The organism is Geminicoccaceae bacterium (assembly GCA_020638465.1).
In the GTDB taxonomy this organism is placed as follows: Bacteria; Pseudomonadota; Alphaproteobacteria; order Geminicoccales; family Geminicoccaceae; genus JAGREO01.
This window is the reverse complement of the sequence record JACKIM010000002.1, coordinates 115,344-230,686: the sequence shown is the minus strand read 5'-3', so window position 1 is coordinate 230,686 and position 115,343 is coordinate 115,344. Positions and strand designations below refer to the sequence as shown.

Below are 115,343 nucleotides of genomic sequence, written 5' to 3'. Positions count from 1 at the left end.
CGGTTGGCCTGTTTGCCTGGCACATGGCGCAGATCACCGATGACGCGCGACGGCAGGAGAGTGCCTTTTCGGCGGTTCAGGCCGCACTGGCCCGCGAGCAGCAGCTCTCGGCCCTGGGCGGCCAGGCTGCGGCCGTGGCCCATGCCCTGGGAACGCCGCTGGCGACGATCAATGTCATCGCCAAGGAGCTTGTGCGTGAGCTGCCCGGCGATGACCCCCTGGCCGTCGATGCGAACGAACTGCTCGAACAGGCCCGGCGCTGCCGGCAGGTGCTTTCCACGCTCGGGCGCCCGCAGAGCGACCGTAGCCACCAATTGTTCACGGCATCGCCGCTTAGCGATCAGTTGCGCGAGATTTTCGAACAATGCGAACGTCCTCCCATCGAACTGCGCATGAACCTGGAGATCGGGGACGGGTTTGCGGATCCGATTATTTGTCTTGCCGCAGAAATTCGACACGCATTGACCAACCTGATCGAGAACGCGGTGAGCTTTGCCGAAACGGAAGTATTCCTGACGTTGAAAATCGCCAATGATGGTACATCCCTTGTCATTGAGGATGACGGTGCGGGATTTGATCCGGAGATTCTCGACAGGCTCGGCGAACCCTACAATACCGGCCGGCCGCTTTCCGGCGGTCTCGGTCTTGGTGTATTCATTGCCAACAGTCTGCTTGCGAGAACGGGTGCAAAGCTGCATTTTGAAAACAGCAAGAAGGGGGCGCGGGTGCGGATTCACTGGCCAATAAGCGCTAGCATAGGAGAGTTGGAGAACAGCGCATGACACAAGGTATCGGCCAGGAACGGAGTTTCCCAAGCATGAACGGCAGCCTGAACCCGAGTGGCGAGCGTCCGCTCCTGCTACTGGTGGATGACGATGCGCCGCTGCTGCGCAGCCTCGAACGGGCGATGGATCGCCGTGGTTTCGAGGTGCTCACGGCAACCGGGCTCAAGGAGGGCCTGAACCTCGCCCACAGCACCAAGCCCGATTTCGCGGTGATCGATCTTCGGCTGGAGGATGGTTCCGGCATCGAACTGGTCAAGCGTCTGCGTGAGCTCCATCCGCAGATCAAGGTGGTGATCCTGACCGGCTATGGGAATATCGCCACGGCGGTAGCGGCCATCAAGGCCGGAGCCATGGATTACCTGGCCAAGCCTGCCGATGCCGACGACGTCATCAACGCCCTGCTGGCCAATGGCAGCAGCCTGCCGCCACCGCCGCAGAATCCGATGTCCGCGGACCGGGTGCGCTGGGAGCACATCCAGCGGGTGTTCGAGCAATGCAATCGCAACGTCTCCGAAACCGCCCGGCGGCTCAACATGCATCGGAGGACTTTGCAAAGAATTCTCAACAAACGGGCACCACGCGAATAACATAGAAAAAAACATCAGGGAGTTGGTCGGTGATGTCGACATTCGAGGGACCGGCAAGACAGGCCCCCACCGTGGCCGAGGGCAAGCTGCTGCTGGTGGATGATGATCCTCCGCTACGCCGAACCATGGCGCGTCATCTCGAACGTGCCGGATTCGAGGTGCTTGCCGCCGAATCCCTCAAGGAAGCCTACGAGATCATTGCCGAGACCATCCCGGATTTCGCCGTCGTCGATTTGAACCTCGGCGACGGTCACGGGATGGAACTGATCAACGGACTGCTCGACGCCCGGCATGACGTGCGCATCGTGGTCCTGACGGGGTATGACAGCATCGCCTCGTCGATCATCGCGACCAAGGCGGGAGCCGTGGGCTATCTGGCCAAGCCGGTGCAGCCGGAGGAACTCGTGGCCACGTTGCTGAGCGGTCCGCCGGAGGCTGCCGATTCATCGGAGACGCCGATGTCGGCCGACCGCATACGCTGGGAGCACATCCAGCGGGTGTTCGAGCAATGCAACCGCAATGTCTCCGAAACCGCCCGACGGCTCAACATGCACCGGCGCACCCTGCAGCGCATCCTCAGCAAGCGCGCGCCACGCTGACCGATCCGCCAATACCGGCAAACTTCTGTAGCTGTCGATGATCATGGAATGGGGACGGACAATCGTGACCGAATGCCGTCATGGCGACATCAATCAGTCAGTGGCACTCTTGCAGAACATGTCATAGAGAAGCACGATCATGCGGTGAACATCGCCGTCAGCCAGCGAATAGTAGATGACCTTGCCTTCGCGGCGCGAATTGACGAAGCCGGCAAAGCGCAACCGCGCCAGTTGCTGCGATACCGCAGCCTGCCTGATCCGCAGCAGCTCCTCAAGTTCGCCTACCGACTTCTCGCCCGAAGCCAGATGGCAGAGGATCATCAACCGCCCTTCGTGAGCAAGCGCCTTGAGGAAGCCCGCCGCTGCCGCGGCACGGGCTTCCATATCGGCCATACCACCGGCATCACCAACCGATCCGATCCCGGTTTCGCTGCCCATCGCTGGCACCCTTGCTGTCAACTGTTCCACGGCCACAATAGCTATCCGGAGCTCGATACAAATACCCGATTCCAGTAAATACAACCGTTGGCAGTCAGTTTCAACAACACCCGTACTGGATTAGCCGGAGGAACGACATGAAGAAGGGGGGACTCCCCCTCTTCCCATGCAGACCGGTGGTACGGCGATCAGGCGACGACCGTGCGGCGACGGACCTGCCAATGATGGTATGCCACGAACCCGGTGAACATGGCACCGACAAACACCAGCACCCTGGGAAGGCCGAACAGCACACTCGCGACCGCCGTACCGGGGCACAGGCCGACGAGCCCCCAACCGGCACCGAAAACCACCGCACCGCCGATCAATCGCCGGTCGATGGTCAGCGATGGCCGTGCCGGCAGGTTCTCTCCCAGGACCGACCTCTCATGCCGCCGGACCCACCACCAGGACAGCATCATCGGAATGTTGGCGCCGACAATGACAAACACCAGTGTCGGGTCCCACGCACCGAAGATATCGAAAAAGCCCTGGACCCGTTGCGGATTCACCATGTCGGAAACGACCAGCCCGAGACCGAAGAGCCCACCGGAGATGAATGCTGCAAGATTTTTCATTTTCATCAACTCCAGCCGAGGAGGTGGCGGCTGAGGGCAACCACCAGGACTCCGGTCGAGATCGCCACCGACATGGCAATAAGCGACCGGGGCGACAACCGCGACATTCCGCAGACACCATGCCCGCTCGTGCAGCCGCTGGCCGCGCGCGCGCCGAAGCCGACAAGCAATCCCCCGGCGATGACCAGCGGAATGGCCGCCTTGACCTGCAGATCCGGCACGCCGACGACAAGAACGTAGAGAAAGGGAACGAGGAGAAGACCGACGACGAAACTCAGCCTCTCGCCATTGCGCGAATCGGTGGGATCATCGACCAGAGAGCCGAGTATCCCGCTGATGCCGGCGATCCGCCCGTTCATCACCAGCAGGACCGACGCCCCTGCCCCGATCAGCAGACCACCTGCCAATCCCAGCATCCAACTGTTCACTTCCATATTTCCACCCCCGCAGCAGCGCTGCCAGTGCCTGACGCCCTCTTCGGGCTTTTTCCTTCAGGCATCCGATATTCGCGGATCTAACATATACATTCCAACATTGCAATGTGTTTGAATGATTGTTCGCGATGTGGAAAGCCTGCCTTGCAGGAGTTGCCAAATGCGGGGCGGGCAGCGATGCTGGCGCCAGCAGGGTGGCCGGAGCCAGGCCGGTGCGCAAGTTCGGGCGGGAAGTGGATGGGTCAGCATCATGGGTGACGCGCACAGTATCGAATTGTCACCTGTCGTATCCGACGAGATTCGCAAGACCACCTGCTACATGTGCGCCTGCCGCTGCGGCATCAACGTGCATGTCCGCAAGGATGCCGACGGCAGGGATGCCATTCGCTACATCGAGGGCAATCGCGATCATCCGGTGAACAGGGGCGTCCTTTGCGCCAAGGGGTCCGCCGGCATCATGCAGCACTATTCGCCAGCCAGGCTGGATGCCCCGCTCAAGCGTACCGGGCCGCGCGGTTCGGGTCGGTTCGAGAAGATCGGCTGGGACGAAGCGCTCGAACTCGCCACCTCATGGCTGGCGCCGCTGCGACAGGACGATCCGAAGAAGCTTGCGTTCTTCACCGGCCGCGACCAGAGCCAGAGTTTCACGGGCTGGTGGGCGCAACAATACGGGACACCCAACTACGCCGCTCATGGCGGTTTCTGCTCGGTCAACATGGCGACGGCCGGAATTTACACGATGGGCGGCGCCTTCTGGGAATTCGGCCAACCGGACTGGGAGCGCACCGAGTATTTCATGATCTTCGGCGTTGCAGAGGATCATGACTCCAATCCGATCAAGATGGGACTGGGCCAGCTCAAGGAGCGCGGTGCCAAGGTCGTCGCCGTCAATCCGGTCCGCACGGGCTACAACGCCATTGCCGATGAGTGGGTCGGCATCACGCCCGGCACGGACGGTCTCTTCATCCTTGCCATGGTCCGCTGCCTGCTCGAAGCCGGCAGGATCGACCTCGATTACCTGATCCGCTACACCAATGCCCCGTGGCTGGTGATCGACGAACCCGGCAGGGAGGATCACGGTCTCTTCATCCGCGACGATGACGGCAAGACCCTGGTGGTCGAACGCACGGGCAGACGTCCTGTCCCCTTCGATCATGGCGGGCGCCGGCTTGCGCTCCGGGGGAGTTTCGAGGTGCAGGGCCGCACGTGCCGGCCGGCTTTCGAGCTCATGGCCGAGGCCTTTCTCGATGAACGCTACCGGCCGGAGAAGGTCGCCGCGGAATGCGGTATCGATGCGGGGACCATCCGCCGTCTCGCGGCCGAACTCGCCCATGCCGCGTTCGAAAAGGAGGTCGTGCTCGACCAGCCCTGGACCGACTGGAAGGGCGAGCGTCACGACAAGATGATCGGACGCCCTGTCAGCTTCCATGCCATGCGTGGGATTTCGGCCCATTCGAACGGTTTCCAGACCTGCCGTGCCCTGCACGTTCTGCAGATCCTGCTGGGATCGGTGGAGGTTCCGGGTGGCTTCCGCTTCAAGCCGCCCTACCCGAAACCTTCGACCGGACACCCCAGGCCACATGCGGGAGTAACGCCCGGACAGCCGCTCGACGGCCCGCATCTGGGCTATCCGCAGGGCCCGGCCGACCTGCTGCTGGATGACGACGGCAAGGCCAGGCGCATCGACAAGGCGTTCTCGTGGGATGCCCCCATGTCGGCCCATGGCCTGATGCACATGGTCATCGCGAATGCCGTGGCCGGCGATCCCTACGAGATCGATACGCTGTTCCTCTACATGGCGAACATGAGCTGGAACTCGTCGATGAACACTCGCGGCGTCATGGAGATGCTGGAAGCGAAGCGGCCAGATGGCGAATATCGCATTCCGCATATCATCTACAGCGACGCCTATTCCTCCGAAATGGTCGCCTATGCCGACCTGATCCTGCCGGACACGACCTATCTCGAACGCCATGACTGCATCAGCCTGCTCGACCGGCCGATCTGCGAAGCCGATGCCGCTGCCGATGCGATCCGATGGCCGGTTGTCCAGCCTGATCGCGACGTCCGCGGCTTCCAGAGCGTCCTGCTGGATCTTGGCGTACGCCTGAAGCTGCCGGGGATGGTCGATGGCGACGGCAAGGCCATCTACAGCGATTATGCCGACTACATCCAGAAGCACCAGCGGCGTCCGGGTGTCGGGCCGCTCGCCGGCTGGCGTGGCGAGGACGGCACCGGCGAGGGACGCGGCGAGCCCAACCCGGACCAGTTGCGCCACTATATCGACAATGGCGGTTTCTGGGTCAGCCACATTCCACCTGAAGCCGCATTCTTCAAACCGTGGAATGCCTCCTACCAGCAATGGGCCGTCGAGCGCAGCTTCTACGACAAGCCACAACCCTTCATCTTCCAGATTTATCTCGAACCGATGGCCCGCTTCCAGCGCGCCGCCGAAGGACATGGCTCGCGGCAACCGCCGGATCACCTGCGCCAGCGCATCGCCGACACCTTCAGCCCGCTGCCCTGCTGGTATCCGCCATTCGAGGGCGAATCCGTCGACAGCAACGACTATCCGGTTCATGCGCTCACCCAGCGTCCGGCAGCGATGTATCACTCCTGGGGTTCCCAGAACGCCTGGCTGCGCCAGATCCACGGCCAGAACCCGCTCTACGTTTCGGGCGATCTGTGCGACCGGCACAAGCTTTCCGACGGGGACTGGGTGACGCTGACCTCCCATCACGGCCGGATCAAGGTCCCCGTCCGAAGAATGGATGCACTCAACGCCAATACCGTATGGACATGGAATGCCATCGGCAAGCGACGCGGCGCGTGGGCACTTTCCGTCGACGCGCCGGAAGCGACTCGGGGCTTCCTGCTCAATCACCTCATCAGCGAATTGCTGCCCGACAGGGGGGACGGCCTGCGCTGGGGCAATTCCGATCCGATCACCGGACAGGCTGCATGGTTCGACCTGCGGGTGAAGCTCGAAAAGGCATCTCCCGCCGGGGAGAGCGAGCCCGTGGTCCTGGCGCAGGCGAGCCCGGTCCGGCCGGCTCCCGAAGAAGTCCGCTATGGTTCGGCCTGGGGTGGGGGCAGATCGTGACATCATTGCCCGAACGGACAGGAAAGAAGCTCGGCCTGGTCATCGATCTCGATACCTGCGTCGGTTGCCATGCCTGTGTCATCAATTGCAAGGAGTGGAACACCGGATCGCAAGGCGCACCGCTGTCGGATATCGACGCCTATGGCGATAATCCCTGTGGCACATTCCTCAACCGGGTCCATACCTTCGAGGCGAAGCCGGAAACCGGCCCGGCGCGGGTCGTCCATTTCCCCAAATCCTGCCTGCATTGCGAGGACGCACCCTGCGTCACGGTCTGCCCGACGGGAGCTTCCTACAAGCGCGCGGATGACGGCATCGTCCTCGTGCAGGAGGACTGGTGCATAGGCTGCGGCCTGTGCGCCTGGGCCTGCCCCTACGGCGCGCGCGAGATGGATCAGGCCGCCGGCGTCATGAAGAAATGCACCCTGTGCGTGGATCGCATCTACAATGACAACCTGCCCGAGGAGGACAGGGTGCCGGCCTGCGTGCGCACCTGCCCCGCCGGGGCGCGTCATTTCGGCGATCTCGGCGATCCAACCAGCGACATCTCGAAAAAGGTGCGCGAGCGCGGCGGTTTCGACCTGATGCCCGAACAGGCCACCCGCCCCGTCAACAAATACCTTCCGCCACGCACGCGCGATGCCGGCACCTTCCATATCGCCCAGCTCGCCGAGCCCGAGGCCACGGGCTTTCTCGGCTGGCTCGACCGCGCGCTGTCGGCGCTGGACTGAAACACATGCATCCGGCTTCCTCGATCATCCTGTTCACCTCGCTTTCCGGCCTCGGCTTCGGCCTCATGATGTGGCTGGGCATCGGCCTGGATACCTCGCAGAACCCGTTTCCGCTGTTCCACGCGGCACTGGCGATCATTCTCGCAGGAATCGGCCTGCTGGCGTCGATGTTCCATCTGGGCAATCCGCAGCGGGCGGCGCGTGCCCTGACGCAGTGGCGGTCGTCATGGCTCAGCCGTGAGGGAATAGCATCGATCGTCACCATGGGCTGTTTCGCGCTGTTCTCGTTCGGCAATGGAACACCCGTCTGGCTGGGGTGGCTGTCGGCGCTGTCGGCTCTCGCGACCGTTGTCTGCACAGCGATGATCTATGCCCAGTTGAGAAGTATCCCGCGGTGGAAACATCCGCTGACCATGCCCGCCTTCCTCCTCTATGCCCTGGCTGGCGGCGCCCTGCTGGCCGGACAGACCATGCCCGCCATTGTCCTGCTGGCCATCCTCTGGCTGGTACAGCTTGTCCTGTGGTTCGATGGCGACCGCCAGTTCGCGCGGGCCGGATCGACGCCCGAGACCGCCACGGGGTTGGGAGGATGGGGCCGCGTGCGACTGCTGGAGTCGCCACACAGTTCTGCCAATTATCTCCTGAAGGAGATGGTCTTCCGCATTGGCCGGAAACATGCGACCAAATTGCGGATCATGGCATTCCTCTGCGGGGGTGCGGTACCTTTTCTGCTCCTGCTGCTGGCATTGGATAACCCCGGCTGGGCATCGTTATTTGTGCCCCTGGCCATAGCGTTCCACATTGGCGGCCTGTTCCTGTCGCGATGGCTGTTCTTCGCGCAGGCCGAGCATGTCGTGGGGCTCTACTACGGGTACCGGGACTGACGGTCGCGGCAACGGGGCCTTTCCAGCCCGTCGGGCGAGGTCTAGACTGGTGTCATGCATGCTCTCGCCAATCCCCTGCGCTTCCAGCGCATCGCCGATGCGGTCCTTCCCTGGGTCGCATGGCCCACATTGTTGCTGACCCCCGTTGCCCTGTACTGGTCGCTGGTGATCGCTCCGGCCGACTACCAGCAGGGAGAGGCCTATCGCATCATCTATGTCCACGTGCCGGCCGCGTGGATGGCGACCTTCACCTATGCGGTGATTGCTGTGTCGAGTCTCGCGGCCCTCATCTGGCGGCATCCGCTGGCCGAGGTGATCGCCCGCGCCGCCGCCCCGGTGGGGGCGATGTTCACCGCCATTGCCCTTTTCACGGGCTCCATATGGGGAAAACCCATGTGGGGAACCTGGTGGGTGTGGGATGCGCGACTGACCTCGGTGCTGATCCTGTTCTTCCTCTACCTCGGCTACATGGCCCTGCATGACGCCTTCGAGGACCCCAATCGCGGTGCCCGCGCCGCCTCGATTCTTGCCCTCGTGGGTGCAGTGAACCTGCCGATCATCAAGTTCTCGGTAAACTGGTGGAACACGCTGCATCAGCCTGCATCGATCATGCGCCTCGATGGCCCGACCATCGACCCGTCGATGCTTTATCCCTTGCTTCTCATGATCCTGCTGTTCAATCTCTACCTGATAACGGTGATGATCCTGCGCATCCGCCTCCAACTCAACGAGCGCAAGATCATGAATTTGAGAACAAGTCATCGGGGAGAAAACTGACATGTTGAACAGGCTCGACCACGTCAATCTGCGAACAGCCCATCTGGCGGACATGATCCGCTGGTATGAGGACGTGCTGGGAATGACCAATGGCGATCGCCCGCCGTTCCCCTTCGGCGGAGCATGGCTCTATGCCGGTGAGCATGCCGTGGTCCATCTGGTCGAGCACAGGACGCAACCCGAGGCCAGGGAGCCCGCGATCGAGCATTTCGCCATCACCGCCAGCGGGTTGGACGAGTTCCTCAACCATATCGAACAACGTGGTGTGGAGTACCAATGTGCGGTCGTTCCCGGCTTCGAGATCATCCAGGTGAATATTCATGATCCGGATGGCAATCATATTCACATCGACTTCGACCCGTCGGAACACAAGGCGCTGGCCAATCGCGGCCTGGCCTGACAGGATGGTTCGTTACTCCCGAGGCTGACGATCGAGCCCTGACCTCGAACGGGCATGCCTGCGAAATCCCGCTGCCGGCTGCGCCATCATGGTGGCCGGAGGCGGTGGTGCGTGCATCTGTCGTGAGATGATAAGTGCCCGGACGAAACGACTGTATCATTTGGTCGGAGCGGCAGGATTTGAACCTGCGACCCCCAGTCCCCCAGACTGATGCGCTACCAGGCTGCGCTACGCTCCGAGCAGGCCGGGCGGACAACGGTCGCCTGACCGCGAACTCCTCGGCTTAAGTGGGCCGGACTATAGCGGCGCGATCCGGCTTCGGCAATCACGGATCTGCCATCCCGGCATCCTGATTTACCGCTTTTCCGATCCAGTCGCGCAGATCGCTGAGATCGTCGCGAATACGACGCAGGGCACGCTCACGTCCGGGGTCTGCAGCCTCATCGGCAGGCACCGGCGCATCGCCCGGGTCCGTCGCCGGACCCTCGGTTTCTCCGACAACAGCGGCCTGTACCCCCGCGTCCTGACGCTGCTGGGGCGGCGTTGCCACATTCGCCCTGCTTGCTGCCGCCTTGCTTCGACGCTGCCGCAGGAGCTTCTGCGCCCCCTTGATGGTGTATCCTTCCTGGTAGAGCAGGCTGCGGATGTCACGCAACAGGTCAATGTCCTCGGGACGGTAATAACGGCGCCCGCCGCCACGCTTGAGAGGACGCACCTGCGGGAACTTGCTTTCCCAGAACCGCAATACATGCTGGGCGACATCAAGCTCGTCGGCCACCTCGCTGATCGTGCGAAACGCCGATGACGACTTTCCGTTCCTTGCAGCCGACCCGGCCTCGCCCGACGTTACGTCGCTACCTGCTACGACCATCGCCTCGTCCTTTCACTGCAATCGGGCGGCGATCATCAGGCCGGTGCCGGCTCACCATTGATGCGGCTCTTGAGCACCTGAGAAGCCCTGAACACAAGAACCTTGCGGGGAAGTATCGGCACCTCCTCGCCAGTCTTGGGATTGCGCCCGATCCGCTCACCTTTCTGCCGAACAATAAAGGTGCCAAATGAAGAAATCTTTACCTCGCCTTCGTCAACCAGGGCATCGCCGATCTCTCCAAGGATGGAATCCACGAGCTCGGCCGACTCGCTGCGTGACAGGCCGACCTGCTGATACACGGCTTCGGCCAGTTGCGCCCTCGTCACAGTTCGTCCCGCCATGAACAGCAACCCCCTCGCCATGCATTCGTTCCGCACCCCGGCCGCGCGCTCTGACTGACGCGCTCGGCTAAAAAAAAAGCTAGATGACACAAAGGTTTCCGTCAACAGGTGCGTCAAGAGGAATAACAATTTGAGCGAGTTTTCCTTTCACTTACGAACAATTGCGGAACGCCCTCCCGCCGGAAGCGACCCCATGGACAATTCATCGCTTCAACAGACTTTCACCGAGATAGATAGCCAGCGCCGTCCAGATTCCGACAAAGGTCAGCAGTCTCACCATGCTGAGCGGTTCGTCGAAAAGCGTAATTCCCATGATGAACAGCAGTGATGGAACGAGATAAAGCGTCAATCCCACGACGGAATATGGCAAGTAGCGGGCAGCCATGTTGAAGGTCAGCAGCGGAATGGCGGTAATCACACCGCCGACGACCAGAATGGCAGCGGTTTTCGGACCGAACTCGAAAAAGCCGAGGCCCTGCGCATTGTCCTTCCAGATGAGAAAGGCCAGCGCCAGAGGAACCACCATCAGGGTCTCGACCAGCAATCCTGCCGCAGCAGGGATGGCCTGCGACTTGCGCAATATCCCGTAGACGCTGAAGGATGCGGCGAGCGAAAGGGATACGATCGGGACCATCCCCAACTGGTACACAAGATTGAGCGTAGACAGTGCGGCGATGGCGATGGCCACCATTTGCAGGGGCCGAACCGGTTCCCCGAGAACGAAGATGGCCAGCAATACGGACAGCAGCGGTGAGATGAAAAAACCGAGGCTGACGTCAAGGACACGCCCACTCTGCACGCCGACGACATAGGCCAGCCAGTTGCCGGCGATCAGCGCCCCCGTCACCGTCAGAACCAGCAATTGCCTGCGGCTTTGGAGGATCGAGAGAAAATCGCGACGAATACTGCCGATACTCAGCAATCCCAGCATGAAGACGGCCGACCAGACGACCCGGTGCGCCAGGACCTCATAGCTTCCGACCTGGTTTACGGCCTTGAACACAAAGGGAAAGGTGAGCCAGATGACAGCACTCACGGCCAATGCCACGAAGCCTTTTTGCTGGTCGCTCATGAGGGAAAATGCCCTGTTCCGGTAAGGTGAGGAGGGGCCGGACCGCGAACTCCTGACGCAGGACAGCCGGATACCACGCGCATCGAACGTGGAAACGACGAAGCGCCCGCTTACGCCCCATCATGCCTTCCGGCAACAGCGTCATCACGGTCCCGATGACGCACCGGCGGCAGAACTCATCTGCAAGGGCCGTCGATCAGGGCACCCCACAAGCTTTCTTGCGATAGGCTGCCGTCCGGTTGCCGGCACGGCCCGCTCAACTTCCTCTCACCAATTGGCGCAGGCCATGCCACCAGCGCTTCCAGGAAAAGAACTCGCGCTTGGCGTCGACAATCGTCAGGGAGCCGACCCCGGCAAATGTATGCACCCCATCAGGCCAGGCGCTGCCGGCATCGGGCTCGACGCGCGCGATCACTTCCTCGCGATAGTGCTCCCTCGTCATCGCGATGACCCGATTGAGCGTCACCGCACCTCCATAGGTATGGCTGCAATCCTGCGCCGGTCGGACAAGGTCATCCCCATCGAGAAAGAGCGGCCCCGCCGGCCGGGCGGAGCTCAAATCGGCCTTCACCGGATTTTCCGGGTGCGGATGCCACGGACCTTCCAGCCGATCGGCAAAATACAGGTGAAGAACCGTTTCGTCCTGGTTCATGTGGTCCGTGACGAACATCCACCATCCGGTATCGTCTCGATATAGTGTCGGATCGGCCCCGGCGAACCCGGGCAGGAGAACGGCCGCTGCGGTCCAGCAGTGGGGAAAGGGGTCGGCGCGATAGAGCCGGACCTCGCCACCGCCACAGGCTTCCGGCAACATCCACCACGCGCCCTCGTGCTCGAAGACCTGCGGCCATGACAGATGATGATCCTCGCGCAACACGGTCTCGCCGCGCCCGCCGCCGGCAAGATCCTCGGCGTCGCCGGTGACCAGATACCCCTTGCGTCCGCCCTCGAAGTCGTAGGCTTCGGCGAATACCCGCAGATGGCCGTCGATCTCGACGGCGAAAGGGTCGGCGAGGTAGCCACGATCGCGCGGCTCGAACCAGCGCACCCCCGCACCGAGACCGTCACGCATGACCTGTCCTGGCGTCGCCTGCACCACGCCTATCGTCCAGACCTCCTCGAACCGTTCCTGCATCGCCCGGTGGACGAGGTTTCTCGCCAACGCGAGAGGCTGCAAACGACGTTGCCATGACGAGATGGCCCTCGACTCGGGAATATCTCCTCCATAGCCGAAACTCGCCGTCGGGACACGGATGCCCGCCATGATGTGGCGGGCGGTGCGCGCAGGCATGAATGCGGCAGCCTCCCGAAGCCGGGCACCGGTCTTGTGCGGCAGATGCCCCACGACCTTGATACGGACGCGGTCGAGCAGCCGCCAGCCTCCTCCATCGGCGGAACGGGCGACGAGCATGCCGTCGGCATGGCGTTGTCCGCCATGGATCGCCATGGCTCCGGCATCCTCTGCCGATCCGCCATCGATCCGCAACTCCCAGCATTCATCGGCGGAAAGCGGAAGCTGGAAAATCAGATGATGCCCGTCGACACGGGCCTCGATACCGGCATGCTTGCTCAAAATCTTGGAAAGAACCCGGCACCACGCGGCGTTTCCGCGTGGTGCGAGAATCACGGTTGCCAAAATTCCACTACCCTTTACGTAATACATACTGTCATGCACTATCGCGACAGGTGATCAAGCACGAATTGAAAACTGCGGATAGTGTCCCCAGTCAGGAATCACCGCTACCCCGTGACACCATCTCGGGGATATCACATTATCGCTGGTGAGGTTTAACCCCAAGCGACCGGCAGATAGGGTGTCGTTCGCGTCCTTCGCAGCATTGTGGGACAATGTCGTTGAAAATCGTGATGATTGCGCAGCCACGTGATACCTATCGCGGTTCGGGCGCGGAATTTGGATCGGTGTCGATCGTTCTCCGGGCTCTCGCGGACCGGCTTGCCCGACATGCCGACGTCCATGTCGTGGCCCCGCTGTTCGCCGGGCAGACACGCGAAGAATATCTCGACAATGGCATCACCGTGCATCGGGTACCCGCGCCCGGACGGTTGAAATCGAAGGTATTCGACACCCTGCAAGGGTTGTCGGGCCGTGGCCTGCCGTCGTTTGCGAGGGACGGCTATTATCCGGAATATGCCCGGAATGTGGCAGCCGTCGTCGCACGGCTCGCCCCGGACGTCGTCCATCTGATGACCTACCCCCAATTCGGCGGTCCCATCCGGGAGAAGCTGCCCGATGTGCCGCTGGTCCTGCACCTCCACGACGAAACGCTGACACGGTTGCCGGTCGCTCTGGTCAGCAGCCGGCTGATGCCTTTCGCGGCAATCGTCACCTGCTCGGCGTGGCTTGCCCGCAAGCTGCACCACCGCCTTCCCAACCTGAGAATTCCGATCGAGGCCATCGGTAACGGCGTTGACGTCGCGACCTTTGGCGACGGCGGCCACGTCCCGGAAGTGCGGCACAAGCTTCTGTTCGTCGGGCGCATCTCACCCGAAAAGGGACCGCATGTGCTCATCGACGCCTTCAATCGGGTGGCCGGCGACTTCCCGGACCTTCAGCTTGTCCTGGCAGGACCGCCGGGGCTCATCCCCTTTTCCTTCATCCGTCTCGTCGCAGAGGATCCACCCATGCGGTCCGCTCTGCCCTTCTATGGCCGGGGTCCGCTGTCAGGCGCGGTCAAGCAGATCATCAAGGCCGGAACCGGCCTGCGCGAGGAACTCACAGCGCGGATCGACAAGCGCTACCGTTCGCGTGTGACGTGGTGCGGAACCGTCCCGCACGACCGGATACCGGGACTCATGGGAGAGCGGACGATTTTCGTTCAACCGTCGATCTGCGAGGAACCCTTCGGACTGCCGCTGGCCGAAGCCATGGCCTGCGGCGTTCCATGCATCGGCAGCCGACGCGGCGGGATCCCCGAAATCATAGAGGATGATCGGACGGGCCTTCTGGTCGAAGCCGGCGATGCCGATGGCCTTGCCTCGGCGATAAGACGGATGCTGAACGACTTCAATCGTGCCAGAGAGATCGGCAAGGCAGGTGCAGACAGCATTGCGGCAAAATTCTCTTGGACGCACGCTACGGAACGGCTCCGCAACATCCTGGACCAGATCGTCGACCACGACAGCGTACGGACATCCAGCCGCCCGGCCGGTGATCGATGTCCCGATCAGGGGTTGATCAATTCAGGTTGATCTTTGCCGTCGCGATAAACCTGCGGTCGATCTTCAATCCGGTCGTCGTACTGTCGGCACCAATGAGATTGAATCCCGAGAATGACAGTTCCATCCGGTCGCTCAGCTTGTAGCCGATACGGGCATCGGCATTGAAATCGCTGTTGAAATGAGCGATGTTGAACGCTGTGCCTCCCTTGTTGTTGATGCTCTTGTGCGACGACATCCAGCGCATGAACAGATCGGCCGTGAATGGCCCGTCATCGTAGCCGATCCATGCCTTGACGGTATGCTCGGGTGTCACGCCGGCAAACCGGATGGGCTGGCCAATGCCGTTCTTGTTCACGGTCAGGTCGTCGTTGATGTCGATATAGGCATAGGATGTGTTGTAGTTGAAATGATCGGCGTAGCGGCCCTCGAGCCCGATTTCCACGCCCCAGGCCTTCGAATTTCCGGCGTTGAAGGTCGTGATCACCGGTTGTCCGTTGACAATGGCGACATTGGTCGGGCCGATGCCCGGCACGGTCTTGAGATGCCTGTGCTCCTGACCGAACACCGCGAGCGACAGTTTGCCGCCGATGGCATCGAGATCGTGCTCATAGCCGATTTCGATCTCATTGACGACCGTCGGCTTCAGGCGAGGATCGGCCGTGACCGGGAGGTTGCCATTGATCGGTGCCCGCGGAAAGACGAATGCCAGCTCCAGCAGCGATGCCGTCTGTACGCCGCGCGCAGCCAGCAGGCTGACACGATCATCGGATGACAGGCTGTACAACGCACCGAAATTGTAGCTCGGTTCGTGATAGACGTTCTTGTAGTCATCGGAATTGAAGGGTTCGAGGGGAGGACCGTTGTCGAAGGTTTCAAGACGGTCGATACGGCCCGAGGCAATGAAGGACAGATCTTCGCTCGCCTGCCAATGCCATGTTCCGCTCAGCGCCATGACCTCGTATCCCACGGTCGAACTGCCGGAAAACACGGTCTCGAACTCATTGCGACGATATTCGGCCCCGATCCGCACCGCGTGATCGGCAAACGGGATGAACTGGTTTTCCGCGCCAATGACCGTGACATCGTTGCGCGCCTCGATGGATCGGCCGGTGACACCCAGTGTCGCGGCACTGTCGAGTTCGGCGGACAAGTGATTGCGATAGGCACTGAGCTTCCACAGGCCATAATCGCTGTCGTGGAACAGCCGGGCGCGCAGCGAGCCGATCGAGTAGCGTGTCCGGGAAACCAGATAAGTCGGATCGAGTTCGTTGATTTCCGCACTGACATGGGAGGCATCGAACTCGACCTGAGTATGCTCGGCAAGCTGGACGATGGAATCGAGCGCGACGTTCTTGCGCTCCGGATCCGCCCTGAACAGGCCATTGGGAGACTTGTCGCTATCGTCGTCGAAGCTCTTCTCGCCGCGAACTCCGGCCGACAGCATCACGCCATATTTTTGCGGCAGGCGTACGGACGCGGTTGCCGATGTGTCGATCCCGCTGGTCGTTCCGCTGACCCGGACCGAATTCACATCGTCATAGATGGGATTATAGGTGATGATGTTGACCACCCCACTGGCGGCATTGAAACCGAACAGCGCAGTGTTGGGCCCGCGGACCACCTCGATCTGGCGAATGTCGTCGATCTGGACCGGCAGCGCGGTCCAGGCCGTCATGCCATAGTGATCGAGATAGACCTGGCGGCCGTTGACAAGGACCAGCAGGCGCGGATTGTAAGGCTGGTTGTAGCCCCGGATGCCGACATCATAATGGGCATCCGTCCATTGATTGACATCAATTCCCGCATAGCGCTTGAGGACCAGCGGGATATCCAGCGCACCGGAGCGCCGGATCTGGTCGGCAGTGATGATCTCCATGCTCGCGGGAACTTCATCCTCGCGCATCGGCATGCCGGTGACGCTGGTCGTGATCGGCTGGCCGAACAACGTCTCGAGGCTGCCGAGATCGATGCTGTCGGCCCTGGCCTCGGCAATCAGCATGCAGGCGGCGGCAGACGAAAGCAGGATGGTGCGAACGCGCATCGTGACGACGGACATGGTCAGCGCTCCGTTATCAGCATGCGGAATGACGTCTGGAAACTGATGTTGGACGCTCTGGCGGCGGCCCGGTTGACGACGATACGTACGTTGGGCGCCCCCTTGACCCACATCACGCAATAGCCGGTATCCACACAGCGCTCGTCGGTGGAGACCGTCAGCAACCCGCGTTGCGAAGCCGCCGCGAAGATGCTCGCATGATGGCTGGCGAGACCTCCCGTGATCAGGAGCATGTCGATACCGTCGAGGTTCGACAGGTCATTGACCATCACGCTGATCGCCTCAAGGGAGAGCGACGGCCCCTTGATACCCTTGCTGATCAACGACTCGATGGTCTTCGATTCCTCGAGCGACTGCTGGACGTCGGGGTCGATGACCACGCCGACAGTGACATTGCCGCTGGGACGATCGGAGAGAAAACCCACCGATCGTGCAACGACTTCCAGATCCCGTCTTTCGGCTGCAGCCTCGGCGACACTGCCCAGTGCGACAACATAGGCAAGAACCGGCAGGCTGATGCGTCGGAACCAAATTCCCATATTTCTCGCTCATGAGTAGTGTTGTAAAATGAAATAATCAATTTATAGTAGAAAATCAACCATCTTCACGAGTTGGCAGAATCTTCAAGCTGGTGGGTCATCACGCAATTGCGGCCATTGAGCTTGGCACGATACATGGCGAGGTCCGCCTGCCGCAGGATCTCACTGGCGGTAGCGCCGGCCTGGGGTGCCCAGGCAATGCCGATGCTAGTGCCGATCTGCGCCGTACGGCCCGAAAGGTCGAAGGTCTGGCCGATCGTCTCGACGATCCGTTTGCCAGCCTCGCGGGCCATCTCGACGCTGCCCTCACCGTCCACGACGCAGACGAATTCGTCGCCACCAAGACGGGCAAGCATCGACCGGGGTGTCTCCCCGGCATGCCGGACCGTGGAGCCAACGTCATCGAGCACGTTTTCGAGCCGACGGGCCACGAGCGTCAGGAGAAGGTCTCCCGCCTCATGGCCGAGTGTATCATTCACCTGCTTGAACCTGTCGAGGTCAAGCAGCATGATGACCAGCGGCTGTTTCGAGGTGGCCAGCGGCACCCTGTCATACAGCACATCGTTCAGCCTTGCCCGGTTGGCGAGGCCCGTAAGCGCATCGGTATAGGCCATCGTATGGATGCGCTCGGTCTTCTCATGCAAGGCATCCAGCATGCGGTTGAACGAACTGGCCAGTTCGCCAAGCTCGCCCAGCCCGTCAATCGATACCTTGGTCGTCAGGTCGCCGGCCGCCACCGCCTTCGTGTGCTCGGTCAGCGTCAACAGCGGCCCCGTCATCTTGCGGATCAGCATGAGGCTCAGGGGCAAGCTCAGCAAAAGGACGAGGCCGGCAATCAGGATCGTGCTGCCGCGGGCTTCTCCGGCTTCGGCAACCGCTCCCGACATGCTGACGGCGAGACGCACCACACCCGTCTCGGTACTGCTCAACCGTACGGGAAATCCCACTTCAAGGAACTGATCGTCGATCCGGGAAACCGGCGCGTTGGTAGCAAGGACCTCGGCGACAATGTCATCATATGAAGTCGTAAGAATATTTTCTCCATCAAGCGAGCCATCGGCAAGGATGGTTCCTTCCGCATCGACGACGAATGCCCGTTCGGCCTCACCCGTCTTGCGCATGTTGTGCAACACGACATTGAGGTCATTGACGCGCAGATCCAGCAGATAGCTTGCCGAGAAATCCGCGACCGTCCCGGCCAGGTGCAGCGCGCGCTGCTCCGATCGCTCGAGAACCATCTCCTGATAGACGGTCAGGTGGACGACAACGACGAACATCGTCAAAAGTGTAATGATACCCGCGTTCATCACGGACAACCGCCGCGCGAGACTGCCTTTTTGTCCAAGCGCGTGGAGAAATTCCAGCATGGTCAGCTACCGTCCATGCGAACGATGCCGACCGACAGCCGGTTGAGTTTCGCCAGTTCGGCCGGCTTCAGTTCCAGCCATTCGCCAAAATCGCGCCCCGCCTCCGAGAGACCTGCCGAAAGCGCCTTCGCGAGCAGGCCCGTCGTGTCCGCATCCAGACCTGGCCGACAGATGACGAGTTGCTGCGGCACCGTTTCGGAGGCTGCGATGCGGCGGAAGCGGCCCGGCCTGTTCCACTCGAAATGGTCGAGCATGTTCTCGGGAACGGCGGCCGCATCGACCCGTCCCTTGTGCAGCCAGATGATCGGGCTCAACGAGCCCTGGGTGAAGACCATTGAAATCGCATCGGGGTGACTGCCGTCGGGCACTCCGGCATGGGTCTCGACGAGACCATAGCGGTCGAGACCCAGGGAGATGCGCGGCAGCATGTGGCCGAAGCTCGAGGCGGGACGCGAAAAGGCGAGCCTGCGCCCGACGAGATCCTTCAGCGTCCGGATGTCGCTGTCGGCCAGCACGACGATGATCGACCGCGTCAACGCACCGCCCGGCCGGGTCACGGCCCCGAGCGGCCGGCTTGACGTGTCGCGCATGATGTTGAGCGCCATCAGCGTCTGGTCGATGATGAGGTCGACCCCCTCATCCCACATTTGCCAGACAAGGCTGGTATATGTGCCGAAAACCCTCAGTTCCAGCCGGATATTGTCAGCTGCAAGAATCCTGTTGGCAGCAGCGAGGATCGGCTCCATCTGCGCTTCCACCGCACTGACCTCGGGCGAAACCGTGGCCAGGGTCAGTTCCCGCATGCCGTCGTCCGGCGGAAATTCTGCCGCCATAAGGCCGCGCGGGCACAACACCGCTGCCACGACAAGCAGAAGTGCCAGCCAGCAATTGCGGGCCATCGTATGACGCAACAACCGATCTCCATGCGAGTTCAGCATGCAGATTAGGCGAAATCCCCTTAATCTCCGGTTAAAGGTCGTTCCTCAATACGTGACGACTCGGCTCCGCCGATCACGATATCGAAATTGCAGTTGCCAGACGGACGCCCTAGTCTTCCCCGGTTGAAGACAATCGCTCCACATTCGCTCGGTCTGGCCATTGATGAACGACATGCTGTGTCTTCCAGGACGGCAGCCTTCTGGTATTTTTGCCGCAATCGCGACGAACCGATCATGAGCCATCTGGCATCATTCGCCGCCCTGCTCGTTTCGGCCGGCGTCCTGCTCGCCGGCAATGGCCTGTTCGGCACCCTGATCTCGGTTCGCGCCAACCTGGAGCACTTCTCTCCAACAACCATCGGCCTGATCGGTTCGGCCTTCTATGCCGGTTTCATTGCCGGTTCGATCTGGGCACCGCGGCTGATCATCCGTGCAGGCCATGTCCGCACCTTTGCCGCCATGGGCGCACTCTATGCCGCCTCGGCACTGATCCACGCGATGCTGGTGTCGCCGCTCGCCTGGAGCCTGCTCCGCATCGCCGGAGGAGTGTGCTTTGCCGGTCTCACGCTGGTTCTTGAAAGCTGGCTGAATGCGCGAAGCACCAACGAGAACCGGGGACGGGTGCTGAGCGTCTACCGTCTGGTCGATCTCGGCTGCGTCACCGCGGGACAGTTCATCCTCACACTCGCCGACCCGCGCTCCTACGAGATATTCAGCATCGTCGCACTGTTCTTCTGCTGTGCACTGGTGCCGCTATCCATGAGCCGGGCCATACCGCCATCGCCACCGCCACAACCGAAGATGCGCATCATGTGGCTGCTGCGCCTTTCGCCGCTGGGTGCGGCAGGCGTCTTCGGGGTCGGGCTGGTCAACGGCACCTTCCGCATGGTCGCCCCCACCGTGGCCTTCGACCTCGGCTTGAGCGTTGCCGAAATCGCCATGCTGATGAGCGCCTTCATCCTTGGCGGTGCGGTGCTGCAATTTCCGATGGGCGCGCTCTCCGACCGCATCGACCGCCGCGTCGTCCTGATGATCGCGACCGTGGGAGCCATGATTTCAAGCGGAATCATGGGCCATCTGGCCACACTCGGCGCCGCATGGTTCATCACCGCGGGGTTTCTCTTCGGAGGCTTTGCCGTCCCCATCTATTCGATCGCGATGACCCATGCCAACGACTTCGCCCACGATGACGAATATGTCGAGGTGTCGGCGGGCCTGTTTCTCATCTTCGGCATCGGAGCCACCGTGGGTCCGTTCGCGGGTTCGGCCGCCGTCACCCTGTTCGGCAACAGCGCGCTTTTCTACTACTGTTCCGCAATGCACGGACTGCTGCTGTTGTTCGCAATCTATCGCCGGACGTCACGCCCGAGTATTCCCGTCGGCCAGCGGGGCAATTTTGTCGGACTGATCCGGACCTCGCCCGCCCTGTTCCGACTGGCATTCCGGGTACGCACCGGCAGCACCGGGCGCAATGACGCCAAAGACCGGAATGACAGCAACACCCCGGACCCGAAAACATGAAGGGGCAGGCAAAAACCGCACCCGCCCCACCATCGATTACAACCAGTTGCCGGAATGCAACGGAACCCGTCAGCTGCTGACGGCAGCCACCTCCGCCTTGGCGGGTTGTTCGGCCTCACGACGCGCGACCATGATCAGCGCCTCGCCATCAAGCACCTTCTTGTCACCAACCATGCAGACCGTTTCCATCGTCACGCGGCGACGCTCATGGTTGATCTGCCTGATCGTCACGATCGCGCGCACGGTATCGCCCGCACGCACCGGCGCGAGGAATTTCAGGCTCTGGCTGACATAGATGCATCCCGGACCGGGCAGCTTGGTGCCGATGACCGTCGAGATCAGGCTGGCCGTGAGCATGCCGTGCGCGATGCGCCCCTTGAATGCCGTCCCGCCGGCAAACTCCTCGTTCAGATGGACCGGATTGGTATCGCCGGAGACACCGGCAAACATGAGAATATCGGCATCCGTGATGGTCTTGCCGAAGGCGGCGGTCATGCCCTCTTCGAGATCCTCGATGTACAACCCGTGATCAGACATTCTCAACTCCTTGATGCCGACCGGCAACCCCCGGCCCGACCATGCGATTCGCCACCATTCCGCCGTTCCACCGCGAGAAGCATGCAAGACCTTGCGGGGCCGGCCGGAACCTGCAACCTACTTTCGCAACGCAGCATGCCGATGCCGCATTGCGACATCAAGCCAGAAATAGGTAAATTCGGAGTTAAGCTCCGGCACATCACAGGGAATACGCCGACAGCCTTCTCCTGAAACGTTTTATTCCAATAACTTGAGGAAATGTCTTGATTGATGAAATTATCCAACGAACGACTGTCCCGCCGGTCAAGATGACGGGACCGGGTCCATCGCAGACCGATCTTCGGAGGATGCTGGCAGCAGCAGCAGCAGCACCGGACCATGGCAAACTGGTTCCGTGGCGCTACCTGATCATCTCCGGCGAGGGGCGATCTTCACTGGGAGATCTCTTCGCTCGCGGTGTCATCGATGCCCGTCCCGACGCCTCCCCCGCCGAGATCGAAAAGCAGCGCAGCACACCCACCCGCGCACCTCTGGTGCTGATCGCCATCGCCAGGGTGATCGAGAATCACCCCAAGATTCCGGCGATCGAACAGATCGCCGCCGCCTCGGCCTCGATCGAGAACCTGCTGCTCGCCGCCCACTCGCTCGGCTACGCCGCAAAATGGGCGACGGGCGCCAATGCCTACAGCCCGACCGTGAAGGCCGGTCTGGGCCTTGACGCCGACGAACATATACTGGGCATCCTGTATGTCGGGACCTTCGCCCATCCGCATCTTCCCCCGGAGCGACCCGACATTGCGAGTTTCACCCGCACATGGCCTGATACATGAACCTGAAATCGCTTCTGCTCCCCCTGACGGCCGGCATGCTGCTGGCATCCTGTGCCGGGGAAAACCCGGCCGCTCTCGCCGCCCAGGACCGCGCTGACTGCACGGCTCTCGGTTTCACGGGGGACAGCGACAGCTTCAAGCTCTGCCTGATGCTGCAGCAGCAGAACCGGCGGCTGACCTACATAGAGGGACGCCTCGGCTTCCTTGAAATGGATGTCAACCGGATCGACGATCTGGGCATCTACGACCATCGGCATCGCTGACCCCGTCCAAATGACGACGGACCGGGATCATCAGACGACCGGAAGGATGCGCCTGAGGATTGTTGCCGAACTGGCAGCGACCTCGTGGACGAAACTGGCGAAATCATGACGCGATTCCGCTCCGGCGAGATCGGACAAGGAGCGGATATCGAGGAAAGGTATGCCGAATGCCTCGCAGACCTGCCCGAGTGCACCGCCTTCCATCTCGATCGCCTTGCCACCGAGTTCGTTGAACAGGCGAACGCGCGTCCTTTCACAATTGAGGAACTGGTCGCCTGAAAGAATGGAACCATAGACGATGGAAGGTGCGGAGCCGTCACCGCCAGCCCCCTTCGACAAGGGTGGCAGCTCCAACCCGTCGAGCGATCCCCGGACCCGCTCGATCAGCGCCGCCGGAACCGCATAGCCCAACCGATCGGTAGGGTTGAAGAACGGCACATGTCCTGCCTGATAGGTGTGAATGCGCTCGTCGGCAATCCAGCCGGCATCATGCTGCATGGTCAGGTCGGCAATCACCACGTCACCGATACGCAGCGACGGATCGAGTCCGCCGGCGACACCGGAGAAAATGATCAACCGGGACGAGAAATGATGGACCAGCAATGTCGATGTCAACGCTGTGTTGACCTTGCCGATACCGGCACCGACCAGCACCACCTCGTGGCCATCGAGCCTGCCGCATACGAATGTCTTCCCGGCCAGCGCCACCGTTTCCCGCCCATCGAGAACCGATGACAGGTGCTCCAGCTCCTCGGGGATGGCACAAAGGATACCGATGGTCATGAACGCGCTCCCAATACGCGGCGGATCGATCACCGCGTTCTAGCAGCACGACGACGAAATGACGACAATCGTGCAGGCAGACAATGCCCGGGGGAACGAACATCGAACGTCGGCAACCACCACCCCTTTCGAAAGCATTGGCAGGTCGCGACAATCTCGAAAACGGGATGGTGCCCCTGGCCGGACTCGAACCAGCACGCCCTTGCGGGCAACAGATTTTGAGTCTGTCGTGTCTACCAATTCCACCACAGAGGCACGTCACGCGATCTACGCCGTGGCGCGCCCGCGGTCAAGACGGGTTGCCGATCCGGAACGCCGACACCGGATCAGGTATTCCACAGCGGGTCCTTGATCTTTGCCACGAATGCCCGGTGCGCCGCGAGCTCGGCCTCGCTCGCGGGAAAGCTGCGGGCGGGCCGAACGGGGCGGTCGGCGATTGCACCGCCCTTTCGGCCGGCCCCAACGGACGATGCCACGAGATCGAGGCCGGTCTGGCGCCCTCCACGCAGATGCAGATAGACTTCCGCCAGCAACTCGCAGTCGAGCAAGGCGCCATGCAGCACGCGCCTCGAACCGTCCACGCCGAAACGCCGGCACAGGGCATCGAGGCTGTTCTGCTGCCCCGGGAAGCGTTGCTGCGCCATGCCCAGCGTATCGACGGCCCGATCCCCCGGAATCAGCCTGCGCCCTGCCCACTTCAATTCGGCATTGATGAACCGCATGTCGAAACGGGCATTGTGAATGACCAGCGGCACATCGCCGACGAATTCGACGAAGGCATCGACGATGGAGGCAAATACCGGCTTGTCTGCGAGGAATTCATCGCCCAGCCCGTGCACCTTGAAGGCTTCCTCGGGCATGGAACGCTCGGGATTGATGTACTGGTGATAGGTGCGGCCCGTGGGGATCAGATGCTCGATCTCGACGGCACCGATCTCGACAATACGGTCGCCATCGTCCGGATTTAGGCCAGTTGTTTCCGTATCGAGAACAATCTCGCGCATCGTTTCTCCCAGAGCCGGCCGGTCGTGCCGCTACCCGGCTTCATGTCCCGCTCGTCAATGTCGCAGCCAACGTGCCGGCCAGGCCTTGTGTGGCCAGTCCAGGGTCGCGGCCAGCACGTCCGAGACCGCCGCGACCGTAGCCCCGCGATCATAACCGGACGGGATGACGAAATCCGCCCGACGGCGCTTTTCGGCGGCCGGCATCTGCTTGGCGAGAATGGCATCGAGCCGGGCTGCTGTCATCCCCGGCCGTGCAAGTGCGCGTTGCCGCTGCAACCATGGATGGGCCTCGACCACCGCTACAAGGTCACAGCGCCGGCCACCGTCGCTTTCGAACAACAGCGGGACGTCGAGTACCACCACCCGCTCACCCGCCCGGCCCGCCGCCTGCATGAAGGCGCACTGCACCTCGCGCACGGCCGGATGGACCAGCCCCTCCAGATCGCGCAGCGCCACGGCATCGCCCAGCACGCGTGCCCCCAGTTTTTGGCGGTCGACATCGCCATGCCCGTCGATCACACCGGGAAAGCGCCTCTCGATGCGTACCGGCAGGGTCGACGGCTGGCGGAAGAGCGCATGCACCGACGCATCGGCATCGAACACCGGCACGCCAAACAGGCGAAACGCCCGCGCGGCATGACTCTTCCCCATGGCAATCCCGCCCGTCAGGCCGATCACCAGCATCAGTCCGCCAGCACCCGCTGATCGCGCAGGAACTGCAAGACCGGCAGCAGCGGCATTCCCAGTATGGTGAACCAGTCGCCCTGTACGCGCGCCATGAGCTGCACACCCAGCCCCTCCAGATGATAGCAGCCCACCGAATGCAGCACCGCCTCGCCGGCCCGGTCGAGATAATCGTCAATGAATGTTTCGCTCAACGGGCGCATCCACAGACGCGCCTCGCTGACCTCATGCCATACCCGCGTTCCACCGCGAAAACCGACCGCCGACACCACAAGCCGGTGGCGCTTTCCGGCCAGGTCCCGCAACTGCGACCGCCCTCGCTCGCGGGTCAGCGGCTTGTCCAGCCAGCGTCCGTCATCGGTGACCAGCAACTGGTCGCTGGCCAGCACGATCTCCTCATCCGCGGTCAGTCGCGGCAGCACGGCACGACCCTTCATCTCGGCCAACACCGTTGCCGCATCCTCCGGCTGCGCACCGTCGGCCATCAGCGCCTCTCGCAACGCCGCCTCGTCGACCGCAGCCGGCACCGACCGCACGGCGATGCCGGCAGCACCGAGCATCGCCGCCCGCGCGGTACTGGCCGATGCCAGAACAACTGGAGCCAAAATTCCCGCCCTTCCTGCTGGTTTCTCGTTGATAAACCGATTCTTAAACCTTTCTGTGTACAACGGGAATGGTCGTCGGACTGGTCGAAGGATGCCCGGGCGGATCTGCGATGAAGTCGCCCGCGAACACCCGTTCATGCCGGCCGCGACAGCGGAATGCCCGAGAACGGAGAAGCGAATTTGACCTCGCCCCAGGAAGTCGCCCTGAATTTCGCCATCGACCTGCGCACCATGACCCACGGTCAGGCCTACGTCATCCCGATCGACAACGACGAGGTGGTCTATTACGCCATATTCGACAATGAGGGACAGCCGCTGGCCTTTGCCGATACCCGCGAGCTTGCCTTCATCACCATCCGCCAGAATGGCCTCGAACCGGTCGATGCTCACTGACCGACGGGATTGCATGCCATTCCCTTGAAGCCGGCGATTCGTGACCGTCGGAGGGATTCATCGACTTCGGTCTCCGCCGCGCGGCGGAATTCCTCAAGTGTTGGACGACCGATGCCGGGCAAATTCCTGCATACCAAGTCAACGGCATACGGATTTCAGGTGCTTTTCCCGCCTCCACCATTCCGTTTCAGGTAGCCGGCAAAGGCGGCGAGGCTTCGATCGGAGACGTGGTGTTCGATGCCCTCGGCATCGATTTCGGCCGTTTCCCGCGGAACACCCACGGCGACGAGAAGCTCGACCACGGTACGGTGGCGTGCCCGTACGCGGTCGGCAAGGATCGCCCCCTCCTCGGTGAGGAACACGCCACGATAGGGGCGCGAGGTCGCGAGCCCCTCGCGCTTGAGGCGTGAAATGGCCTTGGTCGCCGTCGGCTGGGCCACCCCCATGCGCAGCGCGATGTCGGCCACCCGAGCCTCGCCGAGTTCCCCGATCAGATCGCCGATCAACTCGACATAGTCCTCGAGCAGGGCCATGGACTGGACCGCCCGCGCACGGGCGAAGCGGTCAGCCTGCTTGGCAGGCGGAAGCGACGAGAGAGACAATGGCGTTTCCCCGACTGTCTGCGTCGAATGGGAATGGCTTATAGCCTTGGCTCTACCTTTTGGCCAGCCGGAATACCACGAACGGGCAGGCATTGAAAATCACCTTGCACAACTTATAGCAACAGCTATTAGTTTCGCGTTGAGCTATAAAGTCACGAGGAGTCTTCATGGCATCCATGACCGAGCAGGCGCGCACTGCCATGTCATCCGTGCTGGCGGGACAGAGCGGAGGATGGCGCAGCCGCCTGCTGTTCGCCGGCCCCGCGATCATCGCTTCGGTCGCCTATATGGACCCCGGCAATTATGCTACCAACATCCAGGCCGGTGCCGGTTACGGTTATGCGCTCTTGTGGGTGGTGCTGCTGGCCAATCTCATCGCCATGCTCTTTCAGGCGTTGTCGGCCCGGCTCGGCATCGTGACCGGCAGGAACCTCGCCGAGCTGTCGCGCGACAACTTCCCCCGCCCCGTCGTCTGGGTCATGTGGGGCATCAGCGAAGTGGCGGCAATGGCCACGGATCTCGCGGAGTTTCTCGGCGGAGCCATCGGCCTCGCATTGCTGTTCGACATGCCGCTCATGGTCGGCATGGCGGTCACCGCAATCGTCACCTACGCGATCCTGCTGTTCGAACGGCAGGGCTTCAGGCCCATGGAACTCATCATCGGCGCACTCGTCGGCGTGATCGGACTATGCTATCTCGCCGAGGTGCTGATCGCTCCCATCGAATGGAATGGTGTCGCTTCGGGACTGATATCGCCGCAATTGCCCGATAGTGCCGCGCTCACCATCGCCGTCGGCATCATTGGCGCCACGGTAATGCCGCACGCCATCTATCTGCACTCCAGCCTAACCCAGTCACGGGCGACGATCCGCAACGAGGACGACCGCCGCAAGGTGCTGCGTTTCTCGAATGTCGAGGTCGTGATGGCGCTGGCCGTTGCCGGAATGGTCAACATGGCCATGGTCATGATGGCTGCCAGCGCCTTCCACCAGGGGCATTCGGAGGTTGCCGAAATCGAGACGGCCTACCATATGCTCACCCCGCTGCTCGGGGCTGCCGCGGCCGTCATGTTCCTCACCTCGCTGATCGCCTCGGGCATCTCAAGTTCCGTGGTGGGCACAATGGCCGGACAGATGATCATGCAGGGCTTCCTGCATTTCCACGTACCCATCTGGGTACGTCGCCTGATCACGATGATACCGGCCTTTGCCGTGGTGGCCGCGGGCGTAAACGCCACCCAGGCCCTGGTGCTCAGCCAGGTCGTGCTCAGCATTGCCCTGCCCGTGCCGATGATCGCCCTGCTCATCTTTTCGGCGAGACGCGATATCATGGGCGAGTTCACAGTCGGTCCGGTCATCCGCCTGCTGGCCCTGGTGGGCACTGTCGTCGTGCTCTGTCTCAATTTCGTCCTGCTCGCCGACGTCTTCGGGATCCCCATCCCCCTCCTGTCGGGCTGACGGGCACGACAGCCGTACGCCATGCATATTCACTCCTGCATGCGAACCTCGTAGGCCGTTTCGACAAGGCGGGTGCGGGCCAGTTCGCCTTCGGCCTCGAGCAGCGGATAGGCGATGGCGGCGATGTGGGAGTGCAGCCGCTTGAGGTCGCGAATGACGTCGAGATGGAGATTGGCCGCGGCTGAATCCCTTTCGCTCAACCGCGCAAGCTGGTCTTCGGCGGCGCGGCGCTCGACATCGCGCAGCACCGACTTGCGGGCGACCAGCTTGCGCGCCATGGCCACATCACGTGTCATGAACACCCCCGCGGCCAGCTTGAGGTCACGTTCGACCAGTTCGTGCAGGTCGCGGATCTCGCGCGCCTCGCTAGCTGAAAAGTGCAGGTGCGCCCGTGCGCGCTTGCGGCCGGCCTCGATCAGGTTGTGGTCGATGATGTCGCCGAAATGTTCGAGATTGGTCACCAGCGCCATGATTTCCATCTGCCGACGGGCATCGCGGTCGTCCAGTCCCTCGCGATGCACGCGAATGAGATAGAGCTTGATCGCCCGGTGCAGGCGGTCGAGCACACGCTCCCCGGTGGCCATCTGCGGCAGGAGCCGGTCGTCGCCCGACATGAGGAAGTCCAGGGACTGACGAAGAACCACTTCGGCGGTATCCGCCATTCGAAGGGCTTCGCGCGAGGCCGCGGCAAGGGCCGTCGGCGGGTCATCGACCAGATCGGTGTCGAGATGGATGGGCCGCGCCGGATCGGCAGGATCGATCGCTTCGGGAAGAACACGCTCGATCATCCGCGCAACCGGGCCGAGCAGCGGCATGAAGGCGAGCAGCACGATCAGGTTGAAAGCCGTGTGGAACGCCGCAAGCAATCGGGCCACGTCTCCGCCGATACCGGCCAATGCGGAAAGTCCCGCCAGCACTTCGGGAATCAGGGCAAGGCCCAGCAGGGCCATGCTGCCGCGCATGAGAAGGTTGCCGACCGGCACCCTGCGCGCGGGCGGTGCGGCCTTGAGGCTGGCGAGGACCGGAACAAGCGAGCTCCCGATATTCGCGCCAAGCACCATGGCCGCCGCCCCTTCGACGCCCAGCACCGACTCCGCGGCCAGCGAGATGACAAGGAGGATCACGGCAAGACTGGAATGTGCGATCCAGGTCAGCACGATCGCCATGAGGCACGCCAGCAACGGATCTCCGGCGATGCCGTGCAGCAGGGCGATGAGCCCCTCGGCGCCGCGCAAGGGTGCAGAGGCCGCCTTGATGAGCCCGAGCGACAGGAGCAGCAGGCCGATGCCGATGGAAAACCGTCCGAGGTGCCGGCGGATGCCGCCTTCGGCACTCTTGAAGCTGATCACACCGACGAGAATAGCCAATGGAGACAGCCAGGATACGTCAAAGGCGAGGATCTGCACCACCATCGTGCTGCCGACATCCGCCCCGAGCAACACCGCCAGCCCGGCCACCGTACTCATGGCACCGCGCCCGGCCAACGACGCGACAATCATCGCCACAGCCACGCTGCTCTGCACGACGATGGTCGCAGCCATGCCGTTGAGACCGGCGACCACGCGGTTGGGGGTCGCCCTGGCGATCATGTTGTGCAACTGGCCCGCCAGTGCCCGGGTCACGCCAGTCCTGACCATGCGCACGCTCCACAAGAGCAGGGCAATGGCACCGGCGAGATTGAGCAGCGTCATGGTTGCGGACATCAGGAACAATACCGTTCAAGCTTGATTCAACGAAAGGTTGAACATCGACCCATACTACAAGTGAGCGCCATCTGCTACGGACCTGGATTGCCAATCATGTGAAATCGCCGTTTTTGGATGGTACAGCCGTGCGGGACGACCGGAGCGCGCAGGACACTTGCAACCATCGGGCATTTTGCATTGGACACACATCTCTTCACCTCGGACAATCGCGGGCGTTGTCCGAGGTGGCTTTTCGCGTACACGGAGAACCATGCCCGACAACGGCACCCCCTTGACCGACTAGCGCAAACCGGCGATGGATGCCACATAAGTGTCATAGAACTGTCACATGAACCAGACCCCGCCGGGAGGCAGACCATGATCAAGACATTGCTGACCACCAGCGCACTTGCGCTGCTGGCGCTTTCGAGCGGCGCCCAGGCTGCCGGCAAGCTCACCCTGTACTGTTCTCCGCAGGAGGAATGGTGCCAGCTCATGGTGACCGAGTTCACCAAGGCCACCGGTATCGAGGTCGCCATGACCCGCAAGAGTTCCGGCGAGACCTATGCCCAGATCCTCGCCGAGAAGGACAATCCCAAGGGCGACGTGTGGTGGGGCGGTACGGGCGACCCGCATCTCCAGGCCGCCGAGGAGGGCCTCACCGAGGAATACACCTCGCCCATGATGGACGAGCTGCATGACTGGGCCAGGAAGCAGCATGAAGCGGCCGGTGGCCGGACCGTCGGCATCTACGCAGGTGCACTGGGCTTCGGCTACAATACCGAACTGCTTGCGGAAAAGGGCCTTGATGCTCCCGCGTGCTGGGCGGATCTCGTGAAGGACGAGTACAGGGGCGAGGTGCAGATGGCCAACCCCAACAGTTCGGGCACGGCCTACACGACGCTGGCCACGATGGTACAGCTTCTGGGTGAGGATGCCGCCTTCGAATGGCTGAAGGCCCTGAACAAGAACATCAACCAGTACACGAAGTCAGGTTCCGCACCGATCAAGGCTGCTGCCCGGGGCGAGACCACGATCGGCATCGTCTTCCAGCATGACGCCGTGACCCAGAAGGTCGGCGGCTTCCCGATCGAGGTGGTCAGCCCCTGCGAAGGCACGGGCTACGAGATCGGCTCGATGAGCATCATCAAGGGTGCACGCAACATGGACGAGGCCAAGCAGTTCTACGACTTCGCCCTGCGCGCCGACATCCAGGAAATGGCGGGATCGGTGGGCGCCTACCAGGTTCCCTCGAACAAGAATGCCGCCCCGCCGCCCGAGGCACCGAAGTTCGCGGACATCAAGCTGATCGACTACGACTTCAAGACATATGGCAGTTCCGCCGAGCGCAGCCGCCTGTTGTCCAAATGGGACAATGAAGTCAACGTCCAGTAACGATTGATCCCATCCATGCCGATCGCGGTACGTTCCGGTCATTCCGGCCTGTTATGGGCCGCGATCGGCCTTCTCGCCTATGTGCTCCTGCCCTGGTACGCGCTGGAGGATGGGCTGTTTGCCTTCGGCTGGTTCGGCAGCGGCCTCATTGACGACTCCGATGAGGCAGCCGGCCTGTTCCAGTGGATGTTTCATGGCCGCTGGTGGCTTGCTCCGGTGCTGATCCCGCTCGTGGCCGGACTGTGGGCCGCCCTGCGCAACGATGCGCGATTGATGATCGTCGCCGGTTTCGGCGGTCTGGCGCTGTTCCTGCTGCAGGGTTTCGCCATTTACCACCGCGGCTGGGCTTTCGCCGGGCTCGAAGACCTGTTCGGCCCTCTCGATGCCCGCCAGTATGGCATCGGCTGGGGAGCGTCGATCACGCTCGTGGCCATGCTGTTCACGGCAACCACCGGCCTTGCCGGACGCGGTGCCGTGCGCGGCGACGTGTTCGTCGCCGGTGCCATCGGGCTCGTCGTGGCTATGGTCGTGGCGTTCATCGCCTTTCCCGTCAGCCAGATCCTGATCCGCGCCTTCGAGACTCCCGATGGCGCATTATCCCTCGCCTATCTGGGGGCCAACCTCACCGACACCAGGGCCTGGGGCCTGGGATGCCTGTCAGGCGGGCGCTGCGGTGTGGCATGGAACTCGTTCTTCCTCGCGGTATCGGTGGGCATCGGAACCACAGTACTCGGACTGTGTTTCGCACTGGTCGCCACCCGCACCCGTTTCCCCTTCAAGACCGCCCTGCGGCAGCTGACACTGCTGCCGATCATCACACCACCCTTTGTCGTCGGGCTCGCCATCATCCTGATGTTCGGCCGCTCGGGCACTGTCACCCAGTTCGTCGCGGATATCCTCGGTATCGAGGCCGGCCGCTGGATCTACGGATTCCCCGGCATCTGGTTTGCGCAGATGCTCGCGTTCACGCCGATTGCCTTTCTCGTGCTGATCGGCGTCGTCGAGGGTGTGAGCCCGTCGCTGGAAGAGGCGGCACAGACCCTGCGCGCGGACAGCTGGACAACCTTCCGCACCGTCTCGCTGCCGCTGATGCGGCCCGGTCTGGCCAACGCCTTCCTGCTCGGCTTCATCGAAAGTCTCGCCGATTTCGGCAATCCCCTCGTCCTCGGCGGCAATTACGACGTGCTGTCCACCGAGATATTCTTTGCCATCGTCGGCGCCCAGCACGATCCCGGCCGCGCAGCGTCCCTGGCCATCGTGCTGCTGGGCATGACCCTGCTGGCCTTTTTCCTCCAGCAGTTCTGGCTGGGCCGCAAGACCTACACGACCGTCACCGGCAAGGGCGATGCCGGCGTGTCGCTGCGGCTGCCGCCCTGGCTGGAACGGACCGTGCTGGGTGTGGTCGTTCCCTGGGCGGCACTTACCGCCATCATGTATGCAATGATCGTCGTCGGCGGTTTCGTCGAGATCTGGGGCCGGGACTATTCCTTCACGCTGCGCCACTACGTCGCCGCGTTCGGCATCGTCCAGGGCGATCACGGGCTGGTCTGGTCCGGCACGGCGTGGAACAGCTTCTTCACCACCATCGAGATTGCCGCCATCTCGGCCGTGCCGACGGCGTTCATCGGCCTGCTCACGGCGTGGCTGCTGGTGCGCCAGGACTTTTCCGCCAAGCGGCTGTTCGAATTCGCCACCATGTTGTCTTTCGCCATTCCGGGAACGGTCATCGGCGTCTCCTACATCCTCGCCTTCAATGTGCCGCCTGTTGAAATTACCGGGACCGGGATCATCCTCATCATCTCGTTCGTCTTCCGCAACCTGCCGGTCGGCGTGCGCGGAGGCATCGCCGCCCTCGCTCAGATCGACAAGGCACTCGACGAGGCCTCGCTCACCCTGCGCGCCAGCAATTTCACGACCCTGCGCCGGGTTGTGCTGCCGCTGCTGCGCCCTGCCCTCCTGGCCGCTCTGGTCTACAGCTTCGTGCGAGCAATGACCGCGATCTCGGCCGTCATCTTCCTCGTCTCGGCCAATTACGACATGGCGACCTCCTATATCCTCGGCCGCGTCGAGAATGGCGATTATGGTCTGGCCATCGCCTATTCCTCCGCCCTCATCCTCGTGATGCTGCTCGCCATCGGCCTGCTGCAACTGCTTGTCGGCCGCCGTCAGCTCGGCCGACGAGGCGATCAACCTGCCCCTGTCGGAGCGCCCCCATGAGCACCCCGCAATCCGTCCGCTTCGAGCATGTCACCAAGGCCTTCGGCGCGGTGAAGGCGGTGCGTGACATCAGCTTCGAGATCGCCGCCGGCGAACTGGTGACCCTGCTGGGACCGTCCGGCTGCGGCAAGACCACCACATTGCGGATGATCGCCGGCCTGGAGCTGGCCAGTGAGGGCCGGATCTTCATCGGCGAGCGCGACGTCACCGCCCTGCCGGCGACGGCCCGCGACGTGGCGATGGTATTCCAGTCCTACGCCCTGTTCCCGCACATGAACGTACTCGACAATGTCGCCTACGGCCTCACGGTATCCGGCAGCCGCAAGCGCGACGCGCACGCGAAGGCCCGCGAAGCCCTGGCCCTCGTGGGACTTGCCGATTACGGCAAGCGGCTGCCCTCGGAACTGTCCGGCGGGCAGCAACAGCGCGTGGCCGTGGCCCGTGCCGTCGTCCTTGAGCCTGAAGTCCTGCTGTTCGACGAGCCACTTTCCAATCTCGACGCCAAGCTGCGTCGCCATGTCCGGGAGGAAGTGCGGGAACTCCAGCAGAAACTCGGCATAACCGCCGTCTATGTCACCCACGACCAGGAAGAAGCGCTGGCTGTCTCCGACCGCATCATCGTCATGAACGAGGCGGTCATCGCCCAGATTGGCACACCGCGGCAGCTTTATGAACAACCCGCCAGCCGTTTTGTCGCCGATTTCATCGGCGATGCGAACCTGACCGATGCACATGTCGAGACGGTTACCGGTGAGCGTGCCCACGTGATCGCCGCGGGACTGACGCTCGATCTCCCCGCACACGGCCTGTCGCCGGGCAAGGCGCAGCTTGCTATCCGGCCGCGCGCGATCCAGCTTCACGAATTCCCCGGCGATGGACGCATCGAGGTCGCTGTCGCCAAGGCCTCCTATCTCGGAAGCCACATGGAATACGAATTGAGTACGCCGCTCGGCGAACTGTTCTGCATTGACCAGCATGTCGACCGGCCTCTGGGTGCCGGCAGCACCGCATGGCTTGAACTCGCACCGCGCGGCGTGACGCTCGTACCCGAAAGCTGACCCGATTGTCTGGCACGAGCGACCGCACCCGCAGGGAATTGGGCCTGTTGACCGCCACCGAGGTGGACGCACTGGCGGATCGTTGCGGCCTGTTGATTCCTTCGCCCGAGGCGATCCTGATATCGCGCGGCGTATCCATCGGTCCGGGATCCGTCATCTGACCGGTGGTGGCAGCTACCGTGACTCCGACAGTCGGGGAGCCGTGCTGCCGTCCAGTATGTCCTAGAGTGCACCGTCCCCTTGTGCGGCCGGCTGAATGCCAGCAGTCGCAGTCTTGCCAGTCAGCGTAGCTGGCTATCCTTGCTGCCCCGGCGATTGTAGCCCGCCGGTAGATTGGCCGTGCGGTCGTGCGCGCTCTGGCAGGCGACGCAAAGCTGGACGCCGGCGATCGCCGTGCGTCGCGCTTCGGGAATCGGTTCGTCGCAATTCACACAGTGTGTACGGCTGTCACCCGGTTGCGGCAGGCGGCTGCGCGCATGCCGAATGGCGTCCTCGATCGAGGCGTCGATCTGATCCTGTACAGCCCCATCCCTGGCAAATCCGCCGGCCATCGCCATGATCTCCGCAGTCAGACAACATCGAACTTCCATGTTAATGTCGAAACGGCGCGGTCGTCCAGCCCTGCAATTGCTCCCGTCCCCGAACCTCAGATGACAGCTTCCTCATCAAAGGGAATACCGTCTTCGATACGCTTGTAGGCAAAGGGGGACAGATCGAGACTGCGATATTCCCCATAAACGATCCATTCTGCGAGACCTCGCCCCATCGCCGGCGCCTGTTGCAGTCCGTGTCCTGAAAAACCATTGATGAACAGAAGGTTGTCAAGTGTGGTATGCGGTCCCAGAATGGCATTCTGATCGAGGACATTATATTCGTAATGGCCCACCCATGACCGGATCAGCCGGATCGCCTCGAAGGCCGGCACCCGATGCGCCAGCACCGGCCAGACCTTCTCCTCCCACAGCGAATGATCGGCATCGAAATCCGCGTAGTCGGCCGGCCCATCGTCATCCGGCTTGCAACCGGCCATGTAGTGAACACCGTCACTGCGCATGTGGATGCCCGTCGGATCGATGGTAAGCGGCAGATCGCGATCCAGCGGCCGTGCCGCCGAGAAGATGTAGGTGTAACGCTTGCGCGGCTCCACCGGAACGTCGACGCCCGCCATGCGGGCTGTCCGCGCCGCCCGCGGGCCCGATGCATTGACCACCTGCCCGCAGGCCACCTGCCCGCCCGTCGCGAGGGTGACGCTGTCGATGCGTGTCCCGCCCGCATTGAGGGTCATCGCGACCACCTCGTTCGCCAGATATTCCACACCCTTCTCGCGTGCGGAACGACGAAACCAGTCAAAGACGGTGATACCGTCAAAATACCCTTCGTCCCTCGTATTGTGGCTGCCGAGCAAGACGTCATCCATATTGTAGAAGGGATATTCGGCAAGAATTTCCCCGGGCGTCATCAATCGCGTTCCGGCACCGCACGCAGCCTGCGTCTGCTGGTTGCGGCGCAGGGCTTGCGCGAAACGTTCGCTGGCGGCCAGGTAGAGATAGCCGAAATTGCGGATGCGCAGCTCCGGCACGCGCTCGTCGCCCCCCATGAACCTGCGCAGATCGTGCACGAATTCGGCACCGAACTGCGACACGCGGATATTGATTTCACGTGAGTACTGCTGCCGGATGCAGCTATTGCTGAGCGACGTCGAGCAGAACTCGTAGGTCGGGTCGCGTTCGACGACCAGGATCGAGCCATCGAAATCGGGATTGTCGGCCAGGAACCATGCGACCGAGGAGCCCTGCATCGCCCCGCCGACGATCACCACGTCATAGGCTGTACAACGAGGCACCCCGTATTCGACCTTGCCGCTCACCTGCCCGCTCCTCCCGGCGATCAACCTTCGACGACAGGCTAGCAGCGTGTTGACGAAATTCCGATAGTGGTAACAGCCTGTGGTATCCGAGGAATGGGTCGCGTCCGGGTGGCATTCAGGGTCGTTCGAAAGGCTGGCCGGAGCCCGGCGACAACTGACGTATGCCGAAGCCGACGGGACGACGCCGGTTGCCTGGCAGCGTGGCATCCGGTCCCCAGATGGCCTGGTAGGTATCGATGCACCTCCCCTGCCTTTGCAGGAGCAGGGCGACAACCACCAGCAGGCCCCACCAGCACAGCATCGCCAGCAACATCCAGCGCGGCGCGTCGGCAAGCACGAGACCGGTGACGATCGCGACGACCGACAGCAGGACCGCGACCAGCCCGCCCAGCTTGTGGAAATACTCGAAGATGAGACGGCGCCGGGTCATGTCATAGTGATCGCCACGAAGATCGCCGGTCAGGCACCCCTCGCCGGTCGGCCCGCCCTTGCTGCCGCGCAGCCAGGCCGACACCACCTGTGCCACCCCCAGCACGATCGCCGCCCATCCGATGAGACCGTGCATCGGTATCCACGGGCGATGTCCGCCCCGCATGAGGATCAGTGCCAGGGCGGCAAGCGCGATGCCGATGCCTGTATATTGGAGCCCCCGGTGCCAGTTCCACCAGAACGGATTGTCCAGCACTCGCGGCCATCCCTGTCCCGGGGTGATCTTCATGTAGCGGGCGATCAACACTCCCAGGGGCAGAAGTATCCCCCATGCCAGCACCATTCCCCGCGCGTGCCAGAAAACCGGCGGCGAGATGAAATGGCTGGCGCTCCCGGATAGCGGCGTCAGCAACCACTCGATCATTGGCGATCCCAGCATCTTCGAGACGACCGCCAGTCCCCGCGGCGTGGGCCGAACCTGACTGTCCCTTCCCTCACGCCCCTCTTTTGGCGTCCTTCGACATTGGCCGATCCAACCCGCATCGGCAAGGTCGCGGGAATGGCGATTTTCACGGAAACGGCCAAGAGTTGGGATTTTCACGCATTTCCCGGGCGATCGCACCTGACGACCGGGAAATGTTTCAATCCGGCGGCGGTGCGGCCGCCTGCCCCCCCTTCGACCGTTCGGGCCGATCGAGGAAGAAGACGAGAAGGATCGCTGCCGCCGAAATGATCAGCATGAACTTGAAATCGTCGAGATAGGAGATCATCCGCGCCTGGACGCCGATCAGGCCGTCGAGGCGGGCAAGCGTGGCCGGGTCGCCAGTAATCGCCGCGGGTGCCGCCAGCTTGAGCAACGGATTGAACGGATGGATGTTGGCGACCAGCTCCGAATGGTTGACCTGGACATTGTGGGTCCAGAGCGCACTGGTGATCGAGATGCCGATCGACGAGCCGATGTTGCGGACCAGACTGAACAATGCCGTGCCATCGGTGCGAAACCGGCCGTCGAGCGTGGCGAAGGCGACGGTCGAAAGCGGCACGAACACGAGCCCGAGTCCCAGCCCCTGGATGACGCCGCTGACAATGATCGGGGTGGAATCGATATCCGGGCTGAAACCGGTCATCATCCACAGCGAGATGCAGATCAGGGTCAGGCCGGTAACGATCAGGAAGCGGGGATCGACGTGATGCATCAGCCGGCCCACCAGGATCATCGAGATCATGGTCCCGACGCCGCGCGGCGCCATGACCTCGCCCGAGGTGATCGTCGGATAGCCGAACACGCTGGCCAGCATGGGAGGCAGGAGGGCGAGACTCGCCAGCAGGATGATGCCGACGATGAAGATGAAGACGAGGCCGGTGGTGAAATTCCGGTCAAGGAAGATGCGCGGGTCGATGAACGGTTCGTCGCTGGTGACACTGTGGACGATGAAGACCCAGAATCCGGCGATGGAGAACCCGAGCTCGATCCATGTTTCATAGGCATCGAACCAGTCGACCTCGCCGCCACGATCGAGCATGAGCTGCAATGCGCCGACACCGAGAGACAGCATGGCGAAGCCGAAGAAGTCGAACTTGCGAAGCCGGGTGGCAATGTGCGGCAGGTAGCCTGCCGAGCCGAGAAAGGCGAGAATGCCCACGGGCAGGTTGATGAAGAACACCCAGCGCCAGTTGAGCGCCTCGGTCAACCATCCTCCCAGGGTCGGACCGATGATCGGGCCCACCATGATCCCCGCCCCCCACATCGCCATGGCCTGCCCGTGGCGCTCCTTGGGATTGATGTCGAGGAGAAAGGTCTGCGACAGTGGCACGATGGCAGCGCCGAACAGCCCCTGAAGGATGCGGAACAGCACCATCATGTCGAGATTGCGGGCAAGGCCGCAGGCCATGGAGGTCACGACAAAGCCGACGATCGAGACCAGGAACAGCTGCTTGCGGCCTATGCGGTCCGCGAGCCAGCCGGTGAGCGGCGTCATGATCGCCGCCGCGACGATATAGGAGGTCAGGACCCAGGTTATGGTATCGGGCGAGGCGCCGAGATCGCCGGTCATGGTCGGCAGGGCGACATTGGCGATGGTCGTGTCGAGGACCTGCATGACGGTGGCCAGCATCACAGACACGGTGATCAACCCGCGATGCGGAACATCCATCGCCTGGCCGGACGAGGCGGACATGGCCCTTCCCCCGGTCAGAACGGATCGAGATGGCGGAGAAGGTCACGCAAGGTGCGCTCGACCCCGGTGTCCACCGTGACATCGGCGCTCATGCCGTTGACCAGCATCGCGGTTTCCGCCGGAGTGGCCTCAAGGTGCACGCGAACCGGCACACGCTGGGTAACCTTAACCCAGTTTCCGGTCGCGTTCTGCGCCGGCAGCAGCGAGAACTCCGCGCCCGTGCCGGCGCCGATCGAATCGACCGTCGCCTCGAACTCCCTGTCCGGGAAGGCATCGAAGACGACGGTGGCCTTCTGGCCCACCTTCATGTTGGTGAGCTGGGTTTCCTTGAAATTGGCATCGACCCACAGCTCTCCGGTCTCGACCAGCGCGAACAGCGGAGCGCTCGGCGTCACATAGGTTCCTTCGCGAAAGGACGACGCCTTGGCCAGAATCCCGTCGGAGGGCGCGCGAACCATGGTGTTCTCAAGGTCGTAGGCGGCCTTGTCGGCTACCGCCTGGGCCGCCCGGACAGTCGGATGGTCATCGACCACCTTCTCGCCGCCGCCTACCGGAAGACCGCCCAGGGCCGCTTTCGCATTGGCTATCGCCTCGTCCGCCGCGACCTTCGTATCCTCGGCGTTGCGCAGGTCGCGGACCGCGCCGTCATAGGACGACACGGATGCCACCCCGCGGCTTCTCAGCTCCCGCTGCCGGTCGAACTGCTGCTGGAAATAGGCGAGGTTGTCGCTGGCAATCTGCGACTGGGCCATGGCCAGCCTGTAGCCCGACTGCAACCGGCGAACCTCGATCCGCGCTGCCGACAGCGAGGCGTTGGCGTGCGCCACGGCAATCGCATAGGGTTCGGGGTCGACCTGGAAGAGAACATCCCCGGCCTTGACGATAACATTGTCCCGGACCCGAACATCCTCGGCCCGACCAGCCACCTGCGAGCTGACGGCGATCATTGCCGCCTGCAGATTGGCGTTCTCCGTGCTTTCGAACCGTCCACCGGCCAGCCAGACATAGGTACCGCCGGCGACCAGCAGGGCCGGGACGAAGAGCATCCAGAAGATCCGACGACCTTTCCTGCGAACCGGCCTCTCCGGGGCTTCGGTGCCCCGCCCGGCGGGTGTTTCCGGCAAGGGGGAAGCCTGCGGAGAGTCCTTCGGCGCATCGTCGGAATTCTTGCGCGCCGTATCGGGCTCCATGCGTTTGACGACAGCACTCATCGATTATGCTTCTTTCCTCAAGGGGAATATCTGCGGACCGGCCGCGTCCGTCTCGCTCAGGTTATGCACGATGGCCTTGAGGGCCTTGATCAGGACCGCGCGCTCTTCGGCGGCAAGCCCCTGCTGCGCGATCTCGTAAACCTCGCCCGCCATGAGACGGACCTCGTTGAATGCCGCGAGCGCCTGTGCGGTCGGGTGAACGATCCGCACCCGCCTGTCCGCCGGGTCGGGGCAACGCTCGACCCATCCGGCCTGCTCCATGCGATCCACCAGCCGCGAGACGCTGATGGGCTCGATTTCGAGCAACTCGGCGATCCGCGCCTGCGCGGCCGCCCCCTCGCGCACCAGGTGCACCAGCAACCGCCATTGTGCGGTCGACAGGCCGAATTGCTGCCCCCGATCCTCGAACCGCCGGCGCATCAGCCGCGCCGCGTCGTGGAGCAGAAAACCCAGGGAATCCGTTGGAACGCTGTTCATGAGCAAAGCATAATATAAGCATGCTTATGTTTTCAAGTCTCTTGTTCTTCTCCGAATGGAGAACGTTCAGATAGTCCCTTTCCGGGCGACATAGTACCCACAGTTGATATGATCCGCGTGATGCGGGCGGCAGAGTCGAGGTGCAGGATGTGATCATGCCACCCGTATGACATGAACCGGGCAACAGGATCAAGGAATATTTTCTTATTTCCGTTACCGGTTCAGGTTGTCTTCCTGAGCCAGCTTCGCGCCTCCTCGACCGATTCCATCGGAAAGACGCGGATTTTCGCCGGCATGATGACGGCGGCCGCATTGGTCATGCGCTCGACCCAGCCCAGATCGGTGACGACGGCGATATGGCTGAAACGGCGCATGTGCCGCAGGCTGAAGAGGAAATCGTCGAACAGCAGGGACAGGTCCATGCCCTCGAAGCTCTCGACGATCTCGACGATGCGCACCTTCTCGTGTCGGGCGAGAAAGGCTTCAAGCTTCTCCACCACCTGTTCGAAGCGATTGGCGGTGACCCGGCCGGCAACCCGGATCTCGACGAGGCTTGCCGCGTCGTCCTCATGATAGTCGATGCGACCGTTCGACTTGTCGAAGGGATCGTAGCTGCCGAAATGCCAGAACTTGCCCTCAAGGTCGCGCACCGAATAGAGGCGCCCGCCATAGTCCTGGTTCGTCACCTCGCGGACGATCTCGGCTCCCTCGTCGCGCGCCCGCCGGCAATGGGCATCGGGATCGGAGACCACCACATAGACTTCGCCGCCGCGGTCGGGCCGGCTGTCGCTGGCGTGTCCCAGCATGACCATGCCGCTGCCATAGGTGAGCTGGGCATGCTCGATCCTGCCGTCATCACCCTCGACCACGAGATGACGCTCGAAGCCGAAGGTCCTGCACAGCCAGTCGATGGCCTGGCGTGCATCGTTGTAGCGCAGTGTCGGAACGATCATATGCCTCCTCCGGATAACGGGAAAATCCATGGGTCATATATGGCGCGCCGCGGCGGAATCCACAGGGCCGCCATGTTGTTCAGGCGGTCTCCCCTTTCATCTTCGCCCCGGTTTCCGCCTCGGTCTTCGAGATGATTTCCTCGCGGGCAGCCGTCGGGCCGAAGCGGCGGATCACGGGCGCCATGGTCATGCCCTGGACGATGATCGAGAAGACCACCACGACATAGGTGGCCGCGATGATCATGGGCTTGTACTCGCTGTCCGGCAGGGAGAGCGCGAGCGCCACCGAAATGCCGCCGCGCAGTCCGCCCCATACGAGGATGGGCAACGTTCCCCTGCCGAAGCTCTGTCGGCGCGCGAGAACGAGCATCGGCAGGCCGATCGCCACGACCCTCGCACCCAGGACCAGCGGGATCATCAGGAAGATGACGTGCATGGTCTTCGATTCGAACGGAATGGCCAGCACCTCGATGCCGATGAGCAGGAACAGGGCAGCGTTGAGGATCTCGTCGACGAGATGCCAGAAGCGCTCGACATGTAGCCGGGTACGCTCACTCATGCCATACTCGAAGCCGCTGTTGCCGACGACGAGTCCCGCCAGCACCACCGCGATGGGTCCGCTCATGTGCAGGGCGCCCGCCAGCGCGTAGGTTCCCATGACCAGGGCCAGGGTCATGAGGACCTCGAGCACGTATTCGTCCACCTCGGCCAGCAGTCGGCAGGTCAGCCAGCCCGCCACAGCACCGAGGACCGCCCCTCCGACCGCGTCACGGAAAAACAGCGTGGCCACGTCCAGAGGCCCGGTGGCCTGACCGCCATCGCCGAAGGCCAGGGCCGCAAGGATGAGGAACACGACCACCGCGACGCCGTCATTGAACAGGCTTTCGCCGGCGATCTTGGTCTGCAGGCTCTTCGGCACGCGGATGGTCTTGAGCATGCCCAGTACAGCCACGGGATCGGTCGGGCTGATGAGAGCGCCGAAGACGAGAGCCACCAGCAGCGGCGTTCCGGCATACCAGTTGAGACCGTAACCGATGATGAATGTCGAGATCAGGAGGCCGACCGTGGCCGTGAGAATGACCATCCATTTCTCATGTGCGAGATCGGCAAAATTGACGTGCAGCGCCCCGGCGAACAGGATGAAGCCGAGCATGCCGTTCATCAGCGCATCGTAGAAGTCGATGCTGGAGACGAAGGCCCGCAGGTCGGCGACCATGGTGAAACCGGGGATGAGCCGGTCGAGTCCCATGGCGGCAAACGAGGCCAGCAGCCCCATGACCACGAGGCCGATGGTCGGAGGCAGCTTGAAGACCATGTGGTTGATGTAGCCGAACAGGGCCGCCATGACGATGAGGATGGCCGAAATCTCGAAGATGGTCATGTGGTCAGTATCCCAATGCCATTCCGTCCTTGCGTGGGTCCGAACCGCCGACCAGCACGCCCCGCTCGTGGTCGATACGGATGACCTGACCGCCGCCCAGCGGAGAATCGGCCATGGCGATGACATGGCCCTTCATGGCGAGATCCAGCATGGTCCGCTCGGGCAGCCCGCGTTCGACCTTCAGCGGTCCCGGATAGGCCATCGCCCGGGGTGATGAGACGGCCTGTTGCGGATCCATGCCGTAATCGCGCATGTTGGTGATGACGTGCGCGTGACCGACCGGCTGGTAGTCGCCGCCCATCACGCCGAAGCAGGCCCAGACCCGGCCATCCTTCATGGCCATGCCGGGAATGATCGTATGCAGCGGCCGCTTGCGGGGAGCAATGACGTTGGGATGGTGCTCGTCGAGGCGGAAGGCCCGCCCGCGCGAGTGGAAGACCACGCCGGTATCGGGACAGACGAGGCCGGAGCCGAAGCTGTCATAGACCGAGTTGATCAGCGAGATGGCCATGCCATCGCGATCGACGACACTCAGATAGACCGTGTCGGGATGCGGATCGAGGCCGGGGTCCGGCAGCAGTGACATGGCCCGTCCGCGGTCGATGGACGCCGCCAGCTTGCGCGCATGGTCCTTGTCGAGCAGGCGTTCCACGGGAACCGGCACGTGGCGACGATCGGCCACATGCCGGTCGCGATCGCGGAAGGCCAGCCGTGTCGCCTCGGCCTCGAAGTGGTAGCGGTCGGCACCGAGCGGGTCGAGGGCGGCCAGATCCTGCGTTTCGAGGATATTCAGCAATTCGAGAGCAGTGATGCCGTGTCCGTTCGGTGGCAGTTCGAGAATGTCCACGCTCCGGTAACTGGATCGCAGCGGTTCGGTCCATTCCGGCACGAACTCGGCAAAATCCCCGATCTGGTGAAAGCCGCCAAAACGCTGAAGGCTCGCCACCATCCGGGCTGCCAGCTCTCCCTCGTAGAAGGCGCGCCACCCCTCGCGGCCCAGCCTGCGGAAGGTCTCGCCCAGCAACGGCAGGGCCATGACGTCGCCCGGGACGGGAACACGGTCCGACGGCAGGTAGATGCGCCGGCCGGCCTCGCTGTTGCGCAGGGTCGATTCGGCCCGCTGCCAGTCGAAAGCCACCCGTGGCGTCACCACGAAGCCATTGACGGCATGATCGATCGCCGGTTGCAGCAGTTCGTCCAGCGAGCGAGTGCCATGCGCTTCGAGCAAGGCATGCCATCCCGCCGGCGCTCCCGGCACGGTGACCGCATGCGCGCTGAGCTGGCCGATACGGCTGCCCGGGCCTATGCCCGCCTCGCGCACGCCGTCCTTGCCCACCTCATCCAGCACGCTCCCGGTCACCCGGTCCACCGTCGCGGACTGCGGTGCCCAACCCGAGCTGTTCAACGCGTGGACCGCGCCATCGGGGGTCGCGACGATGGCCCAGCAATCCCCGCCGATTCCGGTGGATTGCGGTTCAACTACACATTGCACCGCATGGGCAGCAATCGCCGCATCGACGGCGTTGCCTCCGGCCCTCAGGACATCGACCGCCGTGAGCGTCGACAGCGGATGCGAGGTCGCGGCCATGCCATGTGCGGCATAGGCAGCAGAACGGCCAGGCTGTTGGAAATCACGCATTGGTTCTGTTCTCATCCGCGGTCTATGCCCTGCTTTCACAACCTGTACAACCGTCGAAAATCACCAAGCACCAGCTCGACGGGCCGGATCGCGCCGCATTCATCAGTCACGATGGTAAGGATGCCCGCTGATGATGGTCGATGCACGGTAAAGTTGTTCGACCAGCATCGCTCTCACCAGCATGTGCGGCCAGGTGGCGCGTCCGAAGGCAAGCAGCCGTCCGGCACGATGGCGAAGTCGGGGAGCCAGGCCATCGGCACCGCCGATGATGAAATCGAGAGTGGGAACACCATCATCGACCACCCTGCTCACATGGGCGGCGAACTCGCGGCTGGAAAGATCCCGGCCGCGCTCGTCGAGTGCAATCACCTCGTGGCCCGGTTCAAGCTTCGCCTCGATCAACGCCGCCTCGGCCTCCATGCCGACGTGCCGGCCGCGCGGCTGCAACTCGACGACTTCCAACGTCCAGGGCAGGCGCACGCGATAACGCTCGATGATCCCTTCCAGCGACGCATCGCGCATGCGGCCGATGGCGATGATGCGGATACGCAAGAAGCGGGACCGTTACGGGTTGCTGGCCGCCTGCAGACGTTCGGGCGGTGACACCGCCCACAGGCGTTCGATGTCGTAGAAGGAACGGGTTTCGGCCCGGAACAGGTGAACGATGACATCGCCGGCGTCGATCAGCACCCAGCTGCTTTCCTGCAGTCCCTCCGCGCCGGGGGCATCGAAGCCGTTTTCCTTGAGCCGGGCCATGAGCTTGTCGGCCATGGCTGCGATGTGCCGCTGCGAGGTTCCGCTGGCCACGACCATCGTGTCCGCGATCGTGGTCTTGCCACGGAGATCGACGGTCACGATGTCGACGGCCTTGTCGTCGTCGAGCGACCTGAGGATGATGTCAAGGACGGCGCTGTCGCCGTGCCCGTTCAGGGTATCGGTGGATATGACCCGTTCTCCGTTTGAGAGGTGGTGTGTCGCAATGCGGCCGGTGCCGGAACGTGGTCATCGTCCTGCCCGGAACGAAGCCAGCCTCCCGTCAAGCCATTCCGCATGGCCGTGCTTGAGGCCGGATGCGGTCTCAGGTGGATGTAAGTCCAGACAGGCGGATTCAACCTTGTCAACTGATCGGCCCTGCACTCCGGCAATCTCGACCCGTAAAGTGCCGTGGCAACCTTGCTCGCCACAGCACCATGAGAATAGGGGCTGCGATCGAACACCGCAATCGGTGTCATGGCGGCCAGATCGCGCCAACGGCGCCATTGTGCCATCTGAAGAAGATTGTCGGCACCTATAATCCACACGAATCTATATGGATAACAGCGCATTAGTCTGCTTACCGTATCCACGGTATAAACGGTACCGAACCGTCGCTCGATATCCGTTACGCGTATCCGGGGATGCGAAGCGACGATCTTCGCCTGCTGCAGACGTGTCGGGAACGGCGCCATGCCGGCGCGAGGCTTGAGCGGATTCTGCGGCGAGACCAGCCACCAGACCTGTTCAAGCCCGAGCCCCTTCAGGGCTTCGACACTGACGTGACGATGTCCGCCATGCGCCGGATTGAACGATCCCCCCAGCAGGCCGATGGCCGGGGGTGCCAAGCCGGACAGCGTTGATTGCGCGTCCTGCCGGACCGGGACATGCAGTCTCGGCCTGACGCGCAGCGGGTGCAACGGTGGCGGCAGCATCAGACCGGCCGGATCTGACCTGTCCCGCGCACCACATACTTGAAGCTGGTGAGCTGTTCCACGCCGACCGGGCCACGAGCATGCATGCGACCGGTGGAAATGCCAATTTCGGCACCCATCCCGAATTCGCCACCATCGGCGAACTGGGTCGAGGCGTTGTGCATGACGATCGCGCTGTCAACCTCGCGAAGGAACCTGACCGCCGCCGCCTCGTCGTCCGTGATGATGCTGTCGGTGTGATGCGACCCGTAACCGTTGATATGGTTGATGGCCATGTCGATACCATCGACCACGCGGACGGCTATGATCCTGTCCAGATATTCGGTGACCCAGTCCCGCTCGCCGGCGGCGACGACCCGCCCGTCGAGCGCGCATGTCCGCTCGTCCCCGCGGACCTCGCATCCTTCCTCAAGCAATCGCTTCACGATCCTGTCCAGGTGACTTTCGACAATGGACGAATCGCACAGCAGTGTTTCGGCTGCCCCGCAGATCCCGACCCGGCGCAACTTGGCATTGACGGTCACCTCGAGGGCCATGTCGGGATCGGCCGCCTCGTGCAGGTAGACATGGCAGAGTCCCTCGAGATGGGCGAATACCGGCATGCGGGCCTCGGCCTGCACGCGCTCGATGAGCGAGCGGCCACCCCGGGGAACGATCACGTCGACATGATCGCTCATCGCCAGCAACATGCCGACGGCCTCGCGATCGACGGTCGGCACGAGCTGGATCGAGGCCGCGGGCAATCCCGCTTCCTCAAGCCCCGCAATGAGACAACGATGGATCGCCCGGGCGCTGTTGAAACTTTCCGAACCGCCCCTCAGGATGACGGCATTGCCCGCCTTGAGACACAGTGCCCCCGCATCGGCCGTGACATTCGGGCGGCTCTCGTAGATGACACCGACCACGCCGAGCGGCGTGCGTACGCGGGCGATGTCGAGGCCATTGGGTCTTCTCCACCGGGCGATTTCCTCCCCGACAGGATCATCCAGCTCGCCAATCGCCTCGATGCCGGCGGCCATCGCCTCGACTCGCGCCTCATCCAGCTTCAGCCGGTCGAGAAAGGCGCCCCTGGTGCCGCGCGCGCGCGCCGCATCCATGTCCAGCGCATTGGCATCGAGAATGGCGTCCCGGTTCGCGCGGAGGGCCTGCGCGGCAACGGCCAGCGCCCGGTTCCTGGCTTGCGTGCCGGAGATGGCGAGTTGCCTCGAAGCCATTCTCGCGGCGCGCCCGAGCGCTTCCATCTCACCGGCAAGCGATGACTTCAGGACGGTGGCCATGACGAACGTTTCCTGTGCCCATTGGAGAGGTTTCCTGGAAAACCGGTCTAACAGGAGCACGCGACATCGCCAACAACAACGGTTTGCCACCGTCGATCCGGCAGGACTGCACCGGCGGAACCGACGACCGGATCAGATCAGCCCACCCTTCTTCTTGCGCAACTGGAGGGCCTGGCCACGCTTGCCACTGATGACGCCGCGATTGACGCCAAGCCAGCCGATCTCACCGAACAGGCGGCCATATTCGATCTTGGGGCAGCGATCCATCACCACCTCGAGTCCCGCGTCGCGCGCCTTCCGCGCCGCCTCGTCATGGCGTACGCCCAGCTGCATCCAGACCACCTTCGCACCAACGGCGATCGCCTCGTCCACCACGGCGGGAACTTCATCCGAACGGCGGAAAACCTGCACGATGTCGGGCGGTTCGGGAAGAGATTTCAAATCGGGATAGAATGGCTCGCCCAGTACATCCTGACCGACATAGCGCGGATTGACCGGATAAACCTTGTAACCCTTCTTCTGAAGATAGAGCATGGCGAAGTAGGAAGGTCTCATGTCGTTGGCCGAAGCCCCGACCATGGCCAGGACCCTGGCCTTCTTCAGGAGGCCGGCGATCCAGCCGTCATCGTAGACCAGCGGTGCCGGTCCGGTCCCGTTTTCCACATCATCACCCTGAAATGAGCCGTCGCTGCACCGCTGTTAGCATGGCGCAGGCCGATCAGAAAGCATCATCCGCCAGGGCCATCACCGCCGCCTTGCCGGACATGATCCGGGCGAACAGCGCCGAACTCTCGGGCAGGATGCGGGTGAAATAATAGGTCGCCGTCTGGCGCTTGCCGCGTGCGAATCCGTCGTCGCGGCCGGCCGTCGCCAGCACCATGCGCGCCCACATCCACCCCAGCGCGACCAGGGCGAACAGGCGCAGGTAATCGCTCGCGGCCGCTCCCGCCTCCTCGGGATCGGCCAGCCCGCGCTGGGCGATCGTGGCACTGGCCTGCTGCAGCCGCCCGGTCGCCTTGGCGAGCAAGACCGCCATGTCGCGCATTTCCTCATGCGAAGAAATCTGCTCGATGAAGGCCAGCAACGGGTGGAAGAAGCGTCGCAGAAGGCGACCTGTACCCAGCCCCAGCTTACGCCCGACGAGGTCCAGGGCCTGGATGCCGTTGGTACCCTCGTAGATCTGGGCGATGCGTGCATCGCGGACGAGCTGCTCCATGCCCCATTCGCGGATATAGCCATGGCCTCCCATCACCTGCATGCCCCGGTTGGCGGCGTCCGTACCGTGATCGGTGAAGAATGCCTTGCAGATGGGGGTCATCAACGCGACGAGATCGTCGGCGGCATGACGCGTCTGCGGATCGGGGTGGCGGGCGGCGACATCGGCCTCGATGCCGACCCACAGCGCCAGCGCCCTGCACCCCTCGTTGAGGGCGCGCATGGTCATCAGGTGGTGGCGCACATCGGGGTGGACGATGATGGGGTCGGCCGGCCTGTCGGGCGCCTTCGGTCCGCCCAGCGAACGTCCCTGCAGGCGGTCGCGGGCATAGTCCACGGCCGACTGATAGGCTGCCTCGGCCAGTCCCACGCCCTGCATGGCCACCATCAGGCGGGCCTCGTTCATCATCGTGAACATCGCCTTCATGCCGCCATGCGGTTCGCCCAGCAGCCACCCCGTCGCCTCTTCGAAGTGCATGGCGCAGGTGGAGGCAGCCTTGATTCCCATCTTCGATTCGAGAGATGCGCAGACCACCTTGTTGCGCTCGCCGGGCGAACCATCCTCGTTGGACAGAAATTTCGGAACGAGGAACAACGAGATCCCGCGTGTCCCGGGCGGGGCATCGGGAAGCTTTGCCAGGACCAGGTGGATGATGTTCTCGCTCAGATCCTGATCGCCACCCGATATGAAGATCTTCGAGCCGCTCACCCGGTAGCTGCCGTCGCCGGCAGGCTCCGCCTTGCTGCGGATCAGGCCCAGATCGGTGCCGCACTGCGGTTCGGTGAGGTTCATGGTCGCCGCCCACTCGCCGGAGGCCAGCTTCGGCAGGTAGGAGGATTTGAGCTCCTCGCTGCCCCATGTCTCGATGGCATCGAACGCACCGCGGCTGAGACCGGGATAGATGGCAAAGCTCAGATTGGTGGCGCACAGGATCTCGCCGAACGCGGTATTGAGCACCTTCGGCAGCCCCTGCCCGCCATATCGGGGGTCCGCCGAAAGCCCCACCCAGCCGGCTTCGCAATAGGTCCGATAGACATCCCTGAAGCCTTTCGGTGTACGCACGACACCATTTTCAATATGGCAACCTTCCTCGTCTCCGGAACGGTTGAGTGGCAGCAACTGCTCCTCGCAGAACCTTGCTGCCTCCTCAAGGACACTGCCCGCCAGATCGCGCGTGGCCTCTTCATACCCCGGCAGCGATGCGACGCGCCTCTCATAGTCGAGCATGTCCAGAATGAAGCCCATGTCGTCGAGCGGCGCCTTGTAGGTCACCATGTCGATCACTCCTCACATACGGCAGTTGGACGGGTCATCGGGCGTCAGTTGCGCAACGGCTTTCCGGTGGCGAGCGTGTGCTCCATGCGTTCCAGCGTGGCTTCCTCGCGCACGAGATGCATGAAGGCCGCCCGTTCGAGAGCGAGAACGTCCGCCTCGGTCATGGGCACCGTCGGATCCGTTCCCTCACCGCCGCTGAGGACCTGCGCCAGTTGCGCCACCACCGCATGGTCGTGCGGTGTCACCATACCCTTGAGATCGAGGTCATGGACGGCCATGCTGATGGCCGCCTGTCCTGCCGCACCGGCGAGCCGGTATTCCGGCGGTTCCGGCGCCGCATATCCCTCGGCCAGCTCCAGCGCCTTCTTCCTGGCCACGGTGAGAAGCTGGTCGCGATGGAAGACGACCGTATCGTCGGGTGCCAGGAAGCCCAGTTCCTTCGCCTCGAAGGCCGATTTCGCAACCCTGGCCAGTCCGATGGTCTGGAAGGCCTGCGCCATCGGCGCGACGGGGCCCTTTGGCCGTGCGGGATCCCTCGCCAGACGGACGAGCAGTTCGGCGCAGCCGCCCCAGGCGGGGACAAGGCCCACCCCCGTCTCGACGAGGCCGATATAGGTCTCGGCATGGGCCACGATCGCGTCCGCGGCGAGGCAGAACTCGCAACCGCCGCCCAGCGCCAGTCCGGAGGGTGCCGAAACCACGGGGAATGGCGCGTATTTCAGGCCACGGACGGCCTTCTGCCCGCCGTCGACCAGGTCGTCGATGGGCTGCCAGAGACCGAGATTGGCGACGAACAGTGCCAGCCCGAGATTGGCGCCGGCAGAGAACTGGCTTCCCTCGTTGTAGATCACCATCGCCTTGCCATTTTCGGCCGTGAACGCCGTCGAGCGGGCCAGCAGCTCGATCACGTCCTTGTCGATGGTGTTGAGCTTGGTGTGAACCTCGAAACAGAACACACCGTCTCCCAGATCCCACAAGGAGGCCGACCCGTTCTTCATGAGCGCCTTCGAGCCTCGCTTGACGTCGGCCAGCAGCGTCACGCCCGGACGGCGTTTCAGCGGCTGCCGCGAACCGTCGGCGGCAAGCTGGAGCAACCCGTCACCGGATGCGGCATAAAATCCTCCTGCTTCGACAGCCTTCGACAACAGGGGCGGAACGGGGAGCCCCGCCTCCCGCAGCATGGATGACAGGGGTCCTGCGCCGATCTGGTCGATCAGTTCGAACGGCCCCTTCTTCCAGTTGTAGCCGAGCCGCATCGCCTCATCGATGGAGGCGATATCATCGGCGATATCGAAGGCGATGGTGGCCGCATAGGCAAGCACCTTGCCCATGACATCGGCGGCATAGCGCGAACCCCGGTCGCCGGCGGCGATGAGTGCCGCCGCTCCGCCGGAACGGGCAGCCTCGATCGATGCCAGGGCCGGCTTTCCCGCCCTGGAGTAGGTCCCGGTTCCGAGATCGATGGCTTCCTTGACCTTTCCGCCATGTTCCCGATTGAGCCTGTAGAATCCCCCCTTGCCCTTCCGGCCCGTGTATCCTTCGGCGATCATCTTTTGCACGAGTGGCATGTCGCGCCGGATGCGGTGGTAGAAGTCGCCCTCGGGCAGGGCTGCGGCGAGGCTCCCGTCGACATAGGGAATGAGATCGACGCCGACGAGATCGACCAGCCCGAACACGCCCGTCTTCGGAAAGCCGAAGGGCCGCCCCATGACCGCATCGGCCTCGACGACCGAAAGGCCGTGATCGAGCGCACCGGCGATGGCCGCCTGGATCCAGAATGTGCCGATGCGGTTGGCGATGAAACCGGGCGTGTCCCTGCACATGACCGTATTCTTGCCCAGCCGCGTCTCGGCGAAGCTGCGGAACTCCTCGACCCGTTGCCCCGGGACTTCCGTCCCTCCCAGCACTTCCAGAAGCCGCATGTAGCGCGGCGGATTGAAGAAGTGGGTGATCAGGAAACGCGAGCGGAGGTCCTGCCCCATGCCGTCGACAAGCATCGCCCGTGGCAGGGTCGAGGTATTGGAGGAGAGGATCGCATCGTCGCGCAGGACGGGTTCCAGCCTCCGGTAGAGGCCGTGCTTGACGTCGAGCCTCTCGATCACGGCCTCGACCACCCAGTCGCAATCGCGCAACCGGTCGAGATGGTCCTCAAGATTGCAGGGTGTGATCCGCCGGGCGAAACGCCTGCTCATGAACGGGGCCGGATCGGCCTTCAGGAGCTTCGCGATGGCCGATCTGGCAACCGCATCGCGATCGGCCGCTCCCTCGGGCACGATGTCGAACAGCAGTACATCGAGACCGGCATTGGCGCAATGAGCGGCAATCTGCGCACCCATGACGCCCGCACCCAGCACGGCGACCTTGCGCATGTCGAGCCCGTCCATCTCAGACAGCCTCAAGGACGGTGGCAATACCCTGCCCACCGCCGATGCACTGGGTGGCCAGAGCCAGCGACTTGCCCTCCCGCATAAGCAATGACGCGGCCTTTCCGGTGATCCGGGCACCGGTGGCACCCAGCGGATGGCCGAGCGCTATTGCACCACCGTCGATATTCGCCTTTGCGGGATCGATGCCCAGTTCGTCGATGCAGGCCAGCGACTGCGAGGCGAAGGCCTCGTTGATCTCGACGATATCGATGTCGGCCATGGTCAATCCGGCGCGCTCCAGCGCCTTGCGGCTGGCCGCGACCGGCCCCATGCCCATGATCTCCGGCGCACATCCGGCGACGGCCACCGAACGGATGCGCACGAGCGGGGAAAATCCGCGCTCGCGGGCATAATCCTCACTGGTCACCAGTACCGCGGCAGCACCATCCGTGAGTGGCGAAGAGGTGCCCGCCGTCACCGTTCCCCCCTTGAGGAAGGCCGGTTCGAGCCCGGCGAGGGCCGCCCCGTCGGTGTCGGCGCGGATGCAGCCATCCTCGGTTACCCCATCCAGCGGTATGATCTCGTCGGCGAACTTCCCGGCCGCGCGGGCGGCTGCTGCGCGGGACTGGCTCTCGATGGCGAAGATCTCCTGCCGCTTGCGGTCGATACCGTATTTCCGCGCAACGTTCTCCGCCGTCTCGCCCATGCTCATGTAGGCCGCCGGCATTTTTGCGGCGAGCCCGGGATTGGGCATCGGGTTGAAGCCAGGAATGGGAACCCGGGTCATGCTTTCCACACCGGCACAAAGGAAAACGTCGCCGGCATTCATGGCGACAGCACCGGCCGCAATGTGGATCGACTGCATCGACGACCCGCAGAAGCGGTTGAGCGTCATGGCCGCCACCGATTGCGGCAGACCGGCCAGAAAGCCCGCCAGACGCGCGATGTTGAAGCCCTGCTCGGCCTCCGGGAAGGCGCAGCCGACGATCAGGTCCTCGACCAGGGTGCTGTCCACGCCCGAGCGCTCCACCAGTCCGGCAAGCGTTGCCGCGAGCAGGTCATCGGGACGGGTCCGGGTGAACAGACCCCGATTGGCCGGCTGGAACGGCGAGCGGGCGAAAGCGGCAATCACGGCGGATCGGGTCATCGGGATTCCTTCACCTGGATATAACTGTAAGTTGCATGATTATCCATGCGATACAATTTTGGAATAGAGATCATCGTCAGTGGCGTTCAATGATCATGCGCCGGCAGTCTCCCTCTTCGCACGTTCCTCTGCCACGAGTTCCTTCTTCGACAGCTTGCCGATCATCGTCTTGGGCAGTTCGTTCCGGATCTCGATCTCGCAAGGACGTTCCATCGGCGACAATCGCGCCGAGAGAAAGGCACGCAACTCGCCGGGGTCGAGCTGGGCTCCCTCGCGCAGCTTGACGAAGGCCTTGGGCAATTCGCCGTGCTCGTCGTCGGGAACGCCGATCACGATGGCCTCCTCGACTGCCTCGTGCGCGTAGAGGGCATCCTCGACCACCCGCGGATAGACGTTGTATCCGTTGACGAGGATCAGGTCCTTGATGCGGTCGATGAGAAACAGGTAGCCGTCCTCGTCCATGCGGCCTATGTCGCCCGTCCGCAGCCAGCCATCGACGAAGGTCGCCCGCGTGGCCTCGCCGTTGCGCCAGTAGCCGCGCATGACGGCGGGGCCCCTGACGCAGATCTCGCCGGGCTCGCCCCTGCCGACCTCGACAGCGGGATTGTCCGGGTCGCGCAGGCTCACGGTGGTGCCCGGCATCGGCAGGCCGATGGATCCCGGCTTGTTCGGGCCGGTCGTCGGGTTGCAGGTGACCACCGGGGACACCTCGGACAGGCCATATCCCTCGACCACCACGCTGCCGGTCCGGCGTTCGAAACTCTCCTTCACCTCCACCGGCAGGGGCGCGCCGCCGGAGATGCAGAACCTGAGCGACGACAGGTTGCGGCTCCCGATCCCGGGCTCATTGTTGATGGTGTTGAGCAGGGAAGGAACCACGGGGAAGATGGTGGGTTTCTTGCGCTCGATGACGTCGAGCACCTGCGACAGCTTGAACCGCGGCAGCAGGATCATCGTCGCCCCGAGCTGCACGGCCATGTTCATCACCACCGTCATGGCAAACACATGGAACAGCGGCAGCACGCCGAGCATCCGGTCCATGCCGGGCTCATGCCCGGTGTACCAATACGCCACCTGCGCCGCATTGGTCACGACATTGGCATGGGTCAGCATCGCCCCCTTGGGCAGACCGGTCGTACCGCCGGTATATTGCAGCACGGCCAGATCGGTCATGGGATCGATCGTTACCGCCGGCAGTGCGGCATCCTCGCCAAGGTCAAGCACGCGGTCCCATGACAGCGCCACCCTGCCGTCCGGCAGGGATGCCAGCTCCGAGCGCCTGAAGAGCTGGAACAGCAGCCCTGTCGAGCGCGGCAGCGCATCGGTCATCGAGCAGACCACGACCCGCTCCAGCCCGCCCTCGCCGACGCATTCCAGGATCTTCGGCAGCATCAGCTTGAGGTCCATGGTAATGGCCACGGTCGCGCCGCTGTCGGCGATCAGGGCCCGAACCTCGCCCGGCGCATAGAGCGGGTTGAGGTTGACCACGATCGCACCCAGCCGGGCGACGGCATGGTAGCTTATCACGTAGTAGGGAGAATTGGGCAGCATCAGCGCCACCCGACTGCCCTTGCGGACGCCGATGGCCGCCAGCCCGCGGGCAATCTTCCCCACCTGTTCGTCGAGTTGCCGCCATGTCGTCTGGCGACCGAGGAAATCGATGGCCGTCTGGTCGGCAAAGCGTTGCACGGCCCGCGCGAGGGGTTCGTGGATGCATTCGCTTACACCTTGCACCCAGTCTCCCTGATCCAGACTTTCACCCAGCGACATGGCCTGGCTCCGCGGTTACATCGATCGACAGTACCATAGGTGAATTTATTGCACTGATATACTTGCCACGAGGTTAACATAAAGACATCGACAGAGGGAGCGTCGTCAATCGCCTGACGATCAGATCACGTTAACCATTTTCCGTTATGATCGGATCTGGATCTGTCGGCGAAGCTCGCACCGCCATTCCGGCCTGGTGTTCATGATGTCGCCGGGGGAGTAGGACGATCGAAGAGAAGCGGGCAGGCCGCATCCTGAGCGGCGAGGACATCGCCATCGACAAGGCCACCTACCAGCGCTGCGTAGGCGCCTTCTCGCTGGTCGAAAAGCATCTGGGCATCAACATCAAGCTGCATCCGGCCGGAACGTTCGATACGGACGCGACGATTGCCGCTGGCGAACAACTGTCGGAAGGCGACATTTTCGTCTTCAATCATTTCGCCCGCTTCGAGACCATCATCCCCGCCTACCTGACATACCGCTCGACCGGCCGCTACTGCCGCACGCTGGCAAGCAGCGAACTGTTCAGCGGCAGCCCCGGATTCACCCGTTTCCTCACATCGATCGGCGGTGTTCCCAACAACATGGAGGGCGTGCTGGCCTTTCTCGCCGCCGAGATCCTGCGCGGTTGCAAGGTGGTGATCTTCCCCGAAGGTGGCATGATAAAGGATCGCCGGGTGCGTGCCGACGACGGCGAACTGCGCATCGTCTCGCCATCCACCGGCGAGGAACGCAAGCATCACACGGGTGCAGCCGCGGTCGCCCTCGTGCTGGAGATCTTCAAGGAGCGCATCCGCTCGGTCAGCCGGCAGGGCGAGAACGAACGGCTGCAGCGCTGGGCCGATGCCCTGCGGCTCGAGTCGGTCGAGGTACTGGTCGCCCGCGCATCAAGACCCACCCGCATCGTGCCGGCCAACATAACCTTCCATCCCATCCGCGCAGACGAGAACATCCTCACCCGTGGAGCGAACCTGCTGTTCCGGGGACTGGCGCTCAACGTCAAGGAGGAATTGCTCATCGAGGGCAATATCCTCCTTCGCGATACAGACATGGACATCCGACTCGCAGAAGCTGTTTCACCCGACATCCGCTGGTCATGGTGGGAACGACAGCTTCTGGCCTGGAGTTTCAGCCAGATCGAGAGCCTTGACCACCTGTTCGATATCAACGCCAGCCCGAACAAGCTGATCGACCGGCTCGCCTCGACGCTGGTCCATCACAACATCCGCCGGCTGCGCGATCACTGCATGATCGAGATGTACCGGCACACCACGGTCAACATGGCCCACCTCGCCTCCACCATGCTTTACGCCCTGCTCGATGAGGGCCGAACCGAGATCGGTTTGCCAAGCTTCCGCCAGATGCTCCATTCGATCATCAAACAGGCGCAGACGATGCCCGACGTGGCGCTGCACCGCGGCCTGCTCGACCCCGAGGCCTACGAGAACATCATGACCGGCGGTGCGCGCGATCTCGAACGCCTGATCGATTCGGCCAGGGTCAACGACCTGATCCGCATCGACGACGATACCCTGCATATCCTCCCGCGCATGCGGGAACTCGATCCCGATGCGCCCGTGCGGTTGAGCCATGCGGTACGCGTCTATGCCAACGAACTGGCGCCCATCGACAAGGTCTGCGCGATCATCAAGGACGCCGCGAGAAACCTGCCGATACCGAACCGCACCGAAATGGCCGACATCATCCTCGACGACGAGATCCGGGCGTTCGAATGGTCGAAGCGGCGATTCGCCAAGCCGCGCTATGCCGAGATCAACGATGCCGAGACGGCCACCGCCAACGCGGCACCCTATCTGCTCAGGCCCGAGAGCCCGCATCCGACCGGCGTGGTGCTGATCCACGGATTCCTCTCCTCCCCGGCCGAACTCGTCGATTACGGCAGGAAACTGGCGGCCGCTGGCCATGTGGTCGTCGGCGCCCGCCTGCGCGGCCATGGAACCTCGCCGCACGACCTCAAGAGCCGTCACTACGGTGAATGGCTGCATTCGGTGCGCCAGGCCATCAGGATCGTCAGCGGGCATGTCGACCATTTCGTTCTGGCCGGATTCTCCATGGGTGGAGCCATCGCCCTTCGCATCGCCGCCGAGGAACCGTGCGGACTCGAAGGAGTCATCTCGGTTGCCGCCCCGCTGCGCCTGCGCCAGAAGACTCTTCACCTTGCCCCTGCCCTGCATGGCGTCAACCAGCTGAGCACCTGGGCCGCGTCGATGGAGGGAGTGATGCCCTTCATCGCCTCCGATACCGCCCAGCCCGGGATCAATTACCAGAACATTCCCGTGCGAAGCCTCATCGAGCTGCGCAATGTCATTCGCGAGGCCTATCGCGAGGCACGAAAGGTGAAGGTTCCGGCACTGATCATCCAGGGAACGCACGATCCGGTCGTCGATCCGAAGAGCGCGGAGCTCTACCGGGAGCGGCTGGCGTCACGGGACAGCCAGTTGCACTGGATCGACAGCGATCGCCATGGCCTGGTCCTGTTCGATGTCGGCGATACCCGCCGGCTCATGACCGATTTCATCCAGAGCCGTCGCGCGGCCGAGCCGGACGAGGAACGGATCGCCGGCCACCCCGCCGCCCTTCCTGTTCACGCCCGATAGCCAGGGCACCGCCCCGGGGGCAGTGCCACGGGCGGGTCGAAATGCTCTTGAAGAAAGACTGTCCGGAGTGTTTTTACCTTGCAGGCAGAAAACTGCATGCGCTCATGATTGCCAACAGGGGAAGTCATGGGCGGACCAGAGCTTTTCCCGTTCAGGCAGAGTAGCCTGAACGATCAGGAAATGCGTTGAAACAAACAGATAGAGCTGTCTTCCCGATTTCACCTGATCGGGAAGACTCTAGGGAGGAGGCTCATGCTGAAGCTGATCGGAATGCCGCAGGCGCGTACGCTCCGGGTGATGTGGGTGCTCGAGGAGCTTGGCCTCGACTACGAACTCGTCCCCGCCCGACCGCACAGCGAGGCGATTTGCGCCGTCAATCCGTCGGGCAAGGTTCCAGCCCTGCTCGTCGATGGCACGGTGCTGCTGGAATCGGTGGCCATATGCCAGTTCCTCGCCGACCGGGCCGGGCAACTCACCTTTCCCGCCGGCACCATCGAGCGTGCCCGTCAGGACGGCTTCACCCAGTTCATCGTCGACAACATCGAAGGTGCGCTGTGGAACGCCGGCAAGCACAGCTTCATCCTTCCCGAGGACAAGCGCGTTGCCGCGCTGAAACCCGTGCTCAAATGGGAATTCGACCGGGCGATGGATACCCTCGGGCAGATGCTAGGCGAAGGCCCCTATCTCATGGGCGAGACCTTCACCATTCCGGACGTGCTTATGGGTCATGCCGCCAGCTGGGCGCGCATGGCGAAGTTCGACCTGCCGGACGGCAGGGTCGGCGATTACATCAGGCGCATTGAACACCGGCCGGCGGTGGAAAGGCTCCGCGCGCGCATGGCCCAGGCCGAAGCCGGCTGACAGGACGGCCGGCTTCGGACATGGTCCCGTCTCCTAGCGGGTGCGGTTCGCTCCATGCCGGGGAATGCCGAAATCTCGGTGGCATATCCGTGCCAGCTCGGTGACCCCCTCGCGGATCTCGTCCTCACCGGCATGGGCGAAACACAGCCTCAGGCTGTGGATTCCAGATTGAGGATCGACCGACCATTCAGCACCGGGATTGATGGCAACACCCGCTGCTGCTGCGGCCATCGCCAACTGGGATGTATCCACTTCGGGTGGCAGTTGCAGCCAGAGGAAAATCCCCCCCTTGGGATCGGCCGTTTCCGCCGCCGTGCCGAACTCGCGCGCCACGGTCTCGCGCATCAGCGCGAGCTTGGCCGAGAGCCGCTGCTTGAGCGCACGCACGTGATCGTCGAAGCGGTCGGCCATGCGCGCCACCACCATCTGCGACAGGGCGGGCGTTCCGCCATCGCCCTTGAGGGCCACGAGACGCGAGAGCACCGCCTGCGGCGCGTTGATGTAGCCCAGGCGCAGGGCCGGTGCGATCGACTTGGAGAATGACCCGATGTGGATCACGTCTTCGCCACCGGGCATTCCCCGCAAGCTCGTCGGCCATTCGCCTTCCCACACCAGGTCGGCGTAGCATTCGTCCTCGACCAGCAAAGCGCCGGCCTTGTTGCAGATGGAGATGATCTCGCTGCGACGTTGTTCCGGCATCACGGAACCTGTCGGGTTCTGGATGGTTGGCATCAGGTAGACATACTTCAGTCGCTTGCCATCGGCCCGTATCCGGTCGATGGCCTCGGCGAGAGCCTCCGGCGGCACCCCGTCGCCATCCAGCGGTACGCCCACGACCTCGCCGCCGCACTTGCGCACCTTGTTGATGGCACCCGAATAGCTGAACTCCTCCATGATCACGACGTCGCCGGGATCGAGCAGCAGCGCATTGACCAGGTCCAGCCCCTGCAGCGAACCCGTGGTCACCAGGACATCGTCGGCAGTCGCCGCAATCCCGCGCTGGTGGCGGAGCTTGCCGGCGACGAAATCGCGCAGGCCGCGATGACCGAGCGGACCGGTGTCCATGTTGTAGGTCGCGAGCTTGTGCCCTTCCTCGCGAATGGAATCGGCAGCGGCCTGCGCCAGCCACTCCACGGGCACGGCCTCGGCGGCATTATGGCCACCGGTAAAGTTGTAGCGCGGGAAACCCGACCAGCGCGGTGCCGCGGCCGGTGTCCCCGCCGCGAAGAAGCTCTCGAAATCCATTCGCCCGTTCCTCCCCGAAAAGCGATTGTCGCCATGCCATAACTTCAATGCCTCCCGATGTGAACCTGTCTGCGTGCGGCCATTCGTGTCGCAGTTGGCGATTGTCGGAGATTTGTCCATCGTCTAGGCTGACCGCGGTGGTACTGCTCGAAAAGCATGGCGAGCGGTTTAATAGGGAACACGGTGAGGATGACCCGGACAGGGGCCGATGCCGTGGCTGCCCCCGCAACTGTGAGCATCCGCGCACCTGACGAGCGTCACTGGCGACAATGCCGGGAAGACAGGGGTGGGCAAGACAGCAGGGATGCAAGCCAGGAGACCTGCCACCTCTGGTCCAGTCCGTTTGTGCCGTCGGGTGTGGCGGCACGGGAGATATCAAGATGCCCGGGTCCCCTGCCCTTCCCACGTCGTCGAACGGTACTCGCGAGGCCGGTCCTGCCCTTCTGCCGGAATCGGCGATCCCGTCCAGCGCCGCCCTGTCGCAGGCGGTTGCGCCGCTATATGCCCCGACCCGTGACGGGCGGCGCGGCGTCACCTTTCCCTGCCACTGAACGACCGATATTCCGCAAGGTATTCGGCCAGTACCGCCCGCATCGCCTGGTCGCGCATGCCGGTCCTGGCGATGGCCGGCGGAAGCTTCCACAAAATGCAGTTCCGCCTGCCGGGCGGCCTTCGACAGACAAGGATACCATCCCATGGCCAAGATCCCGGCCACCGTCATCACCGGCTTTCTCGGCGCCGGCAAGACCACGCTGGTGCGCAGCCTCATCGAACAGGCCGATGGCCGGCGCATCGCGCTGATCGTCAACGAGTTCGGCGACGTCGGTATCGATGGCGGACTGCTGCGGGGCTGCGGCGTGGAGGGTTGCCGGGACGAGGACGTGATCGAACTGGCCAATGGCTGCATCTGCTGCACGGTCGCCGACGATTTCATTCCGGTGATGGAAAGGCTGCTGGCGCAGACGCCGCCTCCCGACCATATCGTCATCGAAACCTCGGGCCTCGCCCTGCCGCAGCCGCTGGTCCGCGCCTTCAACTGGCCGGAAGTTCGCCATGCGGTGACCGTCGACGGTGTGATAACGGTCGTCGACGCACCGGCCGTCGCCGATGGCGGCTTTGCGCATGACGAAGCTGCCGTGCTGGCCCAGCGCGAGGCCGACCCGACGATCGGGCATGACGACCCGATCCATGAACTGTTCGAGGATCAGCTTGCCTGTGCCGATCTCGTGGTCCTGTCCAAGGCCGACCTGCTCGACGGCGAAGCGCTGGCGCGGGTGCGGACGGAGGTCGAGAAGGAGGTACGCGACGGCATTCCGGTCATCGAGGTCGCCCATGGGCGCATCGGCATCGACGTGTTGCTGGGTATGGGACTGGCGGCTGAGAACGACATGGGAAACCGCCCGACCCATCATGAACGCGAAGGTTTCGAAGACCACGACCATGACGATTTCGAGAGCATCGTCATCGACATTCCCGGCACCGGTCCTGCCGACGACCTGCTCATCCGCGTGGAAAGGGCCTGCCGCGTACCGGACATTCTACGAATCAAGGGTTTCGCCGATCTGGGAAGTTCCGACATGCGCTACGTTGTCCAGGCCGTCGGTCATCGGGTGCAGGGTCATTTCGACCGGGACTGGCTCGATGGTGAAACCCGCGCGTCACGGCTGGTGGTGATCGGTGCCAGGGGATTCGACCGTGAGCGGGTGACGCGGCTTCTGGGTGGGTGATCCATGCACCTGCTACGGGCACAGGGAGGAGTCGTCGACGACGGCGCAGAGGCGGTCGATCTGGGTCTCGACCCGGCCGACATCGTTGTCCTGTCGCACGCCGACACGGAACTCGCCCTGCTCGCGCGAGCCCGGCAACGGCTGGGCGACGAAGCGCCGGACCTGCGGCTGGTGAACCTTTCCCGGCTGCGGCATCATCTCAGCGTCGATACCTTTGTCGAACGCACGATCGAGCGTTCGCGTCTGGTGGTCGTGCGCCTGCTCGGCGGCGAAGCGAGCTGGAGCTATGGTCTTGAACGGCTGGCCACAGTCTGCCGTTCGGGGAAGATCGCTCTTGTTGTCCTGCCCGGCGACGACAGGCCCGATCCCGCCCTGGCCCGGCTGAGCACCGTCGAGCCCGCCCCGGTCCTGCGCCTCTGGGCCTACCTTGTCGAGGGCGGTGTCGAGAATGCCCGCCATTTCCTGCTGGCGGCGCGGGCACTGCTCGATGGCGGTGCCATGCCACCCGAGGCCGTCACGGTCGCACGCGCCGGCATTCATCGCCAAAGCGGGATGGATGCCCCCCGCGTGACGATCGTCTTCTACCGCGCGCTGGTGCTGGCCGAGGATCTGGCAGCCGTCGATACGCTTTTCGAGGCCTGTGAAGATTGCGGACTATCCCCACAGGCTGTCTTCGTTTCTTCGTTGAAGGACCCTGCTTCGGCAGCATTCGTCGACGACCTCTTCGCCGGCGATCCGCCGCAGGCGGTCATCAACCTCACCGGCTTTGCCGTCTCCGCATCGGGTGCACCGCACGAGGCGACGCCGCTCGACCGCACCGACGCGCCGGTGCTGCAGGCCGTTCTCGCCTCCACCAGCCGCGAGCAATGGCTCTCCTCCTCCCATGGCCTGCCGCCGCGCGATCTGGCGATGTCGGTGGTGATGCCGGAGATCGACGGCCGCATCTTCACCCGTGCGATAGCCTTCAAGTCGGCCCGCGAGCGTTCTCCGGCGACGCAGAGCGACATCATCGCCTTCAGTCCCGATCGCGAGCGCACCGCCCACGTCGCCCGGCAGGCTCGCGCATGGATCGACCTGCGCCTTGCGCCCAAGGGCGAGCACAACATCGCCATCATGCTCGCCAACTATCCCAACCAGGATGCGCGGCTCGCCAACGGCGTCGGTCTCGATACGCCGCAAAGCGTGGTCGATCTCCTGTGCCGCCTGAAGGCCGAGGGCTATGACGTGGCCGAGCCGCCGGCGAACAGTGCCGTGCTGATGGACAGGCTGCGCTCCGGACCGACCAACCAGCGGCGCACCAACGGCGAGATTGCCATACCGCTCGGCGACTATCGCCAATGGTATCAAGCATTGCCGCAAAGCCTGCGCGAGGCGGTCGAGGCCCGCTGGGGAGCGCCCGAAACCGATCCCGCCTGCATGGACGGTGCCTTCCACCCGGCCCTGCACCGCTTCGGCCGGGCCATCCTCGGCATCCAGCCCGCCCGCGGCTACAACATCGATCCGAAAGCCACCTATCACGACCCGGCACTGGTCCCTCCGCACAACTATATCGCCACCTATCTATGGTTGCGCCACGGCTTTTCGGCCCATGCCGTCATTCACATGGGCAAGCATGGCAATCTCGAATGGCTGCCGGGCAAGGCGCTGGCGCTTGGCCCCGGATGCTGGCCGGACGTCCTGCTGGGGCCGCTGCCGCACCTCTATCCCTTCATCGTCAACGATCCCGGCGAGGGCTCCCAGGCCAAGCGGAGGACGGCGGCGGTCATCATCGACCACCTGACCCCACCGCTCACCCGCGCGGAAAGCTACGGTCCGCTGAAGGATCTCGAAGCACTCGTGGACGAGTATTACGACGCAAGCGGACAGGATCCCCGGCGCCTTCAATGGCTCAAGCGGGAAATTCTCGACCTGGTGAACGTTCACGGTCTCGACCGGGATATCGGCATCGACACCGGCGAGGATGACGAGGACGCCCTGACACGGCTCGACGCCTATCTTTGCGACCTCAAGGAGATGCAGATCCGCGACGGCCTGCATGTCTTCGGCAGCAGCCCGCAGGGCCGGCAGGAAAGCGATCTGCTGGCGGCCCTGGCACGGGTTCCCGGAACCGCTGCGCAGGGTCTGACGCGGGCGCTGGCCGACGATCTCGGACTCGGTTTCGACCCACTCGACTGCGACATGGCCGCTCCGTGGCCCGGTCCCCGTCCAGCGGCGCTGGACACCGTCACCGACGCCCGCTGGCGCAGTCACGGCGATACGGTCGAACGGCTGGAAATGCTGGCGCTTGACCTCATCGAGGAACGCACCGGACCGTCCGGCCCCGCCAGTGCCGCATCGCTACGATACGTTCTGGACGTCCTGCGCCCGCAACTGCGCATGTGTGGAACGACCGAGAGCGAAGCCCTGCTGCGCGGCCTCGACGGCCGTTTCGTCGCCCCAGGCCCTTCCGGCGCACCGACGCGCGGGCGCCCGGACGTGCTGCCCACCGGACGCAACTTCTACTCCATCGATACCCGTTGCGTGCCCACGCCGGCGGCCTGGCACCTGGGTTGGGCCTCCGCCACCCTCCTGCTCGAACGCTACCGGCAGGATCACGGGCGGTGGCCCGAACGCATCGGTCTTTCCGCATGGGGTACGGCCAACATGCGAACGGGCGGCGACGACATCGCGCAGGCCCTTGCGCTGATGGGCGTACGCCCGTGCTGGGACGGCGTCTCGCGACGGATGACCGGCTTCGAGATCATGCCGCTTTCGGTCCTCGGCCGTCCGCGGGTCGACGTGACCCTGCGGGTTTCGGGCTTCTTTCGCGACGCCTTCCCCGAGCAGATGGATCTGGTCGATTCGGCGGCGCGCGCCGTCATGGAGCTGGACGAACCGCCGAAGGACAATCCGCTGCGCGCCCGCTTCGTGGCGGATCGCAGCCGGCTGGAAGCCCAGGGCCACGATCCGGACGATGCCACGGACCGCGCCTCGTTCAGGGTCTTCGGTTCAATGCCGGGAGCCTATGGCGCCGGCCTGCAGGCGCTGATCGACGAAAGGCTGTGGGAGACCGCGGCGGATTTCGCCGATGCCTATCTCGCCTGGGGCAGCTTCGCCTATGGCCGCGGCCGCGAGGGGGTGAAGGCCCGCGGCGAACTCGAAAGCCGCCTTGCCGCCCTGGATGCGGTGATCCAGAATCAGGACAATCGCGAGCACGATATCCTCGACAGCGATGACTACTACCAGTTCCAGGGCGGCATGACGGCCGCCGCCCACGCCCTTGGCGGCCAGCGACCCGCCGTGTTCCTCAACGACCATTCGAGGCCGGAAAACCCGCGGATCCGCACGCTGGAGGAGGAGATCGGCCGGGTCGTGCGCGCCCGAGTCGTCAATCCGAAATGGATCAGGGGCGTCATGCGCCACGGCTACAAGGGCGCCTTCGAGATGAGTGCCACGGTCGACTACCTGTTCGCCTATGCCGCTACCACCGGGGCAGTGTCCGATCATCACTTCGACCTTGTCCATGCCGCCTTTCTGGACGATGACGAGGTCCGCGGGTTCCTGCAACGATCCAACCCGGATGCGCTCGACGCCATCGCCCGCAGGCTGGACGAAGCCATCGGACGCGGCCTTTGGAAGCCGAGACGCAATTCCGTGGCACTGTCATTGAGGGCCATCGAGGAAGGAACTCCACCATGAGCGAAGAAGACGAAGACATCCGTCACTCCAGGAAGATGGCCCGGAAGAAAGCCGCGCGTGACAGGATCATGGCCACCAAGACCGGAGAGAAGGGACTGATCGTCGTCCATACCGGCAAGGGCAAGGGCAAGTCGACGGCGGCGTTCGGCATGATCTTCCGCATGATCGCCCACGGGATGCCTTGCGCCGTGGTGCAATTCATAAAGGGGGGAATGGAGACCGGAGAGCGAAAGCTCATACAGGAAAATTTCTCCGATTTGTGTGAATTCCACACCATGGGCGAAGGCTTCACCTGGGAAACCCAGGACAAGGGCCGCGATATCGAAATGGCGACGAAGGCATGGGAGAAGGCGAAGGAACTCATCCGCGATCCGCGCCTGCGGATGGTCCTGCTGGACGAGATCAACATCGCCCTGCGTTATGACTATGTACCGCTGGATGAGGTCGTCACCTTCCTGCGCGAGGAGAAGCCGGAGATGACGCATGTGGTGCTCACCGGCCGCAACGCCAGGGAGGAACTGGTCGAACTGGCGGACCTCGCCACGGAAATGGAGTTGCTCAAGCATCCCTTCCGGGCGGGCATCAAGGCCCAGCGGGGCGTGGAGTTCTGACCCCCTTGCCCACGCCTGCGATCATGATCCAGGGTACCCATTCGGATGCGGGCAAGTCGTTGATCGTTGCCGGGCTGTGCCGCCACTTCGCCAATGCCGGCCTGCGCGTGCGGCCGTTCAAGCCGCAGAACATGTCCAACAATGCCGCCGTGAGCGAGGATTCGCAGCCCGGTGAAATCGGTCGCGCGCAGGCGTTGCAGGCCCGTGCGGCGCGGGTTCCGGCGTCGGTGCACATGAATCCGGTCCTGCTCAAGCCGGAGTCCGACCAGGGGTCGCAGGTCGTGGTGCAGGGCCGGCGGCGGGGCCGGATGCACGCCCGCGACTTTGTCATGGCGAAGCCGGAGCTGCTGGAGCGGGCGCTGGAGAGTTTCAGCCTGATCGGGAACGATGCCGATCTGGTCATTGTCGAGGGTGCCGGCAGTCCGGCCGAGGTCAATCTCCGCGCCGGAGATATCGCCAATATGGGATTTGCCCAGGCCGCGGATATTCCTGTCCTGATCGCAGGTGACATCGACCGGGGGGGAGTCATCGCCACCCTCGTGGGTACCCGCGCCCTTCTCGACGAGGCGGATGCCGCCAGGATCAGAGGATTCATCATCAACAAGTTTCGCGGTCACGCCGAACTCTTCACTCCGGCCCTTCATCTCATCGAGGAACGAACCGGCTGGGAGAACATCGGCATCCTGCCATGGTTCGACCGTGCCAACCTTCTCCCCGCCGAGGATGCCCTGGGCCTTGCCTCGTCGAGGCGCGAGACCGGCACCATCCGTGTCGCGGTGCCGCGTATCGGCCGGATCGCGAATTTCGACGATCTGGACCCGTTGCGCATGGAAGAGGATGTCGATCTGGCGATCGTCGAACCCGGGTGGCCATTGCCGGGCGATGTCGATCTCGTCATCCTGCCCGGCTCCAAATCGACCATTTCCGACCTGCGGGACCTTCGCCGACAGGGGTGGGACATCGACATCCTCGCGCACTACCGGCGCGGTGGCAGCATTCTCGGATTGTGTGGCGGTTACCAGATGCTCGGTCGCCGAATTTCCGACCCTCATGGCATCGAGGGACCACCAGAGACTGTCGACGGTCTGGGACTTCTCGATATCGAGACTGTTCTCGAAGGCGACAAGACCGTGCGCCGCACCGCCGCCCGTCACCTCGGTTCGGGTCTGGACGTACGGGGGTACGAGATCCACATGGGCCACGGCGACGGCCCCGACCGTGCGCGACCGTTCCTCAAGATTGGAGACGCAACCGACGGTGCGGTTTCACGCGATGGCCGCGTGATCGGCACCTATCTCCACGGCCTGTTCGTGGATGATGCATTCCGCGCCCATTTCCTTGGACAATGGCGTACCGGACAAGAACGTGGCACAAGAGCCACAGTCCCACTCGACTTCGACGCCACAGTCGACGCGACCCTCGACGCGCTGGCCGGTCATATTGCTCATCATCTCGATGTGGAGATGATCCTCACCATCGCACGACATCGCTGAGCAACGCCAGCATCAGCAGGAACGCGAAGGCCTGCCGCAGGACGCTGCAGGCCCGGCGGATGTCCCGTGAACGGCCGTCACGGCGTCCTTCGGGCAGGATCCAGGGATCGGCTGACATCCGTCCATGGTAGCTCCGCGGCCCGGCAAGGGACAATCCCAGCCGGGCGGCCATCGCCGCCTCCGGCCAGCCGGCGCTGGGGCTCTTGTGCAGTCCCGCATCGCGCCGGACGATCTGGTGGGCGCGGCCGTCGAAGCCCGCGATCAGCACCGCCGCCAGTCGCGCCGGAACGGCATTGAGAAGGTCGTCGAAACGCGCTGACGCCCAACCGAACGCCTCGTAGCGCTCGTTCCTGTGGCCGACCATCGAATCGGCCGTGTTGACCGCCTTGTAGATGAGAATGCCCGGCAGCCCCAGCACGGCGTACCAGAAGGCCGGAGCCACCACCCCGTCGCTGAAGTTTTCCGCCGCCGATTCCACCGCCGCACGCACCACGCCGGGCTCGTCCAGCCCCCGGACATCGCGGCCGACGATCCGGGCCACGGCCTGCCGCCCCTCCTCCAGACTGCTGTCCAGACCATCAGACACCGCGCGGACATGCTGCAACAGGCTCCCATGGGCCAGCATGATGACAGCCGCGAGCAACGACAGGACATTGCCGCCGGGCAGCCACTCGATGCCCAGGCCGATCAATCCCGCTCCGGCGACCAGCAACGACAGGAGAATGACACCTTCCCGGCGATTTCGCCGGTTGAAGCGGGCCTCGAACATCGCGATCAGCCGACCGACGAGCACGACGGGATGCGGCAGGCGCTGCCACAGGGCCGGAGGATCGCCGATCAGCGCGTCGAGCAGCAGGGCGAGGGTCACACTCATCGGCCACCTGTCCATGCCACGGCTGCCGCCAGCGCGGCCAGCTCGGTTATCACCTGCGTTGCCCCCAGGACATCACCCGTATAGCCGCCTATCTGGCGATTTGCCCATAGACGCATGAAAGACACGCCAAATACGGCGAAAATACCCATGATCAATCCGCCAATTCCCATCAGGAGCAAGGCAGCGGCCATGGCAATCGCGACCGCCGCCATCACCCGCCCGGCCGTCGGTGCCTCGACACTGCGGCCGAGACCGTCGGCGCGCGCGGGCTTCATGCGCCACAGCAGCCCCACCATGGCCGCACGGCTGACCGCCGCAGCGACAATCCAACCGCGCACCAGCATCGCCGGTTCGAGGCCGGCCAGCAGGACGAAGCGCAGGGCCATCGCCATGACGAGTGCCAGCACGCCATAGCTGCCGATCCGGCTGTCGCGCATGATGGCGAGCTTCGCCTCGCGGTCCCGACCGCCGCCGAAGCCGTCGGCAAGGTCGGCGAGCCCGTCCTCGTGCAGTGCTCCCGTCACCAGCAGGCCGGCGATCATTGCCAGCAGCAGCGCTGTGGAAACCGGCAGGAACAGCGCCGCCGCCAGCATGCACAGGACAGCGATCGCCCCCACCGCCAGGCCGACCAGCGGGAAGGCCCAGACCGATGCCGCCGGCATCACCCGGACCTCGCCACGACCCGCCGGCAATCGCGTCAGCAGCATCCACGCCAGACGCAGTTCGGCCCACACCGGTCAGCCCTGCCCGGCCACGCCCGCATCGGCGAAGGTCGCCATGCCGTTGTGGCAGGCGACGGCTCCCCGGAGAACACCGAGCGCCATCGCAGCACCGCTGCCCTCGCCCAGCCTCATGCCCAGATCGAGGATCGGAGCGAACCCCATGGCCTCCACCATCCGCGCATGACCGGGCTCGCCCGAACGGTGCGCGACCTGGCAATGGTCGAGCCCGCGCTCGTCCATGCGCAGCGCGACAAGGGCCGAGGCACAGCAGATGAAACCGTCCAGCATCACCGGGATCGACCGCCGGCGGGCTTCGAGAATGGCCCCTGTCATCGCCGCCTGCTCGCGTCCGCCCAGCCGTCGCAGCACCTCCTGCGGATCGCCCAGGTGATCGCGGTGGAGCGCCAAAGCCTCGTCGACAACGGAAGCCTTCCGGCGGACCCCGGCGTCGTCGAGCCCCGTTCCGGGCCCGACCCAGTCCCTGCCGGCTCCGCCCAGCAGGGCCGCGGCCAGCGCCGCACCGATGGTGGTGTTGCCGATGCCCATCTCGCCCAGCAGCAGCAGGTCCGCACTGCCCGGCACCGCATCGGCACCGGCCTGCATGGCCCGGGCGCATTCGTCCGCCGTCATGGCGGGACCGCGCGAGATGTCGCCCGTGGGCCGGTCGAGTTCGAGCGGAATGACCTGCAGATCGGCGCCATAGGTCCTGCAGAGCTGGTTGATCGCCGCTCCACCCGCCTCGAAATTGGCGACCATCTGCGCCGTCACCGCTTGCGGGAAAGGCGCGACACCGCGCTCGCACACACCATGGTTGCCGGCGAAGACAAGGGCGACGATCCGGTCCAGGGAGGGCTTCTCCCGCCCCTGCCAGCCCGCCAGCCAGCAGGCAAGGTCCTCCAGCCGCCCGAGCGCCCCCGGCGGCTTCGTCAGTTGGTTCTGCCGAGCGCGGGCGGCAGCATAGGCGTCGGCATGAGCCGTGGCACGTACGGGCTGGGACATCAGTCATCATCTCTTGCGGGTTTCAGGCGCAACGGCAGGCCCGCCGTCACGAGGAAGACATCGTCGACAACGGCGGCAACGCTTTGGTGGAGGCGTCCCGCATCGTCGCGAAAACGCCTTGCCAGCGGATTGACCGGAACGATTCCCTGCCCGACCTCGTTGCTGACGAGAACGAGGGCTGCCCGGCTGCGGGCGATGGCATCGGCCAGGGCGCGCGTGGCATCCTCCACCGCACGGCCGCGCTCCATGAGGTTGGACAGCCACAGCGTCAGGCAATCCACCAGCACCACCTCGTCGCCGGCCGCCCGCAGCAGCGCGTCCGCCAAAGCAAGCGGCTCCTCGACGGTCCGCCAGCGCTCGCCCCGGCCGGCGCGATGCGCGGCAATACGGTCGAGCATCTCGCCGTCGTCACGCCGATCGGCCGTGGCCAGATAGACCCAGCGGCCGGGCCGCGCCTCCACCAGCTCCTGCGCGAAACGGCTCTTGCCGGACCGTGCGCCGCCGATGACGAACGCCGTTCGCCGGAAACGCAGCATCACCCGACGCCTCCGCCGCCGGTCGGGACGTCCTCGCCCGACAGGTCCGGCACCCGCGAGATGAAATGTCCCTTCACTCCCTGCGGCCATGTCCGGTAGGGCACCTGGCCAGACCCGCTCGCCGCATATTTGCGGGCAAAGTCCACGATCGCCTCCGCCGCTTCGGTATCCGGCCTGAAACCGCCCAGCACATAGGTGAATTTCCCCTTCTGGCTCAAGGCGACATTGCAGGCATGCTCGCAGCCCATCAGGCAGGAATGGCGGAAGACGGCGATACTGCCGCCGGAGCCTGCCAGAGCCTCGATATGCCCGGCGAGGATCCCGCCTCCGGTCAGACCGTCGGGGGACAGCTTCTCCTCCGCCGAATAGCGGCACGTGTCGCAAACGATCAACCTTGCCCTCATCACCCGCCTTCCGGCGTTCCCGCCGTCATCCCATGGCCGCCGCGTCGCGGTGCCGACAGAGTCTGCCGCGCACGGGTGGCACGGACGGACGGAAACGTCTAGTGTCGAGGCGATGACCGGATGGTGCCCGCTTGCCGGGCTGAACGGTTCCAGCCATGCCGTCGACCCATGCAGGGGACGCGGGCCGGAGCCATCCAGGTGCCCGCGGCGCTTTCCCGCATCATGTCGCACGACATTCGCCCCGTCGTCCCGCGACATCGTGTTTCCGGCGGAGGAGAGCGTCTCATGGGCAAGATCGGCGTCATGGTCTGCGGCCACGGCTCGCGTTCGAACGCGGCTGTCGAGGAATTCGCGCAAGTGGCGGCGGCCCTGCGCGGGCGCCTGCCCGACTGGCCGGTGGAACACGGCTATCTCGAATTTGCCAATCCCGTCATCCGCGACGGTCTCGACAGGTTGCGCGAGCAGGGTTGCGAGCGCATCCTGGCCATACCCGGCATGCTGTTCGCCGCCGGCCACGCCAAGAACGACATTCCATCGGTGCTCAACACCTATGCTGCCACCCACGGCCTGCGCATCGATTACGGCCGCGAGCTGGCCGTCGACCTGAAGATGCTGGAGGCCGCCGGCGCCAGGGTGCGAGAGGCGGTGGAACGCGGCAATGCCGAACATGGCGAGCTGCCGCTCTCCGAGACCTGCCTCGTCGTCATCGGCCGCGGCGCCTCGGACCCCGATGCCAATTCCAACGTCGCCAAGATGGCGCGCATGTTGTGGGAAGGCATGGGCTTCGGCTGGTGCGAAACGGGCTTTTCCGGCGTCACCTTCCCGCTGGTCGAACCCTGCCTGCAACGGGTGACCATGCTCGGCTACCGGCGGATCATCGTGTTTCCCTACTTTCTTTTCACCGGCGTGCTGATCGACCGCATCTACGGTTTCACCAGCATGGTCGCGGCCGACCATCCCGAACTGCAGTTCGTCAAGGCGGGCTATCTCAACGACCATCCGCTGGTGATCGACACCTTCGTCGAACGCGTGCACGAGATCCTCGATGGCAACAACGCCATGAACTGCGCGATGTGCAAGTACCGGACCCGGATGCTGGGCTTCGAAGCCGAGGTCGGCGCACCGCAGGAAAGCCACCACCATCATGTCGAGGGACAGGGTGCGGCCGCGCCCGGTTGCACGGTCGAGACCTGCGAGCTGTGCGACACGTTCTGCACCGGCGCCTGCCGCCTGACGGATCATCACCATGGCGGCGATCATCACCATCATGGGGACGGCGACCACGGGCATCACCACCACCATGGCGATCATCACCATCACGGGGACGGCGGCCACGGGCATCACCACCATGCGCATGACCACCATCACGCTCCCTACCCGCATGCCGATCATCCCCTCGGACCGAAGAGCGTCCTCGGCAGCAAGGGGAGAAAGTCGTTTGGAGCGGAATGATGCCGTTCGCCTATGAACGCGATCCGCGGAACATCTATCGCCAGTCCTTCGCGACGATCCGCGGCGAGGCCCGGCTCGACGGCCTGCCGTCCTCGCTGCAACCGGTGGCCATCCGCATGATGCACGCCTGCGGAATGACCGATCTCGTCGACGATCTCCGCTTTTCGGACGATCTCGTCGAGCGGGCATCGGTCGCCCTGACGGCGGGCGCGACGATCCTGTGCGATGCGCACATGGTGGAATATGGCATCATTCCGTCCCTGTTGCCGGCCGCCAGCCGGATCCATTGCGGCATTCGCGACCCTCTCCTCGAAGAGAAGGCCGAGCGGATCGGCAATACCCGTTCGGCAGCGGCCGTCGAGAGCTGGCATGACCACCTCGCGGGGGCTGTCGTCGTCATTGGGAATGCCCCGACGGCATTGTTCCATCTTCTGGAACTGATCGACGACGGCTGGCCTTCGCCGGAAGTCATCATCGGCCTTCCGGTGGGATTCGTCGGAGCGGCAGAGTCCAAGGCCGCTCTCGCGTGCAATTCCCGCGGATGCGCGTATCTCACGCTTCTCGGTCGCCGTGGTGGCTCCGCCATGGCCGCCGCCGCCATCAACGCGCTCGCCGCCAGCCTGAAGCAAGCCTCATGAACACGCCCTGGCTCGACATCATCGGCATCGGCGAGAGCGGCGTGGACAGCCTTTCGCCTGCCGCCCGCACCCTGCTGGAGAACGCCGAGGTCATCCTCGGCGGCGACCGCCATCACGACCTGTCGCCGGACATCCGCGCCGAACGCCTGAGCTGGCCCTCGCCCTTCGATGCGATGATCGAGACCATCCGCGGCTTTCGCGGCCGGCGCGCGGTCATCCTCGTCACCGGCGATCCCCTGTGGTTCTCGGTGGGCGCGCGCATCGTCCGCGCGCTCGGACCGGAGGCGATCACCTTCCATCCCCAGCTTTCCGCCTTCCAGTACGCCGCCTGCCGCATGGGCTGGTCGCTGGCTGACCTCGATACCCTGACCCTGCACGGCCGCCCTGTGGAGCACATCATTCCCTGCCTGCAACCCGGGGCCCGTATCATAGCGCTGACCCGCGACCACACGACGCCGGGACTGGTGGCGGGCCTGCTGACCGAGCGGGGTTTCGGCCGGAGCCGCATGACCGCGCTGGCCCATCTGGGCGGAAGCGACGAGCGGCGGTTCGACGGACCTGCCTGCGATTTCGCCCATGACGTGCCGGATTTCCATGTGCTGGCCATCGAATGCCGGCTGGACGAGGGACGACGCTGGTTTCCCCGCCATGGCGGCCTGCCGGACGAGGCATTCGCCCATGACGGCAGGATGACCAAGCGCGAGCTGCGCGCCATCGCCCTGGCCAAGCTGGCCCCGCGGCGGGGTGCCCTGCTCTGGGATATCGGCTGCGGCTGCGGTTCGGTGGCCATCGAATGGATGCGCGGCGCTCCCGATGCCCGGGCCATCGGTCTCGAACCGCGGGCCGACCGGCGCGCGCTCGCCGCACGCAATGCCCTGGCGCTGGGCACGCCCCGGCTCGACCTGCGTGATTCTCACGCGCCTGACGGGCTTGAAGACCTTCCCGCACCGGATTCCGTCTTCATTGGCGGAGGACTGGGTCCGGCCACCATCGACCACGCCCTTCGCGTCCTGAAGCCGCATGGACGCCTTGTCGCGCATGCCGTGACGCTGGAGAGCGAAGCCATCCTGCTTGATTTTCACAGTCGATCCGGCGGTGAACTGATGCGCCTGTCGGTGGCCCGCGCCGAACCGGTCGGCTCGATGCATGGCTGGCGCCCCCTGATGCCCGTCACCCAGTGGAGCCTTGAACGATCGTGAGTGGAACCCTTTACGGCGTCGGCGTCGGCCCCGGCGATCCCGAACTGGTGACCCGCAAGGCATGGCGGCTGATCGAACGGGCCCGCATCATCGCCTATCCGGCGCCCGATTCGGGACGCAGCTTCGCCCGTTCCATCGTGGCCGGGGCCATCGCCGCCGATGCGCGCGAGATCCCGATGATCGTGCCCATGCGCGCGGAGCGTTTCCCCGCGCAGGACGTCTACGCGGAGGCCGCGCACGAGATCGACCGGGTCCTCGACCATGGCGAGGATGTCGTCGTCCTGTGCGAGGGCGACCCGTTCTTCTACGGCTCGTTCATGTATCTCTTCAACAAGCTCTCGCCCCGTCACCGTTGTGAGATCGTGCCGGGCGTCTCCTCGGTCATGGCCGTCGCCGCCGCCCTCCAGCGCCCGATTTCCGGCCGCAATGACGTGCTGACGGTGATTCCCGCCACGCTCGACGAAGAGGAGCTCGAACGGCGCATCACCGATGCCCAGGCGGTGGCCATCATGAAGCTCGGGCGACACATGCCCAAGGTGAGGAAAATCCTCGAACGGCTCGGGCTGGCCGGGCGCACGGCCTATGCCGCCCATGCCTCGCTGCCCACGCAGGAGCTCGCCACCCTCGCCGACGCTCCCGACGATCCGCCCTATTTTTCCATGTTGCTGCTGTACAAGGGAAACGACCCATGGCTGAGCTAAGGCCCGCGGTCCTGGCACTCACCCGTGGCGGCGCGCAGACGGCCCGCATGCTCGGCCACGAGCTGCACGGCCTGGCTGGCCGGGTCGAGGCCGCCGACGTCACCTTCGACGACATGATGGCCCACTGTTCCGCACTGTTCGCCGCCGGACGGCCGATCGTCGGGCTCTGTGCCGCCGGCATCCTCATCCGCGCCGTCGCTCCGCTGCTTGCAAGCAAGCACGACGAGCCGCCGGTGATCGCCGTGAGCGAGGACGGGAGCCACGTCGTCCCGCTGCTGGGCGGTCATCGCGGTGCCAACCGCATGGCTCGCGACATCGCGCGGCAACTGGGCGGCACCGCCGCGGTCACCACCGCCGGCGATACCGTCTTCGGCATCGCGCTGGACGAGCCGCCCGAGGGGTGGGCCCTGGCCAATCCACAGGATGCGAAATCTGCCGCAGCATCCATGTTGCGTGATGGCGGGGCTGTTCTCAAGGGGGAACAACCTCCCTGGAGCGATATTCCACGTGCCGGGCATGTCACTCTCGAAGGAACGCTGGAACGCCGGGAAGGCGGTCCGATGCATCTTGTCTACCATCCGAAAAGGGTGGCCATCGGCGTCGGCTGCGCCCGTGACTGTCCACCCGACGAACTGTTCTCGCTTGTGGAACAGACCCTTACAGAAGCCAATCTTGCATCCGCATCCATCGCCGTCGTGGCGACAGTCGACCTCAAGGCCGACGAGCCGGCCGTCCTCGCCCTCGCCCGACGGCTCGGCCTGCCGCTCCGCCTTTTCACGGCAGAAGAACTGGAAACCTTCACTCCCCGCCTCGCCAACCCTTCCGGCGTCGTCTTTGCCGAGATCGGCTGTCATGGCGTCGCCGAGGCCGCCGCACTGGCCACTACCGGCCCGACGGCCCGCCTGAAGGTGGACAAGCGCAAGACCGCCCGCGCCACCTGCGCACTCGCCATCGGCGATGCCCCCATCCTGCACCCAGCCGGCCGCAAGCCGGGCTCCGTGCGCCTCGTCGGCATCGGCCCCGGACAGGCCGCATGGCGCACCCCCGAAGCCTCGCGGCTGGTGGCCGGCAGCGACGAACTCGTCGGCTACGGCCTCTATCTCGACCTGCTGGGACCGCTGGCGCGCGGCAAGCCGCAACACCGTTTCCCGCTGGGCGAGGAGACCGAACGCTGCCGCTTCGCCCTCGAACGCGCAGGCGAAGGCTTCGACGTCGCCCTCGTCTGCTCCGGCGATGCCGGCATCTACGCCATGGGCGCCCTCGTCCACGAACTGCTCGACCGCGCCCCATCCTCGCTGAGCGACGCCGCGCGGCGCGTGGAGGTCATCTCCGCCCCCGGCATCTCCGCCCTGCAGGGAGCCGCAGCCCGTGCCGGCGCACCGCTCGGCCACGATTTCTGCGCCATCTCGCTCTCCGACCTGATGACCCCGTGGCCCACCATCGAGCACCGCATCGAGGCCGCCGCAACCGGCGATTTCGTCATCGCCTTCTATAACCCCGTCTCCATGCGCCGCCGCACCCAGCTCGCCCGCGCCCGCGACATCCTCCTCCAGCACCGTCCCGCCGACACGCCCGTCATGCTCGCCAGCCACATCGGACGGACGGACGAGACCATCCGCTACCGCCGTCTCCACCAACTTCAGGTGGATGAAATCGACATGCTCACGACCGTGCTCGTCGGCTCCTCGCAAAGCCGCCTCTACCGACGCGGCACCGGCCCTGTCTTCTACACCCCGCGCGGCTACGGCGACCGCCGTCCCGGCACGCCTCCCACAGGATCCCCCACATGACCGTCCATTTCATCGGCGCCGGCCCCGGCGATCCCGACCTCATCACCGTCAGGGGTCAGCGCCTCATCCGCGAATGTCCCGTCTGCCTCTATGCCGGCTCGCTCGTGCCCGATGCCATTGTCGCCCTCGCCCCGGCGGGCGCCCGCATCATCGACACCGCCCCGCTCACGCTGGATGCCATCATCGAGGAGATCCGCGGCGCCCATGCCCAGGGCGAGGATATCGCCCGCGTCCATTCCGGTGACCCCTCGCTCTACGGCGCCATCGCCGAGCAGATCCGCCGCCTGCGCGAACTGGACATCCCGTTCGACATCACCCCCGGCGTCACCGCCTTTTCCGCCGCCGCCGCCGTGCTGGGCCTCGAACTCACCATCCCCGAAGTCGCCCAGACCGTCATCCTCACCCGCACCGCCATGAAGGCCTCAGCCATGCCGCCCGGCGAGGACCTCGACACCCTCGCCCGTTCCGGCGCCACCCTCGTCATCCACCTCTCCATCCGCAACCTGCGCGAGATCGAACGAAAGCTCGCACCGCATTACGGCCCCGACTGCCCCGTCATCGTCGCCTGCCGCGTCGGCTGGCCCGACCAGGTTTTCATCCACGGTACCCTGTCCACCATCCGGGAAAGGGTCCGGGAGGCGAAGATCACCCGTACCGCCCTGATCCTCGCCGGTCCCGCGCTGACCAGCGAAACCTTCCGCGACAGCGCCCTCTATCACGCCGCCCACGCCCACATCCTCCGCCCGCACGGGAACGGGGCCTGAGCCTCCCCTCGCGGCTCAGGCGGAGTCCTCGCCCTGTCCATCGTCGTTCGGCTCAGAACCGGTGGCGCAACTTGAGGGCGAGCTGGTGGTTGGTGAGGTCCTTGCGCAGGGCGAGGTCATAGCCGGCGATGGCCTGCATGTTCTCGCTGATGTCGAATGCGACGCCGAGGCCGGCAAGAGCCGTGAACTTCTCGGGATCGACGCCCCTGGTGGTGAAGGTGGAGCCGCCGGCGATGAAGCGGCTGGTGACGTCATTGTCGTCGGCGAGAACGTCATAGGTGAAACCGAAGTCACCGCTGAGGCTGACACCGTTGCCCGGATCGTAGATCAGGGAGGTGGAGAGGCCGAGATCGAGGCTGTCGGCGTCGATGCCCTCGACATCGAGTCCAGCGCCGCCGATACCCTTCTCCCTGTACCCGTCGACATCGGAATAGATGTATTCGGCATGCGCGCGCGGGATGACGGTCAGGCCGGGGGAGAGATCGACGCGATGGCCGACTTCGAGCATCGCGGTGACGTTCCAGCCGTCGTAATCGGCCCTGGCCTTGTCATCGACGGGCCCGACCGTGACGTCGCGGCTGGCGGAATTGTCGCTGGTACCGCCGCCGATCATGCCGCTGACATAGGTGGCCTCGCCGAGATCGTAGAGGCCGTACACCGACCCCTGAAAGGAATCGATGTCGACATCGCTGTGGCTGCCGTTTCGGCCGTCGACATCGCTGTTGGAATAGGCGAGCGAGACACCCAGCGTGGAACGGTCGTCCAGCTCGTAGTCGACGCCGATGGCGAAGCCGCCGGTTTTCGCATCGAAGCCCGCGGCTCCGTCCTTCGATTCCTGCAGGGTGCGCGCACCGAAGAGCTTGACCCAGGCGTTGTTGCCGATGACCTGCCCCTCGATGTCTCCGGCAGCGGCAAGGGGAATGAATTCATCGAAGACCGCGCCATCACCCTCGAACGCGGCAAGGGCTGAAAGGCCGGCGAGCTTCTCGCCACGATCGCCGCCGGCAAGGCTGGCGAAACCGGCACGCGCCGTACCGCCGCTGCGGCCGGAGAGGTGCGAGAGCCGGTCAGCGATCACCTGATTGACGCCGGCGTGCACGTTCATGACCTGAAACCGGGCGGCGCTGGCGCCAAGCGACGGGTCGAGCTGGCCCATGGCCCGGTTGATGTCGTCGGCGGTACCGAGGCTCATGAGCGCGCCGAAGATGTCGCTCGATCCCGACAGGGTTGAATTGCCGAGAATGGTGTCGAGCGAGGAGGCGATCGCGGGATCGACGCCCGGCGCCGTGCTGGTGCCGGCAAGCACCGTGTCGAGGGAATTGACCTGCGCGGTGAGATCGACGGTGGCACCGTCGACGATACCGGTGAAGTCGAGGATCGCACTGTTGTCGCTGACGCTGATGGCCGTCCCGTTGATCGAGCCGGCAGTGATGACGTCGGCGATGGTTGCGCCGTTGGCGAGGTTCGTGGCACCGGAGACATCGAGGGCGATCGCACCGGATGCGACGATGTCGGCGACGCCGCTCACCGCGAGCGTGCCGTAGCTTGTGGCCGACGCGACATCGAGTGCAAGACTGCCGCCGGCAGCCTGGGTGTAGTCGCCGGTGATGCTGACAGTTCCGCCGGCAATGTCGACCGTGCCGGCATTGGTCACACCGGATGTGGCCGTCACGTCATGGCCGAGCGTGAGCCTGCCGCCCGTCGATACGCCGAGCGTGTCGATGTTGAAAGCGCCTTCGCTTTCGAACGTGCCCTGGACATCCACCACCGACCCCACATCGCCGATCACATCGCCGATCACACGCGAGGAACTGCCGGTCAGGTTGAGCGTACTGTCGGCAAGCTGAACATCACCGTCGAGCGTGCCGGCATTGTCGATGGTGAGGGCTACCGCCGGATTCACCGCCGAGATGGCGTAATCGATACCGGCGATCACGCCCGTGATCTGATTTTCGATTCGCGCCAGCGTGCCGTTATCGATGCCGATACCGGTGGTTCCGCGAATTGTACCGCTGTTGACGACATCTCCGAGAATTTGCCCGGTACCGCCGACAAATATGCCGCGGTTGGTCATTCCGTCGATCGTTCCGGAATTGACCAGACCGTTCGTGATCTGACCATTGGAATGCAATGTGATAGCGCCGTTTGACGGGGTGGTCGAGGTCAGACGCATCGTGCCTCGATTGTCGATGAAATCGATCCGGCTGCCGGAGTTGACAATATGCAGGATGTCCTCACCCTGGCTTTCCATCAGAGCGCCTGCCTCATTGATCAATCCACCGTCCATCTTGCCGCCGCCGCCCATTCTGACAACACTTCCAACGGGGCTTGTCAGGATGCCGCGATTGATGACGGGTCCGGTTATCGTATTTCCGGCGAGATGCAGGGTATTGGTTGAACGGATCTCACCTTCGTTGACGATGGATCCGTTGATGGTGGCATTGCTCTGCCAGATTCGGATGCCGGCCGATTCAGCGTTGATCGTGCCGGTATTGGTGATGGTTCCGCTCTGCGCGCCGTTCTCCAGAACCACGCCGACCGACGCATCTATCGTGCCGTCGTTGCGGATCTGGTTCGCAACGACGGCACCGTTGATCGATATTCCCCTGTCCGTGGCATCGGAACCGCTCGTGATCGTGCCGCTGTTGGCGATCGAGTCGAGAGATGTTCCCGTGGTGAGGGATATACCGTGATCGGTGGCAGTGACGCTGCCGGCATTGGCGATCGTGCCGGCGGCACCGGTCACGCGGATCGCCGAGGTGGCGGGCGTGTCGTCGTTCAGGCTGCCGGCACTGTCGATGACCACGCTCTCGCCGGCGCCGAGATCGCAGAAATCGCCGGTACCGCCGGCCGACGAGAGGGTCGTGGAGCCCGTCATGCAGAGATCGGCGGACGTCGCTGTCTTGCAGGAGGCCGAAACCGCCAGGGCCAGGGCCATGGCTGCGCTTGCAAGGAGACGGTCGCGACAGGACGGACAGGGCCGGAAGCTGGACATCGGTACGATAACCCTTCGGAAGGCACACAGGATAACTTACAGGTAGACTATCACTGCATTATTCTCAATCATAGATAAAATAATCGAATAATATCTCTGAGTTTCGGCTGTATATTTCAATATCCATCAACAATGATGTGATAATGATTGACCAAATTTGACATGGATAATCCAGAAATACTTTATTTCGATTCATACATTGATATATTTATTAAAATTTCAGGCCATGATGTTTCCAAAACATGCATTCATCGACCTCGCCGCGCCTGGATACATGCCACATGTGGCGATCCATTCTTCGACATCAGGCAGGAACGATATCGATCACTTCATTCAAAGAATGAATTCATCACGATAATAATATTCACGATATTTTTACACTGGAATAACGCCTTTTTAACGTTGCAAACCAGTCAATCCATGAAATAAACATGTTCAATGATTTTTCCATACGGGAAATATCATTATATATCGATGTTTATTATACACGGATAAGGTATTGGAAATGGCTGATAAGCTGGATATCAAGCAAATTGCATCCGATCTCAAGGATGCCGGGTCGCCCTGGGAAATGGATGAGGGTACGTCTCTCGCCCAGATGACCGAAGACCAGCGCCGCCGGCGTCTGGGTTTCACTCCCCCTCCGGGCGAAGTGGCCCTGGAAGACGCCGTCAGGCTCGACCTGGCGGCAGCGAAGGTCACCGCCGATATCATCGCCTCGGAGAGAACGGCCGGCATTCCGGCAGCCTTCGACCATCGCGACGTTGGCGGAAAGAACTTCACGACCCCGGTGAAGAACCAGGGTGGATGCGGCTCCTGCGTCGCCCATGGTGCCTGTGCCGTCATGGAGACGACCTATCGACGGCAATCCGGCAACGCCGATGCCGATCTGGACCTCTCCGAAGCGCACCTCTTCTACTGCCACGGCGGCGAGGAGGGACGCACCTGCGCGAATGGCTGGTTCCCCGACCAGGCGTTCGACAAGGCCAGGGAAAAGGGCGTAACGCTGGAATCCGTATATCCCTACACCGGATCGCAACAGGCCTGCGCCGTGCCGGACGGCTGGCAGAACAATTCCGCCAAGGTTTCGGACAAGAGCAAGTTGACGGGTCGTGCCGCAATCAAGGAATGGATTGCCACCAAGGGGTCGGTCACCGGTTGCTTCATCGTGTATGATGATTTCTTCAGCTACCGCTCAGGTGTCTATCGTCACGTTTCCGGTGGCAGTGCCGGTGGGCATTGCGTCGAGATCTGCGGCTACGATGATGCCAGGGGTTGCTGGATCTGCAAGAACAGCTGGGGAACGAACTGGGGCGAAGGTGGATTTTTCCGTATCGCCTATGGCGAGTGCCAGATCGACAGCTGGGCGGGACCCTACGGCGTCAACTCCGTTTCATTGACCGCCTGGCGGAACGACGTCAGGATAAACGGCCTGTGGTCGAATTCCTCTTCCCGGAACGCGTGGGCCCATTTCAGCGGTATCGGCTGGCACAAGCTTCCGACGACGAGCGATGCCGTCCAGCATGCCTTTTTGGCCGAACTCGTCGTGGCCAAATCCGCCCAGCGCAAGGTCAATGCGCTGGTCGAAGGCAACAAGATCAAGGAAATTTACGTGATCTGAGATTGCAGTCTCATTCACCCGACAATTCATCGAAAGGATATTCCAATGGCCAAGCAATCCATGAATGCCCCCGCCACGACGGCACCGGTCGCGACTGCCGGAGCCGGCTCCTCGTTTTCCGGCGATGCGGGTCCGGGTGCACCGGTCTTCGATGCCAATGCGGGCACGTCGGAAACCCTGCTGGAAAGAGAGGCTCACCCGATGATGGTGCCGCCTACAGAAACCGTCGCCATGAAGAGCGAAGGTATCGCCGCCTGGCATAACGGCAAGAAGGTCACGGCACTTTGGGCCAATTCCTCGCCGAGGAATGCCTTCGCCTCGATAGCCGGCATGGGCTGGACGAAGCTCTCCAATGCGAACGACAGTGCGTTTCTCGCATTGACCATGCTGGCCAGCCATGCGGAACAGACCGATTCGGCATGCAACATCCGTGTCGAAAACGACAAGATGATTCACGAGATTTATGTCTGGTGACACCTTGGAAACCATCGCTTTGACGTTCTCGGACAGTGGCCGCAAGGTCACTGTCCACGTCGGTGACAGGATCACCCTGGATTTGCCCGAAAACCCGACCACGGGCTTTCGCTGGAGCGTGCCCGACCTGCCCGGGCTGGATATCGTCGAGAACATGCATGTCGCCGGTGGCAACGGGATCGGCGGGAGCGGTACGCGCCATATCTCCATGCGGGCCGTCGGTACGGGTCTGCTGGTCCTGCATCTGGAAAGGCGCCAGGCGTGGGAGCCCGACACTCCACCGGAATCCACATTTCTGCTCGAACTGGAAATTCACTGAAACAGAAAGACCGGGTTTCTCGGCAGCGTGCTTGCAGATCAGTATATGAAAATATTCCTTGACTTTCATGCTACCTTTCCATCATAACCTGCGGCATGGCTCCCACCTCTCCCACACCCCCCATATTGCCGCGCAAACTCGCCGGCCGGGTCTTTCGCTGGGGCGCGCCTCGTTTCCTGAAGGTGTGCTGGCTGGTGGCGACCGGGCGGCGCGGGGTGCTGGCGGGGCCGACGGTCCGGCTCGATGTGGCGGAGGTTGACGGGTTGGAACATCTGCCGCATGTGGCGGGTGTCCTGTCGGCGATGCGGGCGGGACTGTCCCCACATGGCGGTCATGGCCTCCGGGCGATCCTCCACCGCCTGCTGCTGTTCCACTCCCGCGACTGGTTCCGCCAGTTGCAGGACAACTCCCTGGCGCAATCCGTCGCATCGGCGGATGGTGCCGAAAGGGCATGGCTGGATCGTGCCGAACGCAGGGGAATGGGGAATGTCATCACCTCGCTGCTGAAGTCGGTGGCCAGAGGGATCGACGTGCCGGATGTCTGCCCGGTGCCATGGTCGCTCACGGAGGACACTCCCGGGGCGGCGAAACCCGCAAGGGCGAGGAAATCCCGTGGCGAGGAGGAAAGGCTCCGCGCAAGGGGACGGTCCCGCCTGTTGAAAAGTCTCCACGAGCATATCCTCGACGCGATGATGACGACCCCGCAGTCGGGAGCGTTTGCCATCTTCGCGCCGGACGAGTTGCGCCTGATCCGTGCGCTCCCGCCCGGCGATTTCCCCGACCTGCCGCCGCCGCCTGTGGTACCAGCGAGGCGGCCGCTGCCAATCTGCAAACCCCATCCGGTATTCGGAAAATCGCTCTCCGGCATCCCCTGACGCCTTCGCACGAGTTGATTCTACAGTGAAAATTATGGTATTTGAATCTTCCCCTTCCTTCCATCGCACCATGAATCGATACAAGTTTACCTGAATTTAGGAATTTTCCCTTTCACTGTCATGGACCGTCCAAATGGATCCGGGAAACGAGGAAGCGCTCCCACGGGCTCCATCCTCCCATGCTTGTGGAACGGAACCCGAACACCCTTTGCGCCGAAGGAAGCTCTTGATGGCAGACAAGGAATATGTCCGGCACCTGTTCGGGCTCGCCGATAAGACGCTGGAGGGATTGCGCCGGCTCGAACTTGCGCCGACGGCAGAGAACTACGCCGTCTGGCTGGCCTATATCGCCGGGCGCAATCCCCATCTCCTGAAGCGGATCCGCGAACTTCGCGCCGAGCAGCGGACATTCGACCAGGCCCTGATGGACCGATTGTACGAGGACTTCATTGCCCGCAACGGACAGGAGCTGCTGGAGCATTCGCGACAGGCGGGCCTGCTGGTCAATGCCATCCTGGGCGATGTCGGCATCGTGCAACAGTCGACCGGCAATTATGGCGAGACCCTGAGCCGGGCGGTCGCCGTGTTGACGAACATCGACAGTCGCGACGATGTCCTTGGCCTGACGCAGGAGTTGCACGGCGCCACCCTGGAGATGCAGGAACACACAGAACAGCTGCGTGCCGAACTGAGGGGCCGCGAGGCGGAAATCGGCAAGCTGCGACAGGCCCTCGACGAGGCGCACATGGCAAGCCGCACCGATCCGCTCACCGGAATCGGCAATCGCGGGTTGTTCGACGAACGGTTGGCGGAGGCGGTCGAGCAGGCGCACATGGAACGGCAGCCGCTGTCGCTCGTGCTCCTCGACATCGACCACTTCAAGTCCTTCAACGACAGGCATGGCCATCAGGTCGGCGACGTGGTCATCAGGCTGGTGGCGACACGGTTGCGCGAAATGGTCAAGGGGCGTGACCTGCCCGCGCGCTACGGGGGCGAGGAATTCGCCGTGATCCTGCCGCAGACGCCCTGCCCGGGTGCCGCCGTGCTGGCGGAAATGATCCGCAAGGTGCTGGCGACGAGCCAGGTGAAGCTGAAATCCAGCGAGAAGGCGCTGGGCACCGTCACCGCGTCATTCGGCATTTCATCGCTGCGCGCGGGGGATTCGGTCGACGATTTGATCGGTCGCGCCGACCGCGCACTCTACGAGGCCAAGCATGCGGGGCGCAACCGCGTGATGACCGAGGAGGCACTGGCTGCCGAAATGGCCTGAACGGGGACTCAATATCTCGCTTGCTGGCGGCGCAATGCGACCATCTGTTCGCTGGCCTTCAGGGCATCGTCGAGCGTGACGATGCCGCGTCCGGCAAGGGCGTCGACCATGCGCAGGAAAACCCGTGCGGTGGCCATGGTATCGCCAATGGCGGTATGGCGGACGGCCTCGTCGATGGCGATGCCGAAGCGTTCGGCCAGCGCGTCGAGGGTATGCCTGCCGGTATGATCGTGCAGGAAGGCCGACAGCAGCACGGTGTCGAGCACCGGATTGTCGAACCGTACGCCGCAACTGTCCTCGGCAACCTGCAGGAACCGCATGTCGAAGGCGGCATTGTGCGCAACCAGCACGGCGTCGCGGGCAAAGCGATGGAACAGCGGCAGGATCTCCCCGATCGGCGGCTGACCCGCCACCATTTCGTCGGTCAGTCCGTGGAAGCGCGTCGACGCGGGGGGGACCGGTCGCCCGGGGTCGACGAGGCGGTCGAAGCACTCACCACGCAGCATCCGCCCGTTGACGATGCGCATGCCGGCGATCTGGATGATGCGATCGCCGCCCGATGGTTCGAGGCCCGTTGTCTCGGTATCGAACACCACGTAGGTCAGCGACCTGAGCGGGCTGTCACCGAGACTCGAACCGCTGGACTGGGCCAGCAGGTCGAAATCGTAGAATTCCGGTCGTGCTGTCGGCCTGGGCAGGGGCCTGGCTTTCACCAGCCGCGAGAGGGGAAAGAGGATAAGCAGGGTCGTCGCATCCTCCACCTGCAGTTCCGCGTGGTGTCGCAACAGGATCTCGTGACCGCTCGCCTTGTCGGGAGCATCCGCCAGCGGCGCCCGCAGCCAGTCCGGCTCGACACGGCCATGGGCCACGTCCGCGAGCCCGCTCATGCGTATCGACACCCGGTCCTGCAGCATCGCCCATTCCAGGCGAAGCCCGGCACCACGGCCGTCCCGGCGCTCGATGAGCGCACCCAGCAGCGAGCTCAGGGCAAAACTGTCGCCGTCGACGGCAAGATCGGGTGTTGCGGGATCGTCGTCCGCCGGGACATGAAGCTCGGGGAAGCGCCGGTGAAGCGAAACGGCCAGATCCTCAAGGCGCACGGAATGGACCGGCCAGCCACGGCCCACCAGCCGGCTCCCCTCGCGACGCAACACCAGCAGGCTTTCACGAAGTGCCGCGTCACCGGCATCGGGTATCCGCGGCAAAATGTCGCCAAGGAGCCGGTCACGCTCGCGCAGGTGAGCGACGTCCTCGCTGGCCTCGCGCAGGGTCAGCACGAAACCGTTCTCCTGTTCCGCACCATGCAGCGGGGCGATCCGGGCGAGCATGATGTGCTTGCTGTCGCAGGTACTGCACATGAGCGGCACGGCAAAACTGCCGTCCGCCTCGTCCGTGGCCTGAAGGGTACCGCCCGACCCCGCGCGGACCTGCATCGACAACACGTGCTGGATCGGCCTGTTGTCGATGAGGTCGTCCAGCCTCCTCCCCAATCCCACCTCGCCGGCATCGCCCAGCAGCTCCTCGGCGCGGCGATTGAACAACAGGATCTCGCGGCGGGCATTGCAGATGAGGACACCTTCCTCAAGCTCCCGCAGGACCGCTTCGAGCCGTTCCTTTTGCGCTTCGACGACGGCGGTGGCGTCGGCGACAGCCTTGTCGAACTCCAGCTTCACCCGACGCAGCGCATGGTCGATATCGACGGCAGCCGGCAGCAATTCGCCAAGATAGCGTCCCGCCGCGGTATCGATCGGCGCATCGCTGTGACTGTGGGCGCGGGTCTGGAGTTCGCGCGTAAGCGCTATGATCGGCCGTGCGACATGCTCGTCGAACTTGAACCATACCCAGAGCGTGAGGCCGCAAAGGCCGAAGCCTGCCAGGGTTCCGGAGATGATCAACTGATTGAGAATATCACCATCTGATGCACGCATATGGGCGAAATAAAGCGACCAGGCGAGAATTGCGCAGCCGCCCAGCCCGATCAACGCGAAGAAAAGGAAGATCCGAAGCCTGAGATTCCAGTTTGCCATGACTCACCCCGACTTCTGGCAGACGGCAACAAGGAGCGGATCGCTGCCATCCAGCCCGATCCAGTTCGCATCCTCAGGTGCCCCATTGTCGTCCAGCATCAGGGCACCATCGACTTCAGCACTACGCCGACCCGCACAATCGACGAACATGGTGAGCGTGCGCGTCGGCTCGCGATGGGCAACGAGGAAGACATCGACCATATTGAGGTCGGGATGATCAGGATGCCGTTTCCGCGACCCGAGATCGACGGCGGAAAAGCGGTTGATCTGCGGGAAGACATATGTCCAGGGACGATATGGTACGCTATTGGAGAATTCCCCCAATACAACGACATTATCGGGCAGACCGGCCTCGACCCGGCTGAACCAGCTGTATTCTCCCCAGATCGTGAATGTGATCATGCCGAGACCGGCTGCAATCGGGACAAGATATCCGGGCAACCGGCCCCGGCTCAAAAATCGCAGCACGAGGACCACACCGGCCACGCCGAGCCCCAACGCGAAGGTCGCCACCAGTTCCATGATCATTGTCGTTTCCGCCCCCCAATCGTCCCGGCGTCGGAAGCCGGCTTCAGCCCATCATGTGCTGCCCCTGCCCGACCGCCGACTGCATCGTCTTCACAACCACGAACGCATCGCGCAGATGACCCCGCTCCAGTTCGCTCAGATCATGCGGATCAAGGAAATTGTCTATCGCCTGTCCCAGCCGCGACTTTCGGGCCTGATGACGCAGACGGACCTCGCAGATCAGGTCGAAGGCATCGATCAGGTCTGCCGCACCGCTCGCACTGATCACCCTGGCGTCACGAGCAGCCTCCAGGCGCATGCGCGTGTTGACCACGGGCATGCCGGCCTTGAGTGCGTAAATCCGACCGAGGTCGACGATCGGCACCACACCGGAATGCTTCAGGTCGATGAGCCCCTTGTGCTCGCCGGTGCGCGGCACCGAGAGCCCGCCGAACAATCCCAGCGGTGGCGCATGCTTGAGCGAGTTGGCAGTCAGGTGGGCCATGAAGATGGTATTGGCACGGGCCTTCGCCATGGTCTCGCGCTGCAGTTCCTCAAGCAGCGAACCGTCGCCACGGATGGCACGCAGGTCGAACATGACACTGGAAAGCATCTGCGCCATCGGATCGGGCTTGTCGATCCAGCCCGCGAAGTACTCCTTCCAGACCGACAGCTTCTGCATCCAGCGCGGCGTGATCGCCATCATTTCACCGGGACAATAGACATAGCCACAGGCATTCAGGCCATCGCAGACCCTTTTGGCCAGCTCGGTGAAGTAGGCGCCGTCGCGGTCGGGAACGAAGGCATCGTCGATGATCAGGCAGTTGTCCTGATCGGAAACGCCCGTCTGCTCCATGCGCCCCTGACTGCCGCAGGCGGCCCAGAGATAGGGAACCGGCGGAGCCCCGAGATCCGCCTCCGCCAGGCGCAGGAGGCGTCGTGTCGTGGCATCGGCGACGCCGGAGATCAGCCGGCCCACCGTCTGGGGTTCCGTGCCGGCCGAAGCCAGTTGCGTCAGCAATCGCGGTATCTGACCGACCACGTCACGGATTTCCGGCAGGGTCTTGCGCTTGGCGATCTTCGCGATCATGGCGACCGCGGAGATCGAACGGCGACGGATGATATTCGTCCGTGTGAGAATGCCAACGATCTGCCCATCATCGACCACAGGCAGGTGGCCGCAACGCCGCTCGGTCATGATGATGAAGGCATCGAACCCGAGAGCCGTGCTCGGCAATGTGAACGGATCGCGGGTCATGAACCGGTCCACCGGCTCGCCCCCTCCCATTCCCTCAGCAACGACCCGATTGGCGATATCTCCCGCAGTAAGAATTCCGCCAAGCTTGCCATCTTCCACGACCAGCACGCACGAGATGTCCCGGTCGCGCATGACACGTGCGGCATCGGTGACGCTGGACCCCGCGGGAATGGTCACGGGATCGGGCGTCATGATGTCGGCCAGCCTCGTCGTCGTAAGGTCGCCGTCAGCGATCGACGGGCCGGACTTGCCAGCCGTGGCACGACCCGGACGGTCGAAATGGGCGGCGAAGCGCGCGTTTTCGAGCATCAGTTGCCCGAACCTGTCCGCGGGCAGGACCAGCAGCGTGCTGTCCGCGAGCGACCGCGTGCTGTTGGTGGTCGTCGATCCGCGGACCAGTGCCCGGGTGCCGAACATGCCTCCAGTTCCCAGAGCGGCCAGACGCTCCCCGCCGGCATACCGGACCTCGACCTCGCCATGGACAATGATGAACAACCCGCGCAGCGGCTCGTCCTGACCGTAGAGAGGCGTATCGGCCTCGACATGGAGCGTTTCGAGCGACGAACAGACGGCATCGAACTGGTCCGTCGACAGGGCATCGAACGGATGCAGGGATCGAAGGAACGTCACATGAGATGAACCTGCATTGCTCATCGGCTTGAACCCCATGTTTGCGACCATGCCGGAAGTGCCTGGTCAACCGTTCCGACTTTAACAGCGAGTTGATGAAATGCCGACAGCCATCGGAATTTCATCAACTCATTGTCAAACGACATGAAAGACAGTTCCTGAAAAAAAAGGCGATGCCGTGTCGTGATGACCCCTGCACCGCCCGACATGCCGACCTTGCTGCAGCCGGTCCGCTTCCCGGAGGAAGCGGACCGGTCGCGGCGGGTCAGTGGGAGACAGCCGTACCTGCACCACGCGGCACGCGAATGCTTTCCACGAGATCCTGGATTTCCTGTGGAGGCTCCTCGGTCGCGTTGGAAACGAAGTAGGCCACCACGAAGTTCACGATGGCACCGACAGAGCCGATGGACAGCGGCGAAATGCCGAAGATCCAGTTATCGGGCGTGTCGGGGAGCTGGTTGGTGTCCGGAAGGAAGAACCAGCCCTTGTAGACGAAGATGTAGACGATGGTGAAGATCAGCCCGGACAGCATGCCCGCAACCGCACCGCGATTGTTGATGCGCTTGGAGAAGATGCCCATCATCAGGACCGGGAAGATCGATGCCGCGGCGAGACCGAAGGCCAGTGCCACCGTCTGTGCGGCAAAGCCCGGCGGGTTGAGCCCCAGATAGGTCGCGACCACAATGGCGACCGCCATCGAGATGCGCGCCGCGAGCAGCTCGCCCTTTTCGGAGATGCCCCTGGCGATCGTCCCCTTGAGCAGGTCGTGACTGATGGCCGAGGAGATGGCCAGCAGCAGACCGGCAGCCGTCGACAGGGCGGCGGCAAGACCGCCGGCAGCGACAAGGGCGATGACCCAGCCGGGAAGTTGCGCGATCTCGGGATTGGCCAGCACCAGGATATCCTGGTTCACGGTCAGTTCCGATCCCTGCCAGCCCCGCTCGGCAGCCGTGGCGGCAAAGGCCTCGGACTTGTCGTTGTAGAACTGGATGAGACCGTCGCCGTTCTTGTCCTCATACTGGAGCAACCCGGTCGTTTCCCAGTTCTTCATCCACTGCGGACGATGATCGTAGTCGATCGGCGCTTCCTGGGGACCGTGCTGGTAGATGGTGTCGACCAGGTTGAGTCGGGCCATTGCACCCACGGCGGGAGCGACCAGGTAGAGCAATGCGATGAACACCAGTGCCCAGCCGGCCGACCAGCGGGCGTCCGAGACCCTGGGAACCGTGAAGAAGCGGATGATGACATGCGGCAGGCCGGCGGTGCCGATCATCAGCGACAGGGTGAAGAGCACCATGTTGAGCGTGTTGGTGTGATGCCCGGTATAGGTGGCGAAGCCCAGATCGTGGATGGTCTGGTCGAGCTTGGCCAGCAGGGGTATGCCGGATGCCGTGTGTTCAGAGAACAGCCCCAGCGGAGGCAGGGCCACGCCGGTGAGTTGCAGCGAGATGAATATGGCCGGGATGGTGTAGGCGAGGATCAGCACGCAATACTGCGCCACCTGCGTGTAGGTGATGCCCTTCATGCCGCCGAGCACCGCATACAGGAAGACGATGGCGGCACCGATGTAGAGACCGGTGGCGCTGTCGACCTCAAGGAAGCGCGAGAAGGCGACACCCACGCCGGTCATCTGGCCGATGACGTAGGTGATCGAGGCGACGATCAGGCAGATCACGGCGACCAGACGGGCGGTGGTCGAATAGAAGCGGTCGCCGATGAACTCCGGCACGGTGAACTTGCCGAACTTGCGCAGATAGGGCGCGAGCAGCATGGCGAGCAGCACGTAACCGCCGGTCCAGCCCATCAGGAAGGTCGAATTGTCGTAGCCGACGAAGGCGATGAGGCCGGCCATGGAGATGAACGAGGCGGCCGACATCCAGTCCGCGGCCGTCGCCATGCCGTTGGTGACCGGGTGAACACCACGACCGGCGGCATAGAATTCCGAAGTCGAACCCGCCCGGGCCCAGATCGCGATGCCGATGTAGAGCGCGAAAGTCGCGCCCACCACCAGCAGGTTCAGGGTATATTGATCCATTGTTGAAGCTCTCCCTCGGACGTCAGGCTTCGTCGACGCCGTACTTGCGATCGATCGCGTTCATCACTACCGCGTAGAAAAAGATGAGGAACAGGAAGACCAGGATCGATCCCTGCTGGGCGAACCAGAAGCCCAGATCGGTTCCGCCGACGGCTATGCCGGAGAGCATCGGCCGCAGGATGATGCCGAAGCCGAAGGAAACGACCGCCCAGATCACGAGACAGATTTTCACCAGCCGGATATTGGCGTTCCAGTACGCCGTATCGCTGCTGCGTTGCTCCATTTACCAACTCCCTTGTTGTTGTCTTCGCGGATGGCGGGCCGGGACCTCGATGCAAACCTCTGAACATCAGGCATGTGTCGCTTAGCCTCCGCGTTGATGAAGCGACGTCTACCCGCCGGTCGGACACCTGCCTACCATGCCACGACTCTTTGACACTGCGTCAATGATTCCCGCGGGCAAATCAGCGCAGTAGACTTGACAGGACGACAAGATGCCGGCGCGCGACGACGCACCGGCATCCGTGATCCTTCAATCCGCACGGGAAGTCACGCCTCCCCGCGCCACGTCGCGAATCGGTCAGGCGACGAGGCGACCGTTGACGTCTCCCGCTTTCCAGGGTTCGTCGGAGAGCACCACGTCGAGCAGATAGCGCCCGTAGGCGGTCTTGGTCAGCGGCTCGGCGAGTTCGCGCAGGCGGTCGGCGTCGATATAGCCGAGCAGGTAGGCGATCTCCTCCGGACAGGCGACCTGGAACCCTTGCCGCTGCTGGATCGTGCGCACGAACTCGCCCGCCTGCAACAGGCTGTCGTGGGTCCCCGCATCGAACCAGGCATAGCCCCGTCCCATGCGCTCGACCCGGAGCTTCCCCTCGCCCAGATAGACCTTGTTCAGGTCGGTGATCTCGTATTCACCCCGAGCCGACGGCTTGAGGCCGCGGGCAATGTCGACGACCCGGTTATCGTAGAAATACAGTCCGGTGACCGCATAATTGGAACGCGGCTTCTGCGGCTTTTCCTCGATGCTCACCGCCCTGCCCCGCCCGTCGAACTCGACCACGCCGTAGCGCTCGGGATCGGTGACCCGATAGCCGAAAACGGTGGCACCCTCGCGCTGCTGCGTGACGCGCTGCAGGTCGGCGCGCAGGTAGTGACCGAAATAGATGTTGTCCCCGAGCACCAGCGAGCAGTTATCACCGCCGATGAAATCCTTGCCGATCAGGAATGCCTGCGCCAACCCTTCGGGACGCGCCTGCTGGGCATAGCTGATGCGCAGACCCCATTGACTTCCATCCTTGAGCAGGGTCTTGAACTGCCACTGGTCCTCAGGTGTCGTAATGATCAGGATGTCGCGTATCCCGGCCAGCATCAGCGTTGTCAGCGGGAAATAGATCAGCGGCTTGTCGAAGATCGGCAAGAGTTGCTTGCAGACCGCCCGGGTGATGGGGTACAGGCGCGTGCCCGAACCGCCCGCCAGAATGATGCCCTTCCACATGCGCAGATCCCGTTTTGTCATCGGATGATGGCCATCCTCTGGACGGGACCGATGACCATCCGACACCGCCCCGGCCCGAGGAAGAAACGACTTCGACCGAACGGCTCTCCAGGCTCGCGGAACCCGAAAGCCGTCCGGGCGCCCGCTGTCAGCCGGTCTTGAGACTCGACCCGCTTGCCTGAAGGTTGATCATCGATCCACCCAGCTCGGCCTCGTGGACAATCTTCTGCCAGCGGACCAGTTCCTGATACCAGTCGAGCGTAATGGTACGCGTGGTCCGGTCCAGCGTGCCGTTCTCCAGCCGCTCGACGATCTCCCTCACGCCGTCGACTGCGACCTTCTCTGCCTTCCAGCCAAGCGATTCGATCTTGTCGAAGGCGACGCGGTAGGAACGGTGATCGGCATCGCCATACCACTCGATGCGGACATCACGCGGCACGGCCTCGGCGATCACCTCGGCAAGCGGGCCAAGCTGATAGTTGTTGGCATCCGAGCCAACATTGAACAGCTGACCATTCACCCTTTCGACAGGAGCCGTGAGCATGAACATCTGCGCGCGCGCCGTATCGTGAACATGCACCATGGGCCGCCACTGCGAGCCGTCGCGCATCAGCGGCAGCACACCCGTCTTCCACGCCCCATAGGTCATGCCATTGATGGCCAGGTCGAAACGCATGCGCGGACTGTAGCCATAGACCGTCGACTGGCGCAGGACGACCACACAGAAATTGTCATCGGCCAGCGGAAACACCCCGTGTTCGGCCAGTTCATTGGCCTTCGCATAGGTGGTGAGCGGATTGGTCTTGAAGGTCTCGTCGCAAACCACCGACGGGTCCTGAAAACCATAGATGCTGCAGGATGATGGCAGCACATAGCGCTTCACGCCCGCCATCTTCGCCATCCGCGCACAGGCGACCCGCGATTCGTGATTGATCTCGTAGGTGGCGTCCTGGAACAGCTCGCCACTCGGGTCATTCGAAATGGCAACGAGGTCGATGACATGGTCGACATTGCGGAAATAGTCAGCCGAAAGCCGGCGGCTGTCCGCCTTGATCCGTTCGAGCCGGGGGTGCTCGGTCAGCAGATCGCCGCCGAAGAAGAACCGGTCGATGGCACGCACCTGATAACCCGCCTCAAGCAGCATCGGCACGAGCGTGGTGCCGATATAGCCACCGGCGCCGGTGACAAGAACTCTTTCCATCAGAAATCTCCCGATCAGTTGTCGACGGTCTGCCGCGAATTGGCGCCGGAATAGACGAAGAAATCCTCCAAGGAGGCGAACGGGGGCTGGCGCGTATCCTTGTCGGAGAGCACAGCCTCGATACCGTCAAGCGGCCAGTCGATGCCGATATCCGGATCATTCCACATGACACCCTTGTCATGGGCCGGCGAATAATCGGCATCGACCTTGTAGAACACCTCGGTGTCCTCGGTCAGGGTCATGAAGCCATGGGCAAAGCCGCGCGGCACCAGGAGCTGGTTCCAGGCTTCATCCGTCAGTTCGACCGCGACATGCTGGCCATACCAGGGCGAGCCCTTGCGGATATCGACCGCGACATCGAGGATCGCTCCATGAAGCACGCGCACGAGCTTGGTCTGGGCAAAGGGCGGAGACTGGAAATGCAGACCGCGAATCGTTCCCCTTTGGGACGATCGCGAGTGATTGTCCTGAATGAAATCGAAATTCAGCCCCGCATCCTCGAAGGAACGCTTGCTGTAGACTTCCGAGAAGAACCCGCGGTGATCACCAAATTTCTTCGGCCTGATGATCTTGACGTCGGGAATCGCAGTGTTGACGAGCTCCATTCACCTGCCCAATCTCTGGCCTCAAGCACCTGTGAGAGGTCATGGCCGCCATGGCCAGCCTCACTTCCCAAGAACCTAGCTGCAATCCTTTACCGAAACATTAATGGCAATCGGATTTCAACGTTAACTGTCGATCAGCATCACAATCGGCGGCCCACGAGATGACATCTCCATGGCAAGGAACTGCGCGACATCGTCGCCTTTCCCGCAATTCCCCCTGGAAGCGAAACATCCATCGCCTTTCGCCATCGGAGGGAGCCGCTCACATCGCCTCATCCACGGCCCGGGACAATTTTTTATCATGCTGCGGCAAGGCCATGCAATTCGTGAAGGATTGCATGGCGCGCGTACCGGCTGACTGAGGCATGACGACCACAGCGTTTGCGGTGAAAGACGCCGGACAGGCCCCGGAATTGTCGGATGGCGGCAGGATGTCCCGCGGTCAGGCCCGGACGGGTGCTAGTTTCTTGTTTTTGCATCAATTTATCCAGACAGATCAGCATGATCTGTCTGGATCGATGCACTATCGCATTGCAAAAAGTTCCTGGTGGAAGCGGGCGTCCGTATCCATTCCCTTGCCCGCGAAATCCGCGCGCAGGCTGTTGCCAAACCCGCTCGGCCCGCAGAACCAGATACTGGCATCACGCCACTTGCTGACGATTTCGCGAATGCGTTCGCCGTTCAGGCGGCCATGGCGTTCATCGATCAGCAGATGCAGCCGCACATTCGCAGCATGGGCATCGGCGACAAGGCGATCCAGTGCGCCTTCGTCCACCTCCCGGGTCGAGTGAAACAGGTCGATCTCCGGTCGGAGCACATCAGGGGAAGCTCCGGCCATCTCCTTCAGCCGGGCGATGAACGGGGTGATGCCGATGCCTGCGCCGACCCAGATTTGTCGCGGCAGGTCATCGTCGAAGGTAAAGCAGCCATACGGGCCTTCGACCGTTACCGGCTGCCCCGGCTTCAGGTTTTCGGCGAGGGTGGAAGTGTGGTCGCCCAGTTCCTTGGTCACAAAGGTGATCTTCGGATCGTCGGGATTCCATGCCGAGGCAATGGTGTAAGGATGAGCCCCTTCCCACCGCTTCGATTTCACGAAGGCGAACTGGCCGGCCTTGTGGCCGGGCCAACCGGCACTCAACCGTATTTCACTTTCGAGGGAACTGACGCCCGAAAAGTTGTGCAAGGCCGCGATCTTGCCCGCGACCCGACGTCCCCTGCCTATTGCCCCCAGCAGTGAAACCACCGCGGCATAGCTGCCCCCCGCCAGCAGCAGCGCCGTGACCAGCCCGACGGGCGTAGGCCACATGTCGTAATCGAGCAGCACGACGGCGTGGAACACCAGGACGAGATAGACCACCGGGAAAACGCGGTGCGTAAGGCGAAACACATGGTAGGGAATGATTGCCATCAGGGCGATGACGAGCAGGATTGCACTGCCGTAGAAGGCCCATTCGCCAAGCCCTTCGGCCGTGCCGCGCAATGAGGCCAGATATGCGCGTACCGGATCGGTGATTTCCGGTCGCGGACCGCGTTCGGGCGGGGCAAGAAGCCCTGCGCCAACCGCCCATTTGGGCGCCTCGGACCACAGCCAGTGAACCACGGACACACCCAGGACACCAATGCCAAGCCATTTGTGGATGCGATACATCTTGTCGAGGCCGCCAAGCCGGGCTTCCATCCAGCGCGGGCGGATCGACAGGACCATCGCCACGCTCATCGCGGCGATGCCGAGCACCCCCGTCCATTGAATGAAGAGCTCGCGGACCGCAAAAAGGCCGGAAGCCGTGAAGATCCCGGGGTTCAGGGCCAGCCAGATTGCGCACATTGCAATCCAGAATCCCCAGAACAATCGCAAGTTCGTTCGCGTCACACCATTTCCTTTTCGCGACAGGCCCCTATCGCACCGCTCATCGCGGCTCGCTTATCCGGGCAGGCCTGAACCGTAGCTGGTCATGGAAATCGATCCCATTGTCACGCCCTTGATAAATGGGTCGAGCGAGCCGTCTTCTGACGCCAGGCCTGCAGTGTAGAGCAGCGGAATGAAGTGGTCGGGCGTCGGGGCCGCTCTGGCATAATCAGGATGTTCGAGCAGCTTCAGCACATCGCCAGGGGCGCTTGTTATCAGCTCTTCTGCCGCTTGGTCGAAACGGGAGGCCCAATCGAAACTGCCATCGGGATTGCGCCAGTCCATCGCACGCAGATTGTGAACCACGTTGCCACTCGCCAGGATCAGAATGCCCCGCTTCCGCAATTCGGCAAGGCGCACGCCAAGTTGCAGGTGATATTCCATCGGCTTTTGCGAATTGATCGACAATTGTACCACCGGGATATCCGCATCGGGATACATGTGCTTGAGAACGCTCCAGGTGCCATGATCCAGCCCCCACTGGTCGATATCCGCGCCGACCCAGTCAGGCTTTGCCAGTTCCGCTACCTCCTCGGCCAACTCGGGGGAGCCAGGTGCGGGATATTGCACATCGAACAATTCCTGCGGAAAGCCGTAGAAATCGTGGATGGTTCGCGGCTCGGGCATCGCGGTGACCACGGTGGAGCCGATGAACCAGTGCGCGGAAATCACCAGGATCGCGCGCGGGCGGGGAAGCTCCTTGCCCAGAGCGCGCCATGCGTCCGTGTAGGCGTTGTGCTCAAGAGTATTCATCGGGCTGCCATGCCCGATGAAGAGCGTGGGCATGTTGTCCATGACATTCAATCCTGGCGGTCGACGGCCGTGCGGGCGATCCAGGCTGCAAAACTCTCCGCGATGTTGCGGAGGAACGCCCTGGTGTCATCGTTGGTAATCCGGCCCTCGTCGTCCAGCATCCCCCAGAGCCCGCCGATGTATGCCTCCGGCTGAGCCATCATGGGCATGTCAAGGAAGACCAGCGACTGGCGAAGGTGATGGTTGGCACCGAAACCGCCGATGCCGCCCGGCGATCCGGTGACGACTGCCGCCGGCTTTCCAGAAAACACGGCCTGCCCGTAGGGACGCGATCCGACATCGATGGCATTCTTGAGGCCGCCCGGGACTGATCGGTTGTATTCCGGTGTAACGAACAGCACCGCATCGGCCTCACCAAGTTCCCGGCGGAAGCGGGACCAGGCCGCCGGAGGCGTTTCGGTTTCCAGATCCTCGTTATAAAGCGGCAGGTCGCCGATCTCGACCAGATTGAACGACAGGTTTTTGGGTGCTTCGGCGATGATGGCCTGCGCCAGTTTCCGCGTGGTCGATCCCTTGCGCAGGCTGCCAACCAGTACTGCGACCTTGTAAGAACGAGACATTCCTGATCTCCTTGAGACGTCCAGAATTTCATATGAGTCCAACAAAATTCTTTTGGAACCGGCAAATTCGGACTGCTGCCCATGCGATTTTGCATGGCATTCAGTCGACGAACCGGGACGATCTCCAGGATTTCCTCGCCATTGCCAGGTACGGTAGTCCCTTCGCCTCTGCTGCTTGGCCAGCAGGTTCTGACCAGAGCCAAGCGGATGGAAGAGGAGATGCTGGCGGGCGGGATTGTGACCCCGGCGCTTGTCGACTTGCAGCGTGCCACAATGGCCAAGAAGTCCCAGTTCGGGGAAGTCCCCTCTTGTGAGAGACCGCACTTCCATCGACAATGAGACATTAGGACGCCTCACCGGAGATCGTGATGACCAGCCCAACCAGCGAAGACAAGCGCCCCTCAGCCGATCCGGCGGAAGACAATGCATTCTTTCCCTCGCCCTATTCCCTCAGCCAGTTCACGTCGCCCAAATCGGACCTCAGCGGTGCCGAGTATCCGAATGCCTACAATGGCGGACGTTGGAAAATCCTGATGATCGGTGCCGACGAGCGTTATCTGTTAACCGATAATGGCACCATGTTCTCGACCGGCAATCACCCGGTAGAAACGCTCCTGCCGATGATTCATCTGGATCGGGCCGGGTTCGCGTTCGACGTTGCGACGATTTCGGGCAATCCGGTCAAGTTTGAATACTGGGCCATGCCGCGCGAGGACGAGGTCGTGACCGGCTTTTTCGACAAGTACCGCGACCGGTTCAAACAGCCGAGGAAGCTGGCCGATGTGATCGAAACCGCGCTCGGTTCCGACTCCGATTACATCGGTGTATTCATTCCCGGCGGTCACGGTGCGCTGATCGGACTGCCCGAGAGCGAGGATGTGAAAGCCGCGCTCGAATGGGCCGACGCCAACGACAGGTTCGTGATTACGCTGTGTCACGGCCCCGCGGCGTTGCTCGCAGTGGGCAAGGGACAGGGGAAATCTCTATACGACGGTTACAGCATATGCGCCTTCCCGGATTCGGCTGACGCAGGCACACCCGATATCGGCTATATGCCCGGGCATCTGACTTGGAAGTTTGGCGAGGAACTGAAGAAACTCGGTATCACGATCCTCAACGACGACATCTCCGGCATGACCCACCGCGATCGCAAGCTGCTGACTGGCGACAGTCCGTTCGCTGCAAACGCGCTTGGCAGGCTGGCGGCGGAGACGCTGCTTGTGGAGGTCGCCGACGGCTGATGACCATGCATCCCGAAGATGCTTTGCATCGTGGCATCCCGAAGATGCTTTGCAACGTGGTCGATCATCCACGCGGACAGGGGTTACACAGGTTGCTGGTTCCGGTTCCCGACCCTTCCGGTCTGGAAGGAGCGTCCTGCTCCCGCGCGGCAATCGCTATCGGCGTGACCCGGTCCCGCCATCTGGGCAGCGGGGCCGGGAGTACGGTCAGCCCCGCACTGAATCGAGCTGTTCGCTGTTGGTCACGACCTCCTGCGCCTTGGCATAGGATTCGATCAGCAGCTGATAGGGTGGGAAGATCAGCGTATAGAGCTGTGCCCATTCCTGCGCATCGCCGCGGTGCCAGGTGCGCTGCAGTTCGGAGGCGACGGCAGCCGTATCCATCGGCACGACGCCAGCCTGCACCACGCGGGCAAGCGTGATTTCCTGTGCCATCTTGGAATAGGTGCCCGAGGCATCGACCACGGCGAACACCCTGTACCCTTCGGCAACCGCGCTGATGGCAGGAAAAGCCAAGCATACGCTGGTAATGGTGCCGGCAATGATCAGCGTCTTGCGGCCCGTAGCTTTCACCGCTTCGACAAATTCCGGGTTGTCCCACGCGTTGATCTCGCCCTTGCGCGCTACATATTTCGCGTGCGGGGCATTGGCATGGATTTCGGGGATCAGCGGTCCGTTCGGCCCTTGAGGAACTGAAGCGGTGGTAATGACGGGCATGTTGGTGAGCGTCGCCATCTTGGCCAGCGCGGTCGCATGATTGCGCAGCGCCGGCATCGGCATGTCGGCGACGGTCTGGAACAGGCCACTCTGATGGTCGATCAGCAGCATTGCCGCGTCATCGGGGTCGATCACCGGGCGCGCGCCGTTGAAGTTTGCAGGTTGCGACATGGGATGTCTCTTCTCAATTGTGCCCCGCGTGAAGAAGTGGGGAGAGAGCCGGTGCGGGGGCTTTCGCCGGCTCTCCCCTGCGGTCACGCCGCAGCCATCCGGCCGAAGCGTCCGCTGTTGAAGTCTTCCGCGGCCTGGCGGATTTCCGCCTCGCTGTTCATCACGAAGGGACCGTATCCGACGATGGGTTCATCGATCGGTTCGCCAGTGAGGACCAGCACGGTGGCATCGCCATCGGCCCTCACGCCCACACCCTTGCCGTCCCGTGACAGCAGGATCATTTCCGCTTCGCCGGCTTCCTGACTACCGCCCACCGTGATGTGGCCGGACAGGACCACCAGCGCGGCGGTATGACCTTCGGGCAGGTCAAGCGTCAGATCGGCATCGGCGGTCAGCCGCAAGTCCCACACGTTCACCGGAGTGAAGGTTTGCGCCGGTCCTCTGGTCCCGTCGAACTCGCCAGCGATGATCCGCGCCTTGCCCGCTTCATCGGGCAGGCAGACCACGGGAATGTTAGCTGATGTGATCGACTGGTATCCGGGTTCGCTCATCTTGTCCTTTGCGGGCAGGTTGACCCACAACTGGACCATGCGAAACGGTCCCCCGGATTTCGTGAAGCCTTTGGAGTGGAACTCCTCGTGCAGGATCCCGCCCGCCGCCGTCATCCACTGCACATCACCGGGGCCGATCGTGCCGCCCTTGCCGGTCGAGTCCCGGTGCGAAACCTCGCCTTCGTAAACGATGGTCACGGTTTCAAAACCGCGATGCGGGTGCGATCCCACGCCGCGTGCGTGATCCGCCGGTTCAAAATAGTGCGGCCCGGCAAAGTCGAGCAGCAGGAACGGGCTGATGTGCGCGCCCAACGTGTTGTAGGAAAAGAGCGAGCGTACCGGGAAGCCATCGCCGACCCAGTGACGGTTGGGGTTGCCGTAACGTCCAAGAACGGTCTTCATCGTCTGTCTCCTTTCGCGAACGACTCACGCCGTTTGCTGTCATGGAGAGTTATATGGACAGGACAATCATCCCGGTAGATCGCAAAAACAGGAATAACCGTCCCATAAGCAGGACGATGCCCGTAAACAGGACCATGTTCGACCTCAATGACCTCGCCTATTTCGTGAAAGTGGTGGACCATGGCGGGTTTGCGCCCGCGGCCCGTGCTCTGGGAATGCAGAAATCCAAGCTCAGCCGCCGCATTGCCGGCCTGGAAGAGCGGCTTGGCGTACGGCTCATTCAACGCTCGACCCGCAAATTCGTCGTCACCGATATCGGCCAGACCTACTACCAGCACTGCCTTGCCATGCTGGTGGAGGCTGAAACGGCGCAGCAGGCAATCGATTCGGTTCAGGCAGAGCCCGCTGGCCTGATCCGCGTCGCCTGCCAGCCGGGCCTGCTTGCCTATCGCATGGGTGCCGCAATCGCGGAATTCATGGCGGCGTTCCCGAAAGTCGAGATACGATTGAAAGCCTATAATCGGCCGGTGAACCTGATCGGGGAAGGGTTCGATCTCGTCATCCGCACCGGCGAGGTCCAGGTCGACACCGGCAGTCTCGTGATGCGCAAGCTGGGCGAGGTGAGCCAGTGCCTCGTTGCCTCACCAGAACTGCTCAAGACAGGAAAGCTGCCTGAAAACCCGGTCGAACTGTCCCGTTATCCCGGCATTGCCGTGGGACAACCCGCTCTTGAGGCGAATGGCGCCTCTCATGTCTGGATCCTGCTGGACGAAACAGGCGCAACCGTCGACATTCCCTTCGCACCGCGCCTGGTCAGCGATGACCTGCCTGCGGTTCGGGCAGCAGCCCTTGCAGGTATCGGCATCGTCCAGATGCCCAATCTGATGGCGAGCGATGACATAGCGCAGGGACGACTGGTCGAACTGCTATCCGAGTGGAAATCCCCCAATATCGCGGTCAACGCCATATTCCCCCCGCGCCGGGGTATGCTGCCGTCGGTACGTTCGCTGATCGACCATTTGTCTGGCGACTGCGCGCCCTATCGGCAAGGAACCAGGTGACGGCACCGAAATCACTTGTCTTGACGGGGCAGCATTCGAAATCGCACGCGGCCCTTTGAAACTAACGAATTCTTGAAGATCGCGCCCAGCAGGCGCTTAACCGTGCTTGCAATACGAAATGGAACTGAACATGCAAGCAGGCAACGCTGTTTGCTTGCGCATTATACATCTGCTTCTCTTGGAAAAACTGGAGCGGGCGAAGGGATTCGAACCCTCGACCCCAACCTTGGCAAGGTTGTGCTCTACCCCTGAGCTACGCCCGCTCGACTGTCCGAACCACCGCCCGCTGTGCCGGTGGATCCCTGAGACGACCGGAGGCGAAGGAGTTTCGTTCCGGGTGGTGTCTCATCTCGTGGACGAGCGGGTGAATAGTCCAAAGCTTCGGGTTTGACAAGGGGTCGTTCACAACGAATCGCAGGCTCGCACGCAGCTTTGTACTCTTGTATCGGCGGGCATCGGTTTCCATGTTACGAATAGGATGAAATCAGGCCCCGACGGCATCCGCGAAGGGGCGAGGAAGGCAGTTCCATGCAGTTGTTTGGCGGGCCGGCAGCGCCGGGCAAGGATCACGGCAGCAGTTCGGGCGGATCCGAGGCAGTCATCAGGGACGGGTCGATCGGAACCTTTGCGCAGGACGTGATCCAGGAATCGATGCGCGTCCCCGTCCTCGTGGATTTCTGGGCACCGTGGTGCGGCCCCTGCAAGCAGTTGACCCCCGTCCTGGAAAAGGTCGTGAAGGCGGCCAAGGGCAAGGTCCGGCTCGTCAAGATCAACATTGATGAAAATCCGGAACTCGCCCAGCAGATGCGGGTCCAGTCGGTACCGACGGTCTATGCCTTCGTCAGCGGCCAGCCAGTGACAGGATTTGCCGGTGCGCAGTCCGAAAGCCAGGTCAAGTCGCTGATCGAGAAGCTGACCGGCGGTCCCCTCGGTGCCGAGGATGCCGATGCCACCGAAGCGGCCAGAGAGGCCATGGAGGCCGGCGACCTTCAGTCCGCGGCCGGGATCTACGGCGGCATTCTCCAGCAGGACCCGGAAAATCCCGATGCGGTGGGCGGCATGGCCCGTTGCCTGATCATGGCAGGACAGCTTGGCGAGGCCCGCCGCATTCTCGACGCGGTGCCCGCCGGCATTGTCAGCCATGCGGCCGTCGCAGGTGCCCGTGCCGCCCTCGATCTCGCGGTGGAGGCCGGCGATCTGGGCGACCCTCGCGAGCTGGAAGCCCGCGTCCAGCGCGACGCGGCGGACCACGAGGCGCGCTACAGGCTGGCGACGTCGCTTTTCCTGCGCGACCAGGTGCCCGAAGCCATGGAGCAGTTGCTGCAGATCATCAGGAAGGAGCGGGAGTGGAACGAGGAGGCCGCACGCAAGCAACTCGTGCGTTTCTTCGAGGCTCTCGGTCCGACGCACCCGCAGACCCTCAAGGGAAGGCGCATGCTGTCGTCCGTGCTGTTCTCCTGATGCGCAACCCCATTGCCAGCCTGCCCGAACGCTTTCCGGTCTTTCCCCTGCGGGGAACGGTCCTGCTGCCGCGCGGGAGCCTGCCTCTCAACATCTTCGAACCGCGGTACCTGGCCATGGTCCGCGATGCCATGCAGACCGACCAGGTCATCGGCATGATCCAGCCGCGGGTATCGGAGAACGAGCAGAATCCGCCGCCGCTCTACGAGATCGGTTGTGCCGGCAGGGTCAGCAACTTCCAGGAAACCGATGACGGGCGTTTCCTCATCACGCTGACCGGCATCTGCCGCTTCGATGTGGTCGGGGAATTGACAGTGGATACACCTTACCGACAGATACAGGCTGGCTTCAGTCGATGGCATGGCGATCTCGAACCGGATACACCGCCCGACATCATGCGCGTCGAACTGCTGGAAGCCCTGCACGGCTATTTCGAGCAACATGACATCGAGGCCGACTGGAAGGCGATCCAGAACGCACCGCTGAGCGGGCTGATCACCTCGCTCGCGATGATCTGCCCGTTCGAGACCACCGAAAAGCAGGCCCTGCTCGAAGCCGACACGCTGGAGCGTCAGGCGCGCCTGCTCGTGGCCCTGATGCAGATGGCGATCGCGGAGAGCAGCCAGGGCTCGCCGGTGATCCATTGATGTCATACGGACCGGGATTGTTCGAGGAATATCGAAATGTCTGACAACCAGCCGCAGGGCGGCATCGATCCGAAGCTGCTCGACATTCTTGTCTGCCCGCTGACCAAAGGCCCGCTGCGCTACGATCGGGAGCGGCAGGAACTCGTCAGCGAGCAGGCATCCCTCGCCTTCCCCATACGCGATGGCATTCCGATCATGCTCGTGGATGAGGCACGTCCGCTCACCGATGACGACATCATTCCCGAGGAGGTGCGCCGGTGAGTTCCGGCAGCACCCCCTCCGACAGCCAGCCCTGGCCCGTCGAGATCCGCTTGAAACGGTCTGAGCGCGTGCTCGAAGTGGATTTCAACGACGGCAGGAGTTTTTCCTATTCTGCCGAATTGTTGCGGGTTGAATCGCCATCGGCCGACGTCCAGGGACACGGCCCCTCGCAGAAGACCACCCCCGGCGGCAAGCGCATGGTCGCCATCACTGCCGTCGAGCCGGTGGGCAACTACGCGGTGCGGATCACGTTCGACGACGGGCATGCCACCGGCATCTATTCATGGCGCTACCTGTACGAGAAATTGGGTGTGGAACAGGATTCTCTCTGGCGTGATTACCTCGAACGTATTGAACAACAGGGGTTGATTCGGTAGGGTGGACTAATCTCCTATAGATTGACGGAGTCGACTGGACCCGATGGCCTGCCGATTCGTTCACACTGCTGACTGGCAATTGGGCAAACCCTTTGTCCGGATGGAGGGCGATACCGGCGCCCGCCTGCGCCAGGCTCGTTTCGACGCGGTCCGAAAGGTGGCTACCATAGCCACCGATCGGCGGGCCGACGCGGTGCTCGTGGCCGGTGACAGTTTTGACAGTCATCTGCCGGGAGACGCGACGATCCACAGGGCGCTGGATGTCATGCAACCGTTTGCCGGTCCCTGGGTGATCCTGCCGGGCAACCATGATCCGGGTGAATCGGCGGCGCCACTGTGGGACAGGCTGGAACTACTGGCACTGGAGCGCGGGAACATCCAAATTCGGGTGGCGCGAAGCCGGGAGCCCATGCGCCTTGCCGACGATCGCCTGGAAATCCTGCCAGCTCCGCTGCGTCACCGCGACGACCCCGACGATCCGACCGCGTGGTTTCACGGGCTCGCCCGGCAACCCGGGATCATACGGACGGGACTCGCCCATGGCAGCGTGTACGGCTTCGATCATGGCGACGGCGAGGCTGCCAACCTGATTGCACCCGATCTGGCAGAAAAATCAGGTCTGGATTATCTAGCACTGGGCGATTGGCACGGTACGCAGTCCATCACCCGGCGTTGCTGGTATTCCGGTACGCCGGAACCCGACCGTTTCCGCAACAACGACCCGGGCCATGCGCTTTGGGTCGAAATCGATGAAGCGGGAACGATGCCGCGAGTCGAACGTCTCGAAACGGCGACCTTCTCCTGGCAAATGGCGGCCTTCGACCAGATTGACGAGACGGATGGACTCATCGAGCAAGTCGAGGGCCTGCTTCGCCAATCCATGCCCGCCGACCGCATGCTGCTGCAATTGCGGTTCGACGGTGAAATCGACCTGGCCGGCCGGGCGCGTCTCGACGAGCGGATCGAGACCTGGAGGTTACGGCTCTGTCATCTCGATGTGGACGACCGCCTTGTCGAGCGGCCAAGCGACCAGGACTGGAGTGAGTTGCGCCTGCACGGCCTTGCCTCCAGCGTTGCCGAACGGCTCAGCCAGATGGCCAGTGATACGGGCAGCGACGAGGCCGAGGCCGCACGCATGGCCCTTCGTCGTCTCTACCTGATACAGCATCGCATCTCGGGAGCCGGCTGATGCGCCTGAACCGGATCGAACTGCGGTCGGTGCGCAAGCTGCAACCGGGCTGTATCGTCGAAGGTCTCGATCCCGGGATCAACGTCATTGGCGGCGATAACGAGGAAGGCAAGTCCAGCCTCCTGCTGGCCCTCAAATGCGCCTTCTTCCTCACCCACACCACATCCGGCGGACTTCGCGGCCGACTCGTTCCACATGGAACCAATCTGACGCCCGAAGTTCATGTCGACTTCGAGACAGGTGGCAAAAGCTACAGGCTGGCAAAAGCCTTCAAACGCAATGGTGTCAGCCTCGAAAGTGACGGTGGCAAGCTCGCCGGGGCGGATGCCGAAAGGCGTCTTGAGGAGCTGCTCGATTTCCGGCGGGCCAAGAGCGCGCCGTCGGACCTCGGGGGCAAACATTCGGGGATTTCCGGCCTGTTCTGGATCGATCAGGGGAGCGCCTTCGCCGGCGTCGAGCCCTCCGACGACGACCAGGACCGCCTTTCCACGCTGCTGGCCGGGGAAATCGACCGCGCGGTTTCAGGGGATGACGGGGATCGGCTGGTTTGTGAGGCCGGGCAGCTCTACGAGCGATACTGGACCGCCACGGGACGCCAATCGAAGGAAAGCCCGGTCAGTCAGGCAGAGCAGATTCGCAACAAACTTCAGGAGAATTTCACCGAGCTCGACCGGAAGGTCCAGGAGTTCGACAGCATGATCGGCCGGCTCCAGCGTGAAAAGACCGAGCGGACACGCGTTCTGGAAGAGAATCGGGAGGCCCGTGCAGCGGAGAGGCATCGCGCTGCCCTCGAACGTCTGGATACCGCCAAGGCATTGCAAAACGACCTCGCGCTCAAGATCCAGACAATCCGGGCACAGGAAAGCAAGATCGCGATACTGGAGGACCGCGCGGCCGAACGTCGTCGTCAGTCCGGGATCATTGCCGAACTGCTGGAGGAAGCAACGACGCTCGGCCTGGAGCATGAGCGGCTGCAACGGGCTTCGGGCGAGGCGGATCGAGACCACGCGGAAGCGGATGCCGACCACAAGGCACGACGCAGGGAACTGACGGAACTGCGCAGATGCCTGCAGCGCGCCAATGACCTGCGCCAGAAGGAGGCCGGCCGCCTCGCCCTCGCCCAGAAACGAAAGACCGTCGAGGCCGTGTCGATCCTGCAGCAGCGGATCGCTTCGGCCATGGCAATTCCCGACCGCATCCCGGTCACCGAGAAGGATCTCGACAGCTTGCGAAAGGCCGACCAACAGGCGTTGCAAGCGCGCATCGCCCTCGAAGTGGTCGCCACCCGACTCGAATTCACGGTCGATGGAACGCACACCGTAAGCGATGACGCCGGCCATCCGGTCGACACCGGGCGACCGGTGGACGTCATCGAACCCCGCACCTTCGTGCTCGAAGGATTCGGCCAGCTGCATGTGACCCCCGGAGGGGAAAGCCTGGGCGAACGGCAGCGCATGTGGGAGCGTCTGGACGGGCAGCGCCGTCAATGGCTGGAGCGGCTTGGGGTCGACAGTCTCGCGCAGGCCGAGGAACACGCTCGAAAGCGGCGTCAAGCCGAAGGTGAAATCGAAAGGCTGAAGACCGAACGTCGAGCGCTGCTCGGCGAAGAATCGCTGGAGTCACTGGAAGTCTCGATCGAGCGTCTTTCGGAACGTCTGCAACTGCCGCCCGACGGGGAAGATCCCCAGATCGACATATCGGACAAGTCCTTCAGCGAACTGGAATTCCACATCGGCGAGGCCGAGGAACGCCTCGAACGGCTTGAGGAGAAGCTGTCGGGAGCCGAGCAGCAGCGGCAGGAAGCCCGCCAGCAACTGATGTTGTGCGCCAGTCGCATCAAGGACAACGAGACCCGTCGCCTGGACAGTGCCAGACGCCTCGACGAGCTTGAAACCCTGCAACCGGCCGCCGAACTTGACGACGAACTGGAGCGCATGAAGGAGGAACGGGCCATCCTGGCGCTTGAACAGGCACGGTTCGAAAACCTGTTGCGCGATCAGGACCTCTCGCTCATCGGCGAAGAGGCCGCACGGTTCGCCCGGGAGATCGAGGCACTCGCCAGCGAGCGCCGGGAGCGCGACCGCCGGATTGATGTTCTCACAACCGAGATTCGTACCAAAGGTGGAGAAGACATCGTCGAAAAGCGCGACGCGGTGGCAGCCGAACTGGAGGCCGCGAAAACCCGCCTGAAGCGCGAGGAACTGGAGGCCGCCGCCGCAGGCTTGCTGCACAGGATCCTGAGCGAGGAACGCAGGCGTTCGCGCGATGTGCTCACCGGGCCGATCCGCAGCCGCATCGAGCACTACCTGCCCCATGTCTTTCCCGGCGCGCGCGCCGTGGTTGACGCCGACAATTTCCGACTCACCGACCTTTCGCGCAATGATGCCGACGAGCCCTTCGCCGAACTCAGCATCGGCACCCGCGAGCAGGTGTCGCTGATGGTACGGCTGGCCCTGGCCGAGCTGCTGGTCGAGCACCGCGGGGAGGCACCACCGCTGATCCTCGACGATGCACTTGTCTACGCCGACGAGGAACGTTTCGAACGGATGAAGACGCTGTTGTCGCGGGCTGGCCAGAAATTGCAGGTCATCATCCTCACCTGCCGCCCCCGGGACTATCTGGGCCTTGGCAAGACCTATCGCCTTGAGGATTGCAGACTGTCCGCATTGTCCTGAAGCTGCGAGATCGGCGTACCCAGCGGGCCGAGGCTTTCGAGGATCTTCGAGCGGTATTCGCGACGATAGACGATCAGGACGACCCAGATCGTGGCGAGCATGAACAGCGAGGGCTGGACGAACCAGACCAGGGCGGCCAGACCGAAATAGAATGCCCGCATGGCTCTGTTGAAATGGTCGGCAGCGCGCGTGGCGATATTGGCCAGTCGCTCGGCGCAGCCAATGCTTTCCCTGCTGATTCCGTCCGGTGTCGCACCGATCAGGATCGCCACATAATTGAATTGACGCAGGGACCATGTAAACTTGAAAAAGGCATAGACGAAGATAACCATCAGCAGCATCAGCTTGAGATCAAAGAGAAACTTTGGAGACGGCGTGGCAAACGGCATTTCGGCGATGACCGAACGCGCCGTTTCAGCGGCGCCGAAGACGGCAACCAGACCGCCAATGATGAAAATGTTGGATGAGGCAAAGAAGCGGACGTTGTTGACCAGGACGTTGACCACCTGGATGTCGACCATGCGATTGTCGCGCTCCAGCATCTGCCGCGTCCAGGCCGAGCGGTATTCATGCATGCGTTCCATGAGCGAGGCCTTGCCCAGCTTCAGGATATCGGCGAAAAGCGCATAGCCGATCCAGGAGGCGAGGAAGAAGGCGAAGGCGAGCAGGTCCGCGATCTGGATCTCCGCAAGATTCATTCCTCGTCTCCAGGGAAAGGCAACATGGCCCGTATCCGTCCCGAAGGTCGGATACCGCCCCCGTTGCATAACCGATCAGCAAGAAATGTGACAGCCATGAAGCCCGAAGCCAGACGGCCGGTGGTCGGCATTACCCTCGATGCCGAGCCGGCCGGCGGATATTCGAAATTCCCGTGGTACGCACTGCGCGAGAACTACGGCGACAGCATCCGCGAGGTGGGTGGGCTGCCCATAGCCCTGCCGCACGAACCCGATCAGGCGGAAGCCTATCTCGACCTGATCGATGCACTGGTGATCACGGGCGGGGCATTCGACGTCGATCCGAAGCTCTACGGCGAGGGCGACACTCATCCGACGGTCGTCCTCAAGCAGCGCCGCACACGGTTCGAATGGGCCATGACCCGGGGAGCGCTGGATCGCGACATGCCCGTACTGGGCATATGCGGCGGCCAGCAGTTGCTGAATGTCGTGCTGGGCGGAACGCTGATCCAGCACATCCCCGACACGATCACGAATCCGCTGGCGCACGAGCAGCCCAATCCGCGCAACGAGCCCGGTCACGAGGTGCGGATCAGGGAACGGACTCTCCTGCACCGCCTTACCGGCACGACCAGGCTCGCCGTGAACAGCGCCCATCATCAGGCCGTCCGCGATCCGGGGAAGGGTTGCATCGCCAGCGCATGTGCCGGGGATGGTGTCATCGAGGCCATTGAACACCCGGGCTACCGTTATTGCCTTGGCGTGCAGTGGCATCCGGAATTCCTCATCACCGATGGCGACCGGGCGATCCTCGCCGGCCTCGTTGACGCGGCGCGCGCATCATGAAAAACGACACCCCTCGACGACGACGCACCGGTGGCAGGACGACCGGGACCGGACAGCGTCCGGCAGCCGAAGGCGAGCGCATCGCCAAGAAGATCGCACGGGCCGGCATCTGCTCGCGCCGTCAGGCCGAAACGCTGATTGCCGAGAGGCGCGTCACAGTCGACGGGCAGGTGATCGAGAGCCCTGCCCTCAACGTCACCGATGCCCAGATCGTCGCCATCGACGGCGAGACGCTGCGCACGCCCGAGCCGGTGCGCCTGTTCCGCCTGCACAAGCCCACAGGCGTGGTCAGCACCGCGCGCGATCCCGACGGGCGGCGCACGATCACCGATCTGCTGCCTCCCGAACTGCCGCGGCTGATGACCATCGGCAGGCTCGACATCAATTCCGAGGGGCTGCTGCTGCTGACCAATGACGGCGAACTCAAGCGGCGGCTGGAACTGCCCTCGACAGGCTGGCTGAGACGCTATCGCGTGCGCGTCTACGGCGATCTCGATGAGCAGGCGCTCAAGGCGCTGGAAAGCGGAATCGAGATCGATGGCGTGCGTTACGGGTCGATCATGGCACGGCTCGATAGCCGAAGGGGTGCCAATGCCTGGCTTTCGGTCGGCCTGCGCGAAGGCAAGAACCGCGAGATCCGCCGGGTGCTGGACCATCTGGGACTGCAGGTAAGCCGCCTCATCCGCATTGCCTATGGCCCGTTCCAGCTGGGCTCGCTGCAGCCGCGGGACGTGGACGAGCTCACCGGCAAGGTCGTGCGCGAACAGCTTGGCGGCAAATTGCTCGACGGGCTGATTGTGCCGATTCGGGAACAGGATCGCGAACAGACCATCCGCGAGGTGCGTCCTTGACCGCGCCGAGGATCATCGCCGGCCGCCTCAAGGGACGGAAACTGGAAGTTCCCGCGGACGGTAGCGTGCGCCCTACCGCATCACGGATGCGCGAAGCGCTGTTCAGCATGGTCACCCCGCAGGTCGCCGGCTGCCGGTTCCTCGATCTGTTCTCGGGAACGGGTGCGGTGGGCTTCGAAGCCTGCTCACGCGGAGCCCGCGAAGTGGTTTTCGTCGAACAGGCCCGTCAGGCGACGATCGCCATCAAGCGCAATGCGACAGCTCTTGATTGTCTCGACATGATCCGCATCGTCCAAGGCGACGCGACACTGCTGCGCACGGGCACCGGGGCGTTCGACATCGTCTTCGCCGACCCACCCTATGGCACCGGCCTCGCCGCTCCGGCTTTCGCACGCCTGCTTGCCTCCGGCGCCATCACGACCGGAGCGCGGCTGTTTGCCGAACTCGCGGCAAGAGAGCCGTTCGACCCGCCCGATGGTCTGGCCCAAGTCGATGAACGCCGCTTTGGTGCCGGCCGGCTGATCGAACTCAAGACGGTCAACGACCCTCGGGTACAATCATTCGAGTGACTGGCTGCCACGGCAGAGGGCAATGAGGGCGAACAACACGCCGAATGCCGCCGGCACCGCCAGGTAGACCAGCATCGAGAAGCCTCCGATCAGTGCGACAAGAATGCCGAGCACAACCAGCGCGAGACCCGCAAGGCCCGTCATTCCCAGTTTCTCCGTACCTTGCATCATATTCTCCTAGAATTTCGCATGGCCGCGACTTGGCACCGCCCTTGTCCATGAGCGTTGTAGCCGGCGTCCCGCGTGCATGCGACAAGCGTTGTGTCGCATCGGCGGCCTTGTCCGGACTTCCCGCGGAAGGAGGAAGAGGATAACGGTTTTCGCGATGTGGCAGATGGTCCACGATCCTCAAAAAAATAATAAATCCGCCTTGAAGAAAGTGATTATTTTTGCGGCGCTGCTATCTAGCGTAGACAGTGGCGGAAGGGGCTGTGCCTCTTGTCACTCCGCATCAACAATCGATAGACTGAGGTAAACTCATGGCTCGACTCCGCTCCGTAGCGTCCTTGCTGTGTGGTACAGCTTTTCTTGCAGCTTGCACGGGTGGTCCGCAATTCGACAGCCTGACAACCAAATGGGCGAACAAGGATCCGGCCGCGGCCGCCGTTGCCCGGGCCGAAGCCACCTCGGTTCCGGCTGATCCCTATCTGGCTTCGCAGCGTGCGGCCTACATCGGTTTCGCCGAGTTCGAAAACGACCGCATGTACGACTATACCGATGCCCAGTTCCATGCCGACCGTGCCGTCCGCGCCGCCAATGGCGAACGCGTCATGCCGCAGGCCATCGGTGATCGCATGCTCAACCCGACCGACGCCGCCCGCCTCACCGAGGCCCGCCAGCGCCTGATGGGCGTCCTTGACGCCGGTGCGCCCGAGATCGCACCGGGTCCGGCCGGTCGCGCGGTAGCCAGCTTCGATTGCTGGATGGAGCAGTCCGAGGAGAACATCCAGCCGGGCGACATCGCCGCCTGCGAAGAGGGCTTCGAGGAAGCCATGTCGAAGGTCGAGGCTGCCATGGCCAACAACGCGCCTGTCCCGGTTCCGGAGAAGGTGACGTTGAGCGCCGATGTCCTCTTCGACTTCGACAAGTCCACCATCAAGCCTGCCGCGGCGAACGAACTCGATACCCTCGCCAGGCAGATGAACGACAATCCGCAACAGAACTTCGAGGTTCAGGGTCATACCGACTCGGTCGGCTCCGACGCCTACAATCTGGGTCTGTCCGAGCGCCGTGCCGCGTCCGTCGCCAACTATCTCGAAAGCAAGGGCGTCAATGGCAGCCGCATGACGACGGTCGGCTATGGCGAGAAGAATCCTGTGGCCAGCAACGATACCGAAGAGGGTCGTGCGCAGAACCGCCGCGTCGAGGTTCACTCGCGCTGATATCGGAACATTCCGGCCTTCGGGCTGAATGGGAGAACGGAAGGGGTCGCCCGCAGGGGCGGCCCCTTTTGTCCATGGTGCACTTCTTACCGCCGAGGCTCCTTGAGCCGCGCCACGCCTGCCCTTGACCTTCCTGTTACTGGAAACATTATATCCCGGTCTGACCGCCGCACGGAACATTGCGGCAGGAGAAAGGGCACAACATCATGGAAACAATGACGGCCGAGCGGGTCGAGGAAAAGCCGGCGACCAGCCTTGCCATTTCCGGCATGACCTGTGCAGGATGTGCCGGGCGTGTCGAACGCGCGCTGCGCGCCGTCCCCGGCGTTGCCGATGCGGATGTCAACCTCGCCCTCGATACCGCCGAGGTTCATGGACCGGTCACCATGGAAGCGCTGATCCGGGCCGTGAACGGTGCCGGCTTCAAGGCCCGCCCGCTGGATCTCTCTCGCGGCCTTCCGGACGGGGAGGATACGGCCGCCACCTTCCGCCGCGACCGCAACGAGCTGATTGTCGCCGCCGCGCTCACCCTGCCGCTGGTGTTGCAGATGATCCCGATGCTCATGGGGTCCACATGGCATCTGCCGCCCTGGCTCGAACTTCTCCTGGCCACTCCCGTGCAATTCTGGATCGGGCGCCGTTTCCTCAAGGGAGCGGTCAAGTCTGTCCGCAACCGGACGGGAACCATGGACCTGCTCGTCGCCATCGGCACCTCTGCCGCCTGGTTCTACAGCCTGTGGCTCTATATCGACCTCGGAAATGCCGCCGCGGGGCACCTTTATTTCGAGGCATCCGCCGTCGTCATCACGCTGGTGCTCGCCGGCAAGCTGCTCGAATCCCGGGCCAAGCGGTCCGCCGCCGAAGCGCTGCGGGAGCTCATGGCGCTGCGCCCGGAAACGGCAACCGTGCTGCGCGATGGCGAGACCGTTACCGTCGGCGTCGATGATGTCCGGCTCGGCGACCGCCTTCTGGTCCGCCCCGGCGAACGGTTGCCGGTGGACGGCACTATCGCGGACGGGTACGGCGAGATCGACGAGAGCCTGATCACCGGCGAGAGCATGCCCGTGCCGCGCAAGACCGGCGACAAGGTCGTCGCCGGGTCCGTCAACGGGAGTTCGGCGCTGGAAATCGAAGCCACGCGCATAGGCGAGAATACCACCCTAGCCAGAATTGCCCGACTGGTCGAACATGCCCAGACGGGGAAGGCACCCGTGCAGCGGCTGGTTGACCGGATCAGCGCGGTATTCGTCCCGGCCGTGCTGGTGGTCGCCGCCCTGACCTTCGCATTCTGGCTCATGGTCGGAAGCGGATTCGAGCAGGCACTGGTCGCTTTTGTCTCGGTCCTCGTCATCGCCTGCCCCTGCGCGCTCGGACTCGCGACACCGACGGCCCTTGTGGCGGGAACCGGAGCCGCCGCCCGTGCCGGTATCCTCATTCGCGACATCGAGACGCTGGAACGCGCACAGACCATCGACACCGTGGTGTTCGACAAGACGGGAACGCTCACGCAGGGGCGCCCGGAAGTCACGGATATCGTCGCCTTTGGCGCTGATGAGGATCAGTTGTTGCTCCATGCCGCTTCAGCGCAGTCAAGGAGCGAACACCCCCTCGGCCGCGCCACGGTCGAGGCTGCCCGCGCCCGCCAGTTCGACCTGCTGAAGCCCGGCCGCTTCGAGGCGATGGCCGGTGCTGGCATCGAGGCCGAGATCGATGGCCATGCCTGGCGTATCGGTCGT

108 protein-coding genes, 3 tRNA genes and 1 riboswitch (2 of these 112 cut by a window edge) are annotated in these 115,343 nt (G+C 63.3%); of the genes, 49 read left to right on the top strand and 62 right to left on the bottom strand.

The annotated features are described in order from the left end of the window. The 3 genes in view from H6851_11515 to H6851_11505 are tightly spaced (at most 35 nt apart) and all read left to right on the top strand, a layout consistent with a single transcriptional unit that may run on beyond the window. Window positions 1-782: the 3' portion of an ActS/PrrB/RegB family redox-sensitive histidine kinase gene (locus H6851_11515; GenBank protein MCB9944230.1), read on the top strand. 577 nt of this gene lie to the left of the window's left edge; 782 of the gene's 1,359 nt are visible here — the last part of the coding sequence; its start codon lies off the left edge, out of view; the stop codon is at window positions 780-782. Window positions 783-817: 35 nt separating this feature from the next. After that, complete coding sequence (locus tag H6851_11510; protein ID MCB9944229.1) at window positions 818-1,372, top strand: ActR/PrrA/RegA family redox response regulator transcription factor; 555 nt, start codon at window positions 818-820, stop codon at window positions 1,370-1,372. Window positions 1,373-1,404: 32 nt separating this feature from the next. After that, window positions 1,405-1,971, top strand: coding sequence for a response regulator (locus tag H6851_11505; protein MCB9944228.1), 567 nt, complete (start codon window positions 1,405-1,407; stop codon window positions 1,969-1,971). A gap of 93 nt (window positions 1,972-2,064) precedes the next feature. On the opposite strand, the gene H6851_11500 is transcribed toward H6851_11505, so the two are convergent. The 3 genes from H6851_11500 to H6851_11490 form a co-directional block, all read right to left on the bottom strand. Beyond that, on the bottom strand, window positions 2,065-2,409 hold the full coding sequence (locus H6851_11500; GenBank protein ID MCB9944227.1) for a helix-turn-helix transcriptional regulator: 345 nt from the start codon (window positions 2,407-2,409) through the stop codon (window positions 2,065-2,067). A gap of 188 nt (window positions 2,410-2,597) precedes the next feature. Continuing rightward, window positions 2,598-3,026 (bottom strand): hypothetical protein, encoded by a 429-nt coding sequence (locus tag H6851_11495; protein MCB9944226.1) that lies wholly within the window; start codon window positions 3,024-3,026, stop codon window positions 2,598-2,600. A 5-nt stretch (window positions 3,027-3,031) separates the two neighbouring features. Next, window positions 3,032-3,460, bottom strand: a complete 429-nt coding sequence (locus H6851_11490; GenBank protein MCB9944225.1) for a YeeE/YedE family protein — start codon at window positions 3,458-3,460, stop codon at window positions 3,032-3,034. A gap of 250 nt (window positions 3,461-3,710) precedes the next feature. Between H6851_11490 and H6851_11485 the strand changes: the two genes are divergently transcribed. The 5 genes from H6851_11485 to H6851_11465 are packed head-to-tail and all read left to right on the top strand — an operon-like array spanning window position 3,711 to window position 9,355. Continuing rightward, the gene (locus tag H6851_11485) at window positions 3,711-6,563 is read left to right on the top strand and encodes a molybdopterin-dependent oxidoreductase (protein ID MCB9944224.1); all 2,853 of its coding nucleotides are present in this window, start codon (window positions 3,711-3,713) and stop codon (window positions 6,561-6,563) included. Continuing rightward, complete coding sequence (locus H6851_11480) at window positions 6,560-7,294, top strand: 4Fe-4S dicluster domain-containing protein (GenBank protein ID MCB9944223.1); 735 nt, start codon at window positions 6,560-6,562, stop codon at window positions 7,292-7,294. Before H6851_11485 ends, H6851_11480 begins: the two co-directional genes overlap by 4 nt. 5 nt (window positions 7,295-7,299) lie before the next feature. Next, a complete protein-coding gene (locus H6851_11475) occupies window positions 7,300-8,178 on the top strand; it encodes a dimethyl sulfoxide reductase anchor subunit (protein ID MCB9944222.1) in 879 nt (292 codons plus the stop codon). Between the two features lie 54 nt (window positions 8,179-8,232). Beyond that, complete coding sequence (locus H6851_11470) at window positions 8,233-8,955, top strand: heme ABC transporter permease (GenBank protein MCB9944221.1); 723 nt, start codon at window positions 8,233-8,235, stop codon at window positions 8,953-8,955. 1 nt (window position 8,956) lies between these two features. Then, on the top strand, window positions 8,957-9,355 hold the full coding sequence (locus H6851_11465) for a VOC family protein (GenBank protein MCB9944220.1): 399 nt from the start codon (window positions 8,957-8,959) through the stop codon (window positions 9,353-9,355). A 161-nt stretch (window positions 9,356-9,516) separates the two neighbouring features. Here H6851_11465 and H6851_11460 read toward each other — a convergent pair. The 5 genes from H6851_11460 to H6851_11440 form a co-directional block, all read right to left on the bottom strand. Beyond that, window positions 9,517-9,593: transfer RNA gene (locus tag H6851_11460), tRNA-Pro, on the bottom strand. An 87-nt stretch (window positions 9,594-9,680) separates the two neighbouring features. After that, a complete protein-coding gene (locus H6851_11455; protein ID MCB9944219.1) occupies window positions 9,681-10,226 on the bottom strand; it encodes a MerR family transcriptional regulator in 546 nt (181 codons plus the stop codon). A gap of 35 nt (window positions 10,227-10,261) precedes the next feature. Further along, window positions 10,262-10,567 carry an integration host factor subunit alpha gene (locus tag H6851_11450; GenBank protein MCB9944218.1) on the bottom strand — a complete coding sequence of 102 codons (306 nt, stop codon included), beginning with the start codon at window positions 10,565-10,567 and terminating at the stop codon, window positions 10,262-10,264. A gap of 202 nt (window positions 10,568-10,769) precedes the next feature. Then, window positions 10,770-11,639, bottom strand: coding sequence for an EamA family transporter RarD (gene rarD / locus H6851_11445; GenBank protein ID MCB9944217.1), 870 nt, complete (start codon window positions 11,637-11,639; stop codon window positions 10,770-10,772). A gap of 256 nt (window positions 11,640-11,895) precedes the next feature. Next, on the bottom strand, window positions 11,896-13,212 hold the full coding sequence (locus H6851_11440; GenBank protein ID MCB9944216.1) for a hypothetical protein: 1,317 nt from the start codon (window positions 13,210-13,212) through the stop codon (window positions 11,896-11,898). A 275-nt stretch (window positions 13,213-13,487) separates the two neighbouring features. On the opposite strand from H6851_11440, the gene H6851_11435 reads away from it, so the two are divergent. Continuing rightward, window positions 13,488-14,849, top strand: coding sequence for a glycosyltransferase family 4 protein (locus H6851_11435; protein ID MCB9944215.1), 1,362 nt, complete (start codon window positions 13,488-13,490; stop codon window positions 14,847-14,849). Here H6851_11435 and H6851_11430 read toward each other — a convergent pair. From H6851_11430 to H6851_11415, 4 genes are all read right to left on the bottom strand, one after another. Further along, the gene (locus H6851_11430; protein ID MCB9944214.1) at window positions 14,836-16,875 is read right to left on the bottom strand and encodes a TonB-dependent receptor; all 2,040 of its coding nucleotides are present in this window, start codon (window positions 16,873-16,875) and stop codon (window positions 14,836-14,838) included. The two genes, H6851_11435 and H6851_11430, sit on opposite strands and share 14 nt — an antisense overlap. 2 nt (window positions 16,876-16,877) lie before the next feature. Next, window positions 16,878-17,414, bottom strand: coding sequence for a DUF4154 domain-containing protein (locus tag H6851_11425; protein MCB9944213.1), 537 nt, complete (start codon window positions 17,412-17,414; stop codon window positions 16,878-16,880). Between the two features lie 65 nt (window positions 17,415-17,479). Beyond that, window positions 17,480-18,781: a diguanylate cyclase gene (locus H6851_11420; protein ID MCB9944212.1), complete on the bottom strand. Its 1,302-nt coding sequence runs from the start codon at window positions 18,779-18,781 to the stop codon at window positions 17,480-17,482. A 2-nt stretch (window positions 18,782-18,783) separates the two neighbouring features. Beyond that, on the bottom strand, window positions 18,784-19,692 hold the full coding sequence (locus tag H6851_11415) for a PhnD/SsuA/transferrin family substrate-binding protein (protein ID MCB9944211.1): 909 nt from the start codon (window positions 19,690-19,692) through the stop codon (window positions 18,784-18,786). A 261-nt stretch (window positions 19,693-19,953) separates the two neighbouring features. Between H6851_11415 and H6851_11410 the strand changes: the two genes are divergently transcribed. Further along, complete coding sequence (locus H6851_11410) at window positions 19,954-21,240, top strand: MFS transporter (protein ID MCB9944210.1); 1,287 nt, start codon at window positions 19,954-19,956, stop codon at window positions 21,238-21,240. Window positions 21,241-21,309: 69 nt separating this feature from the next. On the opposite strand, the gene H6851_11405 is transcribed toward H6851_11410, so the two are convergent. Continuing rightward, window positions 21,310-21,777 (bottom strand): MaoC family dehydratase, encoded by a 468-nt coding sequence (locus H6851_11405; GenBank protein MCB9944209.1) that lies wholly within the window; start codon window positions 21,775-21,777, stop codon window positions 21,310-21,312. Window positions 21,778-22,040: 263 nt separating this feature from the next. Here H6851_11405 and H6851_11400 point away from each other — a divergent pair, with 263 nt between their 5' ends. Together H6851_11400 and H6851_11395 are read left to right on the top strand one after the other, a co-directional pair. Further along, the gene (locus tag H6851_11400) at window positions 22,041-22,607 is read left to right on the top strand and encodes a nitroreductase (GenBank protein ID MCB9944208.1); all 567 of its coding nucleotides are present in this window, start codon (window positions 22,041-22,043) and stop codon (window positions 22,605-22,607) included. Continuing rightward, entirely contained in the window at window positions 22,604-22,870 is a 267-nt protein-coding gene (locus H6851_11395) for a hypothetical protein (protein MCB9944207.1), read from the top strand. Before H6851_11400 ends, H6851_11395 begins: the two co-directional genes overlap by 4 nt. 30 nt (window positions 22,871-22,900) lie before the next feature. Here H6851_11395 and H6851_11390 read toward each other — a convergent pair whose 3' ends face one another. From H6851_11390 to H6851_11370, 5 genes are all read right to left on the bottom strand, one after another. Then, window positions 22,901-23,653 (bottom strand): 5'-methylthioadenosine/adenosylhomocysteine nucleosidase, encoded by a 753-nt coding sequence (locus tag H6851_11390; GenBank protein MCB9944206.1) that lies wholly within the window; start codon window positions 23,651-23,653, stop codon window positions 22,901-22,903. A gap of 168 nt (window positions 23,654-23,821) precedes the next feature. Continuing rightward, window positions 23,822-23,908: transfer RNA gene (locus H6851_11385), tRNA-Leu, on the bottom strand. A gap of 71 nt (window positions 23,909-23,979) precedes the next feature. After that, entirely contained in the window at window positions 23,980-24,657 is a 678-nt protein-coding gene (dnaQ, locus tag H6851_11380; GenBank protein ID MCB9944205.1) for a DNA polymerase III subunit epsilon, read from the bottom strand. A 54-nt stretch (window positions 24,658-24,711) separates the two neighbouring features. Further along, the gene (locus tag H6851_11375) at window positions 24,712-25,341 is read right to left on the bottom strand and encodes a dephospho-CoA kinase (GenBank protein ID MCB9944204.1); all 630 of its coding nucleotides are present in this window, start codon (window positions 25,339-25,341) and stop codon (window positions 24,712-24,714) included. Next, window positions 25,341-26,084, bottom strand: a complete 744-nt coding sequence (locus tag H6851_11370; protein MCB9944203.1) for a Maf-like protein — start codon at window positions 26,082-26,084, stop codon at window positions 25,341-25,343. The genes H6851_11375 and H6851_11370 overlap by 1 nt, the downstream gene beginning before the upstream one ends. 42 nt (window positions 26,085-26,126) lie before the next feature. Here H6851_11370 and H6851_11365 point away from each other — a divergent pair, with 42 nt between their 5' ends. Beyond that, window positions 26,127-26,339, top strand: coding sequence for a DUF1150 family protein (locus H6851_11365; GenBank protein MCB9944202.1), 213 nt, complete (start codon window positions 26,127-26,129; stop codon window positions 26,337-26,339). 155 nt (window positions 26,340-26,494) lie between these two features. Here H6851_11365 and mntR read toward each other — a convergent pair whose 3' ends face one another. Continuing rightward, a complete protein-coding gene (gene mntR, locus H6851_11360; GenBank protein ID MCB9944201.1) occupies window positions 26,495-27,034 on the bottom strand; it encodes a manganese-binding transcriptional regulator MntR in 540 nt (179 codons plus the stop codon). 74 nt (window positions 27,035-27,108) lie between these two features. Between mntR and H6851_11355 the strand changes: the two genes are divergently transcribed. Further along, window positions 27,109-28,398, top strand: a complete 1,290-nt coding sequence (locus H6851_11355; protein MCB9944200.1) for an Nramp family divalent metal transporter — start codon at window positions 27,109-27,111, stop codon at window positions 28,396-28,398. Between the two features lie 29 nt (window positions 28,399-28,427). On the opposite strand, the gene H6851_11350 is transcribed toward H6851_11355, so the two are convergent. Next, window positions 28,428-30,101 carry a Na/Pi cotransporter family protein gene (locus H6851_11350; GenBank protein ID MCB9944199.1) on the bottom strand — a complete coding sequence of 558 codons (1,674 nt, stop codon included), beginning with the start codon at window positions 30,099-30,101 and terminating at the stop codon, window positions 28,428-28,430. Window positions 30,102-30,461: 360 nt separating this feature from the next. On the opposite strand from H6851_11350, the gene H6851_11345 reads away from it, so the two are divergent. The 4 genes from H6851_11345 to H6851_11330 are packed head-to-tail and all read left to right on the top strand — an operon-like array spanning window position 30,462 to window position 34,914. Then, window positions 30,462-31,478 carry an ABC transporter substrate-binding protein gene (locus H6851_11345; protein MCB9944198.1) on the top strand — a complete coding sequence of 339 codons (1,017 nt, stop codon included), beginning with the start codon at window positions 30,462-30,464 and terminating at the stop codon, window positions 31,476-31,478. A 15-nt stretch (window positions 31,479-31,493) separates the two neighbouring features. After that, window positions 31,494-33,695: an iron ABC transporter permease gene (locus H6851_11340; GenBank protein MCB9944197.1), complete on the top strand. Its 2,202-nt coding sequence runs from the start codon at window positions 31,494-31,496 to the stop codon at window positions 33,693-33,695. Further along, window positions 33,692-34,753: an ABC transporter ATP-binding protein gene (locus H6851_11335; GenBank protein MCB9944196.1), complete on the top strand. Its 1,062-nt coding sequence runs from the start codon at window positions 33,692-33,694 to the stop codon at window positions 34,751-34,753. Before H6851_11340 ends, H6851_11335 begins: the two co-directional genes overlap by 4 nt. 5 nt (window positions 34,754-34,758) lie before the next feature. Then, window positions 34,759-34,914 (top strand): hypothetical protein, encoded by a 156-nt coding sequence (locus H6851_11330; protein MCB9944195.1) that lies wholly within the window; start codon window positions 34,759-34,761, stop codon window positions 34,912-34,914. Window positions 34,915-35,034: 120 nt separating this feature from the next. On the opposite strand, the gene H6851_11325 is transcribed toward H6851_11330, so the two are convergent. The 19 genes from H6851_11325 to H6851_11235 all read right to left on the bottom strand — a co-directional run bounded on the left by H6851_11325 (window position 35,035) and on the right by H6851_11235 (window position 56,063). After that, on the bottom strand, window positions 35,035-35,304 hold the full coding sequence (locus H6851_11325) for a DksA/TraR family C4-type zinc finger protein (GenBank protein ID MCB9944194.1): 270 nt from the start codon (window positions 35,302-35,304) through the stop codon (window positions 35,035-35,037). Window positions 35,305-35,399: 95 nt separating this feature from the next. Continuing rightward, on the bottom strand, window positions 35,400-36,827 hold the full coding sequence (locus H6851_11320) for an FAD-binding oxidoreductase (protein MCB9944193.1): 1,428 nt from the start codon (window positions 36,825-36,827) through the stop codon (window positions 35,400-35,402). Next, window positions 36,736-37,392, bottom strand: coding sequence for a cytochrome B (locus H6851_11315; protein ID MCB9944192.1), 657 nt, complete (start codon window positions 37,390-37,392; stop codon window positions 36,736-36,738). The genes H6851_11320 and H6851_11315 overlap by 92 nt, the downstream gene beginning before the upstream one ends. Window positions 37,393-37,690: 298 nt before the next feature. Continuing rightward, on the bottom strand, window positions 37,691-39,226 hold the full coding sequence (locus H6851_11310) for a DHA2 family efflux MFS transporter permease subunit (GenBank protein ID MCB9944191.1): 1,536 nt from the start codon (window positions 39,224-39,226) through the stop codon (window positions 37,691-37,693). Between the two features lie 14 nt (window positions 39,227-39,240). Further along, a complete protein-coding gene (locus tag H6851_11305; protein ID MCB9944190.1) occupies window positions 39,241-40,437 on the bottom strand; it encodes an HlyD family secretion protein in 1,197 nt (398 codons plus the stop codon). A gap of 3 nt (window positions 40,438-40,440) precedes the next feature. Next, entirely contained in the window at window positions 40,441-40,914 is a 474-nt protein-coding gene (locus tag H6851_11300; protein ID MCB9944189.1) for a MarR family transcriptional regulator, read from the bottom strand. Window positions 40,915-41,135: 221 nt separating this feature from the next. Further along, on the bottom strand, window positions 41,136-41,897 hold the full coding sequence (locus H6851_11295) for an STAS/SEC14 domain-containing protein (protein ID MCB9944188.1): 762 nt from the start codon (window positions 41,895-41,897) through the stop codon (window positions 41,136-41,138). A 49-nt stretch (window positions 41,898-41,946) separates the two neighbouring features. Beyond that, on the bottom strand, window positions 41,947-43,248 hold the full coding sequence (locus tag H6851_11290; GenBank protein MCB9944187.1) for a sodium:proton antiporter: 1,302 nt from the start codon (window positions 43,246-43,248) through the stop codon (window positions 41,947-41,949). 4 nt (window positions 43,249-43,252) lie between these two features. Then, a complete protein-coding gene (gene ggt, locus H6851_11285) occupies window positions 43,253-44,887 on the bottom strand; it encodes a gamma-glutamyltransferase (protein MCB9944186.1) in 1,635 nt (544 codons plus the stop codon). Between the two features lie 102 nt (window positions 44,888-44,989). Beyond that, window positions 44,990-45,439 carry a 23S rRNA (pseudouridine(1915)-N(3))-methyltransferase RlmH gene (locus H6851_11280; protein ID MCB9944185.1) on the bottom strand — a complete coding sequence of 150 codons (450 nt, stop codon included), beginning with the start codon at window positions 45,437-45,439 and terminating at the stop codon, window positions 44,990-44,992. Window positions 45,440-45,451: 12 nt separating this feature from the next. Next, window positions 45,452-45,817, bottom strand: coding sequence for a ribosome silencing factor (rsfS, locus tag H6851_11275; protein ID MCB9944184.1), 366 nt, complete (start codon window positions 45,815-45,817; stop codon window positions 45,452-45,454). Then, window positions 45,814-46,575: a nicotinate-nucleotide adenylyltransferase gene (locus tag H6851_11270; GenBank protein MCB9944183.1), complete on the bottom strand. Its 762-nt coding sequence runs from the start codon at window positions 46,573-46,575 to the stop codon at window positions 45,814-45,816. The genes rsfS and H6851_11270 overlap by 4 nt, the downstream gene beginning before the upstream one ends. Continuing rightward, the gene (locus H6851_11265; GenBank protein ID MCB9944182.1) at window positions 46,575-47,852 is read right to left on the bottom strand and encodes a glutamate-5-semialdehyde dehydrogenase; all 1,278 of its coding nucleotides are present in this window, start codon (window positions 47,850-47,852) and stop codon (window positions 46,575-46,577) included. Before H6851_11265 ends, H6851_11270 begins: the two co-directional genes overlap by 1 nt. Before the next feature lie 132 nt (window positions 47,853-47,984). Then, window positions 47,985-48,431 (bottom strand): CoA-binding protein, encoded by a 447-nt coding sequence (locus tag H6851_11260; GenBank protein MCB9944181.1) that lies wholly within the window; start codon window positions 48,429-48,431, stop codon window positions 47,985-47,987. A gap of 139 nt (window positions 48,432-48,570) precedes the next feature. Continuing rightward, a complete protein-coding gene (locus tag H6851_11255; protein MCB9944180.1) occupies window positions 48,571-50,343 on the bottom strand; it encodes an acyl-CoA dehydrogenase C-terminal domain-containing protein in 1,773 nt (590 codons plus the stop codon). A gap of 44 nt (window positions 50,344-50,387) precedes the next feature. Then, on the bottom strand, window positions 50,388-52,727 hold the full coding sequence (locus H6851_11250) for a 3-hydroxyacyl-CoA dehydrogenase (protein ID MCB9944179.1): 2,340 nt from the start codon (window positions 52,725-52,727) through the stop codon (window positions 50,388-50,390). A gap of 1 nt (window position 52,728) precedes the next feature. Next, complete coding sequence (locus H6851_11245; GenBank protein MCB9944178.1) at window positions 52,729-53,856, bottom strand: thiolase family protein; 1,128 nt, start codon at window positions 53,854-53,856, stop codon at window positions 52,729-52,731. Between the two features lie 93 nt (window positions 53,857-53,949). Continuing rightward, the gene (locus H6851_11240) at window positions 53,950-55,626 is read right to left on the bottom strand and encodes a long-chain fatty acid--CoA ligase (protein MCB9944177.1); all 1,677 of its coding nucleotides are present in this window, start codon (window positions 55,624-55,626) and stop codon (window positions 53,950-53,952) included. Between the two features lie 200 nt (window positions 55,627-55,826). Further along, entirely contained in the window at window positions 55,827-56,063 is a 237-nt protein-coding gene (locus tag H6851_11235; protein ID MCB9944176.1) for a hypothetical protein, read from the bottom strand. 156 nt (window positions 56,064-56,219) lie between these two features. Here H6851_11235 and H6851_11230 point away from each other — a divergent pair, with 156 nt between their 5' ends. Both H6851_11230 and H6851_11225 read left to right on the top strand, forming a co-directional pair. Next, a complete protein-coding gene (locus H6851_11230; GenBank protein ID MCB9944175.1) occupies window positions 56,220-58,244 on the top strand; it encodes an alpha/beta fold hydrolase in 2,025 nt (674 codons plus the stop codon). A 252-nt stretch (window positions 58,245-58,496) separates the two neighbouring features. Beyond that, window positions 58,497-59,105: a glutathione S-transferase family protein gene (locus H6851_11225; GenBank protein MCB9944174.1), complete on the top strand. Its 609-nt coding sequence runs from the start codon at window positions 58,497-58,499 to the stop codon at window positions 59,103-59,105. A gap of 33 nt (window positions 59,106-59,138) precedes the next feature. Here H6851_11225 and H6851_11220 read toward each other — a convergent pair whose 3' ends face one another. After that, window positions 59,139-60,350, bottom strand: a complete 1,212-nt coding sequence (locus H6851_11220; protein MCB9944173.1) for a PLP-dependent aminotransferase family protein — start codon at window positions 60,348-60,350, stop codon at window positions 59,139-59,141. A 121-nt stretch (window positions 60,351-60,471) separates the two neighbouring features. Beyond that, window positions 60,472-60,693: riboswitch (cobalamin riboswitch) on the top strand. 37 nt (window positions 60,694-60,730) lie between these two features. On the opposite strand from H6851_11220, the gene H6851_11215 reads away from it, so the two are divergent. The 5 genes from H6851_11215 (at window position 60,731) to H6851_11195 (ending at window position 67,859) form a co-directional block, all read left to right on the top strand. Beyond that, window positions 60,731-60,901: a hypothetical protein gene (locus H6851_11215; protein ID MCB9944172.1), complete on the top strand. Its 171-nt coding sequence runs from the start codon at window positions 60,731-60,733 to the stop codon at window positions 60,899-60,901. Window positions 60,902-61,045: 144 nt separating this feature from the next. After that, window positions 61,046-62,077 (top strand): cobalamin biosynthesis protein CobW, encoded by a 1,032-nt coding sequence (gene cobW / locus H6851_11210; protein ID MCB9944171.1) that lies wholly within the window; start codon window positions 61,046-61,048, stop codon window positions 62,075-62,077. 3 nt (window positions 62,078-62,080) lie between these two features. Beyond that, entirely contained in the window at window positions 62,081-65,755 is a 3,675-nt protein-coding gene (gene cobN / locus H6851_11205; protein ID MCB9944170.1) for a cobaltochelatase subunit CobN, read from the top strand. Continuing rightward, window positions 65,752-66,366 (top strand): cob(I)yrinic acid a,c-diamide adenosyltransferase, encoded by a 615-nt coding sequence (gene cobO, locus H6851_11200; GenBank protein MCB9944169.1) that lies wholly within the window; start codon window positions 65,752-65,754, stop codon window positions 66,364-66,366. The genes cobN and cobO overlap by 4 nt, the downstream gene beginning before the upstream one ends. Before the next feature lie 23 nt (window positions 66,367-66,389). Beyond that, on the top strand, window positions 66,390-67,859 hold the full coding sequence (locus H6851_11195) for a cobyric acid synthase (GenBank protein ID MCB9944168.1): 1,470 nt from the start codon (window positions 66,390-66,392) through the stop codon (window positions 67,857-67,859). Here the strand turns inward: H6851_11195 and cobD are convergent. Genes cobD through H6851_11170 form a run of 5 tightly spaced genes read right to left on the bottom strand, consistent with a single transcriptional unit; the run spans window position 67,837 to window position 71,394 of the window. After that, window positions 67,837-68,733: a cobalamin biosynthesis protein CobD gene (cobD, locus tag H6851_11190; GenBank protein MCB9944167.1), complete on the bottom strand. Its 897-nt coding sequence runs from the start codon at window positions 68,731-68,733 to the stop codon at window positions 67,837-67,839. The genes H6851_11195 and cobD overlap by 23 nt on opposite strands. Then, window positions 68,730-69,440, bottom strand: a complete 711-nt coding sequence (gene cobS / locus H6851_11185; GenBank protein ID MCB9944166.1) for an adenosylcobinamide-GDP ribazoletransferase — start codon at window positions 69,438-69,440, stop codon at window positions 68,730-68,732. Before cobS ends, cobD begins: the two co-directional genes overlap by 4 nt. A gap of 30 nt (window positions 69,441-69,470) precedes the next feature. Then, window positions 69,471-70,454 carry a nicotinate-nucleotide--dimethylbenzimidazole phosphoribosyltransferase gene (cobT, locus tag H6851_11180; GenBank protein ID MCB9944165.1) on the bottom strand — a complete coding sequence of 328 codons (984 nt, stop codon included), beginning with the start codon at window positions 70,452-70,454 and terminating at the stop codon, window positions 69,471-69,473. Then, window positions 70,454-70,990: a bifunctional adenosylcobinamide kinase/adenosylcobinamide-phosphate guanylyltransferase gene (gene cobU / locus H6851_11175; protein ID MCB9944164.1), complete on the bottom strand. Its 537-nt coding sequence runs from the start codon at window positions 70,988-70,990 to the stop codon at window positions 70,454-70,456. Before cobU ends, cobT begins: the two co-directional genes overlap by 1 nt. Next, window positions 70,990-71,394: a DUF1636 domain-containing protein gene (locus tag H6851_11170; protein ID MCB9944163.1), complete on the bottom strand. Its 405-nt coding sequence runs from the start codon at window positions 71,392-71,394 to the stop codon at window positions 70,990-70,992. Before H6851_11170 ends, cobU begins: the two co-directional genes overlap by 1 nt. A 285-nt stretch (window positions 71,395-71,679) precedes the next feature. On the opposite strand from H6851_11170, the gene H6851_11165 reads away from it, so the two are divergent. Genes H6851_11165 through cobM form a run of 6 tightly spaced genes read left to right on the top strand, consistent with a single transcriptional unit; the run spans window position 71,680 to window position 77,938 of the window. Continuing rightward, on the top strand, window positions 71,680-72,846 hold the full coding sequence (locus tag H6851_11165) for a sirohydrochlorin chelatase (GenBank protein ID MCB9944162.1): 1,167 nt from the start codon (window positions 71,680-71,682) through the stop codon (window positions 72,844-72,846). Continuing rightward, window positions 72,846-73,484, top strand: a complete 639-nt coding sequence (locus H6851_11160; protein MCB9944161.1) for a precorrin-8X methylmutase — start codon at window positions 72,846-72,848, stop codon at window positions 73,482-73,484. The genes H6851_11165 and H6851_11160 overlap by 1 nt, the downstream gene beginning before the upstream one ends. Beyond that, window positions 73,481-74,683 (top strand): precorrin-6y C5,15-methyltransferase (decarboxylating) subunit CbiE, encoded by a 1,203-nt coding sequence (cbiE, locus tag H6851_11155; protein MCB9944160.1) that lies wholly within the window; start codon window positions 73,481-73,483, stop codon window positions 74,681-74,683. Before H6851_11160 ends, cbiE begins: the two co-directional genes overlap by 4 nt. Beyond that, window positions 74,680-75,384, top strand: coding sequence for a precorrin-2 C(20)-methyltransferase (cobI, locus tag H6851_11150; protein MCB9944159.1), 705 nt, complete (start codon window positions 74,680-74,682; stop codon window positions 75,382-75,384). The genes cbiE and cobI overlap by 4 nt, the downstream gene beginning before the upstream one ends. Then, window positions 75,372-77,174 (top strand): precorrin-3B C(17)-methyltransferase, encoded by a 1,803-nt coding sequence (gene cobJ / locus H6851_11145; GenBank protein MCB9944158.1) that lies wholly within the window; start codon window positions 75,372-75,374, stop codon window positions 77,172-77,174. Before cobI ends, cobJ begins: the two co-directional genes overlap by 13 nt. Next, complete coding sequence (gene cobM, locus H6851_11140; protein ID MCB9944157.1) at window positions 77,171-77,938, top strand: precorrin-4 C(11)-methyltransferase; 768 nt, start codon at window positions 77,171-77,173, stop codon at window positions 77,936-77,938. The genes cobJ and cobM overlap by 4 nt, the downstream gene beginning before the upstream one ends. Window positions 77,939-77,990: 52 nt before the next feature. Here cobM and H6851_11135 read toward each other — a convergent pair whose 3' ends face one another. Then, window positions 77,991-80,933: an autotransporter domain-containing protein gene (locus tag H6851_11135; protein MCB9944156.1), complete on the bottom strand. Its 2,943-nt coding sequence runs from the start codon at window positions 80,931-80,933 to the stop codon at window positions 77,991-77,993. Between the two features lie 505 nt (window positions 80,934-81,438). Between H6851_11135 and H6851_11130 the strand changes: the two genes are divergently transcribed. The 5 genes from H6851_11130 to H6851_11110 all read left to right on the top strand — a co-directional run bounded on the left by H6851_11130 (window position 81,439) and on the right by H6851_11110 (window position 85,492). Next, entirely contained in the window at window positions 81,439-82,554 is a 1,116-nt protein-coding gene (locus tag H6851_11130) for a peptidase C1 (GenBank protein MCB9944155.1), read from the top strand. Window positions 82,555-82,599: 45 nt separating this feature from the next. Next, window positions 82,600-83,028 carry a hypothetical protein gene (locus H6851_11125; protein MCB9944154.1) on the top strand — a complete coding sequence of 143 codons (429 nt, stop codon included), beginning with the start codon at window positions 82,600-82,602 and terminating at the stop codon, window positions 83,026-83,028. Between the two features lie 19 nt (window positions 83,029-83,047). Next, the gene (locus tag H6851_11120) at window positions 83,048-83,347 is read left to right on the top strand and encodes a protease inhibitor I42 family protein (protein MCB9944153.1); all 300 of its coding nucleotides are present in this window, start codon (window positions 83,048-83,050) and stop codon (window positions 83,345-83,347) included. 95 nt (window positions 83,348-83,442) lie between these two features. After that, window positions 83,443-84,222, top strand: a complete 780-nt coding sequence (locus H6851_11115) for a hypothetical protein (GenBank protein ID MCB9944152.1) — start codon at window positions 83,443-83,445, stop codon at window positions 84,220-84,222. A gap of 229 nt (window positions 84,223-84,451) precedes the next feature. Next, the gene (locus tag H6851_11110; GenBank protein MCB9944151.1) at window positions 84,452-85,492 is read left to right on the top strand and encodes a GGDEF domain-containing protein; all 1,041 of its coding nucleotides are present in this window, start codon (window positions 84,452-84,454) and stop codon (window positions 85,490-85,492) included. Between the two features lie 8 nt (window positions 85,493-85,500). Here the strand turns inward: H6851_11110 and H6851_11105 are convergent, their stop codons facing one another. From H6851_11105 to H6851_11055, 11 genes are all read right to left on the bottom strand, one after another. Continuing rightward, entirely contained in the window at window positions 85,501-87,519 is a 2,019-nt protein-coding gene (locus tag H6851_11105; protein ID MCB9944150.1) for a PAS domain-containing protein, read from the bottom strand. Window positions 87,520-87,522: 3 nt separating this feature from the next. Next, entirely contained in the window at window positions 87,523-88,047 is a 525-nt protein-coding gene (locus tag H6851_11100; GenBank protein ID MCB9944149.1) for a hypothetical protein, read from the bottom strand. Window positions 88,048-88,090: 43 nt separating this feature from the next. Continuing rightward, window positions 88,091-89,938, bottom strand: a complete 1,848-nt coding sequence (locus H6851_11095) for a cyclic nucleotide-binding/CBS domain-containing protein (GenBank protein MCB9944148.1) — start codon at window positions 89,936-89,938, stop codon at window positions 88,091-88,093. Window positions 89,939-90,179: 241 nt separating this feature from the next. Further along, window positions 90,180-91,949: a cation acetate symporter gene (locus tag H6851_11090; GenBank protein MCB9944147.1), complete on the bottom strand. Its 1,770-nt coding sequence runs from the start codon at window positions 91,947-91,949 to the stop codon at window positions 90,180-90,182. Between the two features lie 22 nt (window positions 91,950-91,971). Then, window positions 91,972-92,232 (bottom strand): DUF4212 domain-containing protein, encoded by a 261-nt coding sequence (locus H6851_11085; GenBank protein ID MCB9944146.1) that lies wholly within the window; start codon window positions 92,230-92,232, stop codon window positions 91,972-91,974. 297 nt (window positions 92,233-92,529) lie between these two features. Next, complete coding sequence (gene rfbA / locus H6851_11080; GenBank protein ID MCB9944145.1) at window positions 92,530-93,465, bottom strand: glucose-1-phosphate thymidylyltransferase RfbA; 936 nt, start codon at window positions 93,463-93,465, stop codon at window positions 92,530-92,532. Window positions 93,466-93,592: 127 nt separating this feature from the next. Next, complete coding sequence (locus H6851_11075; GenBank protein MCB9944144.1) at window positions 93,593-94,645, bottom strand: SDR family oxidoreductase; 1,053 nt, start codon at window positions 94,643-94,645, stop codon at window positions 93,593-93,595. A 14-nt stretch (window positions 94,646-94,659) separates the two neighbouring features. Beyond that, window positions 94,660-95,250 carry a dTDP-4-dehydrorhamnose 3,5-epimerase gene (gene rfbC / locus H6851_11070; protein ID MCB9944143.1) on the bottom strand — a complete coding sequence of 197 codons (591 nt, stop codon included), beginning with the start codon at window positions 95,248-95,250 and terminating at the stop codon, window positions 94,660-94,662. 523 nt (window positions 95,251-95,773) lie between these two features. After that, the gene (locus H6851_11065; GenBank protein ID MCB9944142.1) at window positions 95,774-97,075 is read right to left on the bottom strand and encodes a ferric reductase-like transmembrane domain-containing protein; all 1,302 of its coding nucleotides are present in this window, start codon (window positions 97,073-97,075) and stop codon (window positions 95,774-95,776) included. 96 nt (window positions 97,076-97,171) lie between these two features. Then, complete coding sequence (gene ygiD, locus H6851_11060; GenBank protein MCB9944141.1) at window positions 97,172-97,951, bottom strand: 4,5-DOPA dioxygenase extradiol; 780 nt, start codon at window positions 97,949-97,951, stop codon at window positions 97,172-97,174. A gap of 5 nt (window positions 97,952-97,956) precedes the next feature. After that, on the bottom strand, window positions 97,957-98,529 hold the full coding sequence (locus H6851_11055) for an NAD(P)H-dependent oxidoreductase (GenBank protein ID MCB9944140.1): 573 nt from the start codon (window positions 98,527-98,529) through the stop codon (window positions 97,957-97,959). A 368-nt stretch (window positions 98,530-98,897) separates the two neighbouring features. On the opposite strand from H6851_11055, the gene hchA reads away from it, so the two are divergent. Then, a complete protein-coding gene (gene hchA, locus H6851_11050; GenBank protein ID MCB9944139.1) occupies window positions 98,898-99,770 on the top strand; it encodes a protein deglycase HchA in 873 nt (290 codons plus the stop codon). A gap of 207 nt (window positions 99,771-99,977) precedes the next feature. Here the strand turns inward: hchA and H6851_11045 are convergent, their stop codons facing one another. Continuing rightward, window positions 99,978-100,658, bottom strand: coding sequence for a hydrolase (locus tag H6851_11045; protein MCB9944138.1), 681 nt, complete (start codon window positions 100,656-100,658; stop codon window positions 99,978-99,980). An 83-nt stretch (window positions 100,659-100,741) separates the two neighbouring features. After that, window positions 100,742-101,611 (bottom strand): pirin family protein, encoded by an 870-nt coding sequence (locus H6851_11040; protein ID MCB9944137.1) that lies wholly within the window; start codon window positions 101,609-101,611, stop codon window positions 100,742-100,744. A gap of 134 nt (window positions 101,612-101,745) precedes the next feature. On the opposite strand from H6851_11040, the gene H6851_11035 reads away from it, so the two are divergent. After that, window positions 101,746-102,672, top strand: coding sequence for a LysR family transcriptional regulator (locus H6851_11035; GenBank protein MCB9944136.1), 927 nt, complete (start codon window positions 101,746-101,748; stop codon window positions 102,670-102,672). A gap of 188 nt (window positions 102,673-102,860) precedes the next feature. On the opposite strand, the gene H6851_11030 is transcribed toward H6851_11035, so the two are convergent. Continuing rightward, window positions 102,861-102,935 (bottom strand) — tRNA-Gly (locus H6851_11030). A gap of 265 nt (window positions 102,936-103,200) precedes the next feature. On the opposite strand from H6851_11030, the gene trxA reads away from it, so the two are divergent. From trxA to H6851_11000, 6 genes are read left to right on the top strand one after another with little or no spacing between them, the layout of a single operon-like run. After that, complete coding sequence (gene trxA / locus H6851_11025) at window positions 103,201-104,133, top strand: thioredoxin (GenBank protein MCB9944135.1); 933 nt, start codon at window positions 103,201-103,203, stop codon at window positions 104,131-104,133. After that, a complete protein-coding gene (locus H6851_11020; GenBank protein ID MCB9944134.1) occupies window positions 104,133-104,780 on the top strand; it encodes an LON peptidase substrate-binding domain-containing protein in 648 nt (215 codons plus the stop codon). The genes trxA and H6851_11020 overlap by 1 nt, the downstream gene beginning before the upstream one ends. 36 nt (window positions 104,781-104,816) lie before the next feature. Beyond that, a complete protein-coding gene (locus tag H6851_11015; GenBank protein ID MCB9944133.1) occupies window positions 104,817-105,041 on the top strand; it encodes a Trm112 family protein in 225 nt (74 codons plus the stop codon). Next, window positions 105,038-105,418, top strand: coding sequence for a DUF971 domain-containing protein (locus tag H6851_11010; GenBank protein ID MCB9944132.1), 381 nt, complete (start codon window positions 105,038-105,040; stop codon window positions 105,416-105,418). The genes H6851_11015 and H6851_11010 overlap by 4 nt, the downstream gene beginning before the upstream one ends. Window positions 105,419-105,461: 43 nt before the next feature. Further along, on the top strand, window positions 105,462-106,607 hold the full coding sequence (locus H6851_11005; GenBank protein ID MCB9944131.1) for a DNA repair exonuclease: 1,146 nt from the start codon (window positions 105,462-105,464) through the stop codon (window positions 106,605-106,607). After that, window positions 106,607-109,282, top strand: a complete 2,676-nt coding sequence (locus tag H6851_11000; protein ID MCB9944130.1) for a hypothetical protein — start codon at window positions 106,607-106,609, stop codon at window positions 109,280-109,282. The genes H6851_11005 and H6851_11000 overlap by 1 nt, the downstream gene beginning before the upstream one ends. Here H6851_11000 and H6851_10995 read toward each other — a convergent pair. Further along, a complete protein-coding gene (locus H6851_10995; GenBank protein ID MCB9944129.1) occupies window positions 109,243-109,980 on the bottom strand; it encodes a DUF599 domain-containing protein in 738 nt (245 codons plus the stop codon). The two genes, H6851_11000 and H6851_10995, sit on opposite strands and share 40 nt — an antisense overlap. A 96-nt stretch (window positions 109,981-110,076) precedes the next feature. On the opposite strand from H6851_10995, the gene H6851_10990 reads away from it, so the two are divergent. Genes H6851_10990 through rsmD form a run of 3 tightly spaced genes read left to right on the top strand, consistent with a single transcriptional unit; the run spans window position 110,077 to window position 112,225 of the window. Continuing rightward, window positions 110,077-110,805, top strand: a complete 729-nt coding sequence (locus H6851_10990; protein MCB9944128.1) for a gamma-glutamyl-gamma-aminobutyrate hydrolase family protein — start codon at window positions 110,077-110,079, stop codon at window positions 110,803-110,805. After that, on the top strand, window positions 110,802-111,656 hold the full coding sequence (locus H6851_10985; GenBank protein MCB9944127.1) for an rRNA pseudouridine synthase: 855 nt from the start codon (window positions 110,802-110,804) through the stop codon (window positions 111,654-111,656). Before H6851_10990 ends, H6851_10985 begins: the two co-directional genes overlap by 4 nt. Next, on the top strand, window positions 111,653-112,225 hold the full coding sequence (gene rsmD / locus H6851_10980; GenBank protein MCB9944126.1) for a 16S rRNA (guanine(966)-N(2))-methyltransferase RsmD: 573 nt from the start codon (window positions 111,653-111,655) through the stop codon (window positions 112,223-112,225). The genes H6851_10985 and rsmD overlap by 4 nt, the downstream gene beginning before the upstream one ends. Here the strand turns inward: rsmD and H6851_10975 are convergent. Then, window positions 112,214-112,396, bottom strand: a complete 183-nt coding sequence (locus tag H6851_10975) for a hypothetical protein (protein ID MCB9944125.1) — start codon at window positions 112,394-112,396, stop codon at window positions 112,214-112,216. The genes rsmD and H6851_10975 overlap by 12 nt on opposite strands. Before the next feature lie 599 nt (window positions 112,397-112,995). Between H6851_10975 and H6851_10970 the strand changes: the two genes are divergently transcribed. Continuing rightward, a complete protein-coding gene (locus H6851_10970) occupies window positions 112,996-113,607 on the top strand; it encodes an OmpA family protein (GenBank protein ID MCB9944124.1) in 612 nt (203 codons plus the stop codon). A 215-nt stretch (window positions 113,608-113,822) separates the two neighbouring features. Further along, window positions 113,823-115,343 carry the 5' portion of a copper-translocating P-type ATPase gene (locus tag H6851_10965; GenBank protein MCB9944123.1) on the top strand. It continues 669 nt past the right edge of the window, so the window shows 1,521 of its 2,190 coding nt (coding positions 1-1,521); it begins with the start codon at window positions 113,823-113,825; its stop codon lies beyond the right edge, outside the window.

Excerpts from the sequence above, each read along its gene's own strand:
- H6851_11040 (MCB9944137.1), bottom strand. The coding sequence starts at position 101,611 with ATGAAGACCGTTCTTGGACGTTACGGCAACCCCAACCGTCACTGGGTC.
- H6851_10970 (MCB9944124.1), top strand. The coding sequence starts at position 112,996 with ATGCCGCAGGCCATCGGTGATCGCATGCTCAACCCGACCGACGCCGCC.
- H6851_11265 (MCB9944182.1), bottom strand. The coding sequence starts at position 47,852 with ATGGCCACCGTCCTGAAGTCATCGCTTGCCGGTGAGATGGAAGCGCTC.
- H6851_11225 (MCB9944174.1), top strand. The coding sequence starts at position 58,497 with ATGCTGAAGCTGATCGGAATGCCGCAGGCGCGTACGCTCCGGGTGATG.
- H6851_11505 (MCB9944228.1), top strand. The coding sequence starts at position 1,405 with ATGTCGACATTCGAGGGACCGGCAAGACAGGCCCCCACCGTGGCCGAG.
- H6851_11005 (MCB9944131.1), top strand. The coding sequence starts at position 105,462 with ATGGCCTGCCGATTCGTTCACACTGCTGACTGGCAATTGGGCAAACCC.
- cobS (MCB9944166.1), bottom strand. The coding sequence starts at position 69,440 with ATGCTGCTGACGCGATTGCCGGCGGGTCGTGGCGAGGTCCGGGTGATG.
- H6851_11100 (MCB9944149.1), bottom strand. The coding sequence starts at position 88,047 with ATGATCATGGAACTGGTGGCGACCTTCGCGTTGGGGCTCGGCGTGGCC.
- H6851_11255 (MCB9944180.1), bottom strand. The coding sequence starts at position 50,343 with ATGGTGACCTACAAGGCGCCGCTCGACGACATGGGCTTCATTCTGGAC.
- H6851_11475 (MCB9944222.1), top strand. The coding sequence starts at position 7,300 with ATGCATCCGGCTTCCTCGATCATCCTGTTCACCTCGCTTTCCGGCCTC.
- H6851_11165 (MCB9944162.1), top strand. The coding sequence starts at position 71,680 with ATGGGCAAGATCGGCGTCATGGTCTGCGGCCACGGCTCGCGTTCGAAC.
- cobT (MCB9944165.1), bottom strand. The coding sequence starts at position 70,454 with ATGTCCCAGCCCGTACGTGCCACGGCTCATGCCGACGCCTATGCTGCC.
- H6851_10990 (MCB9944128.1), top strand. The coding sequence starts at position 110,077 with ATGAAGCCCGAAGCCAGACGGCCGGTGGTCGGCATTACCCTCGATGCC.
- H6851_11390 (MCB9944206.1), bottom strand. The coding sequence starts at position 23,653 with ATGACCATCGGTATCCTTTGTGCCATCCCCGAGGAGCTGGAGCACCTG.
- H6851_11015 (MCB9944133.1), top strand. The coding sequence starts at position 104,817 with ATGTCTGACAACCAGCCGCAGGGCGGCATCGATCCGAAGCTGCTCGAC.
- hchA (MCB9944139.1), top strand. The coding sequence starts at position 98,898 with ATGACCAGCCCAACCAGCGAAGACAAGCGCCCCTCAGCCGATCCGGCG.
- cobO (MCB9944169.1), top strand. The coding sequence starts at position 65,752 with ATGAGCGAAGAAGACGAAGACATCCGTCACTCCAGGAAGATGGCCCGG.
- H6851_11215 (MCB9944172.1), top strand. The coding sequence starts at position 60,731 with ATGCCCGGGTCCCCTGCCCTTCCCACGTCGTCGAACGGTACTCGCGAG.
- H6851_11405 (MCB9944209.1), bottom strand. The coding sequence starts at position 21,777 with ATGTCTGATCACGGGTTGTACATCGAGGATCTCGAAGAGGGCATGACC.
- H6851_11345 (MCB9944198.1), top strand. The coding sequence starts at position 30,462 with ATGATCAAGACATTGCTGACCACCAGCGCACTTGCGCTGCTGGCGCTT.
- H6851_11375 (MCB9944204.1), bottom strand. The coding sequence starts at position 25,341 with ATGCTGGTGATCGGCCTGACGGGCGGGATTGCCATGGGGAAGAGTCAT.
- H6851_11065 (MCB9944142.1), bottom strand. The coding sequence starts at position 97,075 with ATGTGCGCAATCTGGCTGGCCCTGAACCCCGGGATCTTCACGGCTTCC.
- H6851_11075 (MCB9944144.1), bottom strand. The coding sequence starts at position 94,645 with ATGGAAAGAGTTCTTGTCACCGGCGCCGGTGGCTATATCGGCACCACG.
- H6851_10975 (MCB9944125.1), bottom strand. The coding sequence starts at position 112,396 with ATGATGCAAGGTACGGAGAAACTGGGAATGACGGGCCTTGCGGGTCTC.
- H6851_11355 (MCB9944200.1), top strand. The coding sequence starts at position 27,109 with ATGGCATCCATGACCGAGCAGGCGCGCACTGCCATGTCATCCGTGCTG.
- H6851_11325 (MCB9944194.1), bottom strand. The coding sequence starts at position 35,304 with ATGGCCGGCGGATTTGCCAGGGATGGGGCTGTACAGGATCAGATCGAC.
- H6851_11000 (MCB9944130.1), top strand. The coding sequence starts at position 106,607 with ATGCGCCTGAACCGGATCGAACTGCGGTCGGTGCGCAAGCTGCAACCG.
- H6851_11160 (MCB9944161.1), top strand. The coding sequence starts at position 72,846 with ATGCCGTTCGCCTATGAACGCGATCCGCGGAACATCTATCGCCAGTCC.
- cobN (MCB9944170.1), top strand. The coding sequence starts at position 62,081 with ATGCACCTGCTACGGGCACAGGGAGGAGTCGTCGACGACGGCGCAGAG.
- H6851_11370 (MCB9944203.1), bottom strand. The coding sequence starts at position 26,084 with ATGAACGGGTGTTCGCGGGCGACTTCATCGCAGATCCGCCCGGGCATC.
- H6851_11350 (MCB9944199.1), bottom strand. The coding sequence starts at position 30,101 with ATGTCCGCAACCATGACGCTGCTCAATCTCGCCGGTGCCATTGCCCTG.
- H6851_11035 (MCB9944136.1), top strand. The coding sequence starts at position 101,746 with ATGTTCGACCTCAATGACCTCGCCTATTTCGTGAAAGTGGTGGACCAT.
- dnaQ (MCB9944205.1), bottom strand. The coding sequence starts at position 24,657 with ATGCGCGAGATTGTTCTCGATACGGAAACAACTGGCCTAAATCCGGAC.
- H6851_11425 (MCB9944213.1), bottom strand. The coding sequence starts at position 17,414 with ATGGGAATTTGGTTCCGACGCATCAGCCTGCCGGTTCTTGCCTATGTT.
- H6851_11465 (MCB9944220.1), top strand. The coding sequence starts at position 8,957 with ATGTTGAACAGGCTCGACCACGTCAATCTGCGAACAGCCCATCTGGCG.
- H6851_11115 (MCB9944152.1), top strand. The coding sequence starts at position 83,443 with ATGGCTCCCACCTCTCCCACACCCCCCATATTGCCGCGCAAACTCGCC.
- H6851_11310 (MCB9944191.1), bottom strand. The coding sequence starts at position 39,226 with ATGTCCGCCTCGTCCGGCCAGGCGATGGATGTTCCGCATCGCGGGTTG.
- H6851_11485 (MCB9944224.1), top strand. The coding sequence starts at position 3,711 with ATGGGTGACGCGCACAGTATCGAATTGTCACCTGTCGTATCCGACGAG.
- H6851_11045 (MCB9944138.1), bottom strand. The coding sequence starts at position 100,658 with ATGTCGCAACCTGCAAACTTCAACGGCGCGCGCCCGGTGATCGACCCC.
- H6851_11510 (MCB9944229.1), top strand. The coding sequence starts at position 818 with ATGAACGGCAGCCTGAACCCGAGTGGCGAGCGTCCGCTCCTGCTACTG.
- trxA (MCB9944135.1), top strand. The coding sequence starts at position 103,201 with ATGCAGTTGTTTGGCGGGCCGGCAGCGCCGGGCAAGGATCACGGCAGC.
- H6851_11295 (MCB9944188.1), bottom strand. The coding sequence starts at position 41,897 with ATGGATTTTCCCGTTATCCGGAGGAGGCATATGATCGTTCCGACACTG.
- H6851_11250 (MCB9944179.1), bottom strand. The coding sequence starts at position 52,727 with ATGGACGGGCTCGACATGCGCAAGGTCGCCGTGCTGGGTGCGGGCGTC.
- H6851_11315 (MCB9944192.1), bottom strand. The coding sequence starts at position 37,392 with ATGGTGCTGGCATGGGGGATACTTCTGCCCCTGGGAGTGTTGATCGCC.
- H6851_11335 (MCB9944196.1), top strand. The coding sequence starts at position 33,692 with ATGAGCACCCCGCAATCCGTCCGCTTCGAGCATGTCACCAAGGCCTTC.
- rfbA (MCB9944145.1), bottom strand. The coding sequence starts at position 93,465 with ATGACAAAACGGGATCTGCGCATGTGGAAGGGCATCATTCTGGCGGGC.
- H6851_11090 (MCB9944147.1), bottom strand. The coding sequence starts at position 91,949 with ATGGATCAATATACCCTGAACCTGCTGGTGGTGGGCGCGACTTTCGCG.
- H6851_11260 (MCB9944181.1), bottom strand. The coding sequence starts at position 48,431 with ATGGTCGGGGCTTCGGCCAACGACATGAGACCTTCCTACTTCGCCATG.
- H6851_11450 (MCB9944218.1), bottom strand. The coding sequence starts at position 10,567 with ATGGCGGGACGAACTGTGACGAGGGCGCAACTGGCCGAAGCCGTGTAT.
- ggt (MCB9944186.1), bottom strand. The coding sequence starts at position 44,887 with ATGCGTGATTTCCAACAGCCTGGCCGTTCTGCTGCCTATGCCGCACAT.
- H6851_11270 (MCB9944183.1), bottom strand. The coding sequence starts at position 46,575 with ATGCTGCCGCCACCGTTGCACCCGCTGCGCGTCAGGCCGAGACTGCAT.
- cobJ (MCB9944158.1), top strand. The coding sequence starts at position 75,372 with ATGGCTGAGCTAAGGCCCGCGGTCCTGGCACTCACCCGTGGCGGCGCG.
- H6851_11300 (MCB9944189.1), bottom strand. The coding sequence starts at position 40,914 with ATGAACAGCGTTCCAACGGATTCCCTGGGTTTTCTGCTCCACGACGCG.
- H6851_11170 (MCB9944163.1), bottom strand. The coding sequence starts at position 71,394 with ATGAGGGCAAGGTTGATCGTTTGCGACACGTGCCGCTATTCGGCGGAG.
- H6851_11430 (MCB9944214.1), bottom strand. The coding sequence starts at position 16,875 with ATGTCCGTCGTCACGATGCGCGTTCGCACCATCCTGCTTTCGTCTGCC.
- H6851_11085 (MCB9944146.1), bottom strand. The coding sequence starts at position 92,232 with ATGGAGCAACGCAGCAGCGATACGGCGTACTGGAACGCCAATATCCGG.
- H6851_11245 (MCB9944178.1), bottom strand. The coding sequence starts at position 53,856 with ATGACCCGATCCGCCGTGATTGCCGCTTTCGCCCGCTCGCCGTTCCAG.
- H6851_11020 (MCB9944134.1), top strand. The coding sequence starts at position 104,133 with ATGCGCAACCCCATTGCCAGCCTGCCCGAACGCTTTCCGGTCTTTCCC.
- rfbC (MCB9944143.1), bottom strand. The coding sequence starts at position 95,250 with ATGGAGCTCGTCAACACTGCGATTCCCGACGTCAAGATCATCAGGCCG.
- H6851_11290 (MCB9944187.1), bottom strand. The coding sequence starts at position 43,248 with ATGACCATCTTCGAGATTTCGGCCATCCTCATCGTCATGGCGGCCCTG.
- H6851_11055 (MCB9944140.1), bottom strand. The coding sequence starts at position 98,529 with ATGTCTCGTTCTTACAAGGTCGCAGTACTGGTTGGCAGCCTGCGCAAG.
- H6851_11130 (MCB9944155.1), top strand. The coding sequence starts at position 81,439 with ATGGCTGATAAGCTGGATATCAAGCAAATTGCATCCGATCTCAAGGAT.
- cobU (MCB9944164.1), bottom strand. The coding sequence starts at position 70,990 with ATGCTGCGTTTCCGGCGAACGGCGTTCGTCATCGGCGGCGCACGGTCC.
- H6851_11470 (MCB9944221.1), top strand. The coding sequence starts at position 8,233 with ATGCATGCTCTCGCCAATCCCCTGCGCTTCCAGCGCATCGCCGATGCG.
- cobD (MCB9944167.1), bottom strand. The coding sequence starts at position 68,733 with ATGAGTGTGACCCTCGCCCTGCTGCTCGACGCGCTGATCGGCGATCCT.
- H6851_11240 (MCB9944177.1), bottom strand. The coding sequence starts at position 55,626 with ATGTCGCTGGGTGAAAGTCTGGATCAGGGAGACTGGGTGCAAGGTGTA.
- H6851_10985 (MCB9944127.1), top strand. The coding sequence starts at position 110,802 with ATGAAAAACGACACCCCTCGACGACGACGCACCGGTGGCAGGACGACC.
- H6851_11495 (MCB9944226.1), bottom strand. The coding sequence starts at position 3,026 with ATGAAAAATCTTGCAGCATTCATCTCCGGTGGGCTCTTCGGTCTCGGG.
- cobM (MCB9944157.1), top strand. The coding sequence starts at position 77,171 with ATGACCGTCCATTTCATCGGCGCCGGCCCCGGCGATCCCGACCTCATC.
- H6851_11410 (MCB9944210.1), top strand. The coding sequence starts at position 19,954 with ATGAGCCATCTGGCATCATTCGCCGCCCTGCTCGTTTCGGCCGGCGTC.
- cobW (MCB9944171.1), top strand. The coding sequence starts at position 61,046 with ATGGCCAAGATCCCGGCCACCGTCATCACCGGCTTTCTCGGCGCCGGC.
- H6851_11340 (MCB9944197.1), top strand. The coding sequence starts at position 31,494 with ATGCCGATCGCGGTACGTTCCGGTCATTCCGGCCTGTTATGGGCCGCG.
- H6851_11235 (MCB9944176.1), bottom strand. The coding sequence starts at position 56,063 with ATGATTGAAGACGAAAATGTCGCCTTCCGACAGTTGTTCGCCAGCGGC.
- H6851_11500 (MCB9944227.1), bottom strand. The coding sequence starts at position 2,409 with ATGGGCAGCGAAACCGGGATCGGATCGGTTGGTGATGCCGGTGGTATG.
- H6851_11135 (MCB9944156.1), bottom strand. The coding sequence starts at position 80,933 with ATGTCCAGCTTCCGGCCCTGTCCGTCCTGTCGCGACCGTCTCCTTGCA.
- H6851_11195 (MCB9944168.1), top strand. The coding sequence starts at position 66,390 with ATGATCCAGGGTACCCATTCGGATGCGGGCAAGTCGTTGATCGTTGCC.
- H6851_11320 (MCB9944193.1), bottom strand. The coding sequence starts at position 36,827 with ATGCCACGCTGCCAGGCAACCGGCGTCGTCCCGTCGGCTTCGGCATAC.
- H6851_11220 (MCB9944173.1), bottom strand. The coding sequence starts at position 60,350 with ATGGATTTCGAGAGCTTCTTCGCGGCGGGGACACCGGCCGCGGCACCG.
- H6851_11125 (MCB9944154.1), top strand. The coding sequence starts at position 82,600 with ATGGCCAAGCAATCCATGAATGCCCCCGCCACGACGGCACCGGTCGCG.
- H6851_11110 (MCB9944151.1), top strand. The coding sequence starts at position 84,452 with ATGGCAGACAAGGAATATGTCCGGCACCTGTTCGGGCTCGCCGATAAG.
- mntR (MCB9944201.1), bottom strand. The coding sequence starts at position 27,034 with ATGCCTGCCCGTTCGTGGTATTCCGGCTGGCCAAAAGGTAGAGCCAAG.
- H6851_11095 (MCB9944148.1), bottom strand. The coding sequence starts at position 89,938 with ATGAGCAATGCAGGTTCATCTCATGTGACGTTCCTTCGATCCCTGCAT.
- H6851_11490 (MCB9944225.1), bottom strand. The coding sequence starts at position 3,460 with ATGGAAGTGAACAGTTGGATGCTGGGATTGGCAGGTGGTCTGCTGATC.
- cbiE (MCB9944160.1), top strand. The coding sequence starts at position 73,481 with ATGAACACGCCCTGGCTCGACATCATCGGCATCGGCGAGAGCGGCGTG.
- rarD (MCB9944217.1), bottom strand. The coding sequence starts at position 11,639 with ATGAGCGACCAGCAAAAAGGCTTCGTGGCATTGGCCGTGAGTGCTGTC.
- H6851_10995 (MCB9944129.1), bottom strand. The coding sequence starts at position 109,980 with ATGAATCTTGCGGAGATCCAGATCGCGGACCTGCTCGCCTTCGCCTTC.
- H6851_11105 (MCB9944150.1), bottom strand. The coding sequence starts at position 87,519 with ATGGCAAACTGGAATCTCAGGCTTCGGATCTTCCTTTTCTTCGCGTTG.
- H6851_11305 (MCB9944190.1), bottom strand. The coding sequence starts at position 40,437 with ATGAGTGCTGTCGTCAAACGCATGGAGCCCGATACGGCGCGCAAGAAT.
- H6851_11420 (MCB9944212.1), bottom strand. The coding sequence starts at position 18,781 with ATGCTGGAATTTCTCCACGCGCTTGGACAAAAAGGCAGTCTCGCGCGG.
- H6851_11435 (MCB9944215.1), top strand. The coding sequence starts at position 13,488 with ATGTCGTTGAAAATCGTGATGATTGCGCAGCCACGTGATACCTATCGC.
- H6851_11395 (MCB9944207.1), top strand. The coding sequence starts at position 22,604 with ATGAACCTGAAATCGCTTCTGCTCCCCCTGACGGCCGGCATGCTGCTG.
- H6851_11455 (MCB9944219.1), bottom strand. The coding sequence starts at position 10,226 with ATGGTCGTAGCAGGTAGCGACGTAACGTCGGGCGAGGCCGGGTCGGCT.
- ygiD (MCB9944141.1), bottom strand. The coding sequence starts at position 97,951 with ATGGACAACATGCCCACGCTCTTCATCGGGCATGGCAGCCCGATGAAT.